General features: G+C 60.2%; 105 protein-coding genes and 1 other RNA gene (2 of these 106 cut by a window edge). 30 read left to right on the forward strand and 76 right to left on the reverse strand.

Going from position 1 to position 114,755, the window contains the following annotated elements; genetic code table 11:
- The 11 genes from V1T76_RS18305 to zapE form a co-directional block, all read right to left on the reverse strand.
- Positions 1–992, reverse strand: the 5' portion of a protein-coding gene (locus V1T76_RS18305; RefSeq protein WP_330562086.1) for a hypothetical protein. It extends 547 nt beyond the left edge of the window; 992 of the gene's 1,539 nt are visible here — the first part of the coding sequence; its start codon is at positions 990–992; its stop codon lies off the left edge, out of view.
- Positions 993–1,221: 229 nt separating this feature from the next.
- Positions 1,222–2,625 (reverse strand): dihydrolipoyl dehydrogenase, encoded by a 1,404-nt coding sequence (lpdA, locus tag V1T76_RS18310; RefSeq protein ID WP_330562087.1) that lies wholly within the window; start codon positions 2,623–2,625, stop codon positions 1,222–1,224.
- 42 nt (positions 2,626–2,667) lie between these two features.
- Positions 2,668–3,426, reverse strand: a complete 759-nt coding sequence (locus V1T76_RS18315) for an SDR family oxidoreductase (protein WP_006935505.1) — start codon at positions 3,424–3,426, stop codon at positions 2,668–2,670.
- Between the two features lie 22 nt (positions 3,427–3,448).
- Positions 3,449–4,867 carry an LIC10280 family protein gene (lfb1, locus tag V1T76_RS18320; protein ID WP_330562088.1) on the reverse strand — a complete coding sequence of 473 codons (1,419 nt, stop codon included), beginning with the start codon at positions 4,865–4,867 and terminating at the stop codon, positions 3,449–3,451.
- Between the two features lie 47 nt (positions 4,868–4,914).
- Positions 4,915–5,529: a LysE family translocator gene (locus V1T76_RS18325; protein ID WP_330562089.1), complete on the reverse strand. Its 615-nt coding sequence runs from the start codon at positions 5,527–5,529 to the stop codon at positions 4,915–4,917.
- Between the two features lie 132 nt (positions 5,530–5,661).
- Complete coding sequence (odhB, locus tag V1T76_RS18330) at positions 5,662–7,212, reverse strand: 2-oxoglutarate dehydrogenase complex dihydrolipoyllysine-residue succinyltransferase (protein WP_330562090.1); 1,551 nt, start codon at positions 7,210–7,212, stop codon at positions 5,662–5,664.
- Positions 7,213–7,276: 64 nt separating this feature from the next.
- Positions 7,277–10,264, reverse strand: coding sequence for a 2-oxoglutarate dehydrogenase E1 component (locus tag V1T76_RS18335; RefSeq protein WP_330562091.1), 2,988 nt, complete (start codon positions 10,262–10,264; stop codon positions 7,277–7,279).
- 206 nt (positions 10,265–10,470) lie between these two features.
- Positions 10,471–11,379 carry a succinate--CoA ligase subunit alpha gene (gene sucD / locus V1T76_RS18340; RefSeq protein ID WP_330562092.1) on the reverse strand — a complete coding sequence of 303 codons (909 nt, stop codon included), beginning with the start codon at positions 11,377–11,379 and terminating at the stop codon, positions 10,471–10,473.
- Positions 11,380–12,579 (reverse strand): ADP-forming succinate--CoA ligase subunit beta, encoded by a 1,200-nt coding sequence (gene sucC, locus V1T76_RS18345; protein WP_330562093.1) that lies wholly within the window; start codon positions 12,577–12,579, stop codon positions 11,380–11,382.
- Between the two features lie 75 nt (positions 12,580–12,654).
- Entirely contained in the window at positions 12,655–13,617 is a 963-nt protein-coding gene (gene mdh / locus V1T76_RS18350) for a malate dehydrogenase (protein WP_006935492.1), read from the reverse strand.
- A 173-nt stretch (positions 13,618–13,790) separates the two neighbouring features.
- Complete coding sequence (gene zapE, locus V1T76_RS18355) at positions 13,791–14,948, reverse strand: cell division protein ZapE (protein WP_330562339.1); 1,158 nt, start codon at positions 14,946–14,948, stop codon at positions 13,791–13,793.
- Positions 14,949–15,120: 172 nt separating this feature from the next.
- Here zapE and V1T76_RS18360 point away from each other — a divergent pair, with 172 nt between their 5' ends.
- Positions 15,121–15,681, forward strand: coding sequence for a GrpB family protein (locus tag V1T76_RS18360; protein WP_330562095.1), 561 nt, complete (start codon positions 15,121–15,123; stop codon positions 15,679–15,681).
- Between the two features lie 220 nt (positions 15,682–15,901).
- Here the strand turns inward: V1T76_RS18360 and V1T76_RS18365 are convergent, their stop codons facing one another.
- The 3 genes from V1T76_RS18365 to V1T76_RS18375 all read right to left on the reverse strand — a co-directional run bounded on the left by V1T76_RS18365 (position 15,902) and on the right by V1T76_RS18375 (position 17,836).
- Complete coding sequence (locus V1T76_RS18365) at positions 15,902–16,684, reverse strand: DUF7662 domain-containing protein (protein ID WP_330562096.1); 783 nt, start codon at positions 16,682–16,684, stop codon at positions 15,902–15,904.
- Between the two features lie 74 nt (positions 16,685–16,758).
- Positions 16,759–17,280 (reverse strand): protease inhibitor Inh/omp19 family protein, encoded by a 522-nt coding sequence (locus tag V1T76_RS18370; RefSeq protein ID WP_330562097.1) that lies wholly within the window; start codon positions 17,278–17,280, stop codon positions 16,759–16,761.
- A 100-nt stretch (positions 17,281–17,380) separates the two neighbouring features.
- Entirely contained in the window at positions 17,381–17,836 is a 456-nt protein-coding gene (locus V1T76_RS18375; protein ID WP_330562098.1) for an arsenate-mycothiol transferase ArsC, read from the reverse strand.
- A 232-nt stretch (positions 17,837–18,068) separates the two neighbouring features.
- Here V1T76_RS18375 and V1T76_RS18380 point away from each other — a divergent pair, with 232 nt between their 5' ends.
- The 3 genes from V1T76_RS18380 to recQ all read left to right on the forward strand — a co-directional run bounded on the left by V1T76_RS18380 (position 18,069) and on the right by recQ (position 21,495).
- The gene (locus V1T76_RS18380) at positions 18,069–18,446 is read left to right on the forward strand and encodes an MAPEG family protein (RefSeq protein ID WP_330562099.1); all 378 of its coding nucleotides are present in this window, start codon (positions 18,069–18,071) and stop codon (positions 18,444–18,446) included.
- A gap of 117 nt (positions 18,447–18,563) precedes the next feature.
- On the forward strand, positions 18,564–19,457 hold the full coding sequence (locus V1T76_RS18385) for a GNAT family N-acetyltransferase (RefSeq protein ID WP_330562100.1): 894 nt from the start codon (positions 18,564–18,566) through the stop codon (positions 19,455–19,457).
- A 148-nt stretch (positions 19,458–19,605) separates the two neighbouring features.
- The gene (gene recQ / locus V1T76_RS18390; RefSeq protein ID WP_330562101.1) at positions 19,606–21,495 is read left to right on the forward strand and encodes a DNA helicase RecQ; all 1,890 of its coding nucleotides are present in this window, start codon (positions 19,606–19,608) and stop codon (positions 21,493–21,495) included.
- A gap of 29 nt (positions 21,496–21,524) precedes the next feature.
- Here the strand turns inward: recQ and V1T76_RS18395 are convergent, their stop codons facing one another.
- Both V1T76_RS18395 and msrA read right to left on the reverse strand, forming a co-directional pair.
- Positions 21,525–22,046: a hypothetical protein gene (locus V1T76_RS18395; RefSeq protein ID WP_330562102.1), complete on the reverse strand. Its 522-nt coding sequence runs from the start codon at positions 22,044–22,046 to the stop codon at positions 21,525–21,527.
- A 137-nt stretch (positions 22,047–22,183) separates the two neighbouring features.
- Positions 22,184–22,828 (reverse strand): peptide-methionine (S)-S-oxide reductase MsrA, encoded by a 645-nt coding sequence (gene msrA, locus V1T76_RS18400; RefSeq protein WP_330562103.1) that lies wholly within the window; start codon positions 22,826–22,828, stop codon positions 22,184–22,186.
- A 299-nt stretch (positions 22,829–23,127) separates the two neighbouring features.
- Between msrA and V1T76_RS18405 the strand changes: the two genes are divergently transcribed.
- Positions 23,128–23,538 (forward strand): hypothetical protein, encoded by a 411-nt coding sequence (locus tag V1T76_RS18405; RefSeq protein ID WP_330562104.1) that lies wholly within the window; start codon positions 23,128–23,130, stop codon positions 23,536–23,538.
- Between the two features lie 111 nt (positions 23,539–23,649).
- Here V1T76_RS18405 and V1T76_RS18410 read toward each other — a convergent pair whose 3' ends face one another.
- Both V1T76_RS18410 and creD read right to left on the reverse strand, forming a co-directional pair.
- Positions 23,650–24,027 (reverse strand): VOC family protein, encoded by a 378-nt coding sequence (locus V1T76_RS18410; protein WP_330562105.1) that lies wholly within the window; start codon positions 24,025–24,027, stop codon positions 23,650–23,652.
- A 155-nt stretch (positions 24,028–24,182) separates the two neighbouring features.
- Positions 24,183–25,649, reverse strand: coding sequence for a cell envelope integrity protein CreD (gene creD / locus V1T76_RS18415; protein WP_330562106.1), 1,467 nt, complete (start codon positions 25,647–25,649; stop codon positions 24,183–24,185).
- A gap of 247 nt (positions 25,650–25,896) precedes the next feature.
- Here creD and V1T76_RS18420 point away from each other — a divergent pair, with 247 nt between their 5' ends.
- Both V1T76_RS18420 and V1T76_RS18425 read left to right on the forward strand, forming a co-directional pair.
- Positions 25,897–27,087 (forward strand): S-adenosylhomocysteine hydrolase, encoded by a 1,191-nt coding sequence (locus tag V1T76_RS18420; protein ID WP_330562107.1) that lies wholly within the window; start codon positions 25,897–25,899, stop codon positions 27,085–27,087.
- Positions 27,048–27,872, forward strand: coding sequence for a class I SAM-dependent methyltransferase (locus tag V1T76_RS18425; RefSeq protein WP_330562108.1), 825 nt, complete (start codon positions 27,048–27,050; stop codon positions 27,870–27,872). Before V1T76_RS18420 ends, V1T76_RS18425 begins: the two co-directional genes overlap by 40 nt.
- 27 nt (positions 27,873–27,899) lie before the next feature.
- On the opposite strand, the gene V1T76_RS18430 is transcribed toward V1T76_RS18425, so the two are convergent.
- From V1T76_RS18430 to V1T76_RS18465, 8 genes are all read right to left on the reverse strand, one after another.
- Positions 27,900–28,691: a nucleotidyltransferase domain-containing protein gene (locus V1T76_RS18430; protein WP_330562109.1), complete on the reverse strand. Its 792-nt coding sequence runs from the start codon at positions 28,689–28,691 to the stop codon at positions 27,900–27,902.
- A gap of 69 nt (positions 28,692–28,760) precedes the next feature.
- Entirely contained in the window at positions 28,761–29,543 is a 783-nt protein-coding gene (locus V1T76_RS18435) for a succinate dehydrogenase iron-sulfur subunit (RefSeq protein ID WP_006935466.1), read from the reverse strand.
- Between the two features lie 59 nt (positions 29,544–29,602).
- Positions 29,603–30,448 (reverse strand): FkbM family methyltransferase, encoded by an 846-nt coding sequence (locus tag V1T76_RS18440; protein WP_330562110.1) that lies wholly within the window; start codon positions 30,446–30,448, stop codon positions 29,603–29,605.
- A gap of 12 nt (positions 30,449–30,460) precedes the next feature.
- Entirely contained in the window at positions 30,461–32,287 is a 1,827-nt protein-coding gene (gene sdhA / locus V1T76_RS18445; protein ID WP_330562111.1) for a succinate dehydrogenase flavoprotein subunit, read from the reverse strand.
- 5 nt (positions 32,288–32,292) lie between these two features.
- Positions 32,293–32,676 (reverse strand): succinate dehydrogenase, hydrophobic membrane anchor protein, encoded by a 384-nt coding sequence (gene sdhD / locus V1T76_RS18450; protein ID WP_330562112.1) that lies wholly within the window; start codon positions 32,674–32,676, stop codon positions 32,293–32,295.
- Positions 32,677–32,686: 10 nt separating this feature from the next.
- Entirely contained in the window at positions 32,687–33,085 is a 399-nt protein-coding gene (gene sdhC / locus V1T76_RS18455; protein WP_330562113.1) for a succinate dehydrogenase, cytochrome b556 subunit, read from the reverse strand.
- 277 nt (positions 33,086–33,362) lie between these two features.
- Positions 33,363–34,298, reverse strand: coding sequence for a glutaminase (locus tag V1T76_RS18460; RefSeq protein WP_330562114.1), 936 nt, complete (start codon positions 34,296–34,298; stop codon positions 33,363–33,365).
- A gap of 108 nt (positions 34,299–34,406) precedes the next feature.
- A complete protein-coding gene (locus V1T76_RS18465) occupies positions 34,407–35,105 on the reverse strand; it encodes a sulfate transporter family protein (RefSeq protein ID WP_330562115.1) in 699 nt (232 codons plus the stop codon).
- Between the two features lie 182 nt (positions 35,106–35,287).
- Here V1T76_RS18465 and V1T76_RS18470 point away from each other — a divergent pair, with 182 nt between their 5' ends.
- Positions 35,288–36,034 (forward strand): class I SAM-dependent methyltransferase, encoded by a 747-nt coding sequence (locus V1T76_RS18470; RefSeq protein WP_330562116.1) that lies wholly within the window; start codon positions 35,288–35,290, stop codon positions 36,032–36,034.
- A gap of 48 nt (positions 36,035–36,082) precedes the next feature.
- Here V1T76_RS18470 and recR read toward each other — a convergent pair whose 3' ends face one another.
- The 3 genes from recR to V1T76_RS18485 form a co-directional block, all read right to left on the reverse strand.
- Positions 36,083–36,691 carry a recombination mediator RecR gene (gene recR / locus V1T76_RS18475; protein WP_330562117.1) on the reverse strand — a complete coding sequence of 203 codons (609 nt, stop codon included), beginning with the start codon at positions 36,689–36,691 and terminating at the stop codon, positions 36,083–36,085.
- 152 nt (positions 36,692–36,843) lie between these two features.
- Positions 36,844–37,164 carry a YbaB/EbfC family nucleoid-associated protein gene (locus V1T76_RS18480; protein WP_330562118.1) on the reverse strand — a complete coding sequence of 107 codons (321 nt, stop codon included), beginning with the start codon at positions 37,162–37,164 and terminating at the stop codon, positions 36,844–36,846.
- A gap of 89 nt (positions 37,165–37,253) precedes the next feature.
- Entirely contained in the window at positions 37,254–39,113 is a 1,860-nt protein-coding gene (locus tag V1T76_RS18485) for a DNA polymerase III subunit gamma/tau (RefSeq protein WP_330562340.1), read from the reverse strand.
- A 215-nt stretch (positions 39,114–39,328) separates the two neighbouring features.
- On the opposite strand from V1T76_RS18485, the gene V1T76_RS18490 reads away from it, so the two are divergent.
- Complete coding sequence (locus tag V1T76_RS18490) at positions 39,329–39,691, forward strand: hypothetical protein (protein WP_330562119.1); 363 nt, start codon at positions 39,329–39,331, stop codon at positions 39,689–39,691.
- 5 nt (positions 39,692–39,696) lie between these two features.
- Here V1T76_RS18490 and V1T76_RS18495 read toward each other — a convergent pair whose 3' ends face one another.
- From V1T76_RS18495 to ffs, 3 genes are all read right to left on the reverse strand, one after another.
- Positions 39,697–40,095 carry a hypothetical protein gene (locus tag V1T76_RS18495; protein WP_330562120.1) on the reverse strand — a complete coding sequence of 133 codons (399 nt, stop codon included), beginning with the start codon at positions 40,093–40,095 and terminating at the stop codon, positions 39,697–39,699.
- A complete protein-coding gene (locus V1T76_RS18500; RefSeq protein ID WP_330562121.1) occupies positions 40,082–40,342 on the reverse strand; it encodes a hypothetical protein in 261 nt (86 codons plus the stop codon). Before V1T76_RS18500 ends, V1T76_RS18495 begins: the two co-directional genes overlap by 14 nt.
- 133 nt (positions 40,343–40,475) lie before the next feature.
- An RNA gene (gene ffs, locus V1T76_RS18505) (signal recognition particle sRNA small type) lies at positions 40,476–40,573 on the reverse strand.
- 132 nt (positions 40,574–40,705) lie between these two features.
- Here ffs and V1T76_RS18510 point away from each other — a divergent pair.
- The 5 genes from V1T76_RS18510 to V1T76_RS18530 all read left to right on the forward strand — a co-directional run bounded on the left by V1T76_RS18510 (position 40,706) and on the right by V1T76_RS18530 (position 45,545).
- The gene (locus V1T76_RS18510; protein WP_330562122.1) at positions 40,706–41,125 is read left to right on the forward strand and encodes an HIT family protein; all 420 of its coding nucleotides are present in this window, start codon (positions 40,706–40,708) and stop codon (positions 41,123–41,125) included.
- 164 nt (positions 41,126–41,289) lie between these two features.
- Entirely contained in the window at positions 41,290–42,240 is a 951-nt protein-coding gene (nudC, locus tag V1T76_RS18515; RefSeq protein ID WP_330562123.1) for an NAD(+) diphosphatase, read from the forward strand.
- Complete coding sequence (locus V1T76_RS18520) at positions 42,240–42,818, forward strand: histidine phosphatase family protein (protein ID WP_330562124.1); 579 nt, start codon at positions 42,240–42,242, stop codon at positions 42,816–42,818. Before nudC ends, V1T76_RS18520 begins: the two co-directional genes overlap by 1 nt.
- A 123-nt stretch (positions 42,819–42,941) precedes the next feature.
- Positions 42,942–44,099 carry a lytic murein transglycosylase gene (locus V1T76_RS18525; protein ID WP_442970150.1) on the forward strand — a complete coding sequence of 386 codons (1,158 nt, stop codon included), beginning with the start codon at positions 42,942–42,944 and terminating at the stop codon, positions 44,097–44,099.
- 180 nt (positions 44,100–44,279) lie between these two features.
- A complete protein-coding gene (locus V1T76_RS18530) occupies positions 44,280–45,545 on the forward strand; it encodes a SulP family inorganic anion transporter (protein ID WP_330562126.1) in 1,266 nt (421 codons plus the stop codon).
- Positions 45,546–45,659: 114 nt separating this feature from the next.
- On the opposite strand, the gene V1T76_RS18535 is transcribed toward V1T76_RS18530, so the two are convergent.
- The 7 genes from V1T76_RS18535 to V1T76_RS18565 all read right to left on the reverse strand — a co-directional run bounded on the left by V1T76_RS18535 (position 45,660) and on the right by V1T76_RS18565 (position 55,792).
- Positions 45,660–47,291 carry an ABC transporter ATP-binding protein gene (locus V1T76_RS18535; protein ID WP_330562127.1) on the reverse strand — a complete coding sequence of 544 codons (1,632 nt, stop codon included), beginning with the start codon at positions 47,289–47,291 and terminating at the stop codon, positions 45,660–45,662.
- Positions 47,292–47,301: 10 nt separating this feature from the next.
- Positions 47,302–48,591: an ABC transporter permease gene (locus tag V1T76_RS18540; RefSeq protein ID WP_330562128.1), complete on the reverse strand. Its 1,290-nt coding sequence runs from the start codon at positions 48,589–48,591 to the stop codon at positions 47,302–47,304.
- A gap of 3 nt (positions 48,592–48,594) precedes the next feature.
- Entirely contained in the window at positions 48,595–49,719 is a 1,125-nt protein-coding gene (locus V1T76_RS18545) for a microcin C ABC transporter permease YejB (protein WP_330562129.1), read from the reverse strand.
- Positions 49,720–49,782: 63 nt separating this feature from the next.
- A complete protein-coding gene (locus V1T76_RS18550; protein WP_330562130.1) occupies positions 49,783–51,678 on the reverse strand; it encodes an extracellular solute-binding protein in 1,896 nt (631 codons plus the stop codon).
- Entirely contained in the window at positions 51,675–53,555 is a 1,881-nt protein-coding gene (locus V1T76_RS18555; protein WP_330562131.1) for an extracellular solute-binding protein, read from the reverse strand. The genes V1T76_RS18550 and V1T76_RS18555 overlap by 4 nt, the downstream gene beginning before the upstream one ends.
- A gap of 108 nt (positions 53,556–53,663) precedes the next feature.
- Positions 53,664–55,085: a diguanylate cyclase domain-containing protein gene (locus V1T76_RS18560; RefSeq protein WP_330562132.1), complete on the reverse strand. Its 1,422-nt coding sequence runs from the start codon at positions 55,083–55,085 to the stop codon at positions 53,664–53,666.
- Positions 55,086–55,240: 155 nt separating this feature from the next.
- Positions 55,241–55,792 carry a c-type cytochrome gene (locus V1T76_RS18565; protein WP_330562133.1) on the reverse strand — a complete coding sequence of 184 codons (552 nt, stop codon included), beginning with the start codon at positions 55,790–55,792 and terminating at the stop codon, positions 55,241–55,243.
- A gap of 185 nt (positions 55,793–55,977) precedes the next feature.
- On the opposite strand from V1T76_RS18565, the gene V1T76_RS18570 reads away from it, so the two are divergent.
- Genes V1T76_RS18570 through V1T76_RS18580 form a run of 3 tightly spaced genes read left to right on the forward strand, consistent with a single transcriptional unit; the run spans position 55,978 to position 58,677 of the window.
- The gene (locus V1T76_RS18570) at positions 55,978–56,724 is read left to right on the forward strand and encodes a 3-deoxy-manno-octulosonate cytidylyltransferase (RefSeq protein WP_330562134.1); all 747 of its coding nucleotides are present in this window, start codon (positions 55,978–55,980) and stop codon (positions 56,722–56,724) included.
- A gap of 29 nt (positions 56,725–56,753) precedes the next feature.
- The gene (locus V1T76_RS18575) at positions 56,754–57,644 is read left to right on the forward strand and encodes a prephenate dehydratase (RefSeq protein WP_330562135.1); all 891 of its coding nucleotides are present in this window, start codon (positions 56,754–56,756) and stop codon (positions 57,642–57,644) included.
- Between the two features lie 31 nt (positions 57,645–57,675).
- Positions 57,676–58,677, forward strand: coding sequence for an adenosine kinase (locus V1T76_RS18580; protein WP_330562136.1), 1,002 nt, complete (start codon positions 57,676–57,678; stop codon positions 58,675–58,677).
- Between the two features lie 199 nt (positions 58,678–58,876).
- On the opposite strand, the gene V1T76_RS18585 is transcribed toward V1T76_RS18580, so the two are convergent.
- A complete protein-coding gene (locus tag V1T76_RS18585; RefSeq protein ID WP_006935434.1) occupies positions 58,877–59,497 on the reverse strand; it encodes a 2,3-bisphosphoglycerate-dependent phosphoglycerate mutase in 621 nt (206 codons plus the stop codon).
- A gap of 29 nt (positions 59,498–59,526) precedes the next feature.
- Positions 59,527–60,339 carry a 4-hydroxy-tetrahydrodipicolinate reductase gene (gene dapB, locus V1T76_RS18590; protein ID WP_330562137.1) on the reverse strand — a complete coding sequence of 271 codons (813 nt, stop codon included), beginning with the start codon at positions 60,337–60,339 and terminating at the stop codon, positions 59,527–59,529.
- A 501-nt stretch (positions 60,340–60,840) separates the two neighbouring features.
- On the opposite strand from dapB, the gene V1T76_RS18595 reads away from it, so the two are divergent.
- Positions 60,841–63,597 (forward strand): putative bifunctional diguanylate cyclase/phosphodiesterase, encoded by a 2,757-nt coding sequence (locus V1T76_RS18595; protein ID WP_330562138.1) that lies wholly within the window; start codon positions 60,841–60,843, stop codon positions 63,595–63,597.
- A gap of 81 nt (positions 63,598–63,678) precedes the next feature.
- On the opposite strand, the gene pnp is transcribed toward V1T76_RS18595, so the two are convergent.
- The 30 genes from pnp to dnaK form a co-directional block, all read right to left on the reverse strand.
- Complete coding sequence (gene pnp / locus V1T76_RS18600; protein ID WP_330562139.1) at positions 63,679–65,808, reverse strand: polyribonucleotide nucleotidyltransferase; 2,130 nt, start codon at positions 65,806–65,808, stop codon at positions 63,679–63,681.
- A gap of 351 nt (positions 65,809–66,159) precedes the next feature.
- Complete coding sequence (gene rpsO, locus V1T76_RS18605; RefSeq protein ID WP_006935430.1) at positions 66,160–66,429, reverse strand: 30S ribosomal protein S15; 270 nt, start codon at positions 66,427–66,429, stop codon at positions 66,160–66,162.
- A gap of 209 nt (positions 66,430–66,638) precedes the next feature.
- Positions 66,639–67,583, reverse strand: coding sequence for a tRNA pseudouridine(55) synthase TruB (truB, locus tag V1T76_RS18610; protein ID WP_330562140.1), 945 nt, complete (start codon positions 67,581–67,583; stop codon positions 66,639–66,641).
- A 108-nt stretch (positions 67,584–67,691) separates the two neighbouring features.
- Positions 67,692–68,168, reverse strand: a complete 477-nt coding sequence (locus V1T76_RS18615) for a hypothetical protein (RefSeq protein WP_330562141.1) — start codon at positions 68,166–68,168, stop codon at positions 67,692–67,694.
- 203 nt (positions 68,169–68,371) lie between these two features.
- Positions 68,372–68,779: a 30S ribosome-binding factor RbfA gene (rbfA, locus tag V1T76_RS18620; protein WP_330562142.1), complete on the reverse strand. Its 408-nt coding sequence runs from the start codon at positions 68,777–68,779 to the stop codon at positions 68,372–68,374.
- Between the two features lie 245 nt (positions 68,780–69,024).
- Entirely contained in the window at positions 69,025–71,757 is a 2,733-nt protein-coding gene (gene infB, locus V1T76_RS18625; RefSeq protein WP_330562143.1) for a translation initiation factor IF-2, read from the reverse strand.
- Between the two features lie 29 nt (positions 71,758–71,786).
- Entirely contained in the window at positions 71,787–72,422 is a 636-nt protein-coding gene (locus V1T76_RS18630; RefSeq protein ID WP_330562144.1) for an RNA-binding protein, read from the reverse strand.
- 141 nt (positions 72,423–72,563) lie between these two features.
- On the reverse strand, positions 72,564–74,219 hold the full coding sequence (gene nusA, locus V1T76_RS18635; protein ID WP_330562145.1) for a transcription termination factor NusA: 1,656 nt from the start codon (positions 74,217–74,219) through the stop codon (positions 72,564–72,566).
- Positions 74,220–74,287: 68 nt separating this feature from the next.
- Complete coding sequence (gene rimP / locus V1T76_RS18640) at positions 74,288–74,881, reverse strand: ribosome maturation factor RimP (protein ID WP_330562146.1); 594 nt, start codon at positions 74,879–74,881, stop codon at positions 74,288–74,290.
- A 301-nt stretch (positions 74,882–75,182) separates the two neighbouring features.
- A complete protein-coding gene (gene trmB, locus V1T76_RS18645) occupies positions 75,183–75,869 on the reverse strand; it encodes a tRNA (guanine(46)-N(7))-methyltransferase TrmB (protein ID WP_330562147.1) in 687 nt (228 codons plus the stop codon).
- An 82-nt stretch (positions 75,870–75,951) separates the two neighbouring features.
- On the reverse strand, positions 75,952–77,124 hold the full coding sequence (gene metK / locus V1T76_RS18650) for a methionine adenosyltransferase (protein ID WP_330562148.1): 1,173 nt from the start codon (positions 77,122–77,124) through the stop codon (positions 75,952–75,954).
- A 112-nt stretch (positions 77,125–77,236) separates the two neighbouring features.
- A complete protein-coding gene (locus V1T76_RS18655; protein ID WP_040440215.1) occupies positions 77,237–77,641 on the reverse strand; it encodes a helix-turn-helix domain-containing protein in 405 nt (134 codons plus the stop codon).
- 191 nt (positions 77,642–77,832) lie between these two features.
- Positions 77,833–79,449, reverse strand: a complete 1,617-nt coding sequence (gene lnt, locus V1T76_RS18660) for an apolipoprotein N-acyltransferase (RefSeq protein WP_330562149.1) — start codon at positions 79,447–79,449, stop codon at positions 77,833–77,835.
- Positions 79,450–79,604: 155 nt separating this feature from the next.
- Positions 79,605–80,801: a hemolysin family protein gene (locus tag V1T76_RS18665; RefSeq protein ID WP_330562150.1), complete on the reverse strand. Its 1,197-nt coding sequence runs from the start codon at positions 80,799–80,801 to the stop codon at positions 79,605–79,607.
- A 35-nt stretch (positions 80,802–80,836) separates the two neighbouring features.
- A complete protein-coding gene (gene ybeY, locus V1T76_RS18670; protein ID WP_330562341.1) occupies positions 80,837–81,352 on the reverse strand; it encodes an rRNA maturation RNase YbeY in 516 nt (171 codons plus the stop codon).
- Positions 81,353–81,368: 16 nt separating this feature from the next.
- The gene (locus tag V1T76_RS18675) at positions 81,369–82,430 is read right to left on the reverse strand and encodes a PhoH family protein (RefSeq protein ID WP_006935417.1); all 1,062 of its coding nucleotides are present in this window, start codon (positions 82,428–82,430) and stop codon (positions 81,369–81,371) included.
- An 84-nt stretch (positions 82,431–82,514) separates the two neighbouring features.
- Positions 82,515–83,966 carry a tRNA (N6-isopentenyl adenosine(37)-C2)-methylthiotransferase MiaB gene (miaB, locus tag V1T76_RS18680; RefSeq protein WP_442970151.1) on the reverse strand — a complete coding sequence of 484 codons (1,452 nt, stop codon included), beginning with the start codon at positions 83,964–83,966 and terminating at the stop codon, positions 82,515–82,517.
- Between the two features lie 198 nt (positions 83,967–84,164).
- The gene (locus V1T76_RS18685; RefSeq protein WP_330562151.1) at positions 84,165–85,031 is read right to left on the reverse strand and encodes a lysophospholipid acyltransferase family protein; all 867 of its coding nucleotides are present in this window, start codon (positions 85,029–85,031) and stop codon (positions 84,165–84,167) included.
- Positions 85,024–85,473, reverse strand: coding sequence for a Fur family transcriptional regulator (locus tag V1T76_RS18690; RefSeq protein WP_330562152.1), 450 nt, complete (start codon positions 85,471–85,473; stop codon positions 85,024–85,026). Before V1T76_RS18690 ends, V1T76_RS18685 begins: the two co-directional genes overlap by 8 nt.
- A 48-nt stretch (positions 85,474–85,521) precedes the next feature.
- Positions 85,522–86,010, reverse strand: a complete 489-nt coding sequence (gene rimI, locus V1T76_RS18695) for a ribosomal protein S18-alanine N-acetyltransferase (protein ID WP_330562153.1) — start codon at positions 86,008–86,010, stop codon at positions 85,522–85,524.
- Complete coding sequence (gene tsaB, locus V1T76_RS18700) at positions 86,007–86,684, reverse strand: tRNA (adenosine(37)-N6)-threonylcarbamoyltransferase complex dimerization subunit type 1 TsaB (protein ID WP_330562343.1); 678 nt, start codon at positions 86,682–86,684, stop codon at positions 86,007–86,009. Before tsaB ends, rimI begins: the two co-directional genes overlap by 4 nt.
- Positions 86,685–86,974: 290 nt before the next feature.
- Positions 86,975–87,532 carry a NifU family protein gene (locus tag V1T76_RS18705; protein ID WP_006935410.1) on the reverse strand — a complete coding sequence of 186 codons (558 nt, stop codon included), beginning with the start codon at positions 87,530–87,532 and terminating at the stop codon, positions 86,975–86,977.
- Between the two features lie 190 nt (positions 87,533–87,722).
- Positions 87,723–88,217, reverse strand: coding sequence for a universal stress protein (locus V1T76_RS18710; RefSeq protein ID WP_006935409.1), 495 nt, complete (start codon positions 88,215–88,217; stop codon positions 87,723–87,725).
- 88 nt (positions 88,218–88,305) lie between these two features.
- Positions 88,306–89,610 (reverse strand): ATP-dependent protease ATPase subunit HslU, encoded by a 1,305-nt coding sequence (gene hslU, locus V1T76_RS18715; protein ID WP_330562154.1) that lies wholly within the window; start codon positions 89,608–89,610, stop codon positions 88,306–88,308.
- A gap of 3 nt (positions 89,611–89,613) precedes the next feature.
- Complete coding sequence (locus tag V1T76_RS18720; RefSeq protein WP_330562155.1) at positions 89,614–90,132, reverse strand: GNAT family N-acetyltransferase; 519 nt, start codon at positions 90,130–90,132, stop codon at positions 89,614–89,616.
- A gap of 6 nt (positions 90,133–90,138) precedes the next feature.
- A complete protein-coding gene (gene hslV, locus V1T76_RS18725; protein WP_006935406.1) occupies positions 90,139–90,699 on the reverse strand; it encodes an ATP-dependent protease subunit HslV in 561 nt (186 codons plus the stop codon).
- Between the two features lie 173 nt (positions 90,700–90,872).
- The gene (locus V1T76_RS18730; protein WP_330562156.1) at positions 90,873–91,448 is read right to left on the reverse strand and encodes an NADPH-dependent FMN reductase; all 576 of its coding nucleotides are present in this window, start codon (positions 91,446–91,448) and stop codon (positions 90,873–90,875) included.
- Positions 91,449–91,574: 126 nt separating this feature from the next.
- Complete coding sequence (locus tag V1T76_RS18735) at positions 91,575–92,237, reverse strand: class I SAM-dependent methyltransferase (protein ID WP_330562157.1); 663 nt, start codon at positions 92,235–92,237, stop codon at positions 91,575–91,577.
- 102 nt (positions 92,238–92,339) lie between these two features.
- On the reverse strand, positions 92,340–93,470 hold the full coding sequence (dnaJ, locus tag V1T76_RS18740; protein ID WP_330562159.1) for a molecular chaperone DnaJ: 1,131 nt from the start codon (positions 93,468–93,470) through the stop codon (positions 92,340–92,342).
- Between the two features lie 164 nt (positions 93,471–93,634).
- Positions 93,635–95,557, reverse strand: a complete 1,923-nt coding sequence (gene dnaK / locus V1T76_RS18745) for a molecular chaperone DnaK (RefSeq protein WP_330562160.1) — start codon at positions 95,555–95,557, stop codon at positions 93,635–93,637.
- Positions 95,558–95,910: 353 nt separating this feature from the next.
- Between dnaK and V1T76_RS18750 the strand changes: the two genes are divergently transcribed.
- A complete protein-coding gene (locus V1T76_RS18750; RefSeq protein ID WP_330562161.1) occupies positions 95,911–96,729 on the forward strand; it encodes a glycine-rich domain-containing protein in 819 nt (272 codons plus the stop codon).
- A gap of 21 nt (positions 96,730–96,750) precedes the next feature.
- Entirely contained in the window at positions 96,751–97,374 is a 624-nt protein-coding gene (locus tag V1T76_RS18755) for an alpha-ketoglutarate-dependent dioxygenase AlkB family protein (protein ID WP_330562162.1), read from the forward strand.
- A gap of 4 nt (positions 97,375–97,378) precedes the next feature.
- Here V1T76_RS18755 and V1T76_RS18760 read toward each other — a convergent pair whose 3' ends face one another.
- Entirely contained in the window at positions 97,379–97,849 is a 471-nt protein-coding gene (locus V1T76_RS18760; RefSeq protein ID WP_330562163.1) for an OsmC family protein, read from the reverse strand.
- An 82-nt stretch (positions 97,850–97,931) separates the two neighbouring features.
- On the opposite strand from V1T76_RS18760, the gene V1T76_RS18765 reads away from it, so the two are divergent.
- Positions 97,932–98,552: a GntR family transcriptional regulator gene (locus V1T76_RS18765; RefSeq protein ID WP_330562164.1), complete on the forward strand. Its 621-nt coding sequence runs from the start codon at positions 97,932–97,934 to the stop codon at positions 98,550–98,552.
- A 22-nt stretch (positions 98,553–98,574) separates the two neighbouring features.
- Here the strand turns inward: V1T76_RS18765 and ubiB are convergent, their stop codons facing one another.
- Positions 98,575–100,155 (reverse strand): 2-polyprenylphenol 6-hydroxylase, encoded by a 1,581-nt coding sequence (ubiB, locus tag V1T76_RS18770; RefSeq protein ID WP_330562165.1) that lies wholly within the window; start codon positions 100,153–100,155, stop codon positions 98,575–98,577.
- 3 nt (positions 100,156–100,158) lie between these two features.
- Positions 100,159–100,908, reverse strand: coding sequence for a bifunctional demethylmenaquinone methyltransferase/2-methoxy-6-polyprenyl-1,4-benzoquinol methylase UbiE (gene ubiE, locus V1T76_RS18775; protein WP_330562344.1), 750 nt, complete (start codon positions 100,906–100,908; stop codon positions 100,159–100,161).
- 291 nt (positions 100,909–101,199) lie between these two features.
- On the opposite strand from ubiE, the gene mutM reads away from it, so the two are divergent.
- From mutM to gyrB, 8 genes are all read left to right on the forward strand, one after another.
- Positions 101,200–102,093 carry a bifunctional DNA-formamidopyrimidine glycosylase/DNA-(apurinic or apyrimidinic site) lyase gene (gene mutM, locus V1T76_RS18780; protein WP_330562166.1) on the forward strand — a complete coding sequence of 298 codons (894 nt, stop codon included), beginning with the start codon at positions 101,200–101,202 and terminating at the stop codon, positions 102,091–102,093.
- Between the two features lie 155 nt (positions 102,094–102,248).
- A complete protein-coding gene (locus V1T76_RS18785; protein WP_330562168.1) occupies positions 102,249–103,022 on the forward strand; it encodes an enoyl-CoA hydratase in 774 nt (257 codons plus the stop codon).
- Positions 103,023–103,197: 175 nt separating this feature from the next.
- Complete coding sequence (gene rpsT / locus V1T76_RS18790; RefSeq protein ID WP_006935381.1) at positions 103,198–103,464, forward strand: 30S ribosomal protein S20; 267 nt, start codon at positions 103,198–103,200, stop codon at positions 103,462–103,464.
- 673 nt (positions 103,465–104,137) lie between these two features.
- On the forward strand, positions 104,138–104,548 hold the full coding sequence (locus V1T76_RS18795) for a rhodanese-like domain-containing protein (RefSeq protein WP_330562169.1): 411 nt from the start codon (positions 104,138–104,140) through the stop codon (positions 104,546–104,548).
- Positions 104,549–104,702: 154 nt separating this feature from the next.
- Positions 104,703–106,178: a chromosomal replication initiator protein DnaA gene (dnaA, locus tag V1T76_RS18800; protein ID WP_330562170.1), complete on the forward strand. Its 1,476-nt coding sequence runs from the start codon at positions 104,703–104,705 to the stop codon at positions 106,176–106,178.
- Between the two features lie 260 nt (positions 106,179–106,438).
- Positions 106,439–107,557 carry a DNA polymerase III subunit beta gene (gene dnaN, locus V1T76_RS18805; RefSeq protein WP_330562171.1) on the forward strand — a complete coding sequence of 373 codons (1,119 nt, stop codon included), beginning with the start codon at positions 106,439–106,441 and terminating at the stop codon, positions 107,555–107,557.
- Positions 107,558–107,595: 38 nt separating this feature from the next.
- Positions 107,596–108,744, forward strand: a complete 1,149-nt coding sequence (gene recF, locus V1T76_RS18810) for a DNA replication/repair protein RecF (protein ID WP_330562172.1) — start codon at positions 107,596–107,598, stop codon at positions 108,742–108,744.
- Positions 108,745–108,876: 132 nt separating this feature from the next.
- Positions 108,877–111,330, forward strand: a complete 2,454-nt coding sequence (gene gyrB, locus V1T76_RS18815) for a DNA topoisomerase (ATP-hydrolyzing) subunit B (RefSeq protein ID WP_330562173.1) — start codon at positions 108,877–108,879, stop codon at positions 111,328–111,330.
- Between the two features lie 71 nt (positions 111,331–111,401).
- Here the strand turns inward: gyrB and V1T76_RS18820 are convergent, their stop codons facing one another.
- Complete coding sequence (locus tag V1T76_RS18820) at positions 111,402–113,495, reverse strand: bifunctional diguanylate cyclase/phosphodiesterase (RefSeq protein WP_330562174.1); 2,094 nt, start codon at positions 113,493–113,495, stop codon at positions 111,402–111,404.
- 340 nt (positions 113,496–113,835) lie between these two features.
- Between V1T76_RS18820 and V1T76_RS18825 the strand changes: the two genes are divergently transcribed.
- The gene (locus tag V1T76_RS18825) at positions 113,836–114,252 is read left to right on the forward strand and encodes a septal ring lytic transglycosylase RlpA family protein (RefSeq protein ID WP_330562175.1); all 417 of its coding nucleotides are present in this window, start codon (positions 113,836–113,838) and stop codon (positions 114,250–114,252) included.
- Between the two features lie 358 nt (positions 114,253–114,610).
- Here V1T76_RS18825 and V1T76_RS18830 read toward each other — a convergent pair whose 3' ends face one another.
- A protein-coding gene (locus V1T76_RS18830) for a cryptochrome/photolyase family protein (RefSeq protein ID WP_330562176.1) crosses the window boundary here: on the reverse strand, positions 114,611–114,755 show its end. 1,412 nt of this gene lie beyond the right edge of the window; the window shows 145 of its 1,557 coding nt (coding positions 1,413–1,557); the start codon falls outside the window, past its right edge; the stop codon is at positions 114,611–114,613.

Consider the following 114,755-nt stretch of genomic DNA (forward strand, 5'->3'; position numbering starts at 1 on the left):
AAGAGAAACACCATCGCAGCGGCAAGATTGCGAATGAGCGGGCGGTCGTGCACGAAGGCTCCGAGGAACTGTCCCGCCGCAAGGCAAAAACAGATCAGCCCGAGGATGCGCGACTTGCGGAAAACAAACCACGCCACGCCCCCAAACATGGCTGCCCGGAAGATAGCTTCCACATTGAACCGGCCCGAGCCATGGGAGCGGGTGGCGTGATAGGCGATCTGCCGGAAAAACTCCGCAAACTCGAAATTGACCGAGATCGCAAAGAGTGCGGCTGCGATGACCAGGGCCACCAGGCCTTCGCTCAGCACCCGCACGATGCTTGCCTGCCGCGTCTTGAGCCTCCAGATCTGAAGAACGGCAATAACGCCAACACTCCAGGCCAGCATGGAAAGCGCAGTCAGCGGCGCAATTCCCAGAAGCGCGGTGCCTGCGATACTGGCGGCGGTCTCGCCGCCGGTTTGCCGGCTGTCACCCGAGACGGCCTTGGCCGCAATCGGCAGCAGCAGGAGCAGGCCCAGTATCCAGATGAGCGAGCCTGAAAGTTCCAGGCGAAAGCCGGAAACGACATACATCGGTGCAAAGATGAGCGGTGTGAAAAATGCCGCCGTTCGCAGGTTCAATCTGAGGCAGAAAATGACGAAGACAAGACTTGTCGCGACGTAGCACAGGAACTCGAACAGCACGATTGATGCCGTGCTGATACCGGTTACCGCCAGGAACCAGCCGGACAGAATGAGATGAAGCCTCGGCTGGAGGTGGTAGTTTTCCAGCCCCGGGAACTGAACCGCCAGAAGCGGATTAAAGTGACGGCCTGTCTGGGCAAATTCAGAGGCCCAGGGAATGAAAAAAAGATCGTCCACATAGGGGATGGTCCTGTCCGGCCAGAAAAACACCAGACCGCAGACCAGCGGCAGCGCCAGTCCCGCGACAACAGGCAGCCAGATGCCGGATTTATTCAGATTTTCGTTCTTGCCCCGTTGCCTGCCAGCCAACCCATCACCTGTCGTTTATTGAAATATGCTCAACACCTCTGATTGAACCCCGAGCCATCGAAATAGTTGCAGATACGCTGTCTATCTTACGAATAATTGCAAAGTTTCCTACTTCAAAGCCAGACCCGGTGAATGATCTATCGATTCCCGATCACCCCTTTGAAAAATGCTCAGGGGCACCCGTTAACCGGATGCCCCTGAGCGATATCGTCATGACCTGTAGCGTGGCTTACGCGTGGATCGACTTGGCAAATGCGCCGAGAGCTGCCTCTTTCACCGCTTCCGACATGGTCGGGTGGGCGTGGCAGGTGCGTGCGAGATCTTCGGAAGAACCACCGAACTCCATCAGAACAGCTGCTTCGTGGATCATCTCACCGGCACCGAAGCCGACAATGTGAACGCCCAGCACCCGGTCGGTCTTGGCATCCGCCAGAACCTTGGCAAAGCCGTCGGTCTTGTTCATGGCGCGTGCACGCCCGTTGGCGGAGAAGACGAACTTGCCGGTCTTGTACTCCACACCAGCAGCCTTCAGCTCTTCTTCGGTCTTGCCGACGGAAGCGACTTCCGGCTGGGTGTAGACGACGCCCGGGATGACGTCATAGTTCACGTGACCGGCCTGGCCGGCCAGTATCTCGGCGAGGGCAACACCTTCGTCCTCGGCCTTGTGCGCCAGCATCGGACCGGCGACCACATCGCCAATGGCATAGATGCCGTCGACATTGGTTTTGTAATGCGTGTCGATCTTCACGCGGCCACGATCGTCCAGGGTGACCCCCGCCTTGTCGAGGCCCAGGCCCTCGGTGTAGGGACGGCGACCGATGGCGACCAAAACGATGTCGGCCTCGATCACCTGAGCATCGCCGCCCTTGGCCGGCTCGACGGTCACGGCAAGGCCCTTGCCCTTTTTCTCGACGCCGGTGACCTTGGAGGAAAGCTTGAACTCCATGCCCTGCTTCTTGAGCATACGCTGGAAGTTCTTGGAGACATCACCGTCCATCGGGCCGAGGATCTTGTCCATGAACTCAACCACGGTCACGTCCGAGCCGAGACGGTTCCAGACGGAGCCGAGTTCCAGGCCGATGACACCACCGCCGACGACAACAAGCTTGCCCGGAACCTTGTCCAGTTCCAGCGCGCCGGTGGAAGAAACCACCTGCTTCTCGTCGATCTCGACACCCGGCAGAGGCATGACGTCGGAACCCGTGGCGATGACGATGTTCTTCGTTTCCAGAACGGTCGCCTTGCCGTCACCGTCGGTCACTTCGACCTTGCCCTTTTCAAGGATCTTGCCGGTGCCGGTGTGAACGTCGATCTTGTTCTTCTTCATCAGGAAGGAAACGCCGTTCACGTTGGCGTCGACCACACCGGTCTTGTGCTCCATCATCGCAGGCAGATCGAGCTTGGGCTTGGACACCTTGATGCCAAGTTTCTCGAAACCGTGTCCGGCTTCCTCGAACATTTCCGAAGCATGCAACAGCGCCTTGGAGGGAATGCAGCCGATGTTGAGGCAGGTGCCGCCGAGCGTTGCGCGTTTTTCGACGACGGCCGTTTTCAGGCCAAGCTGCGCGGCCTTGATCGCGCAGACATAGCCGCCAGGACCGGTTCCGATGACGACGAGATCATATTGGGACATTTTGGTCGCCTTTGCCTCTTTCATTTCTGGTTCGAATGGGGGTTAGGGAAGGATTGCCCGGCCGCCGGAGACATCGAGGATGGCGCCGGTCGTATAGCTGGACTTGTCGGAGAGAAGCCAAAGAACCGCTTCGGCCACCTCATCGGCGGTTCCGGCACGTTTCATCGGCAATTTTGACTTGAGTTGGGCCACCCGGTCGGGATGGCCGCCCGAGGCGTGAATTTCGGTATCGATGATGCCGGGGCGAATGCCGTTGACGCGCACGCCTTCATCGGCAACTTCCAGCGCGAGACCCACGGTCATGGTGTCAATAGCGCCCTTGGCGGCGGCATAATCGACATATTGCGCGGGCGCTCCCAGTTTCGACGCCGCGGAGCCGAGGTTCACGATCCCTCCGCCTGTGCCGCCGTGCTTGGTCGACATGCGCTTGACCGCCTCCCGGGCACACAGGAACGCACCGATGACGTTGATGGAAAACATGCGCGTCAGCCGTTCGAGCGACATTTCGTCAACGCGCTGGGAATAGTCGACGACACCGGCATTGTTGACCAGGCCCTTGAGCGTGCCGAGCCTGTCGGCTTCGGCGAAAAGATGCAGCACATCGGCTTCGTTCTGGACATCGCCCTGAACTGCAATCGCCTCGCCGCCGGCTGCCTTGAGTTCCTCTACAAGAGCATCGGCGGCAGCCTGATTGTGCGTGTAGTTGACGAGCACCTTGTGGCCGCTTGCCGCGACCTTGCGGCTGATGGCAGCGCCGATCCCCCGGCTTCCGCCCGTCACCAATACAACCGTGTCAGCCATGTATTCCCACCGGTTTGCGTTTCTATTGCCCTTGCAGGCGTGTCAGTTCTTCTGCTCCGCGCCCTGCGGACCACAGGCCTTTCAGGCGCCCGTCTTCCATGACCGCGTAGACCACGGGTGTCTTGTCGCCCCAGTCCACCGTCAGAACGTTGCCTTCCAGGTCGCCAACGCCACGATAGCTGCTGGCTCCAACCGTCCAGAGCAGCGTGTATTTCCGACCCTGCTGCGCCAGCTTGACCGTGCCCTGATAGGTCGTGCCGTTCGGATTGCGGCCCGCGACCGAATAGGTGCCCGCAAGCCCCTCGGCACCGGACGGGGCAGCCCGCGCGAAAAGCGTCAGTTTCTCTCTCGCCGAGCCGTCCGCCCATTCACCGTCCAGCGTCTCCGTGCCGGTGAAGGAATAGACAACCGGATGCTTGTCGCCCCAGTTGACCACCAGCATGCGGCCTGCAAACTCGCCGACACCGGTGAAGATGTCGTTTCCGATCCACCAGGTAAACCGGACATCCTGATCTTCCGGAGTGACCGCCAGCATGCCGTCATAGGACGTCCCGTTGGGGTTGGTCCCGTCGACCCGGTAGATACCGGAGATCTGGCGCGCCGGGCCGGTGCGTGCGGCACTTTCCCTGAGAGCCGTTCCGATCGCCGCAAGGGCGGTCATCTTGGGCACCGATCCTGCCGGATTTCCCGTGCCGTCGTCAACGAAGGTAAAATCTCCGAAGAAAGACGAGGAAATCCAGGGAGTTTGCTGGCCGTCCGTTTCCTGGAACACACCTTTGAGGGTGCGCTTGAAGGTTTCTTCCAGATTGAGCGCCGGGGTCTCTATGGCGCTGGCCAGATGCTTGGTGAAGGGGCTGTTGCTGCCCTGTCCATCCAGAGCCACGGCACCGGGGGACGTCGAATAGGACACGAACAGGCGCCCGCTGCTGTCAATCCTGGACAGGCCGGACGCTTTGCCGCCGAGCGGATTGTTGCGGCAGGCGTCGAGCACGATGATGTTGAGCCCGTCATGAGCGGATGTCATCAACTCAACGGCTTCGCTGACCGCGACCGACTGCTGCTGCAGAACTTCGTTCGCGGGTGCTTCACCAGCCACCGGCAACAGGTAGTTCTCACCGTTTATCTGAACGCCATGCCCGGCATAATAGAACAAGCCGACGCCGCCCCCGGTCTTCAGCCGCTCGCCGAAAGCCCGGATCGCCTGCTGCATTGCCTCGCGGTTGGCATCGGTCTGCAGAATGACGTCGAACCCCGCCTTGTCGAGAGCTCGGGAGATGGCCAGCGCGTCGTTGACCGGATTGGCCAGCGGGCCATAGCCGTATTGCGCGTTTCCGATCACCAATGCAGTGCGCTGCTCGCTGGCGTGCGAAGCGCCAATCAGGCCAAGGACGGTCCAGACCACAAGAACAGCCGCAAGGGCAAAACGCTTCATGGCGTTCATATTCCTGTTCCTCCTGACCGTCTCACACCGCTCTTGCGATGATGCGATTATTGCTCCGCCAGAGCCAGCCGCAAGCCAAACCCGGCGAAGGTTGCCGCAACTGTCCGGCGCATCCAGACCATGACGCGGTCACTCTTCAACACCTTCTCGCCTACCAGAGAGGCAAACGCGCCGTAGATGACGAAGACCACGAAGGTCATCCCCATGAAGACACCGCCCATCAACAGCATGTCGAGCGTCGGATTGACGGCATCATGGCTGAGGAACTGTGGCAGGAACGCGAGGAAGAACACGGTCAGCTTGGGATTGAGAATGTTGATCAGGAAGCCGGTGCGCGCCGTTGCGACGAAGCTCTTGCGCGTGCCTCTGTCGGCTTTCAGCTCCATCGGCCCGCTGTCCTTCAGCGTCTGCCAGGCAAGGTAGACGAGATAGGCAACGCCAGCGTATTTCACACCCTGGAACACTAGGGCGCTGGTGTGCATCAGGGCCGCGAGGCCGACGATGGACGCCAGGATTGCCGGAATGATGCCAAGCGTGCAGCCGAAGGCTGCAGCAACGGACGCCTGACGCCCCCTGCCGAGCCCGACGGCGACCGTGTAGACAACACCAGTGCCCGGAACAAGCACCACGACGAGAGCAGTTATCAGAAATTCCAGGCTCATTATGCAGCTTCTCCTTGGTCGGACCGGTAGGCGCTCAAGCGTGGACGATCGTACGCTGCCGGCTGATACCCTTGAGATGTCCGGGCGCCTTGCCGGTGACCGGCAAGCCGCCCGAAGGGCAGCGGAACGGGATCAGAGATCCAGAACCAGACGCTGCGGATCTTCCAGGCTTTCCTTGACGCGCACCAGGAAGGTCACGGCTTCCTTGCCGTCGACGATCCGGTGATCGTAGGAGAGCGCCAGATACATCATCGGGCGGATCACCACCTGGCCGTTCACAGCCATCGGACGTTCCTGGATCTTGTGCATGCCCAGGATGCCGGACTGCGGTGCGTTCAGGATCGGCGAAGACATCAGAGAACCATACACGCCGCCATTGGAGATGGTGAAGGTGCCGCCGGACATGTCAGCCATGCCCAGTTTGCCATCCCGCGCCTTGCGGCCGAGGTTGCCGATTTCCTTTTCGATTTCGGCGATGGACATCTGGTCCGCATCGCGCACGACCGGAACCACGAGACCCTTGTCCGTGCCAACCGCAACGCCGATGTGGCAGAAGTTCTTGTAGATGATGTCGGTGCCGTCGATCTCGGCGTTGACCGCAGGGATCTCTTTCAGCGCATGGGTCACCGCCTTGGTGAAGAAGCCCATGAAGCCGAGCTTGACGCCGTGCTTCTTCTCGAACAGGTCCTTGTACTGCTTGCGCAGTTCCATGACCGGGCCCATGTCGACTTCATTGTAGGTGGTCAGCATGGCTGCGGTGTTCTGCGCATCCTTCAGGCGGCGCGCGATGGTCTGACGCAGCTTGGTCATGCGCACGCGCTCTTCGCGGATTTCATCCTGAGCGTTAACCGGGCCGCGGGCTGCAGGAGCTGCCGACGGTGCGGAGCCGGAGGATGTCGCGCCGGAGGCGATCGCGTTGATAACGTCTTCCTTCAGCACCTGACCGCGCTTGCCGGAACCGGATACCTGATCTGCGGACAGATTGTTTTCCGCCATCATCTTCTGAGCGGACGGTGCCGGCGGCATGGAGGACCCGCCGCTTGCTTTCGGAGCGGATGCAGCCGGCTCCGAAGAAGCAGCAGCCTCCTGGCTGGCGGCCGCACCGCCCCCCGACGGATCGATCTGGCACAGCAGAACGCCCGGTTCCACGGTCGTGCCGGTTTCAACAGCGATCTTGACGATGGTGCCTGCTACCGGGGCCGGAACTTCCTGCGCCGCCTTGTCGGTTTCCAGTTCCACCAGCGTGTCGTCAGCCTTGACGACGTCGCCCACCTTCACGCTCCACTCGCCGACTTCCGCTTCGGTGACGGATTCGCCAGCGCTCGGAGTGACAACATCGACCAAATCGGCCTTTTCGGATTTGGCTTCGGCCTTGCTTTCGGACTTTGCCGGAGCCGCTTCAGCCTTTGCAGGAGCCTTGTCAGCCTTGTCGGAGGACGCAGCGGCGCCTTCTGCGATCTGACCAAGCAGGGCGCCGACCTCGACGGTGTCGCCTTCCTTGACCACGATGCTTTCCAGGGTGCCTGCGGCCGGGGCCGGAACTTCGACGGTCACCTTGTCGGTTTCCAGTTCCACAAGGGGTTCGTCCTGGCTGACGGCGTCGCCCGGTTTCTTGAACCACTGCGCAATAGTCGCCTCGGAAACGGATTCACCCAGCGTGGGGACGCGAATTTCGGTTGCCATGGTCGCCTTCTCTTAAAATTACCTGGCCAATTTCTTGAAAGAGGGCCCGAAGGCCCTCTTGTGACTAACTTCCCAGAGCCTCTTCGAGGAACGCCTGCAACTGCGCCAGATGCGAAGACATCAGGCCGGTAGCGGTCGATGCCATCGCCTTGCGGCCTGCGTAACGCGGGCGCTTGTGCTTGGCGTCGATCTGGTCCAGGACCCATTCGATATAGGGCTCGACGAAGAACCAGCCGCCCATGTTCTTGGGCTCTTCCTGACACCAGACCATTTCGGCCTGCGGGAAGCGGGCCAGTTCCAGCATCAGCGCTTTTTTCGGGAACGGATAGAGCTGTTCGACACGAAGCAGGTAAACGTCGTTGACGCCGCGCTTTTCGCGTTCCTCGAACAGGTCGTAATAGACCTTGCCCGAGCACATCACGACACGGCGGATCTTGTCGTCCGCAACCAGCTTGCCATCCGAGCTCAGGTTCGGGCCCCAGTCGTCCCACAACAGGCGGTGGAACGTGGAATCCGGTCCGAGTTCCTTCAGCGTCGACACGGCTTTCTTGTGGCGCAGCAGGGATTTCGGCGTCATGAGAATCAGCGGCTTGCGGATATCGCGGCGCAGCTGACGGCGCAGAATGTGGAAGTAGTTCGACGGTGTCGAACAGTTCGCAACCTGCATGTTGTCTTCCGCGCAGAGCTGGAGGAAACGCTCCAGACGGGCGGAGGAGTGTTCCGGACCCTGGCCTTCGTAGCCATGCGGCAACAGGCAGACAAGGCCGGACATGCGCAGCCACTTGCGCTCACCCGAAGAGATGAACTGGTCGAACACCACCTGAGCGCCGTTGGCGAAGTCGCCGAACTGCGCTTCCCACAAGGTCAGGGCACGGGGCTCTGCCAGCGAGTAGCCGTATTCGAAGCCCAGAACGGCCTCTTCCGACAGCATCGAGTTGATGACTTCATAGCGCTGCTGGTCGGGAGAGACGTTGTTGAGCGGAATGTACCGGCTCTCGTCTTCCTGATCATACAGAACCGAATGGCGCTGCGAGAACGTACCGCGTTCGCAATCCTGACCGGACAGGCGCACCGGATGGCCTTCCTTCAGCAGCGAACCGAAGGCGAGCGCTTCGGCGGTTGCCCAGTCGATGCCTTCGCCGGTCTCGATCATGCGCTCACGCTGGTTCATGAAGCGTGCAATGGTGCGGTGGATGTTGAAACCGTCCGGCACGTGGGTCAGAGCCCGTCCGATCAACTTCAGCTCCTCGATCGGCAGACCCGTCTCACCGCGACGCGGATCATCCTCGTCGTCGGCACGCTTCATGCCTGCCCACTTGCCGTCCAGCCAGTCGGCCTTGTTCGGCTTGAAGGCCTGGCCGGCATCGAACTCGTCGTCCAGATGCTTGCGCCAGTCAGCTTTCATGTGCTCGATTTCGTCCTGCGTCAGAACACCTTCCTTGATCAGGCGTTCCGAGTAGAGCTGCAGGGTCGTCGCATGCTTGCGGATCTTGCGGTACATGATCGGCTGCGTGAACGCCGGCTCGTCGCCCTCGTTGTGGCCGAAGCGGCGATAGCAGATCATGTCGATGACCACCGGACGATGGAACGTCTGGCGATATTCGATCGCGATCTTGGCTGCGAAGACGACGGCTTCCGGATCATCCGCGTTGACGTGGAAGATCGGCGCCTCGATGACCTTCGCCATATCCGACGGATAGGGCGAAGAGCGCGAGAAGCGCGGATTGGTGGTGAAGCCGATCTGGTTGTTGATGATCACATGGACCGAACCGCCGGTGCGATGGCCGCGCAGCGCGGACAGGCCGAAACATTCGGCAACAACACCCTGGCCCGCAAATGCGGCATCGCCATGCAGCAGCAGCGGCAGAACCGTGCCACGGTCGATCTCGGTGGTGTCGACGAAATTGCCGTTCTCATCGGCCGCCAGCTGGTCCTGCTTGGCGCGCGCCTTGCCCAGAACAACCGGGTTGACGATTTCCAGGTGCGACGGGTTTGCCGTCAGCGACAGGTGAACGTCGTTGCCGTCGAAGGTCCGGTCGGACGAGGCGCCAAGGTGATACTTTACGTCACCAGAGCCTTCCACATCGTCCGGCGCGTAGGAGCCGCCCTTGAACTCGTGGAAGATTGCCCGATGTGGCTTCGCCATCACCTGGGAAAGCACGTTCAGGCGGCCGCGGTGGGCCATGCCGAACACGATTTCCTTCAGGCCCATGGAGCCGCCGCGTTTGATGATCTGTTCCAGCGCCGGGATCAGCGCTTCACCGCCATCAAGACCGAAGCGCTTGGTCCCGGTGTATTTGACGTCGAGAAACTTTTCGAAACCTTCGGCTTCGACTAACTTGTTCAGGATCGCCTTCTTGCCTTCCGTGGTGAAGGCCACCTGCTTGTCCGGACCCTCGATGCGCTCCTGGATCCAGGACTTGGCTGCCGGATCGGAGATATGCATGAACTCGACACCCAGGGTCGAGCAATAGGTCCGCTTCAGGATGTCCATCATCTCGCGGATGGTGGCGTATTCCAGACCCAGAACATGGTCGATGAAGATCTTGTGGTCCCAGTCGGCTTCGGTGAAGCCGTAGGACGAGGGGTGCAGCTCCTCGTGATCGCCCTTGCCGGCCAGGCCGAGGGGGTCGAGATCTGCATGAAGGTGGCCGCGCATGCGATAGGCGCGGATCATCATCAGGGCGCGAACGGAATCGCGTGTCGCCTGATGAACTTCCTGATCCGAGACCGGTTCGCCCTTGGCTTCGGCCTTCTTTTTCAGTTTGTCGCCGAGCTGCTGCTCGATCGGGCCCCAGTTGCCGTCGAATGCATTTACGAGGTCGCCATTGGCCTCGATCGGCCAGTCCTTGCGTTTCCAGGTCGCCCCGCGAGCCTCTTTCAGAACGGCTTCCTTCTCGTCCTGGAAGGCAGCAAAGAAGTCCTGCCAGTCGGCATCGACCGAGCTCGGATCCGTCTTGTACTGTGCGTAGAGGTCTTCGATATAGGCTGCGTTGGCGCCGTAAAGCAACGACGTCAGTGCGAATACGTTGTTCGCTTCCTGCCGTGCCATGTCCTTTAGCGGAGGTATCCTCCGCCCTTTTGTTTAGGCGGGCCCGAAAAATTGACCCGCGGCCGGTTTCCCTACAACGGCCGATGGTTTCCACCGACCCCTCGAAAAATGGTTACGGCACGTCAACCGCGCCGGAACCCATCCTTTCATCATGCGACAGGAAACGTAAACAGTTTCCGTCCCCATCGCGAAAGATTCTTGCAGAATCAGCCCTTCAAGACTTCGAGAAGGGTCTCGCCGAGCTTCGCGGGAGACGGTGACACCTTGATGCCAGCAGCTTCCATCGCAGCGATCTTGTCTTCTGCACCGCCCTTGCCGCCTGAAATAACGGCACCGGCGTGGCCCATGGTACGGCCCGGAGGCGCTGTCCGTCCGGCGATGAAACCAGCCATCGGCTTGGACCGACCGCGCTTGGCTTCGTCCTTCAGGAACTGCGCCGCGTCTTCTTCCGCAGAACCACCGATTTCTCCGATCATGATGATCGACTGTGTTTCGTCGTCGGCCAGGAACATTTCCAGGACGTCGATGAACTCGGTGCCCTTGACCGGGTCGCCGCCGATGCCGACAGCCGTCGTCTGGCCGAGGCCGGCATTGGTGGTCTGGAAGACAGCTTCATAAGTAAGGGTGCCGGAGCGGGAAACAACACCGACGGAGCCTTTCTTGAAGATGGAGCCCGGCATGATGCCGATCTTGCACTCTTCCGGGGTCAGGATACCCGGGCAGTTCGGGCCGAGAAGGCGCGACTTGGATTTCTCCAGCTTGGCCTTGACCTTGACCATGTCGGCAACAGGGATGCCCTCGGTGATGCAGACGATGAACGGAACTTCGGCTTCGATCGCTTCGATGATCGCAGCGCCCGCGCCTGCCGGCGGAACGTAGATCACGGAGGCGTCGGCACCGGTTGCTTCCCTGGCTTCGCCAACGGTCGCAAAGATCGGAAGCGATGCAGCGCTGTCGACACCGGAAGACCAGGTCTCGCCACCCTTTTTCGGGTGCACGCCGGCGACCATCTTGGTGCCGTAATACTCAAGTGCCTGTTCCGTGTGGAACGTGCCGGTCTTGCCGGTCAGGCCCTGAACGATGATTTTCGTGTCTTTATTGACGAGGATGGACATTTACGCGCCCCCCTTCACGGCTTTCACGATTTTCTGGGCGGCGTCGTCAAGATCATCAGCGGCGATCACGTTCAGACCGCTTTCGTTGATGATCTTCTTGCCGAGTTCCACGTTGGTGCCTTCCAGGCGAACAACGAGCGGAACCTGCAGGCCGACTTCCTTGACGGCTGCAACCACGCCTTCCGCGATCACGTCGCAGCGCATGATGCCACCGAAGATGTTGACCAGGATGCCCTTCACGTTCGGATCGGAGGTGATGATCTTGAATGCGGCCGTCACCTTCTCCTTGGAAGCACCACCGCCAACATCGAGGAAGTTGGCCGGTTCTGCACCGTAGAGCTTGATGATGTCCATGGTTGCCATGGCAAGGCCGGCGCCGTTGACCATGCAGCCGATGTCACCGTCGAGAGCGACATAGGCGAGATCGTATTTGGACGCCTCAATCTCTTTCTCGTCTTCCTCGGTGATGTCGCGCAGTTCCATGATGTCCGGGTGACGGAACAGGGCATTGCCGTCGAAGGAGACCTTGGCGTCCAGAACGCGCAGGTGACCGTCCTTCATGACGATCAGCGGGTTGACTTCCAGAAGGCTCATGTCCTTCTCGACGAACGCCGTGTGCAGAATCGGGAACAGCTTCATGCCGTCTTCACGTGCCGCACCGGTCAGTTCCAGCGCATCGCACAGCTTGGCGGCATCGGCCTCGGTAACACCGGTTTCCGGATCAATCGGCAGGGTGACGATCTTTTCGGGGGTTTCTTCGGCAACCGCTTCAATGTCCATGCCACCTTCGGTGGAGACAACGAAAGCCGGGCGGCCAACGGTGCGGTCGACCAGAATGGAGAGGTAAAGCTCACGCTCGATGTCGGCGCCGTCTTCGATGTAGAGACGGTTGACCACCTTGCCGGACGGGCCGGTCTGCTTGGTGACCAGCGTGTTGCCGAGCATTTCCTTGGCGTTGGATGTGACTTCGTCCAGCGAGAAAGCCAGACGGACACCACCCTTGGCGTCGGCGGACAGTTCCTTGAACTTGCCCTTGCCGCGGCCACCTGCGTGGATCTGCGACTTCACGACCCAGAGCGGGCCCGGAAGGCTCTTGGCGGCTGCTTCGGCTTCGTCGGCGGAGAAGATGGCAACGCCTTCGGCCACCGGTGCACCGTATTCCTTCAGAACGGCCTTGGCCTGGTATTCATGAATGTTCATGTGTTTCCCCCGTTGTCGGAGGACCGTCCTTCCACCAGGGAAGAACGGCCGCAAATTCCCTTAGGCGGGCCCGGTTCAGGCGAGCGCCGGCTGAATTTTCTTGCAGGCCTCGACCAGACCATCGACGGACGCGACGGACTTGTCGAAGTTTGCCTTTTCCTCACCCTGCAGGTCGATCTCGATGATGCGCTCGACGCCATCGGCGCCGATCACGACCGGAACGCCCACATAGGTGTCCTTGAGGCCATACTGGCCGTCGAGGGCAGCTGCACACGGCAGGACGCGCTTCTTGTCCTTCAGGTAGCTTTCAGCCATTGCAATGGCGGAAGCAGCCGGAGCGTAGAAAGCAGAGCCGGTCTTCAGCAGGCCGACGATCTCTGCGCCGCCGTCACGGGTGCGCTGGACGATTTCTTCCAGACGCTCGGCCGTGCACCAGCCCATCTTGACCAGGTCGGTGAGCGGGATGCCGGCGACGGTGGAGTAGCGGATCAGCGGTACCATGGTGTCGCCGTGGCCGCCGAGAACGAATGCGGTCACGTCTTCGATGGAGACGTTGAACTCGTCTGCCAGGAAGTAACGGAAGCGGGCGCTGTCGAGCACGCCGGCCATGCCGACGACCTTGTTCTTCGGCAGGCCGGAGAACTTCTGCAGGGCCCAGACCATCGCGTCGAGCGGGTTGGTGATGCAGATGACGAATGCGTTCGGGGCATACTTTGCAATGCCGGCGCCAACCTGCTCCATAACCTTCAGGTTGATTTCCAGAAGGTCGTCGCGGCTCATGCCGGGCTTACGCGGAACACCGGCGGTCACGATAACAACGTCCGAGCCTTCGATGGCTTCGTAGCTGTTGGCACCTGCCAGCTTGGCATCAAAGCCATCGACCGGGGAGGACTCAGCCAGATCGAGCGCCTTACCCTGCGGAACACCTTCCGCGATGTCGAAGAGCACGATGTCTCCCAGTTCCTTCAAACCTGCCAGATGTGCGAGTGTGCCGCCGATCTGACCAGAGCCGATCAAGGCAATCTTGTTCCGCGCCATTTCGAAAGTTTCCCTTTACGTAAGATGGAACTCCATGCCATCCTCTGATGACTGAGGATGGCACTACTCCCTTTGCTCCGCCCGCGCAACCTCGCCAAAAGAATATTGCGCGATGGCGGACAAATTTTCTCATATCTTCCCGCCTGCATAATTCCCCTATAGGGAATGCAGACCTATGCGTGTATCTTTCGTCTTTCTCCCGCAAGGTAGGCCCCGGACCGCATCTCGATCAAGCGCGAAGCCGTGCGGTCGAATTCGAAGGCTTCCGTCCCGTCCTCGCCGATATAAAGATCCTGCGGTTCGGCCTCGGCGGAGACGACCAGCTTGATGCCGTTATCGTAAAGTGTATCAATCAGATTGATGAAGCGCTTGGCCTCGTTGCGCCTCGCCTTGGAGAGCACGGGCACATTGTCCAGAAACACCGTGCCAAAGGCATGGGCGATGCGCAGGTAGTCGCTTGCTCCCAGCGGCTGCATGCACAGGTCGTCGAAGGAGAACCGGGCGGCACCGGCCGCAACGCAAGGAACGGCAATCTTGCGGCCCTTGTTTTCAAGCTCTTCCGAATGAGGCGTCATGCCGTGGGTCAGCTTGGCGAAGAGGTCGTCCATATGCGCATCCGCGCTGTCACCCAGAGGCGTGACATAGACCGGCGCGCCGGCGAGCTTTTCCAGGCGGTAGTCCGTCGGACTGTCCAGATGAAGCACCTCCACCTTGGACGTCAGCAACTTGATGAAGGGCAGGAAGAGCTGGCGGTTGAGGCCGTCCTTGTAGAGAAGGGACGGTTCGACGTTGGACGTGGCAACCACGATGACGCCGCGTTCGAACAACTGGGTGAACAGGCGGCCGAGGATCATGGCATCGGCGATGTCGGTCACAGAGAACTCGTCGAACAGCAGCAGGCGTGTTTCTTCTGCAATCTGCTTGGCTACGGGCGGGATCGGATCGTCACCCTTGACCTCGCCGCGCTTGTGCGCCTGGCGATGGGCGTGGATGCGCTCGTGCACATCAGTCATGAATTCGTGGAAATGAACCCGCCGTTTGCGGCGAATGACCGTGACCTCGTAGAAGAGGTCCATCAGCATCGTCTTGCCGCGTCCGACGCCACCCCACATGTAAAGCCCCTGCACGGAGGCCCAGAGCTGGTTCTTCTTGCTGGCGAACAGCCAGCCAAGCGAACTTTTCTTAGAGGCCAGACGGGTTTCGGCAAGGCGGGTATTCAGGAGATCGAGCTGGCGCACAGCCTCCCGTTGCACGGGGTCTTCCTTGATCTCACCCGACGCGATCAGCGCGTCGTAGCGGGCGCTGAGGGCGCGGTTGACCGGCAGTTCCATTTTCAAAGGTGCTGCTCCCTCCATGAGAAATCATGGGGTCTTGGACGTATCTATGTGCACGGCGGAATAAGGTCAAAACGTCGCAGATGCAAGTCATGATATGGTTGTAACCGATCACACATTCTTACGTATTTGTATTTCAACCGTTTGAAATTTAAGGATTTCAGGCCTGATGAGAATTTCTCTGCTGCCGCATGATCCGGACTGGATTCGCCAGGCCGACCTGCTGATGAATGACCTGCGGCACCTGCTGGGAACAAGGGCCGAGGGCCTGGATCATGTCGGATCGACGGCCGTGCCGGGGCTGATTGCAAAGCCGAAACTCCACATCGATATTTCGCTGGCCCCCGGTGCTTCAGCGGACACGGTCACCCACGAGCTCTTGCATCTGGGCTACCACAACCTCGGTACCCGTTTCCGGGACGATGAAGTGCAAATGACACGGCCTGCCGGGCCAAGGCCCCAGCCGGCCGGGACGAAACATCAGGAGGTGATCATCGCCCACCGGATTTGCCTGTGTGCCTTCGGCTGCCCCTCACCAGGGCTGCGGCGGACATTTCGCGATGCCTTGCGCAGCAACGAAAGCCTTGCGATGCGCTACGCGGCTCTGAAACAGGATCTCAGCCGCAAGGCCGGGCAAGACGCCGACTGGGAGCTCTACACGTCCGGCAAGACCAGCTTCATTGAAGATGTCCTGTCCAGCAGGAAGGACCGTGCGCTCATCACCCGATGAGGCTCCGTGCGCAACGCTTCCAAGGTTCGGGCGGTCAGGTAAAACAAAAGCGCCCGCAACCGGTAGGTGGGTTACGGGCGCCTGGCACAGGGAGGGGGCCTGTGCGGGAGGAACGCAATGATGACCCTTCACGACTCGTCTTCGCCGGAGGGCCTGCGGCCCCTTGCCTGTATTCGCCTGGCATAGGGAGTTTCCAGGCGAAGACCAGGATTGTGGGCGGTTAGCGCAGATAAAGTGCCGTCTTGCGGCCGTTCTGCACTTCCTGAAGATAGAGAAGCTGAGCAACAAGGTAACATTCGGACTGATCGTCCAGATTAGCCTTGCGTCCGCGACCGTCGGTCAGAAGCCAAGCGTTGCCGGACTTCACCACATCGCATTCGATCGGGTCTGAAGCATCGAAACCGGCCTTGTTGAACAGCTCCGTGCCGACGCGACTTCCGGTATCGTCTTCAAGACCCTTCATCGCCATGCGCATGCTGCGATAGGCCTTGTGGACCGACAATGTAGCGACGATTGCAGTTACCACCTCGTCTCCGTCCATGGCGGCAAAGCGCACAACGCCGCCTTCCTGCGGAATGATGGAATTGGAACAGGGTGTGCGCTGGAGATCGCCAAGCGTGGTCCATTCGGACCGCAACGTCACGGTTGCAGGTTGGCGCAGGGCGGCCATTTCCTTGGAAAGGCGCTTTTCCGCTGCCTTCTGCGGGTTTCGAAGCGCCCGCTCCGTACGGGCGGATGTCGCCGCGACAGTGCCTCCGATGCGCAAGCGGCGGAAGACAATGACGTCGCGCATCAGGTCGGTGCGCTCCACCCGCCATCCGGCGTCCAGCCATGCATTCTGGTGAACCAGGCTGCCGCCGGAATTGGCCCACCAGGTACGATGTTCCCGGGCGCTCTTGGGCAGCGACGAACCTATGATATCTTCAACTTCGTTCAGCTTGGCCGCCCAGACTACATCTTCCAGTCGCGCCAAGTGTTCCCGCAGTGGTTCATATTTTGACATTTGCACAGCCTTTCCGGTAGCTATGCAAATATACACCTATAGCGCGAGCTGTCCAGCATTAATACGGAGGGGCTTTAACGGTATAGCGAGATAGGCGATCCGGTTGATGTTTGGCCGTTAAACTGGCCGGAAGCGCTGGAATAAAGCTGCGCAACGATCAGGCCGGCACCGTCCTTCAGGACCACCTGATTGCCGCTCAGGTCCCAGGCGGAAATGCCGGACAGTACCGGGGAACTACAACCTCTGGTATTTGCGCGGTAACCGCCGGACCAGGTGGTCAGCGTCATGAAGGCCATGCAGTTTTCGCCCGCGGAGCTGATTTTCCAGCCACCCAGAAGATCCGTGCGGCCAATTTCCTTGGCATCGGCAGGTGCTGCAACCGGGTTGCTGGCCAGATCCGTCGGTTGTGCAGACGGGTCGTTGAGACCGGCGCCCTGCGCGTTGGGATCAAGCGGTGCAAGCTGTCCCGAGCCCACTGGCGTTGTCGGGGTCGCCGGCAGCGGTTCGGCATAGTTGCGGCCCCCGGACAATCTCTGGCAGCCTGCTGCCAGAACGACCAGGCCAACGATCAAAACAAACTTTCCCGCGCGCATCATGACGAATCAATCCCTCACCTTCGTCCCAATATGGGAGCAACTCTTAGCCCACAATTTGTCGAAAATCCAAAATCCTGAAAATCGACCGTCTCAAGATCTGTCAGGCGACGCGGTTCGAAACGTTGACTCCGGCTGATTTTGGAGGCTCCACAAGCCTGTCGATTGCCCCTGCGATCCTCTCGAAATAGGCGGCGCAGGCAGCAAAACCTTCCGGAAAAGGCGGCTTTGCGGCAATGTTCCACCAATGGCTGGAGGTAGTGGTTTTCCATTGCGGGGGCAAGACGACGGGGTCCTGATCGGTGAGATAGATCACCCTGTCGGGAATCTCCGCATGTGGCATCAGGAAAATCTCGACCGGTTTGGGAGCAAGGCCATTGGCGTCTATCCCCCTGGCCGACAGAAGCCGGTGCACGTGCCGGCTGAGGCTTTGCGAAGGCGACACGCCCGCGGAAAAGGCCCGCATCAGACCGCCGGCCCGAAAGTTCAGATAGGCTTCAGCCAAGGGCGACAGCAGGCTGTTGTCCGGACAGACGAACAGAACGGTTGTTTTTGGCACGGGGTCTTCCTTCGCGGAAAAAGCCCTGACAGGAACGCCACGGGCGGCCTCCCCCTACAGCCGCGACAGGAAGACTTTATGACAAAGCCGGGAAAGGCCGTAAAATCATGAGGATATCTTTTCAGAGCCTGATAAACAGGAGCGCAAGCACTCCCGCTATGACCGGCGTTCCACTGACACCGCAGTGCGGGAGTTGCGCCCGAACCTTGAAACAAGTCCTTGAGGAGCCCCTATGCCAATTGCCTTCTGGTGCGTCCTTGTTGCTGCCATTCTTCCCATGCTTTCGGTCTTTCCGGCCAAACTGAACAAATCCTTCGACAATTCCCGTCCGCGCGATCCGGACTACTGGCGAGACGGGTTCCGTGCCCGGGCGCAAGGCGCACAGGCAAATGGCTTCGAAGCGTTTCCGCTGTTTGCAGTTGCCGTTTTTGTCGGCCTCAACCAGGGCGGCGATCCGCACTGGATCGACCGACTTGCCGTGCTTTTTGTGCTTTTGAGGATCATTTATATCGGCTGCTACTGGGCGGACAGGGCATCGCCGCGCTCGCTTGCGTGGATCGCCTCGTTCTTGACATCCTTGGCAATTTTCACCAGTTCCCTATGGAGCTGAGCCGCTTGTGAGCGGGATCCGATCCTGAAAATCGTACAACGACCATTTGCACCAAGAAGCTGATTTCGTTAACGATGCATCGGAGTGAGGCAGTTATCTCGTGGGCAGAGGTGCATTGTGCGGACGACCGATCAGACGACAGACACCTTGCCGACGCGCCGTCAGGCCGCGTCCCAAAGGCAGATTTCGGATCAGCATATCGTCGATGTTCTGATCGCAGAACGGGGCAAGCTGGTGATGGCGAGCCCGTGGTGGCCTTTCATCAGACCCTTCGCTCATAAGATCCTGCGATACAAGTCCGCGGTCGAAATGGCCGACACGATCGCGCATATGGAAGCGCTGGACGTTTTTGCTCATCTGAGCAATCTGCTGTCGCTTGACGTCACCACGCTCGGTCTTGAACGGGTGCCGAAGGAGGGGCCTGTCGTTCTGGTGTCCAACCACCCGACCGGTATTGCGGACGGTATCGTTCTGTACGATGCCATCAAGTCGCGACGCAACGACCTTGCCATCTTCGCCAATCGCGACGCGATCCGCATCAATCCGCGCCTTGCCGACATGATTATTCCAGTCGAATGGCGTGCGGACTTCAAGAGCCGCGAAAAATCCAAGGAAACGATCAAGCTTGCCTCCTCGGCCTTCGCCAAGGAGCGGGTCGTGGTGCTGTTTCCGTCCGGACGTCTGGCCTACTGGCACGACGGCAAGCTGACCGAACGCCCCTGGATGACATCCGCCCTGGCGCTGGCGCGCAAGAACAAGGCCCCGATCATTCCCATGCACATGGGCGGGCGCAACTCCGGGCTGTTCTACTTCCTGGCCAGGGTCTCCACTGAATTGCGTGACATGACGGTCTTCAACGAATTGCTGAACAAAGAAAATGCCAAGTTCAACGTGCATTTCGGCAAGCCGATCCGGCCGGAGAAGCTTGAGGGCGATCTGGGGGACCTGACCGAGCAGATGCGCATTCACTGTGCCGAAACGCTGGCAAAGGATCCCGACGCCGAGTTTTAGTACCGGCCCGCCGGCCCGCGACAAAGCGACGGATTTCCTGAATGCGCTGGTCGGCTTGACCGGTCATCCACAGGCGCGCTTCCGCCTTCATTGCCCTTCTTTCGCGAATAAGACATTGTGCGGGAGAATCAAAGGACCCGTCTCACCCATGCCCGTTTCGCCCGCTGTTGCCGCGGAGGAAGTCATTCCAGTGCAGCACGCCCCTGCTCCGACCGTGCGTCCGGAGCCGAAACCGCTTGCGGTTCTGCAGAAGGTTTTCGGCTACAGCAGCTTCAGGGGCAAACAGCAGGCGGTCATCGAAACGCTTGTGGACGGCAAGGATGCCGTGGTGCTGTTTCCCACCGGGGCAGGCAAGTCGCTGTGTTACCAGATCCCGGCGCTTTGCCGGCGCGGCGTCGGCATCGTCGTTTCTCCGCTGATCGCGCTGATGAAAGACCAGGTCGGCGCGCTGCGCGCCGCGGGTGTTCAGGCCGCCGCGATCAATTCCACACTGTCACCGGAAGAACAGGACAGCATCCGCAGCGCCCTGCGCCGCGGCGAAATCGATCTTCTTTACGTGACGCCGGAACGGCTTGGCACCGAGAGCTTCCGCAAGTTCCTGGACACGCTGCAGATTGCGCTGTTTGCGATCGACGAAGCGCATTGCGTCAGTCAGTGGGGCCACGACTTCCGCCCGGAATACATGTCGCTGTCCTGCCTGCGCGACCGCTATCCCGGTGTGCCGCGCGTGGCACTGACCGCGACCGCCGACCCGCACACCCAGAAGGACATTCTGGCCCGCCTGCAGATGGAAGACGCTGCCGTCTTTTCCACCAGCTTCGACCGGCCCAATATCCGCTACGAGATTGTCGAACGCACCAACCAGCGTCAGCAACTGCTGGATTTCCTGAAAAAGCACTCCGGCGAGAGCGGTATCGTCTATTGCCTGTCGCGAGCAAAGGTCGAGGACATCGCCGAATGGCTGACCTCGAAAGGCATCAGGGCCCTGCCCTATCACGCCGGCCTGCCGGCGGAACAGCGCTCTGCCAACCAGGATGCCTTCCTGCTGGAAGAAGGGCTTTGCCTGGTGGCGACCGTCGCTTTCGGCATGGGCATCGACAAGCCGGATGTGCGCTATGTCGCCCACCTGGATCTGCCCTCTTCCGTCGAGGCCTATTACCAGGAAACCGGCCGCGCAGGCCGGGACGGGGCACCGTCCGAAGCCTTCATGGCCTATGGCATGGCCGATCTGGTGCAGCGCCGGCGCATGATTGCCGAAGGCGACGCACCGGATGAGGTCAAGCGCGCGGAAAACGCCAAGCTGAACGCACTGCTGGGCATCTGCGAGACGGCCGGATGCCGGCGGCAAGCCCTGCTCGCCCATTTCGGTGAGACCTATCCCAAGCCCTGCGGCAATTGCGACACCTGCCTGTCTCCGGTGGAAACCTGGGACGGCACGGAAGCTGCGCAGAAACTGATGTCGGCGATCTACCGCACCGGACAACGCTTCGGCACGGCGCATGTCATCGATGTGCTTCTGGGCAAGACCAACGAAAAAAGCACCCGCTTCGGTCATGAGAAGCTGTCGGTCTTCGGAATCGGACAGGATGTGCCGCAAAAGACCTGGCAATCGATCGCCCGGCAGCTTGTCGCTGCAGGTTACGTCGATGTGGATCATGCTCAGTTTGGCGCGCTGGTGCTGACGGAAAAGGCACGCAGCGTCTTGCGCGGAGATGAAAAGCTTGCCTTGCGCAAGGACCGCAGCGCGGCAGGTCTGAAACGGACGAGTTCCTCTCGCACCGCGTCCATCGCCGACGAGCTCGACCATGAGGACAAGCTGCTGTTCGAGCGTCTGCGAAGACTGCGAACCCAGATATCCCGAGATCAGGGCGTGCCGCCCTATGTGGTGTTTCCCGACGCGACACTGGCCGGAATTGCCGCCGCGCGGCCGGTAAGCGAAGATGCTCTTCTGGCTGTCTCAGGTGTCGGACAGTCGAAACTTGAAAAATACGGCGAGGCATTCCTCGAACTGGTCGAGGCTTTTGAAGCAGGCGTATAGCCGCGCTGAGGTTTCCCGAATTTGACCGGTCAGCCGTCCTGATGCAGGCAGAGCTGATAGACCCCGGAAAGATCCGACAAGGTTTCTTCATCAGGATGCGACAGGAAACTGTCGATAATGTCCCTGAGCGCCAGATGGATGTTCCGGTGCTGACGCAGACGCCTGTAAGAAGAACCGAGTTTGTAGATCTGTTCGATCTCCTCATGAGAGAAGAGATCAAGTCCGGCAATTCCGAGCACGACGCCAAGATCAGCATTTGTGCGCCGTGTCAGATTGTGGGCAATCAGGAAACCGAACAGGCCGGTCACGAAGCGATTTTCGACGGACAGGCTGTCGAAGTCGCGCTCGGCCACCTTCAGCACGAGCCTCATGACCGCAACTGTGGCAGCGGCTGCAAATTCGGTCGGGGTGTTGGTGTCACAGATTTCCAGCCCTGCTGCTTCCAGCATGGCGGCGGTGGATCTTCGAAGGCGGTCTTCCGTCTCGACGGCTCTCAATTCAGAAATAAATTCCGGCTCTGCTGCTACACGACTTCCAAACAGGTTCAGCATGTTAGCGCCCTTTCAGACGTAAGCCCACCCAAAGTATGTAGTGCACACCTTACGTTACGGCAAATTGCTGTCTGAAAATTCGTCGAAAATGCGGAACGTCTGGGCCGCTTCCGCAGAAAACGGGCCTTTTTTTGGCGTTATGAGCCTGCTTTGGGCAACCCTTTGAAGGCTTCGCCACCCCACACGGCCTTGACCTGCGCATCCCTGCCGCAGCCTTTCCGGTAGCCCTTGTAGGCATCGGCGCGGGTGACGTAACCGAAGCGGGTGAGCGTGCGGACCTGGCTTTTGTAATAGCCCTGGTGGTAATCCTCAGCCGGCCAGAAGATGGCAGGCGCCTCGACCGGCGTAACGATCTTTCCGCCAAGCACCTTTTCCGCCTTGGCGATTTCGGCCTTCGCCTGTTTCGCCTGGGTCTCGTCCAGAGGGTAGATCGCGGTCGAATAGGCATGTCCACGGTCACAGAACTGACCACCGGCATCTGTCACATCGACAGTGCGCAGAAAGATCCCGACAAGGTCGGCATAGCTGATCCTGGTCTCATCGAAATCGACCTTGACGACCTCGCGGTGTCCGCCACGATCGTAATTCTTGTAGGTCGGGTTCTGTGTCTCGCCACCCGCGTAACCGGAAACCACGTCATGCACGCCGGGCAGTTTTTCCAGATCGGATTCAACGCACCAGAAGCAGCCACCGGCAAGAACAGCGGTTTCGGCCTGGGCGGCCGCCAGTGGCATCGACGCCGTGACTACGGCAAAAAGAGCGAGTGGAAGCAGTCGCTTCATGTCAGGTCCTCCAGAAAGCTGCCTGCGGCCGGTCTTTCCCGAAGGCGCGCTGATCAGCTGATCACGGCACAGCCCGAACAAGACGACCGGCGAACTTGGGTTTCGACGGTGAAACATGCATCATTGGCGACGAACGCCGTGACACCCATTTCGTGTTTTCTCCAACAGAGGTAACGCGCTCCGCCGCGGAGACAAACTCAACTCCTCTCCCCAAACCAGCACATGCACGTGAGCCCGCCGTGATGAACCCCTATCCTTCGTACCCAGACGCCCCCTTTCACGTCGTGATTTGCGGATCGATGTCCGCCCTTGCACAAATGGAAGATGTCGCCGGGCATTTGCGAACGGCCGGTTACAGAGTGTCGACACCTGCTCCTGAAGAAACCGGATTTGACTGGAACGAATTATCCCTGGAAGAAGCGATTGCACACAAGCGCATGTTCCTGACTGATTACTTCGAAACAATTCGCCACGGTGATGCTGTGCTGATCTTCAACGCCAGCAAACAGGACATCGAAGGCTATGTCGGCGCCAACACCCTGATGGAAGCTGCCTGCGGGCATGCCCTTGGCAAGCCGGTTCTCTATTTTCAGTCGATTGGCGATCAGTCATGCCGTCTGGAAGCAGCCGCTGTCGCCTCCGCCGTGCTGGACGGATCCATCGACAGGTTGCTGGAGGAACTCAATTCGCTCAAGCCCGTGGCAGTCTGAATAACAAAACCAGGCTTTTGCTGACAGTATTCCGTCGCAGATCCAGCTTAAGAGAACCTTCATCTGCATTTGGAACGACAGAGCGAGTCGATATTCCTCCACCTTCCATGCTTACGTCTCCCAGGTTTTTGCCGTTTCCTCAAAGCCGGCCAGTTGCGGTTTGACAACGCAGAACCGGTGGCCGCTGGTTGCCTGCATCACCGTCCAGCCGTCGAGCTTTTGAACGATGGTCGCCCCGAGGCTTTCGAGCCTGGCCACTTCCTTTTCCGGATTGTCGGTTTCGATATCCAGATGGACGCGGGAGGGGTGTTCGACCGCCTGCAGCAGGATGCCGATTTCGTCATCCGTGCCGAAAAGACGACGATAACGCGGGTTTTTCGGGTCTGTCTCAACGGTTCGCCCAAGCGCCCCTGCCCAGAATTCCGCGTGGCGGTCGATATCGCCCCCCTCACAGTCGATCACCAGATCTCCCAAACGGCTCTTGTGCATTTTCTTCTCCAAGTCGATTATCAGAACAAAATAGGAACATTCATCCTGGAAATGCAAGCCTCGTTTTTTCCGGCAATGCCTTCAACCGGCAGATGCCAGAACGAAACCGACAGCGCAGCAGTGCCGCACCGCCGATCGCTTGATCTGATAGCCGGTCAGACAGGGTCAGCTTGCTCTCTCGTTCCGGTCTGCTGCTTCCCGGACCAGTCGATCCGCTGGGTCGCAAACATGGTGATGGCGAGAGAGAGGAACGCGAGCAGCGAGCCGATCAGAAGCGCGTAGTCCTGCTCCTGCATGAGCGCGTAGAGCACACCGAATATTGCGGCCAGGACCGTGAGTATGACACCGCCCGCAAGACGGCTCTTGAGCGCCGTTCCGATATAGATCGTGTTGAGGAGCGTCGCGGCAGCCGCAGCAAGCAGATAGGCCGGTCCGTAGCCCACGTGCTCCGCAAGGGCGAGCAGCATGACGTAGAAAACGATCAACGACAGCCCGACCAGACCATACTGAATCCAGTGGACCCGCCACCTGGAGCGCATCTCCAGAATGAACACCGCCAGGAAGGTCAGGCTGATGAAGCAGACGGCGTATTTCAGCGACCTTGCGATCGTATGATAGAAATTGACGGGTTCGACGAATTCGACACCGAGCGCCTTGTCCTGCAATGGCATTTGTGTGCCCAGCACCAGCCTTGGAATGCCGCGGGCAAGATAGGGGATGGTCCAGGATGCCGTGAATCCCCTGTCACCTATTTCTCTCGTCTCCGGCAGAAAGGCGCCGGTAAAGCCGGGATGCGGCCAGTCGGATTGCACGGACACGCTTGTCGTTTGTCCGGCCGGGGCCACGTAAAAGGCCCTGGAGCCATTCATCTCAAGCGGAATGTCGAAGGAAAACCCGCTCCGCCACAAACCGGCCGCGACCGGTGCATTGATGCCCGACGGGGACAAGCCGGCGACGGAGCGTCCCATCGGTTCCACGGTCAACGGCCCGAGACCCGGCTCGAACGGAACGGAGCCTTGGCCGTTCAAGACCAGATCGACCTCGCTTTTCAGGGCGCCAATGTCGCCGACACCGACCACAAGAACCGCCTTGTCAGCCGCGATGTCGATTTGCCCGCCGAATTGGGGTTCGAAGCTTTCCGGAGACGTTGGCGCAAACCGGCCCTTCAGGCCCACGCTGCCATGATAGACCGGCAGGGAGTAGATCGATTTCCGGCGTTCCTGAACGGAAATGTCTCCTCTGACATCCAGTTTTTCCGGAAACAGGATAGCCGTATGCCAACGGATTTCTGTTTTGGCGCTGTCGCCGGTAGAAACCGTGTAGGTCTCGCTGAAGGGGACGACCAGATAGGGACCGTTGATTTTCTGGATGCCGCCCCACGAGCGGGCGATGTCATGGGCGACGTCGCGGGCCCTCTCGGCCCGTTCTTCCACCAGAACCCAGACGAACAGGCTCGGCACAAGCAGCATCACCGTCAGGATGCCGATGATCACAAACTTGACCGCCGGAGAGCCAAGAAATGAAGGTGTACGGAAAGCCTGCGCCTGTTCGGACCGGCGCTGCGCAAACAGTGTCTGCTCCTCCGGTTGTTCGGCGGTGTCATTTTGAGTATCGCTTGTCATTCAGATCAACCCTCTGCCAGAAGGGCCCCCGAAGACGGGTGCCCGGTCAACTGGGCGATCATCGATGGCGGAACGGGATACAAAAGGGCATGAAAGAGCGGCTTTTCAGGAGTGTTTGTGCACGGATTGTGCAGACCACCGGAAGACACGGATTTGCCGCTTCATTTTTCCGGCCTATTTCACAACTCGCCCTTGTGTGCGCTGGCTGCACGGTGCCAGAATGGTGTGACCCTCGGAATAACTGTCAATGCATTCATTAAGCAACCTGCCCAATTCAGACGTGCCTGCCTTTGCCCGGCGAGCGGACTATCTTCCCGCGCTGGTAAAGCGGCTCGACCTCTTCAAGAGTGAGGGACACCGGTATCTGCTGGTGGCTCATCTCTTTGACGATACCCGCCGCATGATCGATGCGCTTGAGGGGGTCATGGATTTCGACGCCATCATCGGCATCCCCTATTCCTCGGGCAGCGATGTGACACGGCTGAAATGGCAGGCGATCTACGGCGACAAGGTCCAGTGCCCGAAAACAGAACCTGCCTTCAAGCAGGTGCTGGCAGAGGCCTTGCAAAAGAGCCTCGACGCGTGCCGGGCCTCGGATCAGAAACTCGTCATTCAGGAAGTCGGCGGTTACGCGGTTGAATTGCTGCACGAGCAGTTTCAGGATCAGTTGCATCTGGTGGAAGGCGTGGTTGAAATCACCAAGCAAGGCGTCTGGCGGGCCAGCCAGACACGCTTGCAGGTGCCCGTGCTGCATTGTGCCGACAGTGAACTGAAGCGTCTGGAAGCAGTGCGCTGCGGCGAAACCATCGCCCGGTGCCTCGACGGCCTCATGCGTGACCTGGGCAACACGCTGGCCGGCCGGCGGGCCGCGGTCTTCGGGGCAGGCTGGATCGGCTTCGGGCTGGCAAAGGCCTTGCGCCGGCTGGATGTCATCGTCTCGCTGATCGATGTCGATCCGCTGAAAATCGCCGAGGCGCGTCTGTCCGGCTTTCCAGCAACCCTTCAGCCCACCGGCCTGGACTCCTGCGATCTTGTCGTCGGGGCGACAGGCCGTCTGTCGATAACCCGCGACGTGCTGCAACAGCTCCGCAATGGCTGTCTGGTGGCCAGCGCCAGTTCCCGGCGCATCGAGATCGACGTCGACTTTCTGGAACAGGCGCCGTCCAACGACATTCATCCGTCGATCAAGGCCTTCCGGCTTCCCGGCCCTAAAGGGGCGGACAGACAGATCTGCCTTGTCAATGACGGCTATCCGGCCAACTTCATTCCAGGCTCCGGCAGCGTCGCCGATGAAGTGGTCGAGTTGATATTGGGCGAGCTGATCGTCCTGATGACGGACCTGACGACCTACACCTACGAACCCGGCATACACCGCTTGGCGACAGAAGGAGAGGCAGTGTGCACCAAACTCTGGATCGAACAGAGAGACCAGACGTAACGGACGAAGAGCAGACCGAAGTCACCGTGCATTCGCAGTATCTGGTCAAGAAACTCGCGAACGCCCAGAGAAATCTTTACGGCACGGTGAAATTCGACATTGTCTCCCGAACCATCCGGGACTGGTCGCGAGACCTTGGACGGCCGCCGCGTGTTCTGGACATTGGCTGCTCGACATCGATTTCGAAAGAGTATCTGGCCGCTACCGGTCTGGATTTCGACTATTGCGGCGCCGACTACGAAGCGGCCTTCGAACCGGACATCGTGCTGGATGCCACGCGCCTTGCCGAGCACCGAGACGAGCTTCCCTGGCAACCGGATATCATCGCGCTGCTGGATGTGCTGGAACATCTGCCCGGTCGCCAGGAGGCAATTGAATCGGTGATGCGCCAATGTGGTGAGGTCATTGCGCCCGGCGGACTTATTCTAGCCGTCGTGCCCCAGCTCTACCGCCTCGACCGGCTCAAGCTGAAACACCTGCATTATGCCGAACACCAGGTTCGCATGACCTTGAAGGAATGGTCGGACATCATCGGCCGCGCCGTCACCATCGAATCGGTTCACGGCATCGGCTATCTCTCCTGCCTGCCCTATCTGCCGATGCTCAGCCCCTGGTACGAGGAAGATAACCGTCACGGTAAGCTGTTCCACCGCCTGCGTGGCAAGACCTTCGAATGGGCCCCCCTGAAACCCGCCGAAATCGCCCTCACCCGCATGCTTGGGCGTGTTCCCGGATTTCGAGGCTGGTGTAACAGCACGCTTCTGGTGTGCCGGGCGAAGGGGTGAGTTGTCAGAACCTGCCGGTCTGGCACTCTAGCGAGGACTAAGCTCGGCCGACCAGTGCCGCCAGAAATCATCTATCCGGCCCTGATGCTCCGCACAGGGCTCGCCTGCGTCGGCAAAGGACTGGAAACTGTCGAAAGTATCGAGAATGAACCTAGACAATACAGGGTTCAGCGTTTCGGAGCCCATTTCGGAACTCAACGCCTTGCGTTCCAGCAAGATGTCGATCTCGCGGGAAACGACATCCGGGAACCCGGCGTTCTGACGCAGATCCTGAAAATTCATCGGTGCGACCGCGCGCTCGGGATGGTGACTTAACCACATGAGCGCTGCGAGCGGCCTGAGGCAATAGAGCGTCTTCTTCAGGGATACATCGCCATGGAAAAAATTCTGCCTATGGATCTGTGCTTTGGCGAGATGATAGTAGTGCTTGCAGATTAGTCTGCGGTCACACACGGCATCTGCCAGATCAAGCGCGGCGTCGCGAAAAGGTTCGTGCAGTTGATAGGCGAAGACCGACTTCAACCACTCCACAATCACCGCATTGCCCGCATACATGAGTCGCAGGGCCTTCGCCAGGTCCCAGCCGTTTATGTCGAAGACCGGTGTCAGCGGCTCCTCGATGACGTCGCGCACCGGAAACAGTGTCACCGTCTTTTCGACCGTACGGACGTAGACAAAGCGGCAGTCATAGTCACTGTCGGCTGAAGGAAACCCCCATGCCCTGCTGCCGCTTTCGATGGCCAGCGGAATGGTGATCCGCTCCCGGGTCTCCAGCTCTGTCAGCCGAGCTTGAATTTCAGATACGATTTGCGGATCCATGGACCATGTCCTCCCAAAGAAATGGCCGCCCGAGGGCGGCCAAATCGCAGAACAAATCTGACCGGTCAATCAAACCCGGCGTTCGACCATCATCTTCTTGATCTCGGCAATCGCCTTCGCCGGGTTCAGACCCTTCGGGCAGGCTTGCGAGCAGTTCATGATGGTGTGGCAGCGGTAGAGGCGGAACGGATCTTCCAGATCGTCCAGACGCTCGCCTGTTGCTTCGTCGCGGCTGTCGATCAGCCAGCGGTAGGCCTGAAGCAAAATGGCCGGGCCGAGGTAGCGATCGCCATTCCACCAGTAGCTTGGGCAGGAAGTGGAGCAGCAGGCGCAGAGAATGCACTCGTAAAGTCCGTCGAGCTTCACCCGGTCTTCGTGCGACTGGCGCCATTCCTTTTCCGGCGGCGGCGAAACGGTCTTCAGCCACGGTTCGATGGAGCGGTGCTGCGCGTAGAAGCGCGTCAGGTCCGGCACAAGGTCTTTCACCACCGGCATATGCGGCAGCGGATAGATCTTGACGACGTCACCGGCAACCTCGTCCATGCCCTTGGTGCAGGCCAGGGTATTGGTGCCGTCGATGTTCATCGCGCAGGACCCGCAGATACCTTCGCGGCAGGACCGGCGGAAGGTCAGTGTCGGGTCGATCTTGTTCTTGATGTAGATGAGGCCGTCGAGCACCATGGGCCCGCAATCGTCCGCATTGATGAAATAGGTGTCGACGCGCGGGTTGCGGCCATCGTCCGGGTTCCAGCGGTAGATGCGGTATTCACGCAGGTTGGTGGCGCCCTCGGGCTTGTCCCACACCTTGCCTTCCGTCACCTGGGAGTTCCGGGGAAGCGTCAGCTGAACCATCTCGTTACTGCTCCGCGTTGGGCCCTTGGGTTCGCGTCCAGGGCCAAATCGTCTTTCGCTCAGGCAGAGAGCTCAAAGACCATGTTGTCATTCGTCTGGCCGGTCACCCCGTAGCCGCGGTTTGCCAGTTCACTCAGGCAATCCTCGGTCCAATAGGGCCGGCAATTGGTTTCAAGCAGGATCACGCGGGGCCAGAGGCTCCGGTCCGCGTGCCTCAGGAAAGGCAGGACCACACGGTCCTCGAAGCCTTCCACATCAACTTTCAAGACGTCGATCCGGGTGAGACCCTGTTCGTCGGTAATGGCTGTCAGCGGACGAACCTTGACGAAGGTCGGTGTCCAGTCGCCAGCCCATTCGCCGGTGGTCAGGTCCTTCACAAAGGTGGCGAAGCCGCAATTGCTCGGTTCCTGCCAGAGCGGCAGCGTATCTTCGCGCGGGCCGACGGCCGAGTTGACTACCGTGACGCTGTCGAGGTCGTTCGCACGCACGTTGAAACCGAGTTTCGTCGCGGTTTGCGGATTGGCCTCGATCGCAACAACCTGTGCCCCCAGCCCGGCGGCAAAGATCGAATAGGAGCCGATGTTGGCACCGATATCGACAAACACCTTGCCCTTGCCCAGATGCGGCTCGATCAGCTTGTGCTCTTCGCGTTCCGGCAGGCGGCCCTTGGCCAGGATCTTCCGGTCGTCGTAGTTCTCGCCCGGATAGATCCGGAACTTCAGACCGTCCGCTTCCATGTCGTAGGGGCCCTTGAAGAACCGCGCCACCAGGGAGCGGATACGCCTGCGCAGGCCCTTGGACAGATCGTGCCGGTCGGCAAGACGCCAGGCAGCCCGGACCATCCGCTCGGCCGGATAGGTGCCGAACGGACTTCTCGTGTCCAAAAGGGTTGCCGCCTGGCTCACCGTGCCGTCTCCTTAGTAGACGCGCGCTTTCGGCGCGATCTTCTTCGGATCGATGCCACCCTCTTCCAGGGTGGTCAGCGGATCCAGCACCACCGGACGGTAGTCAAGCTTGACGTTGCCGGCGTCGTCGACCCAGGCAAGCGTGTGCTTGCGCCAGTTCTCGTCGTCGCGGCCGGAGAACGGGCCGTCCTTGTAGTCCTCGCGAGCATGGGCGCCGCGGCTTTCCTTGCGGGCTTCCGCGCCATAGACCGTGGTGATGGCGTTGGCCATCAGGTTCTCCAGCTCCAGCGTTTCTACCAGGTCGGAGTTCCAGATCAGCGAGCGGTCGGACACCTTGAGGTCCTTCAGTTCGCCCCAGATCTCGGTCAGACGCTTGCACCCCTGCTCCAGGCTTTCCTGGGTGCGGAAGACGGCAGCGTCTTCCTGCATGGCGCGCTGCATCTTGTCGCGCAGATCCGCGGTCGGGATCGAGCCGGAGGCGTTCCGCAGCTTGTCGAAACGATCCATGATCTTTTCGCAGGAAGCTTCGTTCGGCGTCGGCACGGCCGATTTCGGATCGACGACCTCACCTGCCTTGATCGCCGCCGCGCGGCCGAAGACCACAAGGTCGATCAGGGAGTTGGAGCCGAGACGGTTGGCGCCGTGGACCGACGCGCAGCCGGCTTCGCCGACGGCCATCAGGCCTTCCTGGATGCGGTTCGGGTTGTCGCCGTCCGCATTCAGCACTTCACCCCAGTAGTTGGTCGGAATGCCGCCCATGTTGTAGTGAACGGTCGGCAGGACCGGGATCGGATCCTTGGTCACATCCACGCCGGCGAAGATGCGGGCGCTTTCGGAAATGCCCGGCAGGCGCTCGGCCAGCAGCGCCGGATCGAGGTGATCCAGGTGCAGGAAGATGTGGTCCTTGTTCTTGCCGACGCCGCGGCCTTCGCGGATTTCCATGGTCATGCAGCGCGAGACCACGTCACGGGAGGCAAGGTCCTTGGCCGACGGTGCGTAGCGCTCCATGAAACGCTCACCCTCGGAGTTGACCAGATAACCGCCCTCGCCACGCGCGCCTTCGGTGATCAGGCAGCCGGAGCCGTAAATGCCGGTCGGGTGGAACTGAACAAATTCCATGTCCTGCAGCGGCAGGCCCGCACGGGCCACCATGCCGCCACCGTCGCCGGTGCAGGTGTGGGCCGAGGTTGCCGAGAAGAAGGCACGGCCGTAACCGCCGGTCGCCAGAACCACCATCTTGGCGGCAAAGCGGTGCATGGTGCCGTCATCGAGGTTCCACGCGATCACGCCCTGGCAGACACCGTCTTCGGACATGATCAGGTCGAGTGCGAAATACTCGATGTAGAATTCGGCATTGTTGCGCAAGGACTGGCCGTACAGCGTGTGCAGGATGGCGTGACCGGTCCGGTCAGCCGCCGCGCAGGTGCGCTGCACGGGGGGGCCTTCGCCGTAGTTCTGCATGTGGCCGCCGAACGGGCGCTGATAGATGCGGCCGTCTTCGGTACGGGAGAACGGCACGCCGTAGTGCTCCAGCTCGTAAACCGCCTTCGGCGCTTCGCGGGCCAGGTATTCCATGGCGTCGGTGTCACCGAGCCAGTCGGATCCCTTCACCGTGTCGTACATGTGCCATTCCCAGCAGTCCGGCGTCATGTTCTTGAGCGACGCGGCGATACCGCCCTGGGCAGCAACCGTGTGGGAGCGGGTCGGGAACACCTTGGTGATGCAGGCCGTTCTCAGGCCTTGCTCGGCCATGCCGAGCGTTGCCCGCAGGCCAGCGCCACCGGCGCCGACGACAACCACATCGTAGGTGTGGTCGACAAATTCATAAGTCTTGGCCATTCGGGTCAGCCTCCAAAGCCAATCTTGAGCACTGCGAAGACGCAGCCGAAACCGATAAAGGCGCAGAAGAAGGTGTTCGCCATCAGTGTGAGGAACTTGATGCCTTCGCCATGCACATAGTCTTCGATGATCACCTGCATGCCGAGCTTCATGTGATAGACGCCGGACAGGATAACCAGGAGCAGGATGATTGAAATGAGCGGGTTCTTGAGGGTCTCGACCACATCAGCGTGGGTGGAGCCCTGCATTGCGATCACGAGGATCACGAAGAACGAGATCAGGAACACGTTGGCGACAGCGGTCAGGCGCTGTTTCCAGAAGTGATCGGTGCCTTCCTTGGCAGATCCCAGGCCGCGAACCTTGTTCAGGGGTGTGCGCATATCCGTCATGACACTCTCCTTAGCGAACCGCGTAGCCGATGACCCAGAGGATCAGCGTGACGGCAACGGAACCGATGATGGTCGCCTTGGCGAGCCACTCGCGCGCTTCCTTGCCGAAGCCCGCGCCCATGTCCCAGATGAAGTGGCGCAGGCCACCGAGCATGTGATGCACAAGCGCCCAGGTGAAGCCGAACAGAATCAGACGGCCGATGATCGAGCCGTAGATGCCGTTGACGAAATCGAAGTAGCTGGGGCCCGCCGCAGCGGCGATCAGCCACCAGGCCAAAAGGACGGTGCCGAAATAGAGCGCCGCGCCAGTGATGCGGTGCAGGATCGACATGACCATCGTCAGAATGGGCTTGTAAATCTGAAGATGGGGCGACAGCGGGCGGTTGCCCCGCAGATCGGCGTTCGACATGGAATTCCTCTCCCGTACGACGCTAGAGCGAAATGCGCTTAAGATGACCCGTCCGACCTGTTTTCCGACCCCGGACGAACCGGCCCGGTCTCATGACCAAACGACCCAACCTCAACTCACCCTGCTCCAGTTTACGTTTACGCAAACGTAAGCAAATCAAAGCGTTGTCTAGGTGCGTAATAGCGCCAACGCTTCCAAAGGTCAAAACATCCTATAGGCCTAATTGACCGGAAACTACTTCTATATCGTTTAAATTCATCCGGTGACACAAAGTGACCTAAACGTGAGCGCCCTCGCCGCCATGGGGAACGCCGAACACCGACCAGCCGGTCTCGCGGGCAAAATGCTCCATTGCCTCGGTTCCGAGCTTGGAGTTGCCGTAGCGGTTGAGGCCCGGTGACCAGACGGCGATGGACGCGCGGCTCGGCGAGATGACGAGGATGCCGCCGCCAACGCCGCTCTTGCCGGGCATGCCGACACGAAAGGCGAAATCGCCCGAACCGTCATAATGGCCGCAGGTCATCATGAGGGCGTTGATCCGTCGGCGCCGCTCGATGGACACAAGGCCAGGCATCCCTGGCGCGTCCACCAGAAAGCGGCCGGCAAGTGCAAGCTGTCGGCAGGACATCTCGATGGCGCACTGATGGCAGTATGTGCCGAGCACCTTGTCGACCGAAGACTTCAGGTTGCCATAGGACGCGAGGTAGTGCGCGAGCGAAAAATTCCGGTGCCCGGTGGCGATCTCCGATTTGGCGACCTTCTCGTTCATGTGGATGCTCTCGTCGTCGCAGGCTGCACGGATGAACCGCAGCAGCTCGCCCAACGCTTCGCGCGGCGTCGACCCGGCAAGATAGGTATCGGTCGTCACCAGTGCACCGGCATTGATGAACGGATTGCGCGGAATGCCTTCCTCGCGCTCCAGAAGCAGAATCGAATCAAAGGACAGGCCGGACGGTTCGCGGCCGACCCGGCGCCAGAGCTGATCGCCCACGCGGCCAAGCGCCAGGGCGAGAGCAAAAATCTTGGAAACCGACTGGATGGAGAACGGTACATCGGCGTCGCCGGCGGTGAATACCCTGCCGTCTGTCAGCGCGATGGCCATGCCGAACTGGTTTGAATCGATCCCCGCCAACTCGGGAATATAGGTCGCGACACTGCCCTTCTCGGGGTTGGCCGAAGCCGCCTCCGCGATTTCCGTCAGCAATTCCTGCATGGGCTCCTCCACTTCGGAGGGGCACTTGGTCAGATCACATCGCGCAATGCAAGTGCCTTGGACACATGCAGGAATGAAAGGCGGGTCATTCAGAACCTGCGCAGAAACCTAGAGAACGTCTTCCCGCGGTGCCGATGCGGGCACCGGCGCGCGGGCAGCCAGCAGCTTGTAGAGATGCAGCATGAAGATCGTGGCAAAGATCGGCGTCACCAGATTAAGGACCGGCACGGCCAGCAGACCGGCGATGACAAGGCCTGCCAGAAAAACGGTTCCGCCCCGCGCCTTGCGAAACGCCTTCGCCTCGGCCGCCGGCAGAAAGCGCATGGCGGCGAACTCGAAGAATTCCCGGCCAAGCAGGTATCCGTTGACCAGAAAGAAGGCCACCAGATTGACGCCGGGAACAAGCAGCAGAACCAGGGCAAACAGGTTGCCCACGATGACAACGCCGGTAAACTTGATGGTCTGAATGATCGACTGAGACAGCGGCAGCGCTCGGCCCGGCCGGTCGCCCGGATAGTCCTTCCTGTCGACGATATCGGCAATCTCGTCCTGAAACAGGCCGGCGAAGAGCGCTGATATCGGCGCAATCAGAAATCCGAGGACAAAAATCGCGCCAATCCCCGTCAGAACGGATATCGCCGTGTCCATCCAGCCATAGGGAAGCGCAACGAAGGCGGCGATGACACCCTGCAGGGCGAGCCAGATGACCACCAGCACGCCAAGTGTAAACCCAAGCATCTTCCAGAAAATTGCCCGGAACGGTTGTTCGAACACCTCGGACATGGCGCGGGAGGCAGCTTGGAACATGACACCTTCAAATTTCTCGTGAACGACTGCCTCGACATAAGTGCGGCGCCGGTCATGTGCAAGCCTGCGCTTGAGTGCGGGCGCATCACTAAACTTATTGTTGTGTAATCACATTTCTGAAACTAGCATTTGCTGACCGGCCCTTGTTGCCGGCATGTTCCTCTCCTGCTCCGGACCCGCTGATGCTGCATCTTCATTTCAACCCAGAGACCGATGTCAGCAAGGTTCTGGCGCCTGAAGCCCTCAACATGTTCCAGTTCGAGTGGAAGATTTATCAAAAGCTCGTCCACGCCAACGAAATGCACCACCGGGAAATCGGCCAGCTCCTGCGAGATGAGATCGGAAGGCGTTTTGACAGGCCTTTCGCCTTTCTGGATCTGGCCTGCGGCGACGCCAGCCTTGCGCATATGGTCCTGCAAGGCAGCAAGGTCGCGACTTACGAAGGCCTGGATCTGTCTCGGCCGGCGCTGCAATGCGCCGCCAGGGTCATGAAAGACGTGCCCTATGAAGTGGAACTTGCCGAAGAGGACATGGTGGAAGGCATCCTGAGACGCCAGACCAGCGCCAACTTCATCTGGTGCGGGTATTCCATCCATCATCTTCAGCGCGCACAAAAGCAGGAAATGCTGTCGGCGATCCGGGGCGCGCTCAAGCCGGGCGGCGTCTTCGTCTGCGCGGAGCCTGTGTGCCTGCCCGGCGAAACACGGGCCGACTATACACGCCGTTGGCAAGCAGACCTGCGCCGCCGGTTCCGCTCGCTGAACGAGGCCGAATACGCCCATCTCTGGCAGCACATCAGCACGCACGATTTTCCCGAGCCCCCGGAGGACTGGGTCGCAATGGGCAAGACGGCCGGCTTTGCATCAAGCCAGGAGATCTACCGGTTTCCCGGCGATCTGTTTTGCGCCGCGTTTTTATATGAGAAGTGAGGCTGCCGGCTTCGGCAGTGCGCCAGGCGCCTGGTTTGCAGCGTGTTTCTAGAACCGCGTCCGCGCGCGAAGCGCCTGTGCCAGCGTGCCTTCGTCCAGATAGTCCAGTTCGCCGCCGACCGGCACACCATGGGCGAGCCGGGTGACATTGACCTCAAGATGAGACAACTGGTCCATGATGTAGTGAGCCGTGGTCTGGCCCTCAACGGTGGCGTTGATCGCCAGAATGACTTCTGAAAAGCCTTCCGACCCGCAACGATCGATCAGCGATGCAAGGTTGAGATCGTCCGGACCGATGCCATCGAGCGGAGACAGGGTGCCGCCGAGAACGTGGTAACGGGCATTGACCGCACCGGCGCGTTCCAGTGCCCAGAGGTCGGCAACATCCTCGACCACCACCAGAACGCTCTGGTCGCGCTTGGGATCTGAGCAGATCGTGCAGGGGTCGGAGGTATCAACCGTGCCACAGGTGGAACAGATGCCGATTTCCCGAACCGCGATGCCCATGGCCTCCGCCAGTGGCACCAGCAGCTGATCCTTTTTCTTGATCAGGTGCAGTGCGGCACGGCGCGCCGACCGCGGACCAAGTCCCGGCAACTTTGCCAGGAGCTGGATCAGCCGCTCGATTTCCGGTCCTGCCACACTTTTCTGCGCCATGGTTATCTCTTCACCGCACGTTGCCGACCACCTGATAAATCCGCCGCGTCAAACACACCGCGCCGCGTCTTTGAAGTCGAGGACGCGGTCAATGAGCCGGATCACGAGGCAAAGCGCGCGGCCGGAACGGCCACCGCGCCCTTCTACCGGTGTCAGAACGGCAATTTCATGCCGGCGGGCAGGCCAAGACCACCCATCAGTTCCTGGGTCTTTTCCTGAATGGCCTGCTCGACCTTGGCACGGGCTTCGGTGTGAGCGGCAATCAGCAGATCCTCGAGGATCTCCTTTTCCTCTTCCTTCAGAAGAGACGGATCGATCGACAGCGATTTCAGATCGCTCTTGCCGTTGAGACGCACGGTGACCAGGCCACCACCGGCCGTGCCCTCGGCCTCGATCTCAACGATCTGCTCCTGCAGCGAGCCCATCTGCTCCTGCATTTGCTTGGCCTGTTTCATCATCTTGAGGAAATCCATGGAATGTCTCCTTCCAAACCCTCACGTGGCGCGGATTTCCGCGACCTTACCTATCTGGGAACTGCATTTAGAAGAACAAGAAGCGCGGATCAATCGTCTTCGTCATCACCGAGCGCTTCGCTCAGGAGCGGATCGCTGACCATCGGGTCGGCCAGAGCAGCGTCGTCTTCCTCGGTAACCTGAACCTTGACGTCGACCACGCGAGCTCCCGGGAACTGGGACAGCAGGGCGGCAACGGTTGGGTGTGACTTCGCGTCGGACAGCAGCTGCTGCTGATTGGCCTCCTGCTCCTCGTGGATGGTGGGCCGGCCCTGATTGCGCGAAACCACGACGAACCAGCGCTGTCCTGTCCATTCAGTCAGCTTGCGGCCGAACTCGCCGGCTATGTCGGCCGGTGCATCGTCCGTCGGCTGGATCTCGATCTTGCCGGGCTCGAATTTCACCAACCGCATGAGGCGCTGGATCTTCACCTTGAACGGAATGTCGCCCTTCTCGGACGCCAGGGCGGCGCAGTCATAAAGGTTCTTCAGATTATACGCCGGCTGGGCCTGCGGTTCGGGCGCGGCTTGCGGCGTTACCTGAGGCGCCGGCCTGCCGCCCTGAATGGCCGAAAGCTGCGGACGGCCGCTTGCCTGCATGGTCGGGCCACCGCCGGTATTGCCGGAAGTGTAATTCATGCCGACCGCCATTGCGGACGGACCGCCGCCACCACCGGCGGGAGCTGCGCCACCACCGGACGGCCCGGCGCCGCCAAACGGGTTCTGGCCGTTCTTGATCTGCGCCATCAGATCGCCCGGGTCCGGCAGGTCCGCCGCATATGCGAGGCGTACCAGCACCATGTCCGCCGCGGCCAGCGGCTTGGAGGCGGCCTGAACTTCCTGAACGCCCTTCAGCAGGATCTGCCAGGCACGGGACAGAAGCCGCACGGAGATCTGCTCGGCAAATTCACGGCCGCGCGCCCGCTCGGCTTCGGTAACGGAGGCTTCGTCGGCTGATTTTGGCGCAACCTTCATACGCGTGACAAGGTGGGTAAAGTCCGCCAGGTCCGTCAGAACGATGGCCGGGTCCGCACCGACTTCGTATTGCGCCTGCAATTCGCCCAGCGCGTCCTCGATCCGGCCCGCCATGATGTGGCCGAAGAGGTCGATCACGCGGGCGCGATCCGCAAGACCGAGCATCTGGCGCAGGTCTTCTGCCTCGATGGCACCAGCTCCATGGGCCATGGCCTGGTCGAGCAACGACAGGGAATCTCGCGCCGAGCCTTCACCCGCACGGGCAATGAGCATCAAGGCTTCGTCGGAAATCCGGATGCCCTCGGCATCGGAAATCCGGCGCAGCAGGCCGATCAGCTTGGACTGGTCGATCCGGCGCAGGTCGAACCGCTGGCACCGTGACAGGACAGTGATCGGTACCTTGCGGATTTCCGTCGTCGCGAAGATGAACTTCACATGCTCCGGCGGTTCTTCCAAGGTCTTCAGCAAGCCGTTGAAAGCCGCATTCGAGAGCATGTGCACTTCGTCGATGATGTAGACCTTGTAACGCGCCGTTGCCGGGCGATAGCGGGCCGCATCGATGATTTCGCGAATATCGTTGATACCGGTATGGGAGGCGGCGTCCATCTCGATGACGTCGACATGGCGGCCTTCCATGATGGCCTTGCAGTGCGTGCCTTCCTGGGTCAGCTTCACTGTCGGCTTGTCGGCGACACCCGGCACTTCGTAGTTCAGGCCACGGGCGAGAATACGGGCTGTTGTCGTCTTGCCGACCCCGCGCACGCCAGTCAGCATCCAGGCCTGCGCGATCCGCCCGGTTTCAAACGCATTTTCCAGCGTCTGCACCATGGGCTCCTGACCGACCAGATCCTCAAAGGTCTTCGGCCGGTACTTGCGCGCAAGAACACGATAGGCGCCATCGTCGGCCGCCGGTTTCGCCGCGCCCTGATCCGCCATCAACCCCGGCGTCTGTCCGCCGCCATTTTCGGAAAAACCTGTCTCGTCCATGAGCCGCACCATAACCATTTTTTCGAAAAGTGGGACGGGCTTTTGAAAGTTTTTCTGTGTTGTCCGGCACCTGATCGCACCGCCCATAGGGAACCTTTTGCCCAACGCTGGCGTTGTGTCTTTGCCGGCCGTGATTTCCTGCCGGGTTTTACCCGGGAGCCGATATGTCTGGAAAACTCACGAACGACCTCTTCACCCTTTGGTTTCAGGCGCCTGTCGTCATCGCGCTACGCTGCCAGAACTGGGCGGCCAGCCTGCAGTCCGGGACGTCAAACTCCAATCCGGAGTTGCTGCGGATGGTGAGTGAAAAACTCGACGCAGCCACGGAAAGCACGCTTGCGCTCAACATGGCGATGATGCGCCACGGGGCAACATCCGCTCGCCAATTCTGGCTGGGCCCGTATTTTCCATTTTCCGTACGTCGGTTTTCCGCAAGTCTGGGTCAATCCACCGCGGCCGAGGGCCTGGGGCCCTATGCCAAGCGCGTGCGTGCCAATGCCAAGCGCCTTGGCAGAAAGCGAAGCTAAGGTGTTTAGTCCCGGTATCTGTCCGGCAAGAGAAACCCTTCCCGTGCACCTTTTGATGCAAGCCGTGCATCCGAGTACCACGTCCCCATCAGGTCCCGTGAGCTGAGGTCGGGGTTCTTCGTCAGAAACTCGTCAAAGGTTTCATGCGCCGTCTCGGCCATGCGTTCCGACAAGATGCCAAGGAAGACCAGGGTGATGGTCGTGTTGAATTTCTCCGGGACGCCGGCCCTCGCGGCGAGACAACGCAGCGCCTTGCCATATCGGCAGGCCGCGTCCAGAAATTCGTATGTCTGCAGCATCTGGCAGGCAACGCCGATGTGGTCCAGATGGCTGAAGCCCTTCGGGTCCAAACGCTCTGCTTCAAAGCGGTCGGAAAGCTCTGCGTAATCCCTAAGCTCCGGCATCCGTTTCATCCTTCAGTTTGTGGCTGTCGGCCGCGCTCAGGTCCAGATCGTAAACGCTCTTGAGCTGACGGATCTTGTCCAGCGTCTCATCCGAAAAGGGCGGTTTGTTTTCGAACGCATGCAGTGCCATGCCCTCGAGCAGATCGCCGAGGCTGATATCCAGATGTTCGGCCAGTCCCTTGAGGACCTTGAGCAGCCGCTTTTCCAGACGCACACCGGTCTGAACGCGTTCGATTGATTTTTGCATGAGTTATATTGGTACCAATGTACCTGAGCTGTCAATGCTGAGATTCGACAGGGAGCGTCGCCAACCTAGAAAACAAAAAAGCACCGCGGCGAACCAGCGGTGCTTTTTGGCAAAGCTTGAGGCTTTGAATAGGGTGGGAGGCTGGCACGATGACCCGTGCCGAGGCTCGTTAGGGCTGCTTCCTTCCGGACCTGACCCGGTTGGCGAGTGGCTCGTCCACCACCAACCTCCCGAGGGCCTTATATCAGAAGAACGATGGGGTTTGGCAAGAGGGCAACATGGTTTTTTGTTCGCCGGGAAATCACACTCCCAAACCCGGCACGAAGCGTGTAGCCTTCCGGAAATTCTGCCCGGAGTCGTTTCATGTCATCCTTTGCTCTCAATCCCCGCCTCGAAGGCGACAGTTACTTCGTCACCGACCTGACGCTATGTACGGTCCGCCTGCTGAAAGACGCCAATTATCCCTGGCTCATGCTTATTCCGCGCAAGTCGGATCTGGTCGAGATCATCGACCTGGACGAACCAGACCAGATGCAGCTAATGCGTGAAATCGCCCTGGCCAGCCAGGTGCTGCGTGACGTGAGCGATTGCGAAAAACTCAATGTCGGCGCTCTTGGAAACCAGGTGTCGCAACTGCATGTCCACGTGATTGGCCGTTTCCGGGAAGATGCCGCCTGGCCAGGCCCGGTCTGGGGGGCCGCTCCGGCGCAGCCATACTCTCACGACAAGGCGGAAGCCGTGATCGAAAAACTGCGGGATGCTCTTGCCGGTGACGACGACTGATTTCGGGTCCATAGGGTGCACATCTCCCCCACGCCTGTTTTATTCTGAATCCAGATGTGAGCGACAGCAGCGGCGGGAAGCGGTTTCTCCTCCTTTCAAAATGCATTAGGTGAAGACCCAGCGTCTTTCGAACTCTCTCCCCCTTCTCTTCCAAGGACTTTGACATGCACGCCACATCCGCCGGTACCCTGGCCATGGAAATGAGTTTCCTCGGCAATACGCTTGACCGGCAATCGACACGTCGTGGCGACACCGCTTATCTGGCAAGTCTTCTGGGAAAGCCGGACACACGGATTGTGCTGTCTACGGACCGGACACTGGTCTTCAAGGCCGAAGAGAGCCTTTCCCTCGGGCACGGTCTGGAGGATGCGCTGACGCTCGGCGCTGTTCGGGAAGAAATGATCTTCCTGGGCCTGCGCCCGGAAAACGGAGAAGCGCTGTTTGCAACCGCTCTGCCGTCAACGGACGAGGACCTTGCGGAACGCACCGACCTTCAACTGATCGACTTGCGGACCCTTGCCTTGCAGAATGCCTTCGCCCCGCAGGACATGGGTGCGCTTGCGCAGGCCAGAGCCCTGATCCACTGGCACCGCACCCACCAGTTCTGTTCGCGTTGCGGTGAAAAGAGCCAACTGGCTGAAGCCGGGTATCGGCGCGACTGCCCGTCCTGTGGCGGGCAGCATTTTCCGCGCACGGACCCTTGCGTGATCATGCTGATAACCAACGAGAGCGGCGAAAAGGCCCTTCTGGGCCGCCCGGCACGGCTTGCGGAGGGCATCTACACCACGCTTGCCGGTTTCATGGAGCCGGGTGAAACCATCGAACAGGCCGTGCGCCGCGAGACGCTGGAAGAAAGCGGCATCGTGGTTGGCGATGTGCGTCTGCTTGCCAATCAGCCCTGGCCCTTTCCAGCCAATCTGATGCTCGGCTGCATTGGCAAGGCAACGTCCTTCGAGATCGCCATCGAAGACGACGAGCTTGAAGCCTGCAAATGGTGCGACCGGGAAGAAGTCCGGCAAATGGTGGCCGGCACGCACCCGGAAGGCCACAGGATTCCGCCTTCGATCTCCATCGCCTTTGAACTGATCAAGGGCTGGCTCGACGGAACTCTCTGATGACCTGGTGCGCCTACCTGACTCATCCGGAGGTCCTCATCGATCCGGATGTTCCCGTGCCGGAGTGGGGCCTGTCGGAAACGGGGCGTGAGCGGGCGGCGAAAGCCACCTTCCTGCCGTTTGCCAAAGACATCCGCCAGGTGATCTCCAGCGCGGAAAGGAAGGCGCTCGAAACCGCTCAGGTCTTCGCGGGCCGCCTTGGCGTCTTTCAGCGGGCACTCCCTTTCCTGCATGAGAACGACCGCAGCGCGACCGGCTTTCTGCCGCTGGAAGAGTTCGAGCAGACCGCTGATCTTTTCTTTGCCGAGCCGCACACTTCCGTGCGCGGCTGGGAGCGGGCGATCGATGCCCAGGACCGGATCGTCAATGGCATCAAAAGCGCCCTGCGCCATATTCCGGAAGAAGACCCGGTGCTGTTCGTCGGCCATGGCGCCGTCGGCACGCTGCTAATGTGCCATCTCATGGCCACGCCGATTTCCCGGCACCACGACCAGAGACGCGGCGGCAGCTGGTACCGTTTCGAGAAATCCTGGCTGATGACCCAGGCAGGCCGCAATTTGGCTTGGACAGACCTTTAAGCACGGTCGGACGCAGACCTGGAACATGTTAGGCTGCACGGACTATTCGTGATCCGGGAGCCCGATGTGATCTGCCGCCTGCCGAAGCTTGTTCTTGCGACCCTGACCTGCCTCGCCGCTGCCATGCTGCCCGCCATGGCAGGCCAATACGACGCCCAGTTCCGTCAGTTCCTGTCGTCTGAAATCGCTCCGGCGGCACGCCAGCAGGGCATTTCCCAGGCGACCCTCGACAGGGAGCTGAAAGGCCTGACACCGGACACTTCCCTGCCCGGTCTGGTCGGCCCCGGCGGCAAGGGCTCCCCGCCCAAGATCAACTTTCAGGCCGAATTCAGCTCTCCCAGCCGCTATTTTCGGGACAGCCAGTTCAACGCCCTTGTGCCGCGCGGCCGGTCGCTGATGCAGAAACACGCGGCCGTCCTGTCGCGGATCGAAGCGAAATACGGTGTCCCGAGCCGGATCATCCTGGCGATCTGGGCAAGGGAATCAGGCTATGGCGGCGCCAAGATTCCCTACGACGCGATCCGCGTCCTGGCGACACAGGCATTCATGGGGCAGAGGCCGGACTTCTTCAAAGGCGAGCTGATTGCCGGACTGAAGATCCTTCAAAACGGCGATGTCTCCCGGCAGGGCATGAAAAGCTCCTGGGGTGGCGCCATGGGGCAACCGCAATTCCTGCCGTCCTCCTTCTGGAAATACGCTGTCGATTTCGACGGCGACGGCAAGCGCAACATCTGGACCTCCGACATCGACACCATGGCCTCCATCGCCCATTACCTTTCGGCCCATGGCTGGATAGCGGACCGGGACTGGGGCTACGAGGTGTTCCTGCCCGACAATGTCTCCTGCACCCGGGAGGGGCCGGACAACCGCCAGAAGATTTCCGACTTCGTGCGCGAGGGTGTCAAACGTGTCAGCGGCAAACCCTTTCCGGCCAATGAAATCAACCGGCCGGGCAACATCCTGCTGCCGGCCGGTCGGTATGGCCCGGCTTTCATTGCCACGGAAAATTTCTACGTCATCAAGGACTACAACGAGAGCGACACCTATGCGCTCTTCGTCGGCCACCTGGCAGACCGCTATGGCAACAACAGCGGTTTTGTCGGGGACTGGAAACCAATGAAAGAAACCACCCGGGGTGCCGTGCGGAACCTGCAGCAAAGGCTTGAAGGCCTTGGGCATGATGTCGGTGGAGCCGACGGTCTGATCGGCTTCAAGACCCGCCGGTCGATCGGCAAGGATCAGGAGAAGAACGGCTTTTTTGCAACGTGCTGGGTCGGCTAGAACACACGCACTGCACCCTTAAAGGTTGTAATTAAAAACCCCTGTTAACTCAGTCCTTTGCGGAAGGCCTGCGCAGTGACCAAGCGCCGCGGCGTACCGGTTTCAACAAACAGTTGATTTTGAGCGTGCAGTGCGGAAGACTGTGTGAACATCCTTCCTCAATGCTTCTCTGGTGCCTTCATGCGGCTCCCCAAGATCGTTACCACTTTGCAGGATTATTCCCTGCCGCTTTTCCGTGCCGACCTCGTCGCCGGGATCACCGTTGCCATGGTGGCCCTGCCGCTCAGCCTGGCAATCGCCATCGCGTCAGGCGCCGATCCGGCCAAGGGACTTGTGACGGCGATCGTCGGCGGGTTCTTCATCTCGCTTCTGGGCGGAAGCCGGGTCCAGATCGGCGGTCCGACCGGTGCGTTCATCGTGGTGGTATACGGCGTCATCGCCGACCATGGCTATGACGGGCTGGTTCTGGCCACCTTCATGGCCGGGATCCTGCTTCTGATCGGCGGATATTTCCGGATCGGCAGATTGATCCGCTATGTGCCGGAGGCCGTGGTCAACGGGTTTACCATCGGCATTGCCGTGATCATTGCCTCCAGCCAGATCAAGGATTTTTTCGGCCTTCAGATCTCTGAGGTTCCGGCGGACTTTCTGGAAAAGCTTCCCGTCCTGTGGGAAGCACGGGATACCGCGTCTCTTGCCGCCAGCGTCCTTGCCCTGGTCACGCTTGTCCTGATCGTTGTCCTGCGCCGTCTGGCACCCGCCTTTCCGGGACTGATCGTTGCTGTCTCCGCAGCCTCGCTGGTTGCGGTTCTGGCCGCCCTGCCGGTGGAGACCATCGCTTCACGCTTTGGCGCCCTGCCCAATACGCTGCCATTTCCGGAGCTGCCGAGCGTCACGATCGCACGGGTGGTGGAACTGTTCCCCTCCGCCATCGTGATTGCCTTTCTGGCCGGTGTTGAATCGCTTCTGTCAGCGATGGTTGCCGACAGGATGATTGAGGGCAGCCACCGCCCCAATGCGGAAATGCTCGCCCAGGGAACGGCCAATATCGCTTCCTCCCTCTTCGGCGGCCTGCCTGCCACGGGCGCCATTGCACGTACAGCCACCAACGTGCGGGCCGGTGGCAAAACACCTGTTTCCGGGCTGGTGCATGCGCTTACCATCCTGCTGATCATGCTGGTGGCCGCGCCCTTGGCAGGATATCTGGCCTTGCCTGCCATGGCGGCCCTGCTGGTTCTGACAGCCTGGGGCATGAGCGAACCGCACAAGTGGAAAACCTATCTGAGTGCCCCGATGGCCGACCGGCTGCTGCTCCTGACCACCTTGATCCTGACGGTTCTGATCGATCTGACCGTCGCGATCGGCGTCGGTGTGTCCATCGGTCTTGCACTCAAACTGCGGGAACGCAAGAAGCAGCCCGACGACTGGTCGATGCCCGAACGCTGAGCAGGCTTGGTCGCGACTTGCCGGGCGTCAGCGACGCCGGACACGTGATCACGCCTGAGGATACATGACCACGTTCGAATGAGGCGGGGCGCGTTGCCACCGCCCCTATTCAAGTCAGGCGCTCACGACACCTTCCGGCGCAGCTTCCAGACGGAAGGCAGCGGCCATCAGGGCCTTGGTGTAATCGGTTTGCGGCGCATCGAAGATCTGTTCGGAGGAGCCCTGCTCCACCACCTTGCCCTGACGCATGACGATAACTTCGTTGGCAAGGGCCCGCACGACCTTCAGATCGTGGGAGATGAACAGATAGGCAAGTCCGTGCGCTTTCTGGAGATCGCGTAAAAGATCGACCACCTGGGCCTGGACACTCATGTCGAGGGCTGACGTCGGTTCATCCAGCATGACGAATTTCGGTTCCAGCACCATGGCCCGGGCAATGGAGATGCGCTGACGCTGGCCGCCCGAGAATTCATGCGGATAGCGATGACGGGTGGAGGCATCGAGCCCGACTTCCTCCAGGGCCTTGGCCACCTTGCGGTCGCGTTCATCGGCGGAAATGCCGGGGAAATGGACCTGCAGGCCCTCGCCGACGATATCTGCCACAGACATACGCGGGCTCAGGGCGCCGAAGGGGTCCTGAAAGACAATCTGCATGTCCCGGCGCAGCGGCCGCATTTCCTTCCAGGAGTTCTTCTGGATTTCGTTGCCATTGAAGGCAATCCGGCCGGTTGAGGAAATCATGCGCAGGATCGCAAGGCCGAGCGTCGTCTTGCCCGATCCGCTTTCACCGACGATCCCCAGGGTCTGTCCCTGCCGCACTTCCACGTCGATGCCGTCGACCGCCTTGATGTGGTCGACGGTCTTGCGCAGGAGGCCACGCTTGACCGGGAACCATACCTTCAGATCGTCGGCCTGAACCACAATCGGCTTGCTCTTGTCCGTCGCCGGTGGCTGGCCCTTCGGCTCCGCGGTGAGAAGGTGTTTGGTGTAGGCGTGCTGCGGACGCTCGAAGATATCGGCCACCGGCCCCTGTTCGACGATCTTGCCCTTGGTCATCACGCAGACCCGGTCGGCAAACTTGCGCACGATGCCGAGATCGTGGGTGATGAAAAGCATCGCCATGCCGAGCCGGCTCTGAAGATCTTTCAGGAGCTCCAGGATCTGCGCCTGAACCGTAACGTCGAGGGCCGTGGTCGGCTCGTCCGCAATCAACAGCTCCGGTTCGTTGGCCAGCGACATGGCTATCATCACGCGCTGGCGCTGTCCGCCGGAAAGCTGATGCGGGTACGAGTTGAGACGCTTTTCCGGATCGCGGATACCTACCTGGTTGAGCAGTTCGAGCACGCGCTCACGCGCCTTGGTGTCGCTCATGCCCCGGTGGATCTTCAGGATTTCCGAAACCTGCTTTTCCACCGAATGCAACGGGTTGAGCGAGGTCATCGGTTCCTGAAAGATCATCGAGATGCCGTTGCCGCGCACCTTGCGCAGTTCGGCTTCCTTGACCGCCAGAAGGTCCAGACCGTTCATCAGGATACGGCCGGAGGGATGCGAAGCAGCAGGGTAAGGCAGAAGGCGCAGGATCGATTGGGCGGTCACGGATTTGCCGGACCCGCTTTCGCCCACCAGCGCTACCGTTTCCCCCTTCTTGATGTCGAAGGTGATCCTGTCGACGGCAAGTTTCTTTCTGCCACCTTGTGAAAAGGCGACGGACAGGTCTTCAACGGAGACGAGTGTTTCTTGTGTCATCTTGGTGTCCTCACCCCAGGCTCTTGCGCGGATCGAACGCGTCGCGCACGGCCTCGCCGATGAAGATCAAGAGGCTCAACATCAGGGAAATGACGATGAAGCCGGTGATCCCGAGCCACGGGGCCTGAAGGTTGTTCTTGCCCTGTGCCAGCAATTCGCCCAGCGAGGCCGATCCCGGAGGCAGACCGAAGCCGAGGAAATCCAGCGCCGTCAGGGTCGAAATCGAACCGTTGAGGATGAACGGCATGAAGGTGAGAGTGGCCACCATGGCATTGGGAAGCAGGTGCCGCCACATGATCACCGGATTGGAAACGCCCAGCGCCCGGGCCGCGGAAATATATTCCAGGTTCCGGCCGCGCAGGAATTCCGCCCGCACGACGCCGACCAGCGCCACCCAGGAGAACGCCAGCAGGATGGTGAAAAGGGTCCAGAATCCGGGCACCAGGAACGACGACACGATCAGAATGAGGTAAAGCGTCGGCACCGCCGTCCAGATCTCGATAAAGCGCTGGAACAGGAGGTCGGTCCAACCGCCGTAGTAGCCCTGCACGGCCCCTGCCGCGATACCGATGACGGAAGAAGCCAGCGTCAGCGCCAGACCGAACAGCACGGAAATACGGAAGCCGTAGACAAGACGCGCCAGCACATCGCGGCCCTGGTCGTCCGTGCCGAGCCAGTTCCAGTTGCCGATGACGCAATTGGGATCTTCCGCACCAAGCGGATAGCGCGAGCAACGCTTTTCCTTGTCCATCGTCCAGGAGGGAGGCGCGGGTGCCGGAACCGGAATGTCATTATTGACCGATCGGTAGGAATAACGCACCGGCGGCCACAGCATCCAGCCGTTGGCGTTGATCTCTTCCTGAATGTATGGATCGCGGTAGTCGGTGACCGCCAGGAACCCGCCAAATTTTTCTTCCGGGTAGTCGACAAAGACCGGTGCCAGCAATTCGCCATTGTAGGAGACCAGGATCGGCCGGTCGTTGGTCAGGAATTCGGCCAGCATGGCCATGACGAACAACACCAGGAAGATCCAGAGCGACCAGTATCCGCGCCTGTTGGCCTTGAAGTTCGCCAGCCGCCGCTGGTTGATCGGCGACAGACGGGCTTTGCGGGAGCGGCCGTGATGGACGACATCCCCGTCCTCGACTTCGGAAACCGGTTCGTCAATCGTGTCTTCGCCAGTGTAGCGTTCGCCAGCATAATAATCGCTGCGCCCGTGTTCACGCGCGTCATGGGTATCGCCAGCGGTATCACCGCCACTGCTGCCTGCATCACTCCTGGTATCGGTATCGGTCACCATCGATCAGACCTCCCTGCTTTCGAAGTCGATCCGGGGATCGATCCAGGTGTAGGTCAGGTCGGAAATGAGGTTCACAAGAAGTCCCATGAGCGAGAAGATGTAGAGCGTCGCAAAGACCACCGCGTAGTCACGGTTGATCACCGATTCAAAGCTGAGCAACCCGAGCCCGTCGAGCGAAAAGATCGTCTCGATGAGCAGCGAGCCGGCAAAGAAGGACGAGATGAAGGCCCCCGGGAAACCGGCCACCACGATCAGCATGGCATTGCGGAACACATGGCCGTAAAGCACCTGGCTTTCGGTCAGCCCCTTCGCCCGTGCGGTGATGACATATTGCTTGCGGATTTCATCCAGGAAGGAGTTCTTGGTCAGCAGCGTGGTCGTGGCGAAGGCGGACAGGGCCATGGCCGTCAAAGGCAGGGCAAGGTGCCAGAAATAGTCGGCGATCCGCGCCGGCCAGGAAAGCTGCTCCCAATTGTCGGACACAAGCCCTCGCAACGGGAAGATGTCCCAGAAGGAGCCCCCGGCAAAAAGCACGATCAGGAGAACCGCGAACAGAAAGCCGGGAATGGCATAGGCCACCACGATGACACCGGAGGTCCAGACATCGAACCGGGACCCGTCGGAGACGGCCTTGCGGATGCCCAGCGGTATGGACACCGCATAGGAAATCAGTGTCATCCACAGGCCGAGAGAAATCGAAACAGGCAGTTTTTCGGCGATCAGGTCGAGGATCTTGATGTCGCGAAAATAGCTTTCGCCGAAATCGAAGCGGGCATAGTCGCCCAGCATTTTCAGGAACCGTTCCAGCGGCGGCTTGTCGAAACCGAACTGCGCCTCCAGTTCCTTGATGAACTCCGGGTCGAGCCCCTGGGCGCCGCGGTATTTCGAGCTGGCGGCATCTGCGGTGGCTGAGCCGCTTCCTCCCGAGGAGTCGTTGCCGCCGCTCAGCATGTCGCTGCCACCCCCGCTGATCCGCGACGTTGCCGAAACGTCGGTTCCCTGCAACTGGGCTATGACCCGCTCGACCGGACCGCCTGGCGCAAACTGGATGATGACGAAGTTGATGGCCATGATCCCGACCAGCGTCGGTATCATCAGCAGCAAACGGCGGAGGATGTAGGCGCCCATGGAGTGTGTGCAGTCCCTTTTGTCTTGGCCTTCTGAAGTGGGCCGGAGGTTTCGCTTGAAATATTACCCGGCTTTGCCGAGCTTTTCCGCCTTTTCCTTGTCTGTCCACCACAGTTCTTCAACAGGGAAGAAGTAGCGCGGGGTTTCTTCGGGAAAGCCGTAGACATCCCACATGGCAACAGTGTGGACGTTCTTGAACCACTGCGGGATCCAGTAGTGCCCGGCCCGCAACACCCGGTCCAGAGCCCGTGCCGCAGTGACCATATCCACCCGCGTTGTCGCCGCGATGGCCTTGTCGATCAGCGCATCGACAACGGGGCTGGCAATGCCGGAAGTGTTGTAGGTGCCTGGAATCGATGCGGCCTTCGAACCCCACATTTCGCGAATCGTGTCTGACAGCGTCGGCGACAGGCTCAACCTGCGGCTGGCAATATCGAAGTCGTATTCATTGAGGCGAGCTTCATATTGCGCCGGATCGACAATGCGCAAACTGGCCTTGATGCCGAGCCGCCCCAGGTTCTTGATCATCGGATTGACGATCCGCTCATACGCGGCGGTGTTGTTCAGGAACTCGATCGTCAACGGATTGCCGTCCGGGCCCACGAGATCCGATCCCTTCCGGGTATAACCGGCCTCGGCCAGCAGTTCGCTTGCCCGTTTCAGCAGCTTGCGGTCATAGCCCGAGCCGTCGCTGACAGGCTGCATTACGGCTTCGCCGAAGACGGCCTCCGGCACCTGGCCGCGGAAAGGCTCCAGCAGCGCCAGTTCCGCAGCCGAGGGCATTCCTTCCGCTTTCATGTCTGAGTTTTCAAAGAACGACTGGGTTCTCGTATAAAGCCCGTAAAAAAGATTCTGGTTCGACCATTCGAAGTCGAAGGCGTAGCCAAGGGCTTCGCGTACACGCAGATCCTTGAACTTGTCGCGCCGGGTGTTCATGAACCAGCCCTGAGCCCCTGACGGACGACCGTCGGGAAACTCGCGACGCACGACCTTGCCCTCTTCAACGGCCGGGAAATTGTATTCCGTTGCCCAGTTCTTGGAAGTGAACTCTTCGCGGTAAAGCGTTTCGCCCTTCTTGAAGGCTTCGAAGGCCGTCTGGCGTTCTCGGTAGAACTCGACCCGGATAACCGCGAAATTGCACTGCCCCACCCGGACCGGCAAATCCTTGGCCCAGTAGTTTTCGACCTGGTGATATTCGACGTAATGGCCGACGGCATGTTTGCCGACCTTGTAGGGACCGGACGATAGCGGCGGCGTCAGCGTCGACTGCTTGAAATCGTAGGCGGTGTAATAACGCTTGGAGAAGATCGGATAGTCCGCCGCGACGACGAGAGGCAGATTGCGCGACTGCGTCCCGGTGAACTGCAGCGCGACTTTATGGTCGTCCAGCACGACTGCATCCTTCAGTGCTGACAGCGGCTGGCTGAGCATGGGGTGACCATCGGCCTTCAGCAGCAGCAGCGAAAAGGCGACATCCTCGGCGGTCAGTTTGGAGCCGTCGTGAAACCTGGCTTCCGGCCTGAGATTGAAGGTGAAGACGTTGCCGTCCTGCGACACTTCGACCGTTTCGGCCACAAGGCCATAGACCGCGTCCGGTTCGTCATGAGCCCGCACCATCAAGGTGTCGAAACACAGCTCCATACGCGGTGGAGCGTCGCCCTTCAGGATGAAGGAATTGAAGGTGTTATAGGTCAGGACGTTCTGGTTGAAGTACCAGTAGGGCGCCTGAAACGAGAAGGTGCCGCCCTGCGGGGCCAGTCGGTTGACATACTCGAACTGGGTAAAGTCCGGACCATATTTCAGATCACCGAAGACGGAAAGTCCGTGTACGGGCCCGTCCGGATGCGCGATTTCCGCCGAGAAGGCAGATGAGACCGGCCAGGGGGCTGCAGACGCCAGCGCCGCGGCGCTGCTCATTTGCAGGAAACGCCGGCGGGTGGCCGTCAGGTTTGTGCTCATCTCGCGGCTCCCGTCTTGGCGGCCAAAGCCTCGTCATACCACCAGATGGTCGGGAACCCTGTGCTGTACTCCGGCATCTTTTGCGGATGGCCGAAGCGATTCCAGCGTGCCGTACGGGTTTCGTCGGAATAGAACTGCGGCACCACATAGTGGTTCCACAACAACACACGATCGAGTGCGTGGGTGGCAGCCACCAGCGTTTCCCGGTCCTGCGCGAAGATGACCTTGTCGATCAGCTTGTCGATCGCCGGGTTCTTGATGCCGGCATAGTTGGCCGAGCTTTCGTTGTCGGCGGATGCGGAACCCCAATACTCCCGCTGCTCGTTGCCCGGTGACAGTGACTGGCCGATGGCCAGCACCACCGTATCGAAATCGCGGCTGCGGACACGGTTGACGAATTGCGAGGTGTCGACCAGACGCAGAACCGGTTTGATGCCGATGTTTTCCAGGTTCTGCGCATAAGGCAAGAGGGTGCGTTCGCTGGCCTTGTCGCGATAGAGAAATTCGATGCTGAGCTGTTCGCCGGTCTTTGTATCGACCATCTTGCGGTCCTTCAGCTCGTACCCGGCCTTGCGCAGCAGCTTGACTGCCTCCCGCAGGTTGGCACGTACGTTCTGAGGATTGCCGCCCACGGGATTTTTGTATTCCTGCGTGAAGACCTCGGGCGGCACCATGTCCCGCACTTCTTCCAGAATCTCCAGTTCCTTTCCCTGCGGCAAGCCGCTGGACGCCAGTTCCGTGCCGGCGAAATAGGAATTGACCCGCTTGAGCAGGTTGGCGGAAACGATCTCGTTGGTGGTCTCGAAATCATAGGCGTAGTTGAGCGCCTCACGCACATCCGGGTTCTGGAACTTTTCCCGGCGCATGTTCAGGAAAAAGCCCTGCATCACTCCGGAGGACTTGTCGGGAAAGATCTCTTTCACCACCCGGCCGTCGTTGACGGCGGGAAAGTCGTAGCGCTTGGCCCATTGGCTGGAACTGCGCTCTACATGAAAGTCGTACTGGTCGCCCTTGAAGGCTTCGAACTGGACGGAATCGTCGAGGAAGGAAATGTACCGGATTTCATCGAAATTGTCGGTTCCGACCCGGATCGGCAGATCCTTGCCCCAATAGTCCGGCACGCGTTCGTAGATCACCTGCCGGTTGGGAGAGAATTCCTTTATCCTGTAGGCGCCGGAGCCAAGCGGCGGCTCGAGAGTTGTCCGGGAAATGTCCCGGGCTTCGCCCTTTTCATTTGTCCCTTCCCACCAGTGTTTGGGAAGCACGGTCAACTGGCCCATGATCTTGGGCAGCTCGCGGTTTCCGCTCACGTCGAAGGCGAAACGCACGGTGCCGTCTCCCACGACCTCTGCCGTCTCGACGTTTTGAAAGTAGTATTTGCGCTGCGGATCGAGTTCGATCGCCTTCTCGAACGACCAGATGACATCTTCTGCGGTCACCGGCTCGCCGTCATGCCACTTCGCATTTGGGTTGAGCCGGTATTCGACCCAGGAGTAATCATCGGGAAAGCGGACCGCCTCGGCCAGAACGCCGTATTGGGCGCTGATGTCCTCTTCATCCAGAGAGGGTTCCATCAGGCTTTCGTAGATATTCAGGATGCCGGGGGCGATGTTGCCTTTCTGCGCCAAAATGTTGAAAGTGTCGAAACCGCCGCTGGCGGACAGCCTTACCGTACCTCCCTTGGGCGCATCCGGATTGACGTAGTCGAAATGTTTGGCATCGGGACCGTATTTGGGTGTCCCGTTGAGGGCGGCCGCGTGGTGCCATTCCGGTTCAGCGGCCGTGGCCGGTCCAGAACCGATCCCCGACATCACCACCACACTGGTCACGACAAGCGCTGCTGCAGCGCATTTCCCTGCATGCCATTTGAACACCATCGGCTTCTCCGTCCCTTCCGGTTCCCGAACCCAAATCGCCGGTTCAGAGAATCAGTGTAGGGACCTGACGGCCCTGCGTCACCTGCTGGTGGTCGAGATGACAGAAATTTAACCTGTCTGGGGGAGGCCTTCTTCGGGGATATCCTGTGAATTTCGCTGCGACTTGGCCTTTTGCGCGTACATTCTGCCGTCGGCGACCCTCAGCAGATCTTCCACCGTGGCAGCATCGCCAGGATAGCTTGCCGTGCCAATACTGGCCTTCACATCGATGCTGGTACCCGAACACTCGAAGGCCTGGCTGACACGTTCACTGAGCCGTTTGAGAAAGGTATCCTTTTCCTGGCGCCGCATGTTGCCTGGTGTCAGCACGATGAACTCGTCGCCGCCGACCCGGGCCACGGTATCTGTCTGGCGGATCTGGTTCTGCAGACGCTGCCCAACCTCGATCAGAAGCTGATCCCCTACCGCGTGGCCATAGTTGTCGTTGACCGGCTTGAAGGCATCCAGGTCGACATAGAAAATCTCGAAGCCCGAGCCGCTGCGCTCACACATGGCGGCAAGCTGGTGCATGCGATCTTCCAGCAGCCGCCGGTTGGCCAGGCCTGTCAGCGGATCGTGCAGCGCCATGGAACGCACCTTGTAGACCTCGCTGATTAGCAGAAACGCCATTGCACCGAACACCAGCGAAATGAGACTGCCGACGAGCTGGGTGATCCAGACCTGGTTACCGGTGCTCGACCAGCCGTGTTCCGGCATGCCGACAAGTTCCCAGTCGAGACCTCCGGGAAGGTGAAGCGGCAGAGACACGTGATCCTTTTCCAGCAAGGCCGGACTACCGAAGATCATGTTGTTGGAGGCAAGGGCGCTCCTGTTCACAAGGCCGATGTAGAGATTGTTCATGACATCCGAGATGCCGGCCGTGGTCATCATGCCCTCTTCGTCCACCACCAGGGTGGCAATTCCCCAGTAGCTACGCTCCTTGAGCGGTTGACCGATAAAGCTTGCCGGGAAAATGGGAATGCGGATCAACAGGGCCCTGCCGCCCTGCACCAGATCCAGCGGACCGGCAATCACGACCTCGCGCGTCATCATGGCCTGTCGGATCGCTGGCCACTGGGCAGTGTTCATCCGGTAATTCAGACCGAGCGCCGCCCGGTTCGGCTCCAGAGGGTAAACCGCGCGCAGAATGTTGTTGGGCGCCAGGCCGATAGACCGGATGGACGGATTTTCCTCGATCAGCTCGGCCGCGATCGCACGGTAGTCCTCCATGTTGAAGGGCTGTTCCACGAACCGGGAGACATAGGCCCGGATCCCAAGCCCGTAGGCTACTGTCCGGTTGATTTCGCCTTCCAGGCGTGCGCGCGCTTCCGACAAGAATGCGACGGCCTGACGTTTGTGCTGGGAAACGAGTTCGTTGCGGACCAGTTGGCCGACATGGGCGGTAACGGCGATGCCTGCAAGAAAACAGACGGCGGCAACAACGGACGCGGCCCACGTTCCATTCGACTTGGAAAACAATCTCCTGGCCAAGTTGATGCCCATAGGCTCCTTGCCTGATCTCACCACCTTCAATCAAACGACGCTACGTAAGTTTTGTTAATTTTTGATATAAATCAAATAAAAAAGCCGGGTAATTCACCCGGCTTCTCCAACATTCAAGTGACGTGCGCAGTGACGTCGCGATTTTACTCGGTCGGCAACGGTACCGGCGAATCGGACTGCTCGCGAAGATAGGCAATAATGTCAGCCCGGTCTTCCGGTTTACGCAGACCGGCGAAGCCCATCGTGGTGCCCGAAATGAAGTTCTTCGGCGACTCCAGGAAGTGGTCCAGTTCTTCGTAGGTCCACTCGGCATTCGCTTCGCCGAATGCGGTCATTGCGGAAGAATAACCGAAACCTTCATGCGCACCGGGCTTGCGGCCAACCACACCCCACAGTGCCGGGCCGACCTTGTTGGCTCCGCCCTGCGTGAAGTCGTGGCAGGCGGCGCACTTCTTGGCCACTTTGGCCCCATCTTCAGCAGACGCTTCGATCAGGCGCTCGGAGATCGGAACGACTTCCGGAACAGCACCCACTTCAGAGGTGCTATCCTCTGCGGACGCCACGACGATCTCATAGCCCGGCTTACCCGGAATCGTCGGATGGAAGATGATGTCGGAGACAATGCCGACACCCATAGTCAGAATCAGAACCATAAGTACCGCACCAGCGGCCTTGTTCAGCGTGAAGGAATCCATTCTCTCCGGCTCCAAGCTCATACGCGTCCGGGCCCGCAGCGTCGCCGCGAACCCTATCAGCTTTTCGAAATTTGCCGGAACCTACAAATTTTTTGACCTTGCTGTCCATAGCTTTAAAAGGGCATCTGATACGACAAACGGACGCGGCACGTGTTTTTCGCATATTTTTCCGCCCGTCCGGCTCCATGGAGACCCGATTGACCGCTGCTCTTGTGATTATCCCGGCCCGCCTCGCTGCCACCCGCCTACCCCGCAAACCGCTTGCGGACATTTGCGGAAAACCCATGATCGTGCGTGTTCTGGAACAGGCCCGCAATGCGGATATCGGTCCGGTCGCCGTTGCCTGTGACGACAAGGACATTTTCGAAGCGGTGCAGGATCACGGCGGCAAGGCAGTGATGACCCGGGTCGACCACGCCTCCGGCTCCGACCGCATTCACGAAGCTGCCGGGCTGATCGACCCTGACGGCAAGCACGACGTCATCCTGAATGTGCAGGGCGATGTACCCTTGATCGCACCGGAAGCGATCCGCGCAGCCTTCGCACCGCTTGCCATTGCCGACGTCGACCTCGGCACCATCATGACGAAATTTACCAACACCGCCTTCCGGGACGACCCGAATTTCGTCAAGGCAGTGACAACGCCCAATGGCCACGGCCATCATCGCGCGCTGTACTTTACCAGGGCCGTCGCCCCGCACGGTGACGGCCCGTACTACCACCACATAGGCATCTATGCCTACCGCAGGGCAGCCCTGGCGAAATTCGTCCAGTTGCCGCCTTCGCCGCTGGAACAGCGTGAAAAGCTGGAACAGTTGCGGGCCCTGGAAGCGGGCATGCGGATTGATGCCTCCGTCATCGACAGCGCGCCGATGGACGTGAACACGCCCGAAGATCTGGAACGAGCCCGGGCGGCCTATCAGACCAACTGACGAAAGACTGCCGGAAGGCAGAAAGACACATGACCGACAGAAAAAGTATCGTGTTCCAGGGAGAAACCGGGGCCAATTCACACATGGCCTGCCGCAGCGTCTATCCTGACTATGAAGCCATCCCCTGCGCAACCTTCGAGGATTGCTTCTCGGCCATGGCCGACGGGTCGGCCGACCTTGCCATGATCCCGATTGAGAACTCCGTCGCGGGCCGCGTCGCCGATATTCACCACCTGCTGCCCAAATCGACGCTGCACATCATCGGCGAATATTTCATGCCGATCCGGTTCCAGCTCATGGGCGTCAAAGGTGCCAAGATTGAAGACCTGAAAAAGGTGCAAAGCCATGTGCATGCCCTTGGCCAGTGCCGGAACGTGATCCGTGAGCTCGGCCTGACGGCTGTCGTCGGTGGCGATACCGCGGGTTCCGCCCGGCAGATCGCCGAGCTGGGTGACCCGAGCGTTGGCGCTCTGGCACCGGAAATGGCGGCTGAAATCTACGGTCTGGACATCCTGCGCCGGGATGTGGAGGATGAGGCGCACAACACGACCCGCTTTGTCATTCTCTCGCGCGACAAGATGGAGGCCGCGCACAACGGCCAGCCGGTCATCACGACCTTCATCTTCCGGGTGCGCAACGTTGCGGCCGCGCTCTACAAGGCGCTGGGGGGATTTGCCACCAACGGGGTCAACATGACAAAGCTGGAATCCTATCAGCTTGAAGGACAGTTTTTCGCGTCGATGTTCTATGCGGACATTGAAGGCCATCCGGAAGATCCGAAGGTGGCCCTTGCGCTCGAGGAGCTGGCCTTCTTCTGTGCCGAGCTGAATATGCTCGGCGTCTACCGGGCAAGCCCGTTCAGGGACAAGATCAGGGAACCGGAAGCCAACCGTGCCCTGCGTCCCAATCCCTATTCGTAAGGCCGGCTGCCCGACACAACCAGAGGAACTCATGACCGAAACAAGATTTGATGCCCTGTGCATCGGCAATGCCATTTGCGACGTCTTCGCCCATATCGAAGAGGATTTCCTGCTTCAGGAAAAGCTCGTCAAAGGCTCCATGCGCCTGATCGATACCGACGAGGCGGTGCGCCTGTTCGACAAGATGGGACAGACCGTCCGCGTCTCGGGCGGCAGCGCCGGCAACACGGCCGCGGGCATTGCCTCGCTCGGCGGGCGCCCTGCCTATTTCGGCAAGGTCGCCGAGGATGAGCTGGGCGACAGCTATTATCACGACATGAATGGCACCGGCGTCTATTTCAACACGTCGCGCCTGCAGGAGGGCAAGCCGACCGCCCGGTCGATGATCCTGATCACGCCGGACGGCGAGCGCACGATGAACACTTACCTCGGCGCTTGCACCGAGTTCGGCACGGCCGACGTCGACGAGGAAGTCGTCGCCTCCGCTGCCGTCACCTACATGGAGGGCTATCTGTGGGATCCGGCAGACGCCAAGAAGGCGTTCCTGAAGGCTGCCGAAGTCGCGCATGCCAACGGCCGCCAGGTGGCGATCACCCTGTCCGACTCCTTCTGTGTCGACCGCTACCGCAGCGAATTCCAGGCCCTCCTGACCGACGGTGTCGTCGACCTGATGTTTGCCAACGAACATGAGCTGAAGGCCCTTTACGAAACGTCGGATCTGGACAGCGCCATCAACGCGGCACGGGAGTCCGGCGCACTGACAGCCCTGACGCTCGGCAAGGAAGGTGCAATGGCCATCAGCCGAGAGGAAACCGTCAAGGTTCCCGCGCAGGTCGTTGACAATGTTGTCGACCTGACCGGTGCCGGCGATCTGTTCGCGTCAGGCTTCCTGTTCGGCCTCGCCCGTGACTACAAGCTCGCGGAAGCCACCGAACTCGGCTGCCTGTGCGCCGCAAGCGTGATCAGCCATGTTGGAGCCCGGCCGGAACGGGCACTGAAAAACCTGGCTGCCCAGAGTGGCTTCGTGATCTGATCTTCAAGGGGCGGCCTGCGGCTGCCCTTTTTCACGCATCAGCGCCTTCGGACCAAAGAGCGGCCTGTCAAAAACAATGTCCCGCTGCCTCAGGGAAGAAGCGGGACATTCTTTTTCATTATCCGAAAATGATCAGGAAGCCTTTATTGGCAACGCTTCCAGGGTGTTACCGATAGTCGGATCCGAATTCCGGCCAGCCTCAGTCGGCAAGATCCTGAACGCTGACCACGCCGCCGTTTTCATCCAGGCGATAGATGATCGGCGTGCCGGTGCCCAGTTCCCGCTTCAGGATTTCTTCCGGCGAAAGGTCTTCCAGATCCATGATCAGCGACCGCAGCGAGTTGCCGTGTGCCGCGACGATCGTCCGGTCACCGGCCAGAACGCGCGGCAGAATTTCCGACTTGTAGTAAGGCAGAACACGCTCGGAGGTCATCTTCAGGCTTTCTCCGCCGGGAGGAGGAACATCGTAGGAGCGGCGCCAGATATGGACCTGCTCTTCGCCGAACTTCTCGCGTGCCTCGTCCTTGTTCATGCCGGTGATGTCGCCATAGTCGCGCTCGTTCAGAGCCTGATCCTTGAAGGTTTCGAGGCCGGTCTGGCCAAGTTCTTCCAGGATGATGTCGAGCGTCTTCTGCGCCCGCGACAGATCCGAGGTGAAGGCAACGTCGAAGGACAGCTTCAGGTCCCTGAGCTGTTCGCCTGCCTTGTGGGCCTCCGCCACGCCCTGCTCGGTCAGGTCCGGGTTTTTCCAGCCGGTGAACAGGTTCTTCAAATTCCATTCGCTCTGTCCGTGACGGACAAGCACAAGAAGGCGGTCCATGCCATTCTCCTCAAGCTAAATGCGTATCTTCAAGAATCCAGGCCGAGGACATCGGCCATCGAATAAAACCCGGGCTTCTGGTCAAATCCCCACAGCGCCGCCTTCACGGCCCCGCGGGCAAAGAGCTGCCGGTCTTCCGCCCGGTGGGTGAGTTCGATGCGCTCCCCTTCTCCGGCAAAAATCACTGAATGTTCGCCGATGACAGACCCGCCCCGCAGGGTTGCGAAGCCGATGTCACCTGTCCTGCGCGGATCCATGATGCCATCGCGCGAGCGAACCGAATGGGCTGCCAGATCGATCCCCCGTCCGTCTGCCGCCGCTTCACCAAGCAAAAGCGCCGTGCCCGAAGGCGCATCGACCTTGTGCTTGTGATGCATTTCCAGAACCTCGATGTCGAAATCCGTATCGAGCGCGGCCGCGGCCTTGCGCACCAGGCTGGCCAGCAGATTGACCCCAAGGCTCATGTTGCCGGATTTGACGATCCGGGCGTGGCGCGCAGCCGCCTGCAGCGGTTCGTCCTGCCCCTCGGCCCATCCGGTGGTGCCGATGACGTGAACGATGCGGGCCTGCGCAGCCAGTTCCGCAAACCAGAGGCTTGCCGCCGGAGCGGTAAAATCAAGAACGCCGTCAGCCGCGGCAAAGGCCGTCAGTGGATCGTCGGTGACAGGAACGCCCAAAGGTCCGGTTCCCGCCAGTTCGCCCACGTCCTTGCCCAGAAATTCGGAGCCTTCACGCTCGATCGCCGCAACCACTGTGGCACCGGGAGTTTCCGTGACCGCACGAGTCAACGCCCGGCCCATCCGGCCACCGGCCCCAACGACTACCAAGCGCATTTGCCCCATCAAGTGGCTCCGTTTTCCGCAATAGGCTGACAGCCCGTTTCCTGTTCCGATGGGGATATACCAGTTTCACCGGGGGAGGCAAACGCCCGATCACGACTGGCGGCCAAGGCCCTCACTGAAACCGTTGATTGTCAAATATCACCATAACAAACCATCTGATTTATCAAGTTTAGCGTATCAAATTGACAATAAGATTTAAATATCTTCACGTTTTCAATTCACAATCGGTAAACCTGAAGCAGTTACATTGAAATTTGTAAGTGTTTTTTCTTAACTTCTCGGAGTGGAGACAAGATGTCATGATGCTGTTGCTATGGACTCATCGGTTCGTAACAACCTGGCAGTTTCCGAAGCGGTTCATGGCAACCGTCACCGGGCGACCTGTTCTCGCAAGATCAGCGGCAGGCTGCTCTCTTCATCCGGCAGAACTGCTTCCCGTTTTGCTTCCCGTAATCTGCCATTTGCCTGTCAGATGATTCACGCCGGTCGAGGAGCGCTTCGTTGAAGGCCCGTTTTTCCATTCCTTTCAGCCGCCTTGTCATGGCCCTGTTTGCGTTCGGCCTTGTGGGAACGGCGGTTGCGCTCTTCTGGATCACGTATCTCGGCAGCCTGTCGATTGCCGAACATGAAATCGCCCGCAGCGCAAAATCCAAGGCGACACTCGCCAGGCTGGTGTTCACGCAGCATCTGGACAAGCTCGAAGCCCAGATCCGGGCGGTGGCAGCCAACCCGGACATTCGCCAAGCCCTGCTGGATGATGACAGGGAGACTGCGAAGGTCATCGTTGAACATGCTTCCGAAGGCCTGACGAGCGCGGTCCTGGACATTCTTCTGATCGACCGCCCGGCTGAGGAAGGCTGGGTCAACGGCAGCCTCGGGCTCGTTGACCTGAGCCACCAGTTGCCGGTGAAGGTGCGCAACGCCATGCCACCGGACATCTGGGTGACCTACGCGGATCACGACTCGGATCCCGTTCAGATTACCGCAGCCCTCTCGGTTCTCGTTCTGGATCCCGACACGGGCCGTGCGCTCGGCAGGATCTACGGCGGCACCACCATCACCGATTCCTTCTCTCTGCCCGGTGTCCTCGCCAAGTCGCTACGGGTGGAAGATCTTGCCTTTTATCACCATGACGACGTGATCGCGGGCCTGGGAGACCTGACCACGGAGGTTCTGCCTGAACGGCTCTATGCCACTCCGGACGAGATCAACTATGCCCTCAGCGGAGCGAATCTCTTCGTCTTTGCGCCCCTGATGCAGGGGCTGGACGGCCACATGCTCTCCGCGGTGATCAAGCAACCCGTGGACACGTTGCAAAAGATCGAGGAAACCTACACCCGGCTGTTCACGCCATTCCTGTTCTACACGGCCATTCTGGCAATCGGCGCGGCGTTTCTGGTCAATCGCATCACCTCCGCCGGGCTTGGCAGGCTGCTGACCTACGCGATGAGCCTGCGGCAGGACAAGGCAGTGTCGCCGCCGCCCCCCGGACTGATCTTCGAGTTCAACAAACTGGCGACCATGTTCCAGGCGGCATTCGAGTCCGTGCGCAACCGGGACGCACAGTTCAAGGACATGATCGACGGTTCGATGCACGGCGTGCTCGTCCATGCCAATCACCGTATCCTTTATGTGAACGATGCCCTGCTGAGAATGTGCGGCTACGAACCCGGCAATCCGAAGCAACTGGTCGATTCGCCCACACTGGTGATTTATGCGCCGGAGGAGCACAGCCGTCTGCGCAGCTATTACAACATGCGTGAAAACGGCAGCGGCGCTCCTCGCTCCTATGAGGTGAAGGGCATTCGCAAGGATGGCGGGACCATCTGGCTGGAACAACATGTCCGGCTGACGGAATGGCGCGGAGAACGGGCCTATTACGCCACCATCACCGATATAAGCGAACGCAAGCGCCAGGAGGAACTGGCGACCAAGAACGCGAATTTCGACATTCTGACCGGCCTTCCCAACCGCCGCCTGTTCATGGACAGACTGCGCCAGGCACTCCAGCGCGGCAAGCATAAGGGCGAACTGACGGCGCTGATGATCCTCGATCTCGACCGCTTCAAGACCGTGAACGAAACCTACGGCCCCAAGGCGGGAGACAAGGTAATCGAGACCGTCGCCACGCGTCTGACGAGTACCCTTGGCCCGGACCAGACCGTTGCCCGCATCGGCGGCGACGAATTCGCCATCATTCTGTCGAACCCGGAAGACCGCTGGCAGATCGAGCAGACCGCCCGCGACATTCTCAATATCGTCGGGGACCCTATCGATCTGGAGACTGGAAATCAGGCTGTGCTTGCAGGCAGCCTCGGCATCGCCGTCAGCCCGCATGACGGAACAGATGATGAGGCCCTGCTGCTTGAAGCCGACACCAGCATGCTGCAGGCGAAGGCCGACAGCGGCGCCAGCTACCGCTTCTTCGCCACGCGCATGAACGAACAGGCAGCCCGCGCGAGCCAGGTTGAGATCGCCCTGCGCCATGCCATCGAAAAGGGCGAGTTGCTTCTGAATTTCCAGCCGATCGTCGACTATCGGAGAAACCGTGTGGTGAGCTGCGAAACCCTGGCGCGCTGGACAGACCCCAAGCTGGGCGCGGTACCGCCGACAGAGTTCATCAAGGTTGCCGAGGACTGCGGGCTCATTGTGCCGCTCGGCGAGCAGGTGCTGCGCGAAGCTTGTGCGTTCTTCCAGTCGTGTAACCGCAACGGCCTGCAGCTCGACGGCATCAGCGTCAACATTTCCCCGCGTCAGTGCCGGGATGCGGACTTCCTGCCAAGGCTGGAGGACATTCTGGGCGAAACCGGAATGGACCCTTCCCGCCTGCAACTCGAAATCACCGAAAGCGTGATGTTCGATGATCAGCGCATCAATCCGGTCGAGATCCTGCAAGCCATCAGCAAGCTCGGCATCAAGATCTCTCTCGACGATTTCGGCACCGGCTATTCGTCGCTCAGCCACCTGAAACGCCTCCCGATCGACACTTTGAAGATCGACCGGAGCTTTATCATGGGCCTGGAACGGGACCAGGACGGCCAGGCCCTGGTGCGGGCCATCATTTCCATGGCCGCGTCGTTGCATATCGACGTCGTGTGCGAAGGCGCGGAAACACATGAGCAGTGCGAGCTGATCCATTCCTTCGGCTGCTCGCTGATCCAGGGCTACAGCTTTTCCCGGCCGCTCTCCGGCATCGACTTCCAGCGGTATCTCGCCAACATGAACGGCATGAATTCGGTTGCGGCCCAGGCAGGGTGACACGCCTTTCACTTCCCTGGACAAACAAAAACGGGAGCCTTTCGGCCCCCGTTTCATTTTTCACGTCAGTCGGAAGGAAGCTTATTCAGCTTCTTCCTTCTTTTCGATTTCCTTGCCAGTTTCCTGATCGACAACCTTCATGGAAAGGCGGACCTTGCCGCGCTCGTCGAAGCCCATGAGCTTGACCCAGACCTTGTCGCCTTCCTTGATCACGTCAGTGACCTTGGCAACCTTCTTGGGAGCAAGCTGGGAGATGTGGACCAGGCCGTCCTTGGCACCGAAGAAGTTCACGAATGCGCCGAAATCAACGCATTTGACGACGGTGCCTTCATAGATCATGCCCACTTCCGGCTCGGCGGCGATGGAGTTGATCCAGTTGACGGCTGCCTTGATCGCCTTGCCGTCGGCAGATGCGATCTTGACGGTGCCGTCGTCTTCGATGTTGACCTTGGCGCCGGTCTTTTCCACGATTTCGCGGATGACCTTGCCGCCCGAACCGATGACTTCACGGATCTTGTCGACCGGGATCTTCATCACTTCGATGCGCGGCGCATGTTCGCCGAGCTCTGCACGAGCTTCGGTGATGGCCTTGGACATTTCGCCGAGGATGTGGATACGGCCATCCTTGGCCTGACCCAGAGCGACCTTCATGATCTCTTCGGTGATACCGTCGATCTTGATGTCCATCTGCAGCGAGGTGATACCGTCCTGGGTACCAGCAACCTTGAAGTCCATGTCGCCGAGGTGATCTTCATCACCCAGGATGTCGGACAGAACCGCAAAACGGTCGCCGTCCTTGATCAGACCCATGGCGATACCGGCAACCGGTGCCTTCAGCGGAACACCGGCATCCATCAGCGCCAGCGAGGTGCCGCAAACGGTTGCCATGGAAGACGAGCCGTTGGATTCGGTGATCTCGGAAACGACGCGGACGGTGTACGGGAACTCGTGATGCGGAGGCATCATCGGGTTGATCGCGCGCCATGCCAGCTTGCCGTGGCCGATTTCGCGACGTCCCGGGGAGCCCATGCGGCCGGTTTCGCCAACGGAGTAAGGCGGGAAGTTGTAGTGCAGCATGAAGTGAGACTTCACGGTGCCTTCCAGAAGGTCGATGAACTGCTCGTCTTCGCCGGTGCCGAGGGTGGCAACAACCAGGCCCTGGGTTTCACCACGGGTGAACAGCGCAGAACCGTGCGCACGCGGTAGAATGCCGACTTCGGAAGAGATGGCACGGACGGTCGACAGGTCACGTCCGTCAATACGGGTGCTGGTGTCGAGGATCGCGCCGCGGACGATTTCCGCTTCCAGCTTCTTGAACTGCTCGCCCAGAACGGTGCTTTCGACGGCTTCGCCTTCAGCAGCGTTCGTGATCAGAGCCTCGACGACCTTCGCCTTGGCGGCGTCGACTGCGTTCTTGCGGTCGGTCTTGGAGGTGATCTTGTAAGCGGCAACAAGCTCGGCTTCGGCCAGAGCCTTGACCTTGCCGAACAGCTCGGAATGATCCGGCAGGACCAGCTCGCGCGGTTCCTTGGCAGCGGTTTCAGCCAGTTTGATGATCGCGTCGATCACCGGCTGGAAGCCCTTGTGGCCGAACATCACTGCGCCGAGCATGATGTCTTCGTCCAGTTCCTTGGCTTCGGATTCAACCATCAGAACGGCGTCGTTGGTACCGGCAACAACCAGATCCAGAGAGGACTCCGGCATGTCGTCGACCAGCGGGTTCAGAACGTATTCGCCGTTGATGTAGCCAACGCGCGCGCCGCCGATCGGGCCCATGAAGGGAACACCCGACAGGGTCAGAGCGGCGGAAGACGCGACCATGGCCAGGATGTCCGGAGCGTTTTCCAGATCGTGCGACAGAACGGTGATGACCACCTGGGTGTCGTTCTTGTAGCCGTCTGCGAACAGCGGACGGATCGGACGGTCGATCAGACGGGACGTCAGCGTCTCGTGCTCTGACGGACGGCCTTCACGCTTGAAGTAGCCGCCCGGGATCTTACCAGCGGCAAAGGCCTTTTCCTGGTAGTTCACGGTGAGCGGGAAGAAATCCTGGCCCGGCTTCGGAGACTTGGCGGACACCACGGTCGCCAGAACCTTCGTTTCGCCATAAGACGCCATCACGGCGCCATCGGCCTGACGGGCAACCTTGCCCGTTTCGAGGACGAGCGGGCGTCCGCCCCACTCGACTTCTACACGATGAATATCAAACATCATCTGTCCTTACAGCTTTGCCTGCCTTTGGCTGCTTTCGGAACAGCACGGTCATGGCAGACACATTCCCGGTCGGCCCCGTATGGGCCGGTTACCGGCGGACAAGTCACGGGCAAGACGACGAGCTGCTTTCGCTCAAGACGGAAAGAAGCCGGCAATCCTGCCCCATGACATGTCACGAGGTCTCTATAGAGCGTTCCACTCGATTTTGAAACACTCAAAGCTCTTTCAGGAAACAAAGATCCGAAGCGGATCAGTGTTTTGTCCGAAAGGGCTGCGTCCGGCAAAAGCCGTCACGCAATACAAAAACGCGGCGGGTTCTCACCCACCGCGCTTTCAGGTTCTGAGATCTTAGCGGCGAATGCCAAGACGCGAGATCAGCGACTTGTAGCGTTCTTCGCTCTTGCCGCGCGTGTAGTCCAGAAGGGACCGGCGCTGCGCAACCATTTTCAGAAGACCGCGGCGGGAGTGGTTATCCTTGCCATGACCCTTGAAGTGTTCGGTCAGGTTGTTGATCCGCTCGGTGAGGATCGCGACCTGTACTTCCGGGGAACCGGTGTCGCCTTCTTTGATGGCGTATTCCTTGATGAGCTCAGCTTTGCGCTCTGCAGTAATCGACATCGCTCTTTCCTTTCAAAGAGTGGGGTCCGTTGACCGGACACGTTGAAATGCCGGAGACCGGCCTGATCCGGACGTTTCCAGAGCCGAGATGTCGTTCAGCAAAAGATCCTTCCGGACGAATTGAGCATCAGTGCCCAATGGCGGCGGAATATGGCGGAAAACCTTGCGAGAATCCAGAGGTTTCTCAGGTTTTTTCGCCACACCCGAATTTACAGGTGAAACACCCTGGTCGGCTGGAACCGGCCCTTGTCAATTGAGCCGATGGCGACCGGCACGCTGGCGTGGCTGGCAAAGGCGACTTCCGTGTTGAGCGGGGCATCGCGGCCACGCAGCAACACGGCCATGCCCTTGCGGATCTTGGCAGCGTCATCAAGCGACACCGGAACCTCGATCAGATTGTCCATCGCCTCGCGAACCGGCAGCACGAACTCCTCGACCAGAGCCTCGACGCCGGCACCTTCCTCAAGCGCCTCGGATGCTTCCAGGATTTCGTCCAGCCCGATCAGGTCGTCTTCGCCGAAGGGCCCGACCAGCAACCGGCGCAGCTCGGTAACGTGACCACAGGTGCCGAGACGGCGGCCGAGGTCACGGGCGATTGCCCGCACATAGGTCCCCTTGCCGCATTCAGCCTCGAAAACCGCACGGTTCTCGTCCGGACAGTCAACCAGGTCCAGCCGGTGCACGTCGATGGGACGGGCTTCCAGCTCGACCTCTTCGCCATCGCGCGCAAGATCATATGCCCGTTCACCGGCGACCTTGATGGCGGAAAATTTCGGCGGAACCTGCATGATCGTGCCGACAAATTCACCAAGGATAGCCGAGATTTCGTCCGCATTGGGCCGCACGTCGGACGTGGCAACTGCCTCGCCCTCGGTGTCGTCCGTGTTGGTTTCCACGCCCCAGGTCACCTCGAAACGGTAGACCTTGCGGCCATCCATGACGAAGGGAACGGTTTTTGTGGCTTCGCCGAAGGCAACCGGCAGAAGACCGGACGCGCGCGGATCCAGTGTTCCGGCGTGACCAACCTTTTCCGGCGAGAAGATCCGCTTGATCTTGCCAAGTGCCTCGTTGGAGGTGATGCCATAGGGCTTGTCCAGGACAAGCCAGCCGTTAATGGCGTTCTTTTTTCTTTTGAATTGTTTTTGGCGTGCCATGAGAACGTTTCAATACGATTGCAATTGTTTTACGGCGAGAAATGAAAAACTGACTGTCGAACCCACCATCCATGCGCAACAGCAAGATCCTGAACGCATCAGCTTTCGTCAGCGATCATTCTCGATTTTTTGAAGTCTATTGTGGTCACAGTAAGTCACCTGGTTTCCAAGTTTATGCGCCTTTGCCAAGTCGCATGACCCACTTATCTTTGAAGGGACACTTCCTGTTCCACTATCAGAGAAGCCTATCAACTCTTTGTTCCCTGCCCTGATAACAATGTAAAATCCAAGGAGTTCATCGCCGTATGTATGAACTGTTTTGACCCCTGTCAGCGGCCCTACTTTGAATTTGCCATTTGCATCCGTTCTGGTGACTGCATGCCTTGACCCTGGTGGGTTATCTTTTGATGCGTCTGATGGAGCCAATGCTGCCACCAACTCGATCTCTGCATTCGCAACCGGCTTACCGTCGTTTAGCAGCACGCCCGAGACCTCCGGCGCAATGATGCGTGGAACCGGAAACACGACACACGCGGACGTCGCCGCGCCAAGCGCGATAGCTGCGAAAGTTCTGGAGAGTGCCATATCGGGTCCGCTTGGGTTAGGCCTTGGCCTCGGCAAAGAACTCACTGCTCTTCATGTCATCCCGGTCCGAGTGGTGCGAAAGACCGGGATCCGGTAACCCCAGTGCACCCCGCTCTTCCGGCAATCAAGCTAATCGCCTGTGTTTGCCGGGTCCCCGCCTTCGCGGGGACCACAATTCAACAGGAACAGTGAGCCGTTGATCTCTAGTTCTCTTCGTCCGCGTCGAGATCCCGGGAGACTTCCGGAGAATGCAGCAGCGTGTCGATGCGGTCGTCGTCGTCGAACCTCGTGTCGAGAACGAAGCGCAGGTCCGGCATGTATTTCATCGTCAGCCGGCGGGACACCTGGCCGCGCAGATATTTGGCGCTGCGGTTCAGGGCCTTTTCGACCTGCTCAGCATTGACGCCGCCAAGCGGCATCACCAGGCAGGTCGCCAGGCGCAGATCCGGTGTCATGCGCACTTCGGGGATCGTGACGATCACCCCGTCGAGATCCGGGTCGGAGAACCGTCCCCGGGTCAGAATATCGGACAGCTCCTTGCGGACCGTTTCGCCAACGCGCAACTGGCGCTGGGAAGGGCCGCGGCTGTCCTGTCCGTGTTGTCTTGCCATTGTCGTTGTTCCTGCATCTCTGGCAGCGCATTCCGTCCCGACGTATTCGGGCACCGTTGGCGGACCGGTCCCAGCGATCCCCGCCATTGCCGGGCCTGAAGCACGGACGGTGGCGAGACCATCTGGATGGTGCGAATACCATGGCCGAGCCATGGCACAACGGAGTTACCTGCGACCAGATACGACGTCAGCGGCTTAATTGAATAAGCCGCTGACATCAGTTTCAAGTAGATTTCTGACTTCGATCAGAGTGTCCGTGCGATCTGCTCGACGCGGAAGCACTCGATGACGTCGCCCGGACGCATGTCCTGGTACTTGACGAAGTTCATGCCGCATTCCTGACCGGATTCGACAGACTTGACCTCGTCCTTGAAGCGCTTGAGCGTGCCCAGTTCGCCTTCGTGGATGACCACGTCGTCGCGAATGAGGCGAACGTTGGCGCCACGTTCCACGACACCTTCGGTAACCAGACAGCCTGCAACCTTGCCGACCTTGGAGATGTGGAAGATTTCCTTGATCTCCGCATTGCCGAGGAAGGTTTCGCGGCGCTCCGGCGACAGCATGCCCGAGAGGGCAGCCTTGATGTCGTCGACCAGGTCGTAGATCACGTTGTAGTAACGGATCTCGATGCCTTCGCGGCTTGCCGCTTCACGGGCCTGCTTGTTGGCACGCACGTTGAAGCCGATGATCGGTGCCTTGGAAGCGAGCGCCAGCGTGACGTCACTTTCGGTGATGCCACCGACACCGGAGAGCAGGATGCGCGCGCCGACTTCCTCGTTGCCGAGTTCGTTGAGCGCATGGGCGATCGCTTCCGCGGACCCCTGCACGTCGGCCTTGAGCACCAGCGGGAACTCTTTTTTGCCGGTTTCCTGCAGACGGTTCATCATCTGCTCGAGCGAACCACGCGTACCGGTGGCGACCACGGAGGCCTTCTCGCGGATCTGGCGCTGACGGTAGTCGGTAATCTCACGGGCGCGGGCTTCGTTGTCGACAACCGCAACCATGTCACCGGCTTCCGGCGTGCCCTGGAAGCCCAGAACCTCGACCGGTTTGGCCGGACCGGCTTCCTTCACCTGATTGCCATTCTCGTCGAGCATGGCACGGACGCGGCCCCACTCGGCACCGGCAACAAGAATGTCGCCCGGCTTGAGAGTGCCCTTCTGCACCAGAACGGTGGCAACCGGACCGCGGCCCTTGTCGAGCTGCGCTTCGATGACGATACCTTCCGCCTTGCGGTCCGGATTGGCCTGGAGTTCCAGAACTTCGGACTGCAGCAGGATCATTTCCAGAAGCTTGTCGAGGCCCAGGCCGCTCTTGGCCGAGACTTCCACGTCGATCACGTCGCCGCCCATGGATTCCACAACGAGGTTCTCGCTGAGGAGTTCGGTACGGACGCGGTTCGGATCGGCTTCCGGCTTGTCCATCTTGTTGATGGCCACGATGATCGGAACGTCGGCCGCCTTGGCGTGCGCAACGGCTTCCTTGGTCTGCGGCATGACGCCATCGTCGGCAGCAACGACCAGGATCACGATATCGGTCGACTTCGCCCCGCGAGCACGCATCTGCGAGAACGCAGCATGGCCCGGGGTATCGATGAAGGTGATCTTGTTGCCGTCCTGATCGACCTGATAGGCGCCGATGTGCTGCGTGATGCCGCCGGCTTCGCCGGTGACAACCTTCGACTTGCGGATCGCATCGAGCAGCGAGGTCTTGCCGTGGTCGACGTGGCCCATGATGGTCACGACCGGAGGCCGCGGCAGCAAGGTGGACGGATCGTCTTCCGTGGTGAACAGACCTTCTTCAACGTCTGCTTCAGACACGCGCTTGACCGTGTGGCCCATTTCCTCGGCGATCAGTTCGGCGGTATCGGCATCGATCACGTCGTTGATCTTGAGCATCTGGCCCTGTTTCATGAGAAGCTTGATCACGTCCACGGCGCGCTCTGCCATACGGTTGGCGAGTTCCTGGATGGTGATGGCTTCCGGCAGAACGACTTCGCGCATGATCTTTTCACGCACGACCTGCTGCTGACCGCGTTTCGCCTTTTCCTGACGGCGGCGCATGGAGGCCAGAGACCGCGCACGCTGGCCGTCGTCGCCACCGGTGGCGGCGGAGATGGTCAGCTTGGAGCGGCGGCGATCGTCGCCGGTGCGCGGACGCGCAGCGGGAGCCGGTGCCTGTTTCGGGCGCTTGACCGCACGAACGCTCTTGTTGTTGCGATCTTCTTCTTCGGATTCTTCGCGCCCGGGCTTCGCACGGACGGCCGGAGCTTCCGGCGCCTTGCGCTTGCCCATGTCGTCAAGGCTCGGCGGCTTGCCGCCGTCGGCATGAGCGGGCTTGCGAACCACGGTGCGACCGGCCGTTTCCTTGCGCACAGGCGCAGCAGCTTCCGGCGCCGCTTCGGCTGCCGGTTCGCTCACCGGTTCGGCCTTGGCCTGTTCCGTAGCCTGGAGAGCTTCTTCGGCTTCGCGCTTGGCGCGCTCTTCCGCTTCCACCTTGGCACGGGCTTCTTCTTCAGCCTGACGCTGCGCGGCTTCGATCGCCCGGCGCTTGTCTTCTTCTTCGCGGCGCTTGCGGTCTTCCTCGTCACGCACCTTGGCCATCTGAAGGGCTGCCGCACGGGCTGCCGCTTCTTCCTTGGTCAGGGTGCGCAGAACGTTGCCGTTGCCCTTCTGGCGCTGGCCGGAAGCGGACCGGCGGGCCTGCTTGGTGGCCTGCGGATCCAGCTGCGGCGGCGTACGCGGCGCTTCAGCCGGACGCTCGAGGCGCTGCGTGGTCGGCGCAGGGGCGTCTGCTTTTGCTTCTTGCCCCGGAAGCACAACACGGCGCTTCTTCTTTTCCACGACGACGGCTTTTGACCGGCCATGCGAGAAGGACTGCCGAACAGTTCCCTGATCGCCACCGCCACGCTTTAGGCCAAGCGTTTTGCCACGCTCAACGCTGATTGTCTTGTCGCCTGGATTTTTCGTATCGCTCATATTGCCTTCAGTCCTGCGCAACCGCCTTTTCAAGCGTTGCCATTATCGCTGCTTGCCCCGGAGGAGTTGCGAAAACGCTCCAGATCGCGCACCCGCGACAGGAAGTTTTCGCTCGCCTGCCCCGCAAGCAGTGCAGCATGTATCACATTTGACCGGCCCAATGCCAAATCCAATTGGTCCGAATCGAACAAACGGACGATTTGGCATCCGTTTGCGTGTTCCTGAGTGCCGGCAGCCACCGCCGCCAGCTTCCGCACCCCGTCTTCTGCAGCGTCCGAGGCATGGACAAGCCCGGCGACATCATCCTGCCGCAGAGCCGCTTCAACTTTCGCATAGCCCGTTACCAGCTCGCCGGCCTTGCGCGTCATGGAGAGCGCTTGAAGCGCCGATCGTTCCATGAGCGCATCGACCCGATCCGCCAGTCCCGGCTCGACAGAGGCTTCCCCTTTAAAACCCCGGCCGAAGACCTTTTTCCGGTCCTTTTCGGCGACTGCCACGATATCTTTCGTGGCGGTCACCCAAACACCGCGTCCTGGAAGCACCCGCTTCAGATCCGGAACAACCTCGCCTTGCGGGTCGAGAACGAACCGGATCAGCGTACTGACGGGCTGAACCTCCCGGGTCACGGCACACTGCCGTTCGGTTGGTTCACTCTTCCTGGGCACGCTGCCACTCCTTTAGATCAACCTGCTTTCCGGTGGAAACACCCCCGGCGCAGAAAAGCTGATCGAACTTGCGAATTCGAAGGTCCCGGCCGGCCCAGAGCCGGGCCGGAAACTTCACACAGGAGGCTTTTGCCTCTCTCGTTACCCGTTCAGGATCGCGCCGCCCTGCGGCTCTTCTCCAACGGTCTCGGCCATTTCGGCCACTTCCTCTTCTCCGGCTTCGTCTTCCTCAGCCTGAGCTGCGAGTTCTTCCTCGGTGATCCAGCCTGCGGCCAGACGAGCTGCCATCACGACGTTTTCCGCTTCCGCGCGGGACATGTCGAATTCCGAAAGGGCACCTTCGAAGCGCTTGGTTTCGCCGTCCTTACGTTCGGTCCAGCCAACGAGATCGTCAGCAGCGCAACCGGCAAGGTCTTCCATCGTCTTGATGCCGTCCTTGCCCAGCGCAACCAGCATAGCCGTTGTCAGGCCATCAATCGACCTCAAGTCGTCGGCAACACCGAGCGAAATACGCTCTTCGTCGAGTTTTGCTTCCAGCTCGGCCAGGTAATCCCGGGCACGTGCCTGAATTTCGACCGCGGTGTCGTCATCGAAGCCTTCGATCATGGAGATCTCGTCGAGCTCCACATAGGCGACTTCCTCAACCGAGGTGAAACCTTCGGTCGCCAGCAACTGGCCGACCATTTCGTCGACGTTGAGGGCTTCCATGAACAGCTGCGAGCGCTCCAGGAATTCCTTCTGGCGGCGGTCGCTTTCTTCCTGTTCGGTCATGATGTCGATGGCCCAGCCGGTCAGCTGAGAGGCCAGACGCACGTTCTGGCCGCGACGGCCGATCGCCAGTGATAGTTGGTCATCGGGAACGACAACTTCAATACGTTCGGCGTCTTCGTCCAGAACAACCTTGGCAACTTCGGCCGGCTGCAGGGCGTTGACGATGAAAGTCGCCGCTTCCTCGTTCCACGGAATGATATCGATCTTTTCGCCCTGGAGTTCCCCGACAACAGCCTGAACACGGCTGCCGCGCATACCCACGCAGGCGCCGACCGGATCGATGGAGCTGTCCTTGGAGATCACGGCGATCTTCGCGCGCGAGCCCGGATCGCGGGCCACGGACTTGATCTCGATAACGCCGTCGTAGATTTCCGGAACTTCCTGGGCAAACAGCTTTGCCATGAACTGCGGATGGGTGCGTGACAGGAAGATCTGCGGCCCACGCTGCTCGCGGCGAACGTCATAGATGATGGCGCGGATGCGGTCGCCGGTGCGGAAAATTTCGCGCGGGATCAGTTCGTCGCGGCGGACAATGCCTTCGCCGCGGCCCAGATCCACGATGACGTTGCCATATTCGGCACGCTTGACGACACCGTTGACGACTTCGCCGACACGGTCCTTGAATTCTTCATACTGACGATCGCGCTCGGCTTCGCGCACTTTCTGCACGATGACCTGCTTGGCGGACTGGGCGGCAATGCGGCCGAAATCGAGCGGCGGCAGCGGCTCGGCGATGAAATCGCCGATGCTGGCTTCCGGATTGCGGGCCTGCGCGTCCTCAAGAGAGATGTCGGTGGAAACGTTCTCGACACTGTCAACGACCTGAAGCAGGCGCTGCAAACGGATCTCGCCGGTCTTCGGATTGATTTCGGCGCGGACTTCCGTTTCCGTACCATAGCGGGAGCGGGCTGCCTTCTGGATCGCATCTTCCATTGCATTGATGACGATCATCCGGTCGATGGATTTTTCCCGTGCGACCGCGTCAGCGATTTGCAGCAGTTCCAGCCGGTTCGCGCTGATTGCCATATTCCACTCCTCTTGCGCCAAGGATCGGTTCGGGCGCGTTTTTCTTATTTCCCTTCAAAGCCTGTGGCTCAGTTGGGCATGTTGTCCTGCGACAGCTCGTCATCCTGACCTCGGGCGGCAAGCGCCGCCTTTTCGGCCTGAAGAGCTGCGGTAATCAAGTCATCGGTCAATACCAGCTTGGCTTCGCCGATGTTCTCCAGCGGCAGCGCAACGGTGTCCGTCTCGCCTTCCCGCACATCTGGAAGCCGAATGCTGGCCATACCGTTTTCCGCACCGAGGAGCGTTCCCCGGAAGCGCTTGCGGCCATCCAGCATGACGGCCATCTCGACCTTCAGCTCATGGCCTGCCCAGCGGTTGAAATCGCCTGCCCGCACGAGCGGACGGTCGATACCCGGAGATGAAACTTCCAGATGATATGCCCGGTTGATCGGGTCTTCGACGTCGAGCGCGGGCGATACGGCCCGGCTGATGGTCTCGCAGTCCTCGACGGTCATCGTGCCGTCCGGACGCTCTGCCATGATCTGCAAGGTGCAGCCGTTCTGAGCACTGATCTTCGTACGCACCAGACGGTAGCCGAGATCCTCGATCACCGGCTCCACAATTGCGGCAACACGGGCATCAAGACCCTGTTCCGTCACAATTCTCGGTTCGTGTGCGCTCACACTTGGCTCCTGTTGGCGGCCGTTACCGGCTCTTGAGCATCAGATGCACCTGATCGTCGATTTACATAGGGCAGTCCTGCTCGAACTCGTTGGTTTCCGGTTATGTAAGCAAAAAAGAGCGGGTCCCCGGCGGGCCCACTCTCAAAGTGCTCAGATAAGCCGTTTGAGGTGAAACACGGGCTGTATAACGCCAAAGCGGTCAAAAAGGCAAGAGCCCGGGCCAAATTCCTCAAAGAAGTTGGCCCCTGCCCGGATTCCCCCGGCAAACGGCAGCAAAAGCGCCGTTTCCGTCAACGCAGCGCTACACCCTGCGGAAGGTCAGATACCGGCCGACGCGGCCTTCGCGGATGGCTTTGGCCTCGTAGCGAGTACCCGGCCAGCCCTCCCAGGGGGATTTCCAGTCGGACGCGGTTTCGGCGGCCCATTCAAACGCCTCGTGGTCGCGGCAATGGCGCAGCGTCCAGTCGACATAGGTATCGATGTCGCTGGCAAACCGGAACTCACGACCGGGCTTGATCGCCCGGGCATAGCGGTCGAGGTTCTGCTCGTTGATGAACCGGCGTTTCCAGTGGCGCTTCTTCGGCCAGGGGTCCGGATAGAGCTGGTAGGCCAAATCGAGGCTTGCCTCCGGCAGCCAGTCGAGAACATTGACGGCATCATCGTCGTAAAGACGGACATTCCGCAGGCCCTCTTCCACGACGGCATTCACGGCCTTGGCCATGCTGCCGACAAAGGGCTCCACGCCGATAAAGCCGGTCCGAGGATTGGTCCTTGCCCGGTGCAGCAAGTGCTCGCCGCCGCCAAAGCCGACCTCCAGGCAGACCTCGTCGACCTCCGCGTCAAAGAGGCTCCTCAGATCCTGAGGAACGGGCGCCGTCAGGTCCAGCGCCAGGCGCGGCAGTTCGTTTTCCATCAAAGCCTCGCGGCGCGGGCTAAGGGGCTTGCCCTTGCGGCGGCCGTAAAAGGAACCTTCGTAACGATCAGTCATTCTGCTACTTCAAAACAAAAGATCGCCGGTTCTGAACCGGCGATCTGTTTCATGTCTTCATGCGTTCAGATGGAAGCCAAGCTTATCCCGCAAGCGGGCGAAGCTCGTCAACCAGGTCTGTCTTTTCCCAGCTGAAACCACCATCGGCTTCCGGCTCGCGGCCGAAATGACCGTAAGCGGCGGTGCGCTCGTAAATCGGGTTGTTCAGCTTCAGGTGCTGGCGGATGCCGCGCGGGCTGAGGCCCATGACGTCGCGCAGCGCCTTTTCCAGCTTGGCCTCGTCGCAGCGGCCCGTGCCGTGAAGGTCGACATAGACCGACAGCGGCTCCGGAACGCCGATGGCGTAGGAAAGCTGGATGGTGCAGCGATCCGCAAGATCAGCCGCGACGACGTTCTTGGCAAGATAGCGGGCAGCATAAGCTGCGGAACGGTCAACCTTGGTCGGATCCTTGCCGGAGAAGGCGCCGCCACCGTGCGGAGCCGCACCGCCGTAGGTGTCGACAATGATCTTGCGGCCGGTCAGGCCCGCATCGCCATCCGGGCCACCGATGACGAAGGCGCCGGTCGGGTTGACGTGCCATACGGTCGCATCCGTGATGAAACCTTCCGGCAGCGCGGAGCGGATGTAGGGATCGACGATGGCGCGCACGTCGGCAGACGTCAGAGCCGGATCCAGATGCTGGGTCGACAACACGATGGAGGTTGCCTCGACAGGCTTGCCGTCGACGTAGCGGATGGTGACCTGGCTCTTTGCGTCCGGGCCGAGCGCAGGCTCCTGGCCGGATTTGCGGACATCGGACAGAAGGCGCAGGATCTTGTGCGAAAAGAGGATCGGAGCCGGCATCAGCTCTTCGGTTTCGCGGCAGGCGTAACCGAACATGATACCCTGGTCGCCCGCGCCTTCATCCTTGTTGTCGCCGGCATCGACACCCTGGGCAATATGGGCGGACTGCGCATGCAGATGAACGGCGATGTCGCAGTTTTCCCAATGGAAGCCGTCCTGCTCGTAGCCGATATCCTTGACGGCCATGCGGGCAAGATGGGCAATGTAATCGTTGGTGATGGTGGCCGGGCCGCGGGTTTCCCCGGCGATCACGATGCGGTTGGTGGTTGCCAGCGTTTCACAGGCAACACGCGCTTCCGGCATTTCCTTGAGGTAGGCATCGACAACCGCATCGGAAATACGGTCGCATACTTTGTCCGGGTGTCCTTCGGAAACGGACTCGGAGGTAAACAGGTAATTCTGACGTGCCATTGGCGATCGTCCTTCTGGGAATGAATATGACTGAAGCGGCGATAGTCATCGCCGCTTCGCCTGCATCAATCTTAGAAGTTCTTCGCCGCGTCAAGCGCGCGCGTGAATTTTGTCAGTCGTCACCGGCAAGGGACCGGACCAGATCGACGATCCGGCGACGTACTTTCGGGTCTTCGATTCGCACAAATGCCTTGTTCAGGGACAGGCCTTCGGAAGACGACAGGAAGTCAACCACGTAGGACGTCGGCTGCGTTTCGCCGAATCCTTCAGCCTCGTCAGGGGTACCGGGTGCATCTTCGAAGAAAAAGGAAACCGGAACTTTGAGAACCGTTGCGATGTGCTGCAACCGGCTGGCACCGATGCGGTTGGTGCCCTTTTCGTATTTCTGGATCTGCTGGAAGGTGATGCCCAGACTTTCGCCGAGCTTTTCCTGACTCATGCCTAGCATCATGCGGCGCAGCCGGACGCGGCTGCCAACATGAATATCAATCGGATTGGGAGACTTCTTACTGGGCATCTGTGTCGCTCTTTCTTTTTCTCGCGGACGAGGCCCGCTCGTTTTTCGTTTGCACAAGTTCCCCTGAATTCCCCCCACAGGACCAAGAGATCGAAGTTTGCCCGCAACCTTCCACTTGCACATGAAGCAGCCTTCAATCGGCTATTTCACGGTTGTATCACAATTTCTTCACTCAACTCAAATAAAAAATATCAATTTAAGCGCGAACTTCGGTTGTATTGGTAAGCCCCTGCAAATACTACGATGAAAAACGAGAAAATGAGTGCAGGTGCATCGCCAATACTGCCGTAGAGAGTATTGCCAAGCCTCTGCGGAAGCCTTGCGTCTATCAGCCCCTTTTCAAATATTGCGAGTTCCGCAACGACTCGGCCTTTCGGGTCGATCACCGCGGATATCCCTGTATTTGCGGCCCGAATCAGCGGCAAACCGCTTTCAATCGCCCGTAGACGGGCCTGCGCGAGGTGCTGATAAGGCCCCGGCGTACGGCCGAACCAGGCATCGTTGGTTACGTTCAGCAGGAAGTCCGGCCGTTTGGAAACGCCATCCAGAGAGCCCGGAAAAATCGCCTCATAGCAAATCATGGGTAGAAAACCAAAACTCTCGGACGTGGTCAGCACACGCGGTTGATACCCCGCTTCGAAGCCATCCAGAGGCCCGGCAAGGTTCGATATTCCCAACAATTCTAGCAGAGGTTTAAATGGCACGTATTCACCGAAAGGCACAAGCCGCACCTTGTCGTAAATGCCCTGAACGGTGCCTTCGGTGCCAATCACGAACACGCTGTTGAAGTAGTCCGCCCCCTGAAGCCCGGGCTCCGCCCGGATAGCTCCGGTCACCAATTCGGTGTTGTCGGCGAGCGACTGGCCGATCCGGAACAAGGCACCCGGCTCCTGAGTGAGCAGGAAGGGCACCGCCGATTCCGGCCAGACCACCATGCGCGGTTGCCCAACGCGTGCAGCGCCGCCAAGAGGAGCCTGGGTCATGTCAAGGAAGGTCTGGAAGATCTCGTCGCGCAGTTCCGGCCGCCATTTGTCTTTCTGATCGATGGACGGCTGTACGATCCTAATGTCGAGACCGGCAACGGCAAGGTCCGCCTGCCAGAGCCTGACGGCGCCGTAGCCTGCGACCGCAACCAGCGCAACGGCGGCGGCAACAACGGCCGTCACACGCTGGCGCAACGGCCGCGCGTCGGCCAGGACGGCCGGGGCGGAAAACACTGCCACCACGAAAAAGGTGAGCCCGTAAAGCCCGACGAGGCTCGCAGCCTGCGACAGGCTCAACGATCCGGACACGCCGTAGCCGAAGGCGTTCCAGGGAAACCCGGTCAAGACATGACCGCGCAGCCAGTCGGTCAGGGTCAAGCCGGCGGCCAGCAGCAGGATACGGCGAGACCGATCGCTCCAGAAAATCGCCGCCAGGCCGACGCCAAGGCCCGTGAACAACGCCAGCCCTACCGGCATCGCCAGAACGGCGAAGGGCATCAGCCAGGCAAAGCGCTCCGCTTCGACCAGAAACGCCGCGCCGATCCACCACAGGCCGGACAGGAAGTATCCGAAACCGAACAGCCAGCCGAGCGCGAAGCCCGTGCGAAACCGCTGAAGGCGCTTGCCGGGCGCAGGGTCGACCGCACCGTCCAGCAGCCAGACGAGGCACGGAAAGGTGAGGAGAAGAACAAAGCTGAAGTCATAAGGGGGAAGCGCAAAGGCCGTTACGGCCCCGCAGGCTGCGCACAACAGCCGTCGCTGCCACCCCCATGCCAGTAGAAAGGTATTTGGCAGGACCGACAGGCGGTGTGACAACCATTGCATCAAAGAGCTTCCCCATTCTTGCGGTCAGGAGATTTGTCGGCTCGCTGCAGTGGGGTCAAGGGTTAATACCTACGGCGCGCGAAGAAGTCGCTTTCAGGAGACTGCTCCGGCGCTGTTTGCGACCCTGCTTCTTGCCGGGTCAGGCGGATTTCCGCTCACCCGTTCCCGCTGGACGCGGCAACCTTGGTCTTTGTGCTTTCGCTGTCCTGACTGCCCTCACCCGAGACAGAGTCCGTCCGTTTGGGGCGGCGGCGAAGGTCCGGCGGGCGCGCATCGGTGCGGCGGCGGCGGATCTTCAGGCGCTTGATGCGGCGCGGATCGGCGTCCATCACCTCAAACTCGAAGCCTGGAACCTCATCCGGCACCAGCAACAACTCGCCACGCACCGGAACCCGGCCCACCGACACATAGAGCAGACCGCCAAGGGTATCGACGTCCTCGGAAATCTCGCCGTCGTTCAACTGCGTGCCGAGTGCTTCGTCGAGATCTTCAAGTGGCAGGCGCGGATCGGCGATCCACACGCCTTCACCGGCAGAGGCCAGCATGGCCTCCTCATCCTCGTCGTGTTCGTCTTCGATATCGCCGACGACTTCCTCGACCAGATCTTCCAGCGACACCAGACCGTCGGTCCCGCCGTATTCATCGATCACCAGCGCCATCTGAATGCGGTCGGCCTGCATCTTCGCCATCAGATCGGTCGCCGGCATCGACGGCGGCACGAACAGAACGTTGCGCAGGAGATCCGTGTCCTTCAGCGAGACAGACAGGTCGACACAGGACAGGTCCAGGTCGGGCATGTTGTGGCCATTACGCGCCGGAGAATTGGAATTGGACGGTTGATAGCCGGTTGTATCGTCTTCATTATCCACAGAAGTTGCAGGACGGTTCGACGCGCCGCGTTCGGCGATATAGGCCATCAGATCCTTGATGTGGACCATGCCCCGCGGATCATCCAGCGTCTCTTCGTAGACCGGCATGCGTGAGTGCCCGCTGGTCTGGAACAGTTCCATCACCCGGCTGAGGCTTGTTTCCTGATCAACCGCGTCGATATCGGCGCGCGGGATCATGACATCGTCGACGCGCAATTCGCGCAGCCGGAGAATGTTGCCGAGGAGCATCCGCTCTTCCGGCGAGAAGGCGGCATCGCCCCCTTCGCGGGCAAGCTCATCCTCCAGATTTTCGCGCAGGCTCGAAGACTGGCGGCCCAAGCGCAGGAAGCGTTTGACATGGTCGAGGAAGGCCGCAGGTTTCTGCGGCTTCGGCTGTTGCGGGTCTTCCCCGTCCTGGCCCTGTCCGGTGCTGGCAGGCTTCTGCCCGTTTGCCGGACTTTGCGGTTCAATTGAGTTCATCATCCATCAATCAAGAACATCACACCCCATGATGCCACTTAAGCGCCGTCGGCCACAAGTGGCCTGTCCGCGTAAGGGTCATCGATGCCAAGAGACGCCAGAATGGCCCTCTCAAGGCTTTCCATAAGTTCCGCCTCTTCACTTTCCTGATGATCATAATCGAAAAGGTGAAGCAAACCGTGAACAGTCAGATGGGTAAGGTGATCGTAAAATTCAATTCCAAGATCCGCGGCTTCTGCCGCGACGGTTTCATAGCCGAAAACGATATCGCCCAGAAGCGGGCCATAAACGTCGCCCTGCGGGTCGCTGCCGGGAAAGGACAGGACGTTCGTCGCCTTGTCCTTGCCGCGCCATTTTTCATTCAACTGCCGGATCGACGCATCGTCGGTAAACAGCAGCGAAACTTCGGTGCCCTCCAGCACTTCCAGATCCGCCCCGGCAAAGGCAGCGGCAACCGCCTTTGCGGTTATCGCTTCCAACTGGGCTTCCGCCGGCCAATCGCCCGCCTCAATCGACAGGTCAATCTGAAAACTTTCGGGCAATCGGTCAGGCATCTTCTGCAGGGACTTTTCAGGAATTTGCGGCTTCACGAGGGCGCGCAGGGGCACCATCGCGGTCCGCGCCACGTTTTCGCTCGGCAAAGCGCCGTTCGCGCGCCTCGGACTCTTCACGCGAAGCGTTGTCATAGGCGGTCACGATCCGTCCAACCAGTTCGTGACGGACAACGTCCTTCTCGTTGAAACGGATATGGGCGACTTCCGGAATATCGGTCAACAACCCGAGCGCCTCGCGCAGACCGGATACCTGTCCGGACGGCAAGTCGATCTGGCTCGGATCGCCGGTGACGATCATCTTAGAGCCTTCCCCCAGACGCGTCAGAAACATCTTCATCTGCATGGAGGTCGTGTTCTGCGCCTCGTCGAGCAGCACCACAGCGTTGGAAAGCGTGCGGCCGCGCATGAAGGCCAGCGGCGCCACCTCGATCATGCCGGACTGAAGGCCACGGTCGACCTTCTCGGCAGGCATCATCTCGTAAAGAGCGTCGTAGATCGGCCGCAGGTACGGATCGACCTTGTCCTTCATCTCGCCCGGCAGAAAGCCGAGACGCTCGCCGGCTTCGACAGCAGGACGGGACAGGATCAGACGGGCGACATCGCCGCGCTCCAGAAGGGCTGCCGCATAGGCCACCGCCAGGAAAGTCTTGCCGGTACCGGCCGGGCCGGTTCCGAAAATCAGGTCGGCCCGGTCCATCGACCGGATGTAGGCGTCCTGGGTGGGCGTGCGGGCAACGATTGTCTTGCGGCGGGTCGCGATCTGGGCGAAGGCCAGGCGGGACTTCGGCTCCAGTGTCGGCAAGGGCAATTGCGCCTCGGCGGCCGCCGCCATGCGCAAGGCACCGTCGACATCGCCCGGATGAATTTCCTGCCCCTGCAGCAGACGCTGATACATGGCCTCCAGCGCGGTGCGCGCCTGAGCGCAGCCCACCTGGCTGCCCTTGAGCGTCACCTGGTTGCCGCGTGCAATGGCATCGATGCCCAGGCGCTGTTCGATCAGCGCAAGGTTCTGGTCGAATTGCCCAAACAGATCTCCGATCAGCCGGTTATCTTCAAAGGCAAGAACAATATGGGTCATGTCGGAGGCCGAACCGGCCGCAGAGGTTTGTACCGAGGACTTGCGGGATGAAGAGTGGCTGTCGCGCGTCAAATGACGTCTCCTTTAGGCCGCCGGAGCCGGGATGCGTCCGGACCTTCCAAGATCATCTTGCCCCGCAATCAGCCGCCCGAACAGGGAATTGGACCCGATGTCAACGATTTCCACCGCTTGTATCGACCCGATGAGGTGTTCAGGTGCATCCAGTTGCACCGGCTGCAACCAGGGCGACTTGCCGACAAGCTGTCCGGGATTGCGGCCGGTCTTCTCCAGAAGCACATCGCAGGTCATGCCGAGACGCGAGACGTTGAATGCCTTCTGTTGCTCGGCAACCAGTGCCTGAAGCTCGGCGAGCCGCGTGGACTTGACGTCTTCCGGCACCTGGTCGTCCATGGTCGCCCCGGGCGTGCCGGGACGGGAGCTGTATTTGAACGAGAAGGCCGAGCCGTAGCCGACCTGTCGAATCAGATCCATCGTGTCCTCGAAATCCCGGTCGCTCTCGCCCGGGAACCCGACGATGAAATCGCCGGAGAGCGCAATATCGGGAGCGGCCTCGCGAATGCGGTCGATCAGGCGGAAATACTCATCGCGCGTGTGCCGGCGGTTCATCGCCTTCAGGATCTTGTCGGAGCCGGACTGCACCGGAAGGTGCAGATAGGGCATCAGGCTTTTCAGGTCCCGATGCGCGGCAATCAGATCGTCATCCATGTCGCGCGGATGGCTGGTGGTGTAGCGCAGCCTGTCGAGACCGTCGATTTCCGACAGGCGCCGCAACAGCCGGCCCAGGCCCCAGACGGCACCATCCGGCGAAATGCCGTGATAGGCGTTGACGTTCTGGCCCAGCAGGGTGATTTCCCGCACCCCGGCCGCCGCCATGCGCTCGGCTTCGGTGACGATCTGCTCGACGGAGCGGGAAACTTCGGCCCCGCGCGTATAGGGCACGACACAGAAGGTGCAAAACTTGTCGCAGCCTTCCTGAACGGTGAGAAAAGCGGACGGCGGGCGTTTCAGCACCTGCTTTTCGGCACGTTCCGACAGGTGATCGAACTTGGCGTCGATATCGAACTCGGTTTCGACGACCTTTGAACCCGCGCGGGCCTTTTCCAGAAGCGACGGCAGCTGATGGTAGCTCTGCGGCCCCACCACAAGATCGACGATGGGAGCGCGGCGGGAAATTTCCTCGCCTTCCGCCTGCGCAACGCAGCCTGCGACACCCACCATCATGTCCTTGCCGGATTTCGCACGCTCTTCCTTGACCTTGCGGATGCGGCCAAGCTCCGAATAGACCTTCTCGGCGGCTTTTTCACGAATGTGGCAGGTGTTCAGGATGACAAGATCCGCGTCTTCCAGATCGTCCGTCGCCTCGAAACCTTCCGGCGCCAGCACGTCGGTCATGCGCTCGCTGTCATAGACGTTCATCTGGCAGCCATAGGTGCGCACGAACACCTTGCGGGTGTTCCCGCCCTTGCGGGCGTCTGTCATGTCGGCGGCGGATACGACGGTGGCGTTCGTTTCCAGGTCTTGTTCAGGGCGGCTTGTCATTCGCTCCTCGTGGGGCTCCTTATGGCCTTCGTCAGTTGGCCTTTATCAGGCGGCCGGATGTCGTGAATGTCGATACCTTCATCGGGCAATTCACCCGGCACGGGCACTGGATCGATCCGTCCATCCTGCCCGGGACCCGCGCCTTTCAACGGCAGCGGACGGCACCTTGCAAATTCAGGCGCCAGCTTTAGCGGTTTTTTCCGCGTTTGAGAAGAACTCGCTTGGCTCGATTTCGCTGAAATCTTCGGTGTCGACCGGCTTTTGCAGCAGCGAGGCAATCGTCATGGCCCGAACCTCCGTTTCCAGACGGCGGCTCAGGGCTTTGCGGTCCGTCGTCCGGTCGACCAGAACCGGCTCGCCCCAGCGTACCACAACGTCGAGCGCACCGCGCGAGAAGATGCCCCACAGATGGCCTGCAAGCTCCATGTCGCCGTACCAGGCGACGTGCGGACGGTGGGCCCGGCCCATGGGCAGGCCGTAAAAGCCCTGATAGGCGACCGACAGCGGCTGCACCCAGACCTTTGACGTCTCGTCCTCACCGATGGCGCGGGTTGCAGCCCCCAGAAGCGCCGAGCGAAACGGCAGAACGCAATTGCCGTCGTTGGACGTGCCTTCGGCAAAGAGCACCATCGCGTCGCCGGCCGCCATGCGTTGGGCAATCGTATCGGCCACCTGGGCGGTTTCCGTGCGCCGGGTACGATTGACGAACACCGTGCGCTGAAGCCTGGCGAACAGGCCGAAAATGGGCCAGCCGGAAACCTCGGATTTGGCGATGAAGGAAAGAGGCATCAGCGAACCGACAACGGTAATGTCGACCCAGGATGCGTGGTTGGAGGCAATCAGCAGCGGCCGGTCCGCGGCAGGGGTTCCGATCTGCTCGATCTTGATGCCGACGAGCCGCGTCGCGATCCGGTGCCAGAGCTGAGGCAGTTTCCGTTGCATCGGGAGTTTGAGTTTCACCGCCAGCCATTGCAGCGGGATCAACACCAGCGAGACCAGTGTCAGAAGAAAGATAATGAGACCGGCCTTGATCTCAGCCATCGGCCTGATCATCCTTTTTGGTTTCAAGAGGAACGCCGTATAGCTCCAGCCGGTGATCGACCAGCCGGTAGCCCAGTTTCTTGGCGATGAACTCCTGCAAGGCTTCGATTTCCTCATTGCGGAATTCGATGACCTGGCCCGACCGCAGATCGATCAGGTGGTCGTGATGCTCGTCCGGAACGGTTTCGTAACGCGAACGGCCGTCGCGAAAATCGTGCCGTTCGATCATTCCCGCGTCCTCGAACAGCTTGACCGTACGGTAGACCGTGGAAATGGAAATGCCGGGATCGATGGCGACGGACCGGCGATAGAGTTCCTCAACGTCCGGGTGTTCGTCGGAGGCGGCTTCGATGACGGAGGCAATGACCCGGCGCTGTTCGGTCATGCGCATGCCTTTTTCGATGCACAGGTCCGCTAGCGCTGATTGCCGCTCTTCCGCCATTGCGATGCCATCCGCTGTCTGTTTCCGATACCGTATCTGTTACAGCGCTTAACCAAGATCGACGCGCATGACAAGCGCGGTGCCGTCTCCTCCACTGTCGCTGTAATAGCCCTTGCGGCTGCCGACCTCCTTGAAGCCGAGCGCCCGGTACAGCAGCAGGGCCGGTTCGTTGGCCGCGTCCACTTCCAGAAAAAGATGCTTGCAGCGCTCGCCGTACAGACGGAACAGGCCGGCTTCCATCAGCTTCTTGCCGATGCCGCGGCCGCGCTGGCGCGGGTGGACGGCAATCGTGATGACCTCGGCCTCATCGGCAGCGGTGCGCACGATCAGGAAACCAAGCGGCGCGCGCGTGCCGTAGGGGCTCGCCCGGCGCGCCACCAGAAACAAGGTTCCTTCGTGCGCCTTCATCCGGGCGAGTTCGTCCGTATTCCATTTGTGCTTGAATGACAGCGCGTGGATGTCGGCAATCTTCGGTAGATCTTCGTCCAACGCCTCTTCTATCACCGGCGGCTGGGTCCAGAACCACCAAAAGCTCATTGCCGTTCTATCCTTCCCTTCGTTTGCGGCGTCGCATCGGGCGGCCGCAAATAGAGTGGCGAAGGGGATGACCTCGAAGGATCGGCGGAGATCCCCAGTTCCGCAACATCCCGAATACCCGGGAAAGTGCTGCGGGACAATATCGCGCTTTCGGGAAGGCCAAGCTCCCTCGCGATTTTTTCCGATGCCGATCCTGCCAACCTTACGTCCTTGGGCAGGTGCGCCGCAAGGTCGGCAATCGTGCGAACACCAGCTTCATCAGCAGCTGTGCCGGACGCATGATAAAGCTGACAGTAGACTTCATCAGCCTTTCCCGTCAGCGCCACCAGAACGGGTCCGCCGTCATCTCCGGGCACAGCGGAACGGGCAATGGCCGCCAGCGTGGTCACGCCCACAACCGGCTTGCCCAGCACCAGGCCGAACCCACGGGCAACGGCCAGTCCGACACGCAGGCCGGTAAAGCTGCCGGGTCCGATGGTGACGGCAACGCGGTCGAGTTCGGAAAAGGTGGTGGACGATTCGGCCATGACCTCGCCGATCATGTCCATCAGCTTCTCGGCATGACCCCGGCCGATCTCTTCCCCGCACGCCTCGAAACACGCGGTTTCGGCACCGTCATCGAGAACGGCGGCGGCGCAATTGGCAAGGGCAGTATCGATGGCGAGGACGCGCATTCCGGTCTGGCTCATGGTTTTCGAATGTCACATGCCACTACCCCGCCGTGGGCCGGGAGTCGAGCGGGGCTTTGGACCTAAGTCCAAAGGGGGGCTTGCCTTCCACAAAGAATGGGAGTCGAAAATTCAGGCCGTCTGCGGCAGTTCAGAGGTGTTTTGCCGCGAAAAGGCGGTGGTCATCGTCACTTTTGCGAGTGACGAACCAGACTGGACAGACGCCCCACAGTCTTCGAACGAAAAAGGCCCGGCTGAACGGCCGGGCCTTTTTAAACTTTGCAAGGGTCATCCGATCAGATCGGGCGGACTTCCTCGACTTCCGGAACGAAGTGGCGCAGCAGATTCTGGATGCCGTGCTGCAACGTTGCCGTCGACGACGGGCAGCCTGCACAGGCGCCCCGCATGGAAAGGTAGACGATACCTTCCTTGAAACCCTTGAAGGTGATGTCGCCGCCATCCTGCGCAACCGCCGGGCGCACCCGGGTTTCCAGGAGTTCCTTGATGGTGCTGACGGTGTCTGCGTCACCTGCCTCGAAGAACTCGCCTTCCTCGATATTTTCCGCTTCGCTGGTCGCCATGACCGGCTGGCCGGACATGAACTGCTCCATGATCACACCAAGAATGGCGGGTTTCATATGCTGCCAGTCGGTTTCGTCCTTGGTCACGGTCACGAAGTCGTGGCCGAAAAAGACCGCTACCACGCCCGGCACGTCGAACAGTTTCTGCGCCAGCGGCGATACCCCGGCATCCGCCTTGGAGCGGAAGTCGTAGGTTCCCTCCGGCAGGACAACCCGTCCTGGCAGAAATTTGAGTGTCGCCGGATTCGGAGTGGCTTCGGTTTGAATGAACATCTTGTCTCGTCCTTGCGCTTCTGGTCGCGCCCGTGTTGCCGGCTTCGTTTTGCGCCTCACCTCCATCGCAAAACGCCGATGAATGTTTCTAACGTATCTCGCGACAGTTTGGAACCGTTAAAAACTAGATAGGTGCAGTTCCTGCCCGGTCAAGCAATCTCTGGAGAAACCGGACAGCTGCTTGCGCGGATCATGCCAATGCGGCGATGGAATCATCATCCAGATTGCCCGGCACGATCGTTACCGGAATCGGGAACGTTCCAGCGGATTTTCCGGCAATCGAAGACACCAGAGGCCCTGGCCCTTCCGAGCCTGTGCTGGCGGCGAGGATCAGAATGGCGATGTCGGCATCGGCCTCGATCAGCTCCATTATCTCCTCGGCCTTTGTCCCTTCCCTGACCACCGTTTCCGGTTCGGTGCGGGCAACGGACCGCACGCGCTCGGCGGCTTTGGCAAGGGCTGCTTCGGCTTCTTCCTGGGCTTCCGCCCGCATGATGTCTTCAACCCCCAGCCAATGCTGGAAGTCGCCTGGTGCAATGATGAAGACCAGCGTCACGACGCCGCCGGTCCGGGCCGCCCGTTTGGCGGCATATACGATCGCCCGGTCACATTCGGGCGTTTCGTCGACCACAACCAGAAACTTCCGGCGGTGGCCTTCCTCGTTGCTTTTTCGAATAGCTACCATGGGGCGCATGCTGCCACCGGTCCGCGCGCTCCGCAAGCGGCGAAATCGCCGCGCACGAAGCGCTCAACCAGTGTCTTTCGGACCCGCCCTAGAGGATGAACTTCGACAGGTCGACGTTCTTGGCAAGGTCGCCGATGTTGTCGCGGACGAACTTGCCCGTGATCTCCACCTCCTCACCGGGCCGGTCCGGCGCGGTGAAGGAAATCTCATCGAGAATGCGTTCCATCACCGTCTGCAGGCGGCGGGCGCCGATATTCTCGACCGAGGCATTGAGATCGACCGCAATGGACGCGATCTCGTCAATGGCGTCCTCCGTGAAGCTCAGCTTGACCTGTTCCGTTTCCATCAGCGCCACATACTGCTTGATGAGGCTGGCTTCCGGTTCGGTCAGGATCGCGCGGAAATCGTCCTTGTCGAGCGCCCGCAATTCCACCCGGATCGGCAAACGGCCCTGCAGTTCCGGCAGAAGGTCCGAAGGCTTGGCAACGTGGAACGCGCCCGAAGCGATGAACAGGATATGGTCGGTTTTCACCGGTCCATGCTTGGTGGAGACGACCGTGCCTTCGATCAGCGGCAGAAGGTCACGCTGCACGCCTTCGCGTGAAACGTCGGCTCCCGCGCGGCCTTCACGGGCGCAGATCTTGTCGATCTCGTCCAGGAAGACGATGCCGGAATTCTCGACCAGCGCAATTGCCTCTTCCACCACCTTGTCGTCATCGAGCAGCTTGTCAGACTCCTCGTTGATCAACAACTGGTAGCTGTCGCCAACGGTGGTGCGTTTTGTCTTTGTCTGTCCGCCGAACGCCTTGCCCAGGAGATCGGAGACATTCATCACCCCGACGCTGGCTCCCGGCATGCCCGGCAGATCGAAGCTCGGCATCTGGGCCTGCGCCCGGACCTCGACCTCGATTTCCTTGTCGTCCATGTCGCCGTTGCGCAACTTGGTGCGGAAGCTGTCCCGGGTCGCCGGGCTTGCGTTCTTGCCGACCAGCGCATCCAGAACGCGTTCCTCGGCCAGCATATGCGCTTTCGCCTTCACCGCTTCGCGCTTCTGATCGCGCACCAGCGTGATGCCGGCTTCCACCAGATCGCGGACGATCTGCTCCACGTCGCGGCCCACGTAGCCGACTTCGGTGAACTTGGTGGCTTCCACCTTGGTGAAGGGCGCATTGGCGAGCTTTGCCAGGCGGCGGGAAATCTCGGTCTTGCCGACACCGGTCGGGCCGATCATCAGAATGTTCTTCGGCAGAACTTCCTCGCGCATCTGGCCCTGAAGCTGCTGGCGGCGCCAGCGGTTGCGCAACGCAATGGCGACCGCGCGCTTGGCATCTTTCTGGCCGACGATGTAGCGGTCGAGTTCTGAAACGATCTCACGCGGAGAAAAATCGGACATTGTTTAAGACACGCCTTCTTTACTTACGAGTTCCATCAGCAGGCTGTCGCCGGTGCGCCCCAGAAGCGCTTCGATCTCTTGAAAGCCAGCTTTACGATAGGCTTTCACGGCTCTGAGATTGGCCGGATCCGGATCGATGATGATCCGCTCATGGCCTTGTTCACGCAGTTCGTGGACGAATGCCTGCAACGTTCTTGTTCCAAGCCCCCGGGACAGATCTTCCTCGGCAGCTATCGACAGGTCGACACCGACGGCCTCGGCCGGCAGCAGATCCAGCCAGGGATACTCCGCAGCATATGCGCCGCCCTGCTGATCGCCGACAAACCAGACCTGGATATAGCCCTTGTCGACGCCGCCTTCCTGGAAAATGAAAGGCCGGGTCGTATCCCTGCCTTCGACCATGTCCCGGATGTTGTTCAATTCCTCTTCCGGATCGCCCCACCAGTGCCGCCAGTGCGGCCGCGCCATCCAGGTCGCCAGTATCGGCAGATCTTCGGCGGTGACGGGGCGAAACGAAATCATTGGCCGCTACTCAGCGGTATCCAGCGATTCGACCGTCACGCTGGCGTTGGTGTAAACGCAGATTTCCGCCGCAACAGCCATCGCCTTGCGGGCTATGGTTTCCGCGTCATAGTCGGTATCGGCCAGGGCACGTCCGGCGGCGAGGGCGTAATTGCCACCCGAGCCGATGCCCATGACACCGCCTTCCGGTTCCAGAACATCGCCCGTACCGGTCAGCACCAGCGACACATTCTTGTCGGCCACCAGCATCATTGCCTCCAGACGGCGCAGATACCGGTCGGTGCGCCAGTCCTTGGCAAGTTCCACGCAGGCGCGCATAAGCTGGCCCGGATACTGTTCCAACTTCGCCTCAAGGCGCTCGAACAGCGTGAAGGCATCGGCGGTGGCACCGGCAAAACCGGCAATAACCTCGCCCTTGGCCAGCAGGCGGACCTTGCGGGCGGTGTGCTTTATGACGGTCTGGCCGAGGGAGACCTGGCCGTCACCGGCGATCACCACCTTGCCACCCTTGCGCACCATCATGATCGTCGTACCGTGCCACTGGGCCGGTTCGCGCGTTTCGCTCATTCAATCCTCTTGGCAATCTTCATGGTCTTCTGTCTGCCGCCCTATGTAGGCGGCAAAACGGGCTTTTCCAAGCAGTCAATGGAATCCAGCCCGTCGCAGACCGATCTCAGAGCCGCCGGAGACCAGCCCACGGCAGGCCTTTTCGCTTTGAATTTCGCCGGAAAACCGCACCGTCAGTGCGACATCTCGATCCGGGTTGCCCGCAAGAGAGCCTCCACCAGCTTGTCGAGCTGAGCGCCTGCCCGGTCGTCGGCGAGTTCACCCTTGTCGTCGAATGCGCCGGCAGCCTTGGAAACGGCCACCATCTGCGGCAGGACCATTGCCCCAAGACCGACTTCCAGGATGGTGCGCATTCCGATCAGACCCCGCATGCCGCCGTATGCGCCGGGAGAGGCGGAGCCGAGCGCAAACATCTTGTTCCTGTACGGATCGCCCGGTTCCTTGACGCGGCTGATCCAGTCGAGTGTGTTCTTCAACAGCGGCGTGACGCCGGCATTGTATTCCGGGCAGGAGAGAAAGACGCCATCGTGCGCCAGAAACAAACGTTTCAGTTTCTTGGCGTTTTCCGGGGCGCCACTGGTTTCTTCCAGATCGCCATCATAGATCGGCAACGGATAATCCTTCAGCGACAGATGCGTTACGTCCGCATCCAGGATCGCAAGTTTCTTGGCAGCCAGGGCTGCAAGTTTGCCGTTGAAGGACCCGCCCCGGACCGAGCCCGAGCAAACGAGGATCTTAGGATTGCGCATCAGAACCTACCCAACACTTGTCCGGCCCACGCTTGACGCAGCGCGGCGAATACCTGACGGCAAGTGTAGGGCGCTTTTCAGGAAATGGGAGGGTCTCGTACCCGCTTTCCCCTGCCGTCTGATGCCTCAATGGGCCTTGCGATAGACCCAGACGCGCGCCGGAGGCAGGTTCTTCCAGACCCAGTCCGAACTGAAGACGGAAACCGAACGGCTGTCCGGTTTGACCGGGGCAACCAGCCCATAGGAAAACTGGATGAAAGGCGCACCCGGCTTCAGAAGCTCCAACGCTTCCGCCAGCAGAGCCTTGCGCACCGTTTCCGGCCGCGTCAGCAAAGGCAGGGACGAGACGATGCCGTCCAGCGAATGCCGCTGGCCTTCTGCCGCTGAAAACGTATCCCCGGCACGGCCAAGGGTTTCGCCAAGGGCATAGGCATCACCCTGCACAACTTTCAGCCCCGGATATCTGCGGGTCAGAAGCTCGCAGAACTCCGGACAGTATTCGATGAGACTGAGCTGATGCGACGAAAACCCGCGCTCCAGGATCGCCTTGGTCACGACGCCGGTTCCCGGCCCGAGTTCAACAACCCTTGAATGCGGCCGCGGCGTGAGAAAGGACGCCATCCTGGCGGCAAGTTCCGGCCCAGATGGGGCCACGGCCCCGGTTCGAAGCGGATTTTGGGCCCAGGAGCGAATGAATTTGACTTCATCCAGCACCTTTGCCCGAACGGCACTGGCCTTTTCAAGCTTTTCCCGAAAGGCTTCCCGGCGCGAGCTATTGCGTTTCAGCATCTTTCCTCACTCATCCCCATGGAGGGAATATAGGAGTGATTGCAATAAGATGCCATGGGCAAGCGCACAGATTGCACGCGCAAGCTGCCCATTTCCGGCCGCTTATGCACCGAGATTATCTATGAAATCTTTCACCTTGGAGAAAAAGCCCGCGGATTCGGGGTGGTTCTCGCCGGAAGATTCCTTTTCGAATTCCGCCAGGAGTTCGCGTTGGCGCCGGGTCAGATTGGTCGGCGTTTCGACGGTGACCTGGATGTACATGTCGCCATGCTGACTGGACCGCATGATCGGCATGCCCTTGCCGCGCAAGCGGAACTGCTTTCCGGTCTGCGTGCCTTCGGGAACCTTGACGCGGCTGGTGGCCCCTTCGACCGTCGGCACATCGAACTGACCGCCCAGTGTCGCCGTCGACATGGAAATCGGCACACGGCAGTAAAGATCGGCGCCGTCGCGCTGGAAGAGTTCGTGCGGTCTGATGGACAGGAAAATATAGAGATCGCCCGCGGGTCCGCCGCGTACGCCTGCTTCGCCTTCACCCGCCAGCCGGATGCGTGTTCCATCCTCGATACCGGCCGGAATGTTGACCGACAGCGTCCGCTCCTGCGTCTTGCGCCCGGAGCCGCCACAGCCTTCACAGGGGTCGGTGATCACCTGGCCGCGGCCCTGACAGCTCGGGCAGGTGCGCTCGAGCGTGAAGAAGCCCTGTGCGGCACGCACACGGCCTGCTCCGCCACAGGTGCGGCAGGTGGTCGGGCTGGTGCCGGGCTTTGCGCCCGAACCGGAGCAGTCGTCACAGGTAACGCTGGTTGGAACCTCGATCTCCACCGTCTTTCCGGTGAAGGCGTCCTCCAGCGTGATATCCAGATTGTAGCGCAGGTCCGCGCCGCGCTCGCGTCCGCCGGACCGGCGGCCGCCACCTCCACCCATGCCGAAAAACTCTTCGAAGATATCGGACATGGTGGAAGAGAAGTCGTGGGCTCCCGCACCACCGCCGCCAAAACCACCGTTTTCGAAGGCCGCATGGCCGAAACGGTCATAGGCTGCACGCTTCTGACTGTCCTTCAGCGTGTCATAGGCCTCATTGACTTCCTTGAACTTGGCTTCGGCGGCCTCGTCGCCCGGATTGCGGTCCGGGTGAAACTGCATGGCCATCTTGCGGTAAGCGCTTTTCAGCGCTTTTTCATCCGCATCGCGCGAAACACCCAGCACCTCATAGAAATCACGTTTCGACATCAAGATCTTCCGGTCTTGTTGTTGCGCCGCAGGCGGCCTGGCAAAGGCCGGCGCCTATTACGGCGAAGGCGCCGCGCACAAGTGCCTGTCTCATCAGGCAGTCGAGCACCCGGCGCCGGGATTGGACCAGCCAGCCGGAGGACCGGCTGGCTGGCGCTTTTCGGTTAAGCGGATTTTTTGTCGTCGTCTTCTTTGACTTCTTCGAAATCCGCATCGACGACATCGTCTTCAGCCTTGGCTTTCGGATCGGCTTCCTCGCCGTCCTCGGCCTGGGCGTCAGCCTGAGCTGCCTGATACATGGCTTCGCCAAGTTTCATGGAAGCTTCCGCCAGGGCCTGGGTCTTGGCCTTGATGTCTTCAAGGTCTTCGCCTTCAAGAGCAGACTTCAGGGAGGCGAGAGCGGTTTCGATCGCGGACTTGTCGTCCTCGGAAACCTTGTCGCCATAATCCTTCAGGGACTTTTCGGTGGAATGGACCAGGGATTCGCCCTGGTTCCTGGCTTCCACCAGTTCCTTCCGCTTCTTGTCCTCATCGGCATGGGATTCAGCGTCCTTGATCATCTGGTCGATGTCGCTGTCGCTGAGGCCGCCGGAGGCCTGGATGCGGATCTGCTGTTCCTTGCCGGTGCCCTTGTCCTTTGCGGACACGTTGACGATACCGTTGGCGTCGATGTCGAAGGTGACTTCGATCTGCGGAACACCGCGCGGTGCCGGCGGCAGGCCGACCAGGTCGAACTGACCGAGGATCTTGTTGTCCGCAGCCATTTCACGCTCACCCTGGAAGACGCGGATGGTCACGGCCGTCTGATTGTCTTCAGCGGTCGAGAACACCTGGCTCTTCTTCGTCGGGATCGTCGTGTTGCGGTCGATCAGACGGGTGAAGACACCGCCAAGCGTTTCGATGCCGAGCGACAGCGGGGTCACGTCGAGCAGCAGAACGTCCTTGACGTCGCCCTGCAGAACGCCGGCCTGGATCGCAGCACCCATGGCCACGACTTCGTCCGGGTTCACACCCTTGTGCGGTTCCTTGCCGAAGAACGTCTTCACGGTTTCCTGGATCTTCGGCATGCGGGTCATGCCGCCGACCAGAACCACTTCGTCGATTTCACCGGCTGCAACGCCAGCGTCTTTCAGAGCGGCTTTCATCGGCTCGATGGTGCGCTTGACCAGATCCTCGACCAGCGACTCGAACTTGGCGCGGGTGAGTTTCAGTGTCAGGTGCTTCGGACCGGAGGCATCCGCCGTGATGAACGGCAGGTTGATTTCGGTCTGGGACGAGGACGAAAGTTCGATCTTCGCCTTTTCCGCAGCTTCCTTCAGACGCTGCAGGGCCAGCTTGTCGTTCTTCAGGTCGATGCCCTGGTCCTTCTTGAACTCGGACGCAAGGTAGTCGACGAGGACCATGTCGAAGTCTTCACCACCGAGGAAGGTGTCACCGTTGGTGGACTTCACTTCGAAGACGCCGTCGCCGATTTCCAGGATGGAAACGTCGAACGTGCCGCCGCCAAGGTCGTAGACCGCGATGGTCTTGCCGTCGTTCTTGTCGAGACCGTAGGCAAGCGCTGCTGCCGTCGGTTCGTTGATGATGCGCAGGACTTCGAGACCCGCGATCTTGCCGGCATCCTTGGTGGCCTGACGCTGTGCGTCGTTGAAGTAGGCCGGAACGGTGATGACCGCCTGGGTCACTTTTTCGCCGAGATAGCTCTCAGCGGTTTCTTTCATCTTCTGAAGGATGAAAGCAGACACCTGGGACGGGGAGTATTTTTCGCCGTTGGCTTCCACCCATGCATCGCCGTTGTCGGCCTCGACGATTTCGAAAGGAACAAGCTTCTTGTCCTTGTCGACCGTCGGGTCGGAGTACCGGCGACCGATCAGGCGCTTGACCGCGAACAGGGTGTTGGTCGGGTTCGTGACCGCCTGGCGCTTGGCCGGCTGGCCGACGAGACGCTCGCCATCGTCGGAGAAGGCCACCATCGAAGGGGTGGTGCGGGCGCCTTCTGCGTTTTCAATTACTTTGGGATCCTTGCCGTCCATGACGGCGACGCACGAGTTCGTCGTGCCGAGGTCGATACCAATGACCTTTGCCATTTCTGCCTCTCTTTCTAGCAAACCGGATAGACCCATAAAGGCGTCATTCCGGCTCCTCTCAGTTGGGTACCGGGTTTCCCCGGACATCGCACCAGAACGCTAGGCTCATGATTTGGCGCGAAGCTTGACCGCTATATAGGTGGATGAAACTTTGCCTGCAAGACATCTGTCCAATGACATTTTGCAGACTTTCCCTTCTTGGCCGATATTTCTTCCCAGATCGTTACCGCCATTGTCAGCTTTGCGAATTCCACATGCAATCGAGGGGGACCGTCAGGTTTTGCTCAAACGGGCACTGTAAACCGGTTAAGCTCGACCCTCACAGCAAAGCCCCTTTGGAAAGGAGACCAGACTTGCGCGATGCCCGCTTATGGAGCCGGCTTGAAGCCTGCCACCCGGACGACGTGGAAGCGGACTTCCCGTTTTCCGCACGCCTTGCCCGCGACAACGGCTGGAGCAAGGGTTTCGCGAAACGTGTCGTGACCGAGTACCTGCGGTTTGCCTATCTCAGCCGGCTTGGCGAAGGCATCGTGACGCCGAGCGACGAAGTGGACCAGGCCTGGCATCTGCACCTGACCTATACCAAACATTACTGGGAACCCTTCCGGGAAGCACTCGGAGGGCCGCTGCACCATATGCCGACGAAGGGCGGGCCGGACCAGGACGCCCGGTTCCGGCAGGCCTATGCAAGAACGCTCCGGCTTTATCGAGCCGAGTTCGGCGAACCGCCGCAGGACATCTGGCCGCCGGAAGACATCCGTTTCGGCAAGGCACCGGGATTTGTCCGGGTGAATGCGCAGGATGTCTGGATCATCCGCAAGCCGCAGTGGCCGAACCGGATCGCTCGCGTTGCCAGAAGGTTTGCAAATGCGCCCGCTGCCGTGCACTGCGCGCTGCTGGCCGCCCTCTCCCTTCTCCTGGGAACGAGGCTTGCCTTCGCCCATGGAGAGGCGCAAGGAGATACTTTTCTGGAAAGACTGGGCAACAGGGTCTGGCACTGGGCCACCATGCACACCACCGAGTTCGTGCTGACTCTCTTCATGATCGCTCTGGCGATAGCTATCCTTTCTCTGAAGTCGGGCGGGAACTCCTCCGGATGCAGCACGGGCTGCGGTGGCGGTGGAGGCAGCGGCTGCAGTTCCGGCTGCAGCGGTTGCGGCGGCGGAGACTGACCGAAGGACCGACCGTCAACCATGCAGGATATTCCCATCAACGGCCTGAGCGGGCTTTCCTATCTGCCGGGCTATTTCGATCGTGCGGGCCAGGATCAACTCCTGGACCAGATCCGCGCGATCGTGGCTGAAGCGCCGCTGTTCCAGCCGGTGATGCCGAAAACAGGGAAGCTCTTTTCGGTGCGGATGAGCAACTGCGGGCCACTCGGCTGGGTGTCGGATATACGTGGCTACCGCTACCAGCCGGCACATCCCGAAACGGGGCAGCCGTGGCCCGCCATTCCGGACGCCTTGACCCGCCTCTGGGAAGACGTCGCCGGCAAGGCCCCGCCTCCCGAAGCCTGCCTGATCAATTTCTATGATCAGGGCGCACGCATGGGCCTGCATCAGGATCGCGACGAACAGATGTTCGAGGCACCGGTCGTCTCTGTCTCTCTGGGAGATACGGCAACGTTTCGCGTCGGAGGCCTGTCCCGAAAGGACCCGACCAAATCCTTCCGCCTGCAGTCCGGCGATGTGGTCGTGCTTGGCGGCGAGGCCCGCCTTGCCTTTCACGGCATCGACCGGGTGCTGGCGGGCACTTCCACCCTTCTGAAGAACGGCGGGCGGATCAACCTGACGCTGAGACGGGTCAATCCGGCCTGACCCCTCATGCTTCCAGGTAGGTCGCCTCGAAGCTGACCGGAAAATTCACCGACCGGGCGATGAAACAGACCTTGTGAATCTCCTGGTGGATCGCATCGGCCTTTGCCAGGTCCGTGCCTCTGGGCACCGTAATGACCGGCTTCTGAACAGCCTTCAAAAACCGGCCTGCACCGGAAGGTTCCGTCTCTCCCGTCGCCTCTGGCGCATCCTCGTAGGCCATGACCGCAATGCCCGCGTCACTTGCCAGATGCAGGTACCAGAGCATGTGACAGCTTGCGAGGGCGGACAGGAGCAGGTCCTCCGGGTTATGGAGCGCCGGATTTCCGCCAAGCAGCGGGTCGTTTGAACAGAAGACCGGCGGTTTTCCCGGCGTGCGTATCTCCCAGGTCCGGTCGTAGGACCTGTAACTTCTCGTCCCCTCTCCCCGATTGCCGGTCCAGCGAATGAGAGACGTATAGCCGTGTTCCTTACTCATGCATCCTCCGAAATGTATACATTTATACATTTTTGATTTACAGGCTGCTGTCAAGGCTCTATTGCAAAACGAGGGAGGCGCCATGTCCGCAGAAAAAATCGCAGCGACACTCGAAGCCGACATCGTTTCTGGAATTTTCCGGCCGGGCGAAGAACTGAAACAGGGGGAGATCGCCGCCCGCTTTTCGGTGAGCCGCATTCCCGTGCGCGATGCCCTACAGCTCATGGCCGCACGAGGCCTGATCGACCTTGAGCGCAACCGCCGGGCCCGTGTGATCGATCTTTCCCCGTCAGAGATCGACGAGGTCTATCATCTGCGCGGCCTTCTGGAGACCGATTGCCTGCGGCATGCGATCAGACAATTGGAGGCGGACGATCTTGTGAAGATCGAGGCGGCCCTTGCCCACTCCAGTATCGACGCGGCATCCGATCGATGGGCCGACGGCGACTGGGCCTTTCACAAGAGCCTCTATGCACCTGCAAAACGGCCAAGAGAACTGTCGATGGTCGAAGACCTTCGGCGAACCTGCCGCATTCACATTGCCGGTTACGGCGTGTTGCCAACACTGACCGACAGATGGCTGAAGGACCATGAAGACCTGGTTGCAGCCATGAGGTCTCGCGCGGAAAATCGGGCGGTGGACATTCTCGCCCGCCATATCGCAGATGCGCGCGAGACGTTGCTGGCGGCAATGCCCGGCTAAACAGCCAAGGCATCCGCCAACCTTAGAAAAGCATATAGGTCGCCACGACCGCGCAGGCGGCAATGACCCAAAGGGCGACACGCCCGGAGCGGGTGTGACGCGCCTCCGCCCGGCCGATTGCCTCGGCGGTTTCGTCGTCGAACCTCAGCCCGCCATGTGTCATCTTTTCCAGCTCTTCCGACATCCGGCCGATCCTGTCGGCAAAGAGCGGCATGTCGTTGGCGATGCGCGCGAGTGCAGACAAGGCATCGCCCGCGTCCCGCAGTTTGCCGACCGGCCCGAGGTTATCCTTGATCCAGGTGCCGACCACGGGCTCCGCCGTCCGCCACATATCGAGATTGGGATTGAGCGAGCGCGCCACGCCTTCGACCACGACCATGGTCTTCTGCAGCATGATGAGCTGGGTCTGGGTCCGCATCTCGAACAGTTCGGTCACTTCGAACAACTGCGTCAGCAGGCGCGCCATGGAGATTTCGCTGGCATCGTGCCCGTGGATAGGCTCGCCGATGGCGCGGATCGCCTGGGCGAACATGTCGACATCCTGATGCGCCGGCACGTAGCCTGCCTCGAAATGAACTTCCGCCACCCGGCGGTAATTGCGGGTGATGAAACCGAACAGGATTTCCGCCAGAAACCGGCGTTCGCGCTTGTTGAGACGTCCGGTGATGCCGAAGTCGACGGCGACCAGCGTGCCATCCGCCTCAACGAAGAGATTGCCCTGATGCATGTCGGCGTGGAAGAAGCCGTCGCGCAGCGTGTGGCGCAGGAAGCTCTGGATCACGGCGGCCCCCAGCGCCTCAAGGTCGTGACCGGCTTCCTTCAGACCGTCGACGTCCGACATCTTCCGGCCGTCGATCCATTCCATGGTCAGGACGCCCTTGGCTGTGCGCAGCCATTCGACCGCCGGAACGCGGAAACCGGGATCCTCGGCGGTGTTCTCGGCCATTTCCGACAGGGCCGCAGCCTCAAGGCGGAAGTCCATCTCCATCGCCACCGACTGCGCCAGGGTGTCCACCACCGCGACGGGCCGCAGACGCCGTGACGGCGGATGGAACCGCTCGGCCAGGCGCGCGACAAGATAATAGCTTTCAAGATCGCGCTGGAACCGGCGCGACACCCCGGGCCGCAGCACCTTGACCGCAACCTTTCTCTCCGTGCCATCCTTGTCCAGGATCACGGCCGGATGCACCTGCGCGATCGAAGCGGCTGCAACTGCTTGACCGAAGGAGACGAAAAGCTCGTCGAGGGGCTTGCCGAGTTGTTCTGCCACGGCGGCGCAGGCCTCGTCATGGTCGAAAGCCGGCAGCCGGTCCTGAAGGGCCGAAAGTTCGCGCGCGGCCTCCTTGCCGACCACATCGGCCCGGGTCGCCAGGAACTGGCCAAGCTTCACATAGGACGGCCCAAGCTTGTTGAGCGCATCGGACAGGCGCAGATCAGCCCGCTTGTTGCGAACGGACCGGCGCTCCAGAAGCCGCGCCATGGCAATGGCGAACCTTGGGCCGGCTGGCAGATCCGGAAGCGAAACGAGGCCGAAAACGCCTTCGCGCGCCATCACGAAACCTGCCCGCGCCAGGCGGAGAAGAGGCATTACCGGAAGGGCCATGTATCAGAGTTTCCAGCCGTAATGCAGGGCGGCAATGCCACCGGAATAGTTGCGGTAGCCAACGCGCTCGAATCCGGCTTCGCGGATCATGTCGGCAAAGCGCTCCTGGTTAGGGAAATTGCGGATCGATTCCACCAGATACTTGTAAGGATCCCCATCGCCCGTCACCCAGCGGCCCATGGCCGGGATCGCGTTGAAGGAGAAGGTATCATAGACCTTGTCGAGCATCGGCACGTCGACTTCGGAGAACTCCAGACACATGAAGCGGCCCCCCCGCTTCAGAACCCTGTGCGCTTCCCGCAGGGCCTTGGGAATATCCGGGACGTTGCGGATGCCGAAGGCGATCGTATAGGCATCGAAGCTCTTGTCGGGAAACGGCAGTTCCTCGGCATTGCCCTGGCTGAAGGTTATGAGATCGGAAAGCCCGGCCTTCTCGGCCCGATCCCGGCCGACGCCGAGCATGCTTTCGTTGATATCGCACACCACCGCACGGGCGGTTTCGTTGGACCGGCGCACCACACGGGTCGCGATGTCGCCGGTGCCGCCGGCCACATCCAGCAGCCGCCAGCTGGAGCTTGCGGTCTTGGGCGGAGCCAGGAAGGAGACCATGGCATCCTTCCACACCCGGTGAAGACCGCCGGACATCAGGTCGTTCATGAGGTCGTAGCGTTCGGCAACCTTATGGAAAACATCGTCCACAAGCGCCTGTTTCTGACCCTCGGCAACCTTCGTGAAGCCGAAACTCGTCGGCATTTCTTCCGGTGCGCGGTTCGGCCTGGCCGACTGCCCGTGTGGCTGTTGCGTCATGAAAGCGCCTCCAAGACCGCCCCGCGCCGCGGCACGCCTGCCGGCTGCGGGTCTGGTCGCTTCTTACCCGTTGGACAAGCCGCCTGTTGAAAGTGCTGGCGGATTGCCGTTTCGAAACTATCTTCAAAGTGCGCCGGACCATAGTACAAGCCATTGGCAAGCGCTATCGGTGCCGGCCACCAAAAACCATATGCCGCAGGCCTATAGCCTGCCATGACAGCGGATACCAGACCTCTCATGCCCGAACTTCCGGAAGTCGAAACCGTCAAGCGCGGCCTTGCCCCCACTTTCGAAGGGGCGCTGATTACAAAGGTTGACCAGAACCGGCCGGATCTTCGCTTTCCCTTTCCCGCGGACTTCGTCAACCGGCTCACCGGCCGCAGGCTGACCGTCCTGTCACGCCGGTCCAAGTATCTGCTGGGCGATGTCGACAGCGGCGATGTGCTGGTGATGCACCTTGGCATGTCTGGATCGTTCCGGATCGAAAACGATCTTGCCGATGCAACGCCAGGCACCTTCGCCCATGCCCGCAGCAAGGACCCGAAGCATGACCATGTGGTCTTCCATCTGGAGGCGGCAGACGGCGCGCGCGCCCGGATCGTCTACAACGATCCGCGCCGGTTCGGCTTCATGGACCTGATTGCCCGTCCCGTGCTTGCGGACCATCCCTTCTTTCGCGACCTCGGCCTGGAACCTCTCGGCAATGACATGGGCGGCGAAACGCTGGCGCGGCTGTTCAAAGGGCGCAAGACGCCGCTGAAGGCGGCGCTTCTCAATCAGAAACTGATCGCAGGCCTCGGCAACATATATGTGTGCGAAGCGCTCTGGCGAACCGGGCTGAGCCCGGAACGGGCCGCCGGAACGCTGGTGACGCGGACAGGCCGGCCGACAAAAAAGGCGGTGGAACTTGCCGCCAATATCCGCGCCACGCTGGAGGATGCCATCAAGGCTGGCGGGTCCTCGCTGCGCGATCACACGCAGGCGGATGGAACTCTTGGCTACTTTCAGCATTCCTTTGCAGTCTACGACCGCGAGGGGGAGATCTGCCGGACACCCGGCTGCACGGGCACCGTGGCGCGCCTTGTTCAGTCGAACCGGTCGACCTTTCATTGCCCGGTCTGTCAGACCTGACCTGTCCGATCGGTCAAGCTTGCCAGACCCGCCCGACCTCGGGTAGGCATTGCCGATGAACTACACGTACAGGAAACCGCAGGCATCCGGTTCCGGGCTCATGAGAGACCCGTTTGTCCGGCCCGCCACGGGTTCCAGCACCGGGAGTTGTCAACATGGGTTATGAAAACATCCGCGTCGAAAAACGGGGGAAAGTCGGCCTGATCACTTTGGACCGGCCGAAAGCCTTGAACGCGCTCAATTCGGCTCTGGTTTCCGAACTGGGAACGGCGCTTGACGGCTTCGATGCGGACGAGCGGATCGGCTGCATCGTCATCACCGGCTCGGAAAAGGCCTTTGCCGCCGGTGCCGACATCAAGGAAATGCAGCCGCACAATTTCTCATCCGCCTACCAGACGGATCTGATCACGCCTTTCGACCGGGTATCGCGCAACCGCAAGCCGATCATCGCCGCCGTGGCGGGCTATGCGCTTGGCGGAGGCTGCGAGCTGGCCATGCTGTGCGACTTCATTATCGCCGCGGACACAGCCAAGTTCGGCCAGCCGGAAATCACCCTTGGCGTTATTCCAGGCGCCGGTGGCACCCAGCGTCTGACGCGGTTCGTCGGCAAGTCCAAAGCCATGGAAATGGTCCTGACCGGGCGCATGATGGATGCAGAAGAAGCCGAGCGCAGCGGGCTCGTCAGCCGCATCGTTCCGGCAGACGACCTGTTGGAGGAAGCGCTGAAAGCCGCCGAAAAGATCGCCGATTTCTCGCTTCCCGTCGTCATGATGGCCAAGGAGAGTGTCGACCGGGCCTATGAAACGACGCTTTCGGAAGGCGTTCGCTTCGAACGGCGCGTCTTCCAGGCCCTGTTTGCACTGGAAGACCAGAACGAAGGCATGAGTGCCTTCACCGAGAAACGGGCACCTCAGTTCCGGAACAAATAAACTACGGCGTTCAACGATAAAGCCGTTGACGGCGTCCGAAAGCGCGATTATAAGCAGCGCCCAATCGGTGGCGGTTTTCCGCCGCCGTTGTTTTTTGATCGGGTCTTGCAGCTTTTGCTCCCTTGTCCCGATCGCCACCGGACACTAGTCCCAATTACCGATCAGGATAGAGCCCATGGCCAACACACCATCGGCCAAGAAGGCGGCCCGTAAAATTGCCCGCCGGACGGCCACGAACAAAGCCCGTCGCAGCCGCGTGCGCACCTACCTGCGCAAGGTTGAGGAAGCAATTGCTTCCGGCGATCAGGCCGCTGCAAACGAGGCCTTCAAGGCTGCACAGCCGGAAATCATGCGCGCTGCCGGAAAAGGCACGATGCATGCCAATACGGCCTCCCGGAAGGTTTCCCGCCTCAATGCCCGTATCAAGGCACTCAGCGCGTAACCGAACCGTCATATGAGCGTTAAAAAGACCCGGCCCGAGTGCCGGGTTTTTTTTAGCCACGCAATTTTGTGGATGACCTGATTCAGCAACCTAGGCGCGCAATATTGCAATTTCTACCGAGTATTACGGTGTCATGAAAAATTGTTATTTTTCAGATACTTATGCACATGTACCATTGAAGGAAGGCGATCAATCCGGATTCGATACGAGTCAAGCTATCAGTTCCGAAATTTTTTTTGAAATTGTTGTTTTTGGAGTGTGACAGGGCTCGTCAGCGGCAAAAGTCATTGCGGTAAAACGCATTTGCTGCGTCGCCAGCTGAGACCAAAAAACCACGATCCGGGGAAAGAAACAGGCACTTTCCGCCATTCGCAAAAACACGCTGTTGCCCCTTCGGTCGCGGTCTGTATATTAACGATACGGCTGGCGGGAAAGACCAGCGATCAACTTAAGTACGGTGCTTGGAAAACAATGAATAAGTTAAACCGGACCATCGCTGAGCACATTAAATCCTATTCATGGAATGAATACGTTAGCGTATTCGACGACCCGGGCGCTTAGCCTGGGATAGTCTACTCCTTTCTCAAGAAAGCTTTGAAGAATACTTATAATCAATAGCACTGCGCTATTGAAGGGGGCTGTTTTGCAATTTGACGGTGGATATGCAGGAAACGTGACTGCGCAGGAGGCCTTTGAAGGCCTGGCCGAGCAGCAGAACGCAGTTCTTGTCGACGTGCGGACACAGGCGGAATGGTCCTTTGTCGGACTGCCGGATCTTCGGCCGATCGGCAAGGAGCCGATCCTGGCGGAATGGCAGAGCTTCCCGTCGTCAGGGCCCAATCCCGGCTTCGTGGAATCGGTTTCAGATCATTTGGTCAAAAAAGGGCTTGACCGGAACGCGCCAATCTATTTCTTGTGCCGCTCCGGAGCACGGAGCCAGGCAGCTGCGATCGCCCTGACGCAGGCCGGCTACGCCAAATGCTTCAATATCTCCGATGGTTTCGAGGGCCCACTCGGTCCGGACGGCCATCGTGGGACCCAATCCGGCTGGAAGGCCGCCGGATTGCCCTGGATTCAAAGTTAGTTACCCTGCCCATCGACAGGGTCGGGTGAAGGGAGCGATCCCTTCGCCACATAAATAACCGTCCCAAAAGGGACATTATAATGCTGCAAAAGTAGCAAGGCGTCGAAGAGCGGCTGTGGCGGACTGCTCTTCACATATACAGGAGGCAGATGACATGCAGGTTCAGGAGGCAGGCGGCTCCGAACAGTGGAAGCGGGTGAAAAAGCAGCTTCGCGCAGAATTGGGCGATGATGTTTTTACAAGCTGGTTTGCACGCGTAGACCTTGAGGAACATCAGGACGGCACTGTCCGCCTGTCTGTTCCGACCCGGTTTTTGAAACAGTGGATTCAGAACAATTATAACGACCAGTTGATGGGCCTCTGGCAGCGCGAGTGCGACAATGTTCACCGCATCGAGCTGACAGTGCGCGGTGCAATCCGCCCGCGTCAGACCCCGATTGCAAAGCCGAGCCTTGCAGCGCCCCAGGGCAGCAAGCCGGCAACGACCGAAAATCGTGTCGACGCCCTCTCCGATGCGTCCCAGGTTACCCGGGCCCAGGCGGCAACGGCAGCTCTTGGACGTGGCGAGACCAGCTCAGACAACGCCCGTGACGTGCTGCAAGGTGCGGCGCTCGACCCGAAATACACGTTTGAGACCTTTGTCGAAGGCGAGTCCAACAATCTGGCTCTGGCTGCGGCCCGTCAGGTTGCCGCCGGTGGCGCGGTCACTTTCAACCCGCTCTACCTGCATGCCTCCGTCGGTCTGGGCAAAACCCACCTGATGCAGGCCGTTGCTGCAAAGGCCCGCGCATCCGGGCGCAAGGTGCTCTACCTGACGGCTGAGCACTTCATGTATAAGTTCGTAGCCGCCCTGAAGTCCCAGTCCGCGCTGGCCTTCAAGGAGAACCTGCGCACGATCGACCTTCTCCTGATCGACGACATGCAGTTCCTTCATGGCAAACAGGTGCAGCAGGAGTTCTGCCACACCCTCAACGCTCTCATCGACGGGGCCCGTCAGGTGATCGTGGCTGCTGACCGCGCGCCTTCCGAGCTGGACACGCTCGACGACCGCGTCCGCTCTCGCCTGTCCGGCGGCCTGGTGGTTGGCATTCAGGAACCGGATTTCGCACTGCGCCGGAATATTCTGGCCACCCGTGTGGAAACGGCCCGCAGGAACTACCCGCAGTTCGACGTTCCGGACAGCGTGCTGGACTATGTCGCGCGTCACGTTGCCTCCTCCGGCCGCGACCTTGAAGGGGCTCTCAACCGTCTGATCGCGCACAATCAGCTGACCAATCAGCCGATCACGCAGGAAATGGCTGAGATGACCCTGCGCGATCTGGTTCGCTCCAGCGAGCCGCGCCGGGTGAAGATTGAAGACATCCAGCGGGTGGTCTCCAAGCACTACAACGTCACCAAGGCGGACCTGCTGTCTGCACGCCGGACCCGGACCATCGTCCGCCCTCGTCAGATTGCCATGTATCTTGCCAAGGTCATGACACCACGCTCGCTGCCGGAAATCGGCCGCCGCTTCGGCAACCGGGACCACACAACGGTTCTGCACGCCGTGCGCAAGATCGAGGAAATGGCGCGCGCCGACTACGCCCTGGCGCAGGAGCTGGAACTGCTGAAGCGCATGCTCGACGCCTGAGGCGAAGGGCCTCGGAAACGGCTCGAATGCGGGTGCCCGGCCGATTTCAATCGGGCATCCGCCGACCTGCTCCCGGCACTCGGCAAGGTAAGGTTAAAATACACGATATTCTACCAAAATTGGGGGCGTTCAGGCTGAACGCCCCCTTGCTTTTGCAGCCGGTTAAGGGCAGTGTCGTCCACCCCGCTCCACACCGGAGCCAAGAATATTCAATCAGCCCGGCAGCTCAGCCAGGCGTTTCATGAGTACGGAACGAGAGTATGAAAGCGACCCTCGAGCGGACCGACCTCCTCAAGTCCTTGACCCATGTTCACCGCGTGGTGGAACGCCGGAATACCATTCCGATCCTGTCGAACGTTCTTCTGCGCGCCGATGGCGGCGCGATCAATCTGAAGGCAACGGACCTCGACCTGGAAATCGTCGAAAGCGTGCCGGCCATGATCGAAATGCCGGGCGCAACCACCGTTCCGGCCCATATGTTCTACGACATCGTGCGCAAGCTGCCGGAAGGCTCGCAGGTGGTGCTGGAAACCACCAGCGACAACGCCACGCTGGAAATCCGCGCCGGCCGCTCGAAGTTCACCCTGCAGATGCTGCCGGAAACCGACTTCCCGGACCTGACGGCGGGCGACTTCAGCCACAGCTTCTCGCTGACCGGTGCCGACATCCGCAAGCTGATCGACGCAACCCAGTTCGCGATCTCGACCGAAGAGACCCGTTACTATCTGAACGGTATCTACCTGCACACGGTCGACGCCGGGTCCGGCCTCCAGTTCCGCGCGGTTGCCACCGACGGCCACCGTCTGGCCCAGGCCGAAGTGCCGGCACCGTCCGGCTCGGCCGGCATGCCCGGGATCATCGTGCCGCGCAAGACCGTCGGCGAGATCCAGAAGCTGCTCGAAAGCCCGGAAGCCAGTGTCCAGGTCGAACTTTCCGACACCAAGATCCGTCTCACGACCGGCTCCGTCATCCTGACGTCCAAGCTGATCGACGGTACCTTCCCGGACTACGGCCGCGTGATCCCGCAGAACAACGACAAGGAAATGCGCGTCGACCGCGACGAGTTCAAGGAAGCCGTCGACCGTGTGTCGACAATCTCCTCCGAACGCGGCCGCGCCGTCAAACTGTCGCTGACCGAAGGTCGCCTGGTGTTGACGGTGAACAATCCGGACTCCGGCAGCGCGACGGAAGAACTTGCCGTCGAATATGATGCCGAGCCGTTGGATATCGGCTTCAACTCACGCTATCTGCTCGACATTGCCAACCAGCTTTCGAGCGATACGGCTCTGTTCCGTCTTGCGGACAGCGGGTCTCCGACCCTCATTCAGGACAACACGGTCGACGACTGCCTATTCGTTCTCATGCCGATGCGCGTCTGAGTCAGGCGGCGTGCCAAAACAGTAGCGGAAGTGGGGTCATGACAGATTACCGGACGGCGCAGCTGACCCGTCTGTCCCTGACCGACTTCCGCAACTACAGCGCCCTGACGCTGCCGCTGATGGCCAAGATGGCCGCCTTTGTCGGTCCCAATGGCGCCGGCAAGACCAATATCCTGGAAGCCATATCATTTCTGACAGCCGGCCGCGGTCTGCGCCGCGCAGCGCTTGCGGACATCGCCCGCAAGGGTGGCGACGGCAGCTGGAGCGTTGCCGCAACCGTGCTTCTGGACGGGTTTGAAACCAGGATCGGAACCGGTCTCGTGGCCGGGACGTCCGGACGCAAGGTGCGTATCGACGGCGAGGAGGTTCGGGGCTCGGAGAGTCTTCTGGACTATATGCGGGTGCTCTGGCTGGTGCCGTCGATGGACGGGCTGTTTACCGGTCCGGGCTCCGACCGCCGCCGCTTTCTCGACCGGCTGACGCTGGCGATCGATCCGACCCACGGACGCCGCGTGAGTGACTTCGAAAACGCCCTTCGGCAGCGCAACCGGCTTCTCGACCAGGGCGGCTCCGATGCCTATCTGAGCGCACTGGAACAGCAGGTGGCCGAACTCGGCACCGCTGTGTCAATCGCCAGAACGGAAACCGTTGACCTTCTCAGCCGCATGATCGCCGGACAGGCCGCGCAGGATCTGCCGTTTCCCCATGCCTCCGTCTGTCTGGAAGGGGCTTTCGAGGCAGAGACCGCAGGGCTGAGTGCCTCCGACAGAGAAGACCGCTACCGCCAGATGCTGCAGGACGGCCGACACCGCGACCGGGCTGCCGGACGAACCCTAAATGGACCGCACCTGAGCGATCTCACTGTTCTGCATGCCGCCAAGGCCATGCCGGCGTCGCAATCCTCGACCGGGGAACAGAAGGCGCTGCTCATAGGCCTTATCCTGGCCCATGCCGAGTTGACGGCGAAAGTCTCTGGAATGACGCCCGTTCTGCTGCTTGATGAAGTGGCGGCGCATCTCGATCCCGACCGCCGTTCGGCGCTGTTTTCGAAGCTGGAGTCCCTTGGCGGACAGGTTTTCATGACCGGCACGGACGAGGCCCTGTTCGAGGCATTGCCAACCGAAGCGGAAGTCTTTGAGATCCGCGAGCACCAGGGACGGCTGCTGGAGCGGAGCAAGGCCCCTTAAATCCGCCGGAATCTTATGGTTTTCCACCAGAATCCCTTCGCTGGCTTGCCTATGGCCGGCACGTGGTTGAACGCCCGCCGGAACCCCGTATAACGGGGTTGGAAAAGATAAATCGATTGGTGATTGATTCGCATGAGCGACACGTCCACGCCCGACAACAGCCCGACCCCCGAAACCAGTGGCGGTGCCGAATATGGCGCCGACAGCATCAAGGTTCTCAAGGGCCTCGATGCCGTGCGCAAGCGGCCCGGCATGTATATCGGCGACACCGATGACGGTTCCGGTCTGCACCACATGGTGTACGAGGTGGTCGACAACGCCATCGACGAAGCGCTTGCCGGCCACGCCGACCATGTGACGGTGACCCTGAACCCGGATGGATCGGTTACCGTTTCCGACAACGGCCGCGGTATTCCGACCGACCTTCACTCCGAAGAAGGTGTGTCGGCGGCGGAAGTCATCATGACCCAGCTTCATGCCGGCGGTAAGTTCGACCAGAACTCCTACAAGGTCTCCGGCGGTCTGCACGGTGTGGGCGTTTCGGTGGTGAACGCACTGTCGACAAAGCTGGAGCTGCGCATCTGGCGCAACGGGCAAGAGCATTCCATGACATTTGCCCATGGCGATGCTGTGGCGCCGCTGAAGGTGGTTGGCCCTGCCAACGGCAGGAAAGGAACCGAGGTCACCTTTCTGCCGTCACCGGAAACCTTCACCAAGACCGAATTCGATTTCAGCACGCTGGAACACCGTCTGCGCGAACTGGCCTTCCTGAACTCCGGCGTCCGCATCATCCTGACGGACAAGCGCGGTGTTGAGGACAAGGTCGAGGAGCTGTTCTACGAAGGCGGTCTGGAAGCCTTCGTGCGCTATCTGGACCGGGCCAAACATCCCTTGATCGAAGCGCCGATCAACATGCGGGCCGAACGCGACGGCATCACCGTCGAAGCCGCCATGTGGTGGAACGACAGCTATCATGAGCACGTTCTGTGCTTCACCAACAACATTCCGCAGCGCGACGGCGGCACCCACCTTGCCGGTTTCCGGGCAGCACTGACCCGACAGGTGACCGGTTATGCCGAAGCCACCGGCCTGATGAAGAAGGAAAAGGTGAACCTTTCCGGCGATGACTGCCGCGAAGGCCTGACCTGCGTTCTTTCCGTCAAGGTGCCGGATCCCAAGTTCTCGTCCCAGACCAAGGACAAGCTGGTTTCCTCCGAAGTGCGGCCGGTCGTCGAAAACCTGATTTCGCAGATCCTGAGCGAATGGCTCGAGGAAAACCCGGCCCCGGCCAGGACCATCGTCTCCAAGGTGGTGGAAGCGGCCTCGGCACGTGAAGCTGCCCGAAAGGCGCGCGAGCTGACCCGCCGCAAGGGCGCTCTCGATATCGCCTCCCTGCCCGGCAAGCTTGCCGACTGCCAGGAGCGCGATGCCTCCAAGGCCGAACTCTTCCTGGTGGAGGGTGATTCCGCAGGCGGCTCGGCCAAACAGGGCCGTCACCGGGAAAACCAGGCCGTGTTGCCTCTGCGCGGCAAGATCCTCAACGTGGAACGTGCCCGCTTCGACAAGATGCTGTCCTCCAACGAAATCGGAACGCTGATCACCGCGCTCGGCACCGGGATCGGCAAGGAGGAGTTCAACGTCGAGAAGCTGCGCTACCACAAGATCATCATCATGACCGATGCTGACGTCGACGGCGCGCACATTCGAACCCTGCTGCTGACGTTCTTCTTCCGTCAAATGCCGGAGTTGATCGAGAACGGCTACATCTATATCGCGCAGCCGCCGCTCTATAAGGTCAAGCGCGGCCAGTCCGAGCAGTATCTGAAGGACCAGAAAGCACTGGAAGACTATCTGATCGGCCAGGGCCTGGACGAAGCCTCCCTGACACTGGCAAACGGCGAGGTTCGCACGGGCCAGGACCTTCGCGCGGTGGCCGAGACCGCACGCACGATTTCAGAGATCTTCGACGGTCTGCATTCGCGCTACAACCGGGATGTGGTCGAACAGGCCGCCATTGCGGGTGCGCTGACACCGGAAATCCTGGACGATCAGGGCAAGGCAGCGGAAGCTGCCACCTATATCGCCCGGCGCATGGATATCCTGGCAGATGAGTTTGAACGCGGCTGGAACGGTGAAGCGCGGGACGACGGCAGTCTGGTGTTCAAGCGGATGGTCCGCGGTGTGCAGGAAGTTGCCACCATCGATGCCGCGCTGCTTGGCTCCACAGACGCCCGCCGCCTTGCAGCTCATGCTGCTCACCTGAACGAGATTTACGGCAAGGCTGCCGTTCTGCGGCGCAAGGATATCTCCACCGAAATTCGCGGACCTCGTGCCCTGCTGTCGCAGATCTATGCTGCCGGCCAGAAGGGCATCTCGCTTCAGCGCTATAAAGGCCTTGGCGAGATGAACCCGGAACAGCTCTGGGAAACCACGCTCGACCCGAATGTCCGCTCCCTGCTGCAGGTGAAAGTGCGCGAGGCGGACGACGCCGACGATATCTTCACCAAGCTGATGGGCGACGAGGTCGATCCGCGGCGCGAGTTCATTCAGGAAAACGCACTGGCCGTGGCCAACCTCGACATCTGACGTCTTCCGGAACAACAGACAAAAAGAGCGGCGCCTGGCGCCGCTCTTTTTGTTTGCGTATCAGGTTTTCATCAGGCGCCGGGCCAGGGTTCTGGATGGCCGAAGTAAAAACCCTGTGCCGCCTCGATGTCGAGTTCGCTCAAAAGCCTCGCCTCCTCGGCTGTCTCCACATGCTTGGCAATCACCTTGATGCCGAGTTCATGCGCGGCACGGACCAGGCCGTTCAGGATGGCGGCCTTCGCCGGTGCTTCCACAACCTGCTGGGTCAGGCTCGATTCAAGCTTCAGCCAATCGACGCGCAGGTTGGTCAAGCGCGACAGCACGGGCCAGTGACCGGCAAAGTCGTCGATGGCGGTCTGGCAGCCAAGTTCGTTCACGAACCGGAAAAACGCCTGCACGCTGGCAGGTTCGCGCAGAAAATCCTTCTCCGCGATTTCAAGACACAGTCTCGACGCCAGCAGCGGATTGACCGACAGCCGATGGTACAGGCCATCACGGAAATTCGGATCGCGGGCGGAGTCAGCCGAGACGTTCATCGTCAGGATGGTGCGGTCGGACTTGCGCTCGGCCGCATCCAGCACCTTGTCCAGGGTCCAGGCATCCACCTTCGCAATGAAACCGGAACGTTCGGCGGCAGTAATCCAGGCCCGCGAAGACAGGCCGCGCGCACGGTCCCCTTTGAGGCGCAAAAGGATTTCAGATCCCCAGGGCCTTGCCTGCTTCAGGCAGACAATCGGCATTGCGTAGAGCGTCAGCTCATTTCCGCGGAAACTGCCCGGCTCAGGCAGATCGACCAATTCGGCGCCCGCCCCTTCGAAATCCTGTGGCTGGACCGAGTGAACCTGCACCGACCGGCCGCCAAATCGCTTGCCGCGCAAACAGGCCCGGTCCGCCAGGCCCAGGAGCGCGGCCGCATCGCCCTCGTGCAACTTGATGCCGCCGTCGAGAAAGGCGACCCCAATGGATCCGCCGATTGTGAAGACGCGGTCACCGACCTCCAGGCGGATGCGGTCGAAGGCACCCAGAATTTCCTCGGCAATGTCCAGGGCCGCTTCCTCATTGGCCACCGGCACCATGCCTGCAAATTCATCGCCGCCAATCCTCGCAGCGGTGCCGAATTCGCCCAAGGTCAACCGCAGGCCGGCAGCAACACGCAAAAGCATGTCGTCACCCGCATCATGACCGCCAAGGTCGTTGACCTTCTTGAATTCATCGAGATCGATATAAAGAACGGCGAGGCCGGTTTCCGTGTCGGCCGAAAGCCGCGTCAGCTCGCGTTTCAACGCCTTGGTAAAGGCGCGGCGGTTCTCCAGACCCGTCAGCGGATCGAGATAGGCCAGGCGCCTGTTCTCAGCGGTTTCCCGAGGGCAATCGACATTGCGCCGAATGACAGCCATGGACGCGCCGTTGTTCGGTCCTCCCTGCCCTGCCCCGGGAATGGGAACGACCCGCACTTCGCACATCAGGCGGTCAGCGGCATGGCCGGTCGACTGAAAGCTTCTGCTTTCGGGAATATAGATGGTCTGAGGCAATTCGCCTTCCAGATTCGCCAAAGCTTCGGCCAACAGGTTCGCATCGTAATCGCTGCCGATCAGCTGCAGAAGCTTTTCGGCCCTTGCCTCGACATCTTCAGAGCTGCCGAAGACCAGGACATCGTCCGGAAAATGCTCCAGAAGATCGAGATCCCGCGATGCTGCTCCGGAACCTGGCGCGCTTGCAACCGGTTCGGCCACGGCAACCATCTCTTCCTGGCCGTTTTCCTCCAGTTCGAACTGAACGAGAACTGCCTGACGCTCCCCCGGTAGAGAGACAAAGGACGTGCAGATCATATGGTGGCAGAATGTTTCTCCCGATTGCAGCACGATCGCGCCGCTTGCCTGGGCCGGCACGCCGCCGAACGCCGCCGAGAGGACCGGTTCGCACCGACGCCAGCTTTTTTCCGAAAGAAGAGCCGGCAGGCTGAGCGGAACCGGCGAGACACCTTTTGCGGCACAAAGCGCCTTCATTTGCTGGTTGTGAACCAGAACGTTGCCGTTCGGCGCGACATAGGCTGCAGCATGAGGAAGCACCTCCAGAAGGGAGGTGTGGAAGCCTGTAAGAGTATTGTTTTCTGCACGACCGGATTGTTCCAGCCGGTCACTCAAGAACCGATGGCTGACTTGCACCAGACCGCCCTTTCAAAATTACCGTTAGGTTGGCGCTAATCAATACACTTGCGCCGTCGCTATGAAAAATTACTAACACAGTTCAGTTTTTAAAATTGAAACAGAAAAACTACCCACAACTCTTAGGATTTTTATAGTAAACAAAAATTTAATCCAGTTACTTCCAATGTATTTAAAATTTTATTATTTCTTTATACTAATGCCGCATTTGACCTGAAAAACTGCCACATTTTCATCATCCTCAAGACTTAAACGCGCCGCTACGGAATGTTACCAGCGTCATCACGAAGCTATGTTTACGATCTATCGGAGCGGGTTGTCCCGTTCCAGGGGGACTATCATGAAGAGAAATGTGCTCGCACGGCACCTATCGCGCGTCGCGCTCGGTGGTGCTCTGCTTCTGGCAGCCGGTGCCTTCACCAGCGCCCAGGCAGGTGTCTATCAACAATGTGGAAAAGCGTCCTGGTACAAGCTCGGCGGCACCACCGCCAGCGGGGAGCGCGCCAACCCGAGCCAGCTCACCGCAGCTCATAGAAGCCTGCCTTTCGGCACGCTGGTGGATGTCACCAATCTTGCAAACGGCAAGACCGTCACCGTCCGGATCAACGACCGGGGACCTTTCGCCAAGGGGCGGGTTATAGATGTGACCTGGGCCGCAGCAAAAGAGCTCGGCTTTGTCCGCAAAGGCATCACGCGGGTAAAACTTTCCAGCAAATCTGGAAAAGTTTCTTCCGAATATAAGCAAATTTGCCAATAAAATTTCCGAACTACAGATGCCATTGCTTTGCGGCAATGGCGTTTCTGATTTGCGGAACAACATTAAAGCTCTGAATTTAATAAATTAATTTATACCGCACTTTGTTTCATGTTTAACTCAGTATGAATAACGATCAGTCGCATTACAGTGAATCAAAAAATAAAATATTTTACGGTAATGACAATCCGGAAAGATGCCGCTAGAGTTGCGGCCGTGGTCGATGGGGCCACGTGCACAGTAACTTTATTCGCGCAGTCTAACGGCTGCGCGTTTTTTTTGTGATACTGGTCCTTATCTCGCAAATGGCAGAAAACGGCGCTCGAAAGGCGCTGCTTGCGCAGGTCCGGAAATTGAACCCTCAGACCTCTTCGCCATCGAAAAGCCGTTTGCGAAAGTCTGACGCACTTTCCTTCAGGTCCTTTTGCCGGCTTTCCTTCATCCTGTCCCAGGATGCATAGGGCTGCGCAAGGCGCGGGTTGTCACGCAGCACCTTCCTGTTGCGA

The organism is Roseibium sp. FZY0029 (genome assembly GCF_036350355.1).
Classification (GTDB): Bacteria; Pseudomonadota; Alphaproteobacteria; order Rhizobiales; family Stappiaceae; genus Roseibium.

What these genes read in the sequence shown, in the direction of transcription:
- lpdA (WP_330562087.1), bottom strand. Translation starts at nt 2,625, where the DNA reads ATGTCCCAATATGATCTCGTCGTCATCGGAACCGGTCCTGGCGGCTAT.
- V1T76_RS18315 (WP_006935505.1), bottom strand. Translation starts at nt 3,426, where the DNA reads ATGGCTGACACGGTTGTATTGGTGACGGGCGGAAGCCGGGGGATCGGC.
- lfb1 (WP_330562088.1), bottom strand. Translation starts at nt 4,867, where the DNA reads ATGAACGCCATGAAGCGTTTTGCCCTTGCGGCTGTTCTTGTGGTCTGG.
- V1T76_RS18325 (WP_330562089.1), bottom strand. Translation starts at nt 5,529, where the DNA reads ATGAGCCTGGAATTTCTGATAACTGCTCTCGTCGTGGTGCTTGTTCCG.
- odhB (WP_330562090.1), bottom strand. Translation starts at nt 7,212, where the DNA reads ATGGCAACCGAAATTCGCGTCCCCACGCTGGGTGAATCCGTTTCCGAG.
- V1T76_RS18335 (WP_330562091.1), bottom strand. Translation starts at nt 10,264, where the DNA reads ATGGCACGGCAGGAAGCGAACAACGTATTCGCACTGACGTCGTTGCTT.
- sucD (WP_330562092.1), bottom strand. Translation starts at nt 11,379, where the DNA reads ATGTCCATCCTCGTCAATAAAGACACGAAAATCATCGTTCAGGGCCTG.
- sucC (WP_330562093.1), bottom strand. Translation starts at nt 12,579, where the DNA reads ATGAACATTCATGAATACCAGGCCAAGGCCGTTCTGAAGGAATACGGT.
- mdh (WP_006935492.1), bottom strand. Translation starts at nt 13,617, where the DNA reads ATGGCGCGGAACAAGATTGCCTTGATCGGCTCTGGTCAGATCGGCGGC.
- zapE (WP_330562339.1), bottom strand. Translation starts at nt 14,948, where the DNA reads ATGGAACTGCCGGTCAACCGCGCCCTCAGCGCCCGCTACGACGCGCTG.
- V1T76_RS18360 (WP_330562095.1), top strand. Translation starts at nt 15,121, where the DNA reads ATGAGAATTTCTCTGCTGCCGCATGATCCGGACTGGATTCGCCAGGCC.
- V1T76_RS18365 (WP_330562096.1), bottom strand. Translation starts at nt 16,684, where the DNA reads ATGTCAAAATATGAACCACTGCGGGAACACTTGGCGCGACTGGAAGAT.
- V1T76_RS18370 (WP_330562097.1), bottom strand. Translation starts at nt 17,280, where the DNA reads ATGATGCGCGCGGGAAAGTTTGTTTTGATCGTTGGCCTGGTCGTTCTG.
- V1T76_RS18380 (WP_330562099.1), top strand. Translation starts at nt 18,069, where the DNA reads ATGCCAATTGCCTTCTGGTGCGTCCTTGTTGCTGCCATTCTTCCCATG.
- recQ (WP_330562101.1), top strand. Translation starts at nt 19,606, where the DNA reads ATGCCCGTTTCGCCCGCTGTTGCCGCGGAGGAAGTCATTCCAGTGCAG.
- V1T76_RS18395 (WP_330562102.1), bottom strand. Translation starts at nt 22,046, where the DNA reads ATGCTGAACCTGTTTGGAAGTCGTGTAGCAGCAGAGCCGGAATTTATT.
- msrA (WP_330562103.1), bottom strand. Translation starts at nt 22,828, where the DNA reads ATGAAGCGACTGCTTCCACTCGCTCTTTTTGCCGTAGTCACGGCGTCG.
- V1T76_RS18405 (WP_330562104.1), top strand. Translation starts at nt 23,128, where the DNA reads ATGTCCGCCCTTGCACAAATGGAAGATGTCGCCGGGCATTTGCGAACG.
- V1T76_RS18410 (WP_330562105.1), bottom strand. Translation starts at nt 24,027, where the DNA reads ATGCACAAGAGCCGTTTGGGAGATCTGGTGATCGACTGTGAGGGGGGC.
- creD (WP_330562106.1), bottom strand. Translation starts at nt 25,649, where the DNA reads ATGACAAGCGATACTCAAAATGACACCGCCGAACAACCGGAGGAGCAG.
- V1T76_RS18420 (WP_330562107.1), top strand. Translation starts at nt 25,897, where the DNA reads ATGCATTCATTAAGCAACCTGCCCAATTCAGACGTGCCTGCCTTTGCC.
- V1T76_RS18430 (WP_330562109.1), bottom strand. Translation starts at nt 28,691, where the DNA reads ATGGATCCGCAAATCGTATCTGAAATTCAAGCTCGGCTGACAGAGCTG.
- V1T76_RS18435 (WP_006935466.1), bottom strand. Translation starts at nt 29,543, where the DNA reads ATGGTTCAGCTGACGCTTCCCCGGAACTCCCAGGTGACGGAAGGCAAG.
- sdhA (WP_330562111.1), bottom strand. Translation starts at nt 32,287, where the DNA reads ATGGCCAAGACTTATGAATTTGTCGACCACACCTACGATGTGGTTGTC.
- sdhD (WP_330562112.1), bottom strand. Translation starts at nt 32,676, where the DNA reads ATGACGGATATGCGCACACCCCTGAACAAGGTTCGCGGCCTGGGATCT.
- sdhC (WP_330562113.1), bottom strand. Translation starts at nt 33,085, where the DNA reads ATGTCGAACGCCGATCTGCGGGGCAACCGCCCGCTGTCGCCCCATCTT.
- V1T76_RS18460 (WP_330562114.1), bottom strand. Translation starts at nt 34,298, where the DNA reads ATGCAGGAATTGCTGACGGAAATCGCGGAGGCGGCTTCGGCCAACCCC.
- V1T76_RS18465 (WP_330562115.1), bottom strand. Translation starts at nt 35,105, where the DNA reads ATGTTCCAAGCTGCCTCCCGCGCCATGTCCGAGGTGTTCGAACAACCG.
- V1T76_RS18470 (WP_330562116.1), top strand. Translation starts at nt 35,288, where the DNA reads ATGCTGCATCTTCATTTCAACCCAGAGACCGATGTCAGCAAGGTTCTG.
- recR (WP_330562117.1), bottom strand. Translation starts at nt 36,691, where the DNA reads ATGGCGCAGAAAAGTGTGGCAGGACCGGAAATCGAGCGGCTGATCCAG.
- V1T76_RS18480 (WP_330562118.1), bottom strand. Translation starts at nt 37,164, where the DNA reads ATGGATTTCCTCAAGATGATGAAACAGGCCAAGCAAATGCAGGAGCAG.
- V1T76_RS18485 (WP_330562340.1), bottom strand. Translation starts at nt 39,113, where the DNA reads ATGGCGGATCAGGGCGCGGCGAAACCGGCGGCCGACGATGGCGCCTAT.
- V1T76_RS18490 (WP_330562119.1), top strand. Translation starts at nt 39,329, where the DNA reads ATGTCTGGAAAACTCACGAACGACCTCTTCACCCTTTGGTTTCAGGCG.
- V1T76_RS18495 (WP_330562120.1), bottom strand. Translation starts at nt 40,095, where the DNA reads ATGCCGGAGCTTAGGGATTACGCAGAGCTTTCCGACCGCTTTGAAGCA.
- V1T76_RS18500 (WP_330562121.1), bottom strand. Translation starts at nt 40,342, where the DNA reads ATGCAAAAATCAATCGAACGCGTTCAGACCGGTGTGCGTCTGGAAAAG.
- V1T76_RS18510 (WP_330562122.1), top strand. Translation starts at nt 40,706, where the DNA reads ATGTCATCCTTTGCTCTCAATCCCCGCCTCGAAGGCGACAGTTACTTC.
- nudC (WP_330562123.1), top strand. Translation starts at nt 41,290, where the DNA reads ATGCACGCCACATCCGCCGGTACCCTGGCCATGGAAATGAGTTTCCTC.
- V1T76_RS18520 (WP_330562124.1), top strand. Translation starts at nt 42,240, where the DNA reads ATGACCTGGTGCGCCTACCTGACTCATCCGGAGGTCCTCATCGATCCG.
- V1T76_RS18525 (WP_442970150.1), top strand. Translation starts at nt 42,942, where the DNA reads ATGCTGCCCGCCATGGCAGGCCAATACGACGCCCAGTTCCGTCAGTTC.
- V1T76_RS18530 (WP_330562126.1), top strand. Translation starts at nt 44,280, where the DNA reads ATGCGGCTCCCCAAGATCGTTACCACTTTGCAGGATTATTCCCTGCCG.
- V1T76_RS18535 (WP_330562127.1), bottom strand. Translation starts at nt 47,291, where the DNA reads ATGACACAAGAAACACTCGTCTCCGTTGAAGACCTGTCCGTCGCCTTT.
- V1T76_RS18540 (WP_330562128.1), bottom strand. Translation starts at nt 48,591, where the DNA reads ATGGTGACCGATACCGATACCAGGAGTGATGCAGGCAGCAGTGGCGGT.
- V1T76_RS18545 (WP_330562129.1), bottom strand. Translation starts at nt 49,719, where the DNA reads ATGGGCGCCTACATCCTCCGCCGTTTGCTGCTGATGATACCGACGCTG.
- V1T76_RS18550 (WP_330562130.1), bottom strand. Translation starts at nt 51,678, where the DNA reads ATGAGCACAAACCTGACGGCCACCCGCCGGCGTTTCCTGCAAATGAGC.
- V1T76_RS18555 (WP_330562131.1), bottom strand. Translation starts at nt 53,555, where the DNA reads ATGGTGTTCAAATGGCATGCAGGGAAATGCGCTGCAGCAGCGCTTGTC.
- V1T76_RS18565 (WP_330562133.1), bottom strand. Translation starts at nt 55,792, where the DNA reads ATGGATTCCTTCACGCTGAACAAGGCCGCTGGTGCGGTACTTATGGTT.
- V1T76_RS18570 (WP_330562134.1), top strand. Translation starts at nt 55,978, where the DNA reads ATGGAGACCCGATTGACCGCTGCTCTTGTGATTATCCCGGCCCGCCTC.
- V1T76_RS18575 (WP_330562135.1), top strand. Translation starts at nt 56,754, where the DNA reads ATGACCGACAGAAAAAGTATCGTGTTCCAGGGAGAAACCGGGGCCAAT.
- V1T76_RS18580 (WP_330562136.1), top strand. Translation starts at nt 57,676, where the DNA reads ATGACCGAAACAAGATTTGATGCCCTGTGCATCGGCAATGCCATTTGC.
- V1T76_RS18585 (WP_006935434.1), bottom strand. Translation starts at nt 59,497, where the DNA reads ATGGACCGCCTTCTTGTGCTTGTCCGTCACGGACAGAGCGAATGGAAT.
- dapB (WP_330562137.1), bottom strand. Translation starts at nt 60,339, where the DNA reads ATGGGGCAAATGCGCTTGGTAGTCGTTGGGGCCGGTGGCCGGATGGGC.
- pnp (WP_330562139.1), bottom strand. Translation starts at nt 65,808, where the DNA reads ATGTTTGATATTCATCGTGTAGAAGTCGAGTGGGGCGGACGCCCGCTC.
- rpsO (WP_006935430.1), bottom strand. Translation starts at nt 66,429, where the DNA reads ATGTCGATTACTGCAGAGCGCAAAGCTGAGCTCATCAAGGAATACGCC.
- truB (WP_330562140.1), bottom strand. Translation starts at nt 67,583, where the DNA reads ATGGCACGCCAAAAACAATTCAAAAGAAAAAAGAACGCCATTAACGGC.
- V1T76_RS18615 (WP_330562141.1), bottom strand. Translation starts at nt 68,168, where the DNA reads ATGGCACTCTCCAGAACTTTCGCAGCTATCGCGCTTGGCGCGGCGACG.
- rbfA (WP_330562142.1), bottom strand. Translation starts at nt 68,779, where the DNA reads ATGGCAAGACAACACGGACAGGACAGCCGCGGCCCTTCCCAGCGCCAG.
- infB (WP_330562143.1), bottom strand. Translation starts at nt 71,757, where the DNA reads ATGAGCGATACGAAAAATCCAGGCGACAAGACAATCAGCGTTGAGCGT.
- nusA (WP_330562145.1), bottom strand. Translation starts at nt 74,219, where the DNA reads ATGGCAATCAGCGCGAACCGGCTGGAACTGCTGCAAATCGCTGACGCG.
- trmB (WP_330562147.1), bottom strand. Translation starts at nt 75,869, where the DNA reads ATGACTGATCGTTACGAAGGTTCCTTTTACGGCCGCCGCAAGGGCAAG.
- metK (WP_330562148.1), bottom strand. Translation starts at nt 77,124, where the DNA reads ATGGCACGTCAGAATTACCTGTTTACCTCCGAGTCCGTTTCCGAAGGA.
- V1T76_RS18655 (WP_040440215.1), bottom strand. Translation starts at nt 77,641, where the DNA reads ATGCCCAGTAAGAAGTCTCCCAATCCGATTGATATTCATGTTGGCAGC.
- lnt (WP_330562149.1), bottom strand. Translation starts at nt 79,449, where the DNA reads ATGCAATGGTTGTCACACCGCCTGTCGGTCCTGCCAAATACCTTTCTA.
- V1T76_RS18665 (WP_330562150.1), bottom strand. Translation starts at nt 80,801, where the DNA reads ATGATGAACTCAATTGAACCGCAAAGTCCGGCAAACGGGCAGAAGCCT.
- ybeY (WP_330562341.1), bottom strand. Translation starts at nt 81,352, where the DNA reads ATGCCTGACCGATTGCCCGAAAGTTTTCAGATTGACCTGTCGATTGAG.
- V1T76_RS18675 (WP_006935417.1), bottom strand. Translation starts at nt 82,430, where the DNA reads ATGACCCATATTGTTCTTGCCTTTGAAGATAACCGGCTGATCGGAGAT.
- V1T76_RS18685 (WP_330562151.1), bottom strand. Translation starts at nt 85,031, where the DNA reads ATGGCTGAGATCAAGGCCGGTCTCATTATCTTTCTTCTGACACTGGTC.
- V1T76_RS18690 (WP_330562152.1), bottom strand. Translation starts at nt 85,473, where the DNA reads ATGGCGGAAGAGCGGCAATCAGCGCTAGCGGACCTGTGCATCGAAAAA.
- rimI (WP_330562153.1), bottom strand. Translation starts at nt 86,010, where the DNA reads ATGAGCTTTTGGTGGTTCTGGACCCAGCCGCCGGTGATAGAAGAGGCG.
- tsaB (WP_330562343.1), bottom strand. Translation starts at nt 86,684, where the DNA reads ATGCGCGTCCTCGCCATCGATACTGCCCTTGCCAATTGCGCCGCCGCC.
- V1T76_RS18705 (WP_006935410.1), bottom strand. Translation starts at nt 87,532, where the DNA reads ATGTTCATTCAAACCGAAGCCACTCCGAATCCGGCGACACTCAAATTT.
- V1T76_RS18710 (WP_006935409.1), bottom strand. Translation starts at nt 88,217, where the DNA reads ATGGTAGCTATTCGAAAAAGCAACGAGGAAGGCCACCGCCGGAAGTTT.
- hslU (WP_330562154.1), bottom strand. Translation starts at nt 89,610, where the DNA reads ATGTCCGATTTTTCTCCGCGTGAGATCGTTTCAGAACTCGACCGCTAC.
- V1T76_RS18720 (WP_330562155.1), bottom strand. Translation starts at nt 90,132, where the DNA reads ATGATTTCGTTTCGCCCCGTCACCGCCGAAGATCTGCCGATACTGGCG.
- hslV (WP_006935406.1), bottom strand. Translation starts at nt 90,699, where the DNA reads ATGAGCGAAACGCGCGAACCGGCCCAGTGGCACGGTACGACGATCATG.
- V1T76_RS18730 (WP_330562156.1), bottom strand. Translation starts at nt 91,448, where the DNA reads ATGCGCAATCCTAAGATCCTCGTTTGCTCGGGCTCGGTCCGGGGCGGG.
- V1T76_RS18735 (WP_330562157.1), bottom strand. Translation starts at nt 92,237, where the DNA reads ATGCTGAAACGCAATAGCTCGCGCCGGGAAGCCTTTCGGGAAAAGCTT.
- dnaJ (WP_330562159.1), bottom strand. Translation starts at nt 93,470, where the DNA reads ATGTCGAAACGTGATTTCTATGAGGTGCTGGGTGTTTCGCGCGATGCG.
- dnaK (WP_330562160.1), bottom strand. Translation starts at nt 95,557, where the DNA reads ATGGCAAAGGTCATTGGTATCGACCTCGGCACGACGAACTCGTGCGTC.
- V1T76_RS18755 (WP_330562162.1), top strand. Translation starts at nt 96,751, where the DNA reads ATGCAGGATATTCCCATCAACGGCCTGAGCGGGCTTTCCTATCTGCCG.
- V1T76_RS18760 (WP_330562163.1), bottom strand. Translation starts at nt 97,849, where the DNA reads ATGAGTAAGGAACACGGCTATACGTCTCTCATTCGCTGGACCGGCAAT.
- V1T76_RS18765 (WP_330562164.1), top strand. Translation starts at nt 97,932, where the DNA reads ATGTCCGCAGAAAAAATCGCAGCGACACTCGAAGCCGACATCGTTTCT.
- ubiB (WP_330562165.1), bottom strand. Translation starts at nt 100,155, where the DNA reads ATGGCCCTTCCGGTAATGCCTCTTCTCCGCCTGGCGCGGGCAGGTTTC.
- ubiE (WP_330562344.1), bottom strand. Translation starts at nt 100,908, where the DNA reads ATGCCGACGAGTTTCGGCTTCACGAAGGTTGCCGAGGGTCAGAAACAG.
- mutM (WP_330562166.1), top strand. Translation starts at nt 101,200, where the DNA reads ATGCCCGAACTTCCGGAAGTCGAAACCGTCAAGCGCGGCCTTGCCCCC.
- V1T76_RS18785 (WP_330562168.1), top strand. Translation starts at nt 102,249, where the DNA reads ATGGGTTATGAAAACATCCGCGTCGAAAAACGGGGGAAAGTCGGCCTG.
- rpsT (WP_006935381.1), top strand. Translation starts at nt 103,198, where the DNA reads ATGGCCAACACACCATCGGCCAAGAAGGCGGCCCGTAAAATTGCCCGC.
- dnaA (WP_330562170.1), top strand. Translation starts at nt 104,703, where the DNA reads ATGCAGGTTCAGGAGGCAGGCGGCTCCGAACAGTGGAAGCGGGTGAAA.
- dnaN (WP_330562171.1), top strand. Translation starts at nt 106,439, where the DNA reads ATGAAAGCGACCCTCGAGCGGACCGACCTCCTCAAGTCCTTGACCCAT.
- recF (WP_330562172.1), top strand. Translation starts at nt 107,596, where the DNA reads ATGACAGATTACCGGACGGCGCAGCTGACCCGTCTGTCCCTGACCGAC.
- gyrB (WP_330562173.1), top strand. Translation starts at nt 108,877, where the DNA reads ATGAGCGACACGTCCACGCCCGACAACAGCCCGACCCCCGAAACCAGT.
- V1T76_RS18825 (WP_330562175.1), top strand. Translation starts at nt 113,836, where the DNA reads ATGAAGAGAAATGTGCTCGCACGGCACCTATCGCGCGTCGCGCTCGGT.